The sequence below is a fragment of the uncultured Sphingomonas sp. genome, assembly GCF_964244265.1.
Classification (GTDB): Bacteria; Pseudomonadota; Alphaproteobacteria; order Sphingomonadales; family Sphingomonadaceae; genus Sphingomonas.
In genome coordinates this window covers 55,826-148,900 of sequence record NZ_CAXTHV010000002.1, presented here as the reverse complement: position 1 = coordinate 148,900, position 93,075 = coordinate 55,826, and the positions used below count along the sequence as shown (strand labels likewise).

Here is a 93,075-nt window from a genome sequence, read left to right as displayed (position 1 = left end):
TCATAGCCCCTTCCTCTCAGGAGTTAGGGCCTCCGACAAACCCGGGGCGGTTCACTTCTTTGCTGGATCGGGGACAACGGGCCATGCAGTTCTGGCCCAGAATGCCTCTGATGGTGGATGCCGCAGATATATATTAGTACAGCTTCCGGAGACACTTGATGCCAGCAATAAGGATCAGAAGGTCGCAGCTGACTTTTGCAATGCGATGGAGAAACCTCGTAACATTGCCGAACTAACGAAGGAACGTCTCCGGCGGGCCGGCAATAAGCTCAGAGCTGAGCATACTGATACGCAGGGCGATGTCGGCTTCCGAGTCTACAAGCTCGCATCATCGAACCTGAGTGCGTGGGAGCCGGCCGACGACCTTGCCTCGGACCTGCTCGCTGCCGCCGACAACATCGTGCAAGGCCGCAGCGATGACGACCTGTTGATCGAGCTGCTGCTCAAGCAGGGCATCGATCTGACCGAACCGATGGTGACGGAGATGATCGCCGGTGTGCCCGTCCATGCGCTGGGTGGTGGCGTGCTGGTGGTGTGCCTTGCTCCCGTCACCTCAGCAGGGGCCGAAGCGCTGGCGGACGGCATCGTGGACTGGATCGATCGGCTAGACCCGGTGTCGGCCGCCACAATCTTCTTCAAGGATTCCGGCTTCGAGAATGACGTCGCTAAGGCGAACGTCGCCGCGATCCTCGACCAGCGGCTCGACGACAAGCTGTTGAAGGTTCGCAGCCTGTGAAGCTGAATTTCGAGTCCGACCTCGATTACCAGATCCAGGCGATCGAGGCGGTGTGCGACCTGTTCAAGGGACAGGACATTAATCGCACGGAGTTTACCGTCAGTCGCGTCGCGGCAGACGCGGCGCAGGGCGCGCTGGGGCTGGACGAATCTACGCTAGGCATCGGCAACCGCCTGACGCTGCTCGACGACGAGATCCTCGCCAACCTGAATGCAGTGCAGCTCCGCAACGGCCTCGCTCCAGCGGCGGCGCTGACGAACGGCAACTTCACCATCGAGATGGAGACGGGGACGGGAAAGACCTATGTTTATCTTCGCACCGTGTTCGAGCTGAACCGGCGGTTCGGCTTCACCAAGTTCGTCATGGTGGTACCCAGCGTCGCGATCCGCGAAGGCGTGGCGAAGACGATCGAGATGACCGCCGACCATTTCCGCGCGCTCTATGCCGGGGTTGCCGTCGACGCCTTCGTCTATGACAGCGCGAAGCTGGGACAAGTCCGCGACTTCGCCACCGCCTCGACGATCAAGATCATGATCGGCACGATCGGCGCGTTCAACAAGCTCGATACCAACGTGTTCTACACGCCCCACGAAAAGACCGGCGGCGAGAAGCCGGTCGATCTGGTCCGTGCGACCCGGCCGGTGTTGATAGTCGACGAACCGCAATCGGTGCAGGGCCGGGATCCCGACAGCGCCGGCGCGCGGGCGTTGCGCGAGATGCACCCCCTGTGCACGATCGGCTATTCCGCGACCCACCTGCACGCGCACCACATGCTGTACCGGCTTGACGCGATTGACGCTTATGAGCGCAAGCTGGTGAAGCGCATCGACGTGGCCGGTGCCGAAGTGCGCGGCGCGAACAACACCGCCTATGTCAGGCTGGTGTCGGTCAAGACGGCGAAGAACAAGCCACCGGTCGCGACCGTGGAGATCGACTTGCAGGGGCTGGGGCGGTTCGCCGGACCGAGATGACCGTTCGCGACGGTGACGACCTGAAGGACCGCACCAACCGCGACGTGTACCGGGACGTTTCGATCGGCACGATCGAGGGCGGCAAGGGTCGCGAGCTGGTACAGCTCAACATCCCCGGCGATGTCGTCTACCTCCGCCCCGGCCAGGCGCATGGTGACGTTGATCGCGACGGCATCGTCCGCCGGATGATCGAGCGCACCATCCGCGAACATTTCTTGCGCGAGCGCGCGTTCCGCGAACAAGGCCAGCACATTAAGGTGCTCAGCCTGTTCTTCATCGACCGGGTCGAGAACTACCGGGCCTATGCCGAGGACGGTACGCAGGCGCTGGGCAAGTACGGCCGGATGTTCGAGGAGGAATATCGCAAGGTCGCCGGTCACCCGGACTTCCGTGAAACGCTGTTCGCCGGTCGCCAGCCGGAGCCCGAAGCTGCCCATGACGGCTATTTCTCGATCGACAAGAAGGGTGTGCCCGTCGAGGCCGAACTCAACGCGGCCGGGGACTTCCGCAATGCCAGGAGCCGCGAAGAGGCCGAACGCGCCTTTCGCCTCATCATGAGAGAGAAGGAGAAGCTGCTCGACGAAGCCGAACCGCTGCGCTTCATCTTCTCGCACTCGGCGCTCCGCGAGGGATGGGACAACCCCAACGTGTTTCAGATCTGCGCCTTGCGCGAAATGGGAACGAACCGCGAGCGTCGGCAGACGATAGGCCGCGGGCTTCGCCTATGCGTCGATGCCAATGGCGACCGTCGGCGCGACGCGGGGCTGAACGTCCTCACGGTCATCGCCGACGAGAGCTTCGAAGCGTTCGCCGATGGCCTGCAGAAGCAGATCGAAGAGGATCTGGGGATTAGCTTCGGCACCGTCGTCGCCGACAGCTTTGCCGCGCTTGTGTACGAGACGCCGGAAGGCACGCAGCCGATGGGCGTCGCGGAGTCGCGTGCCCTGTTCGATCACCTCCGCGACGAAGGTCTGATCGACGCCGCCGGCAAGATCCAGGACAGTCTGCGCGCGGCGTTGAAGGACAACACGCTGGTACTGCCCGACCGCTTCGCCGCCGTCGCGGCCCCGGCGCGCGCGCTGCTGGTCAAGCTCGCCGGGCGGCTCGATATCCGCAACGCCGACGAACGCCGGACGGTGAAGCTGAACAAGGCGGTATTCCTCAGCGAGGACTTCAAGGAGCTTTGGGATCGGATCAAGCATCGGACCACCTATCGGCTGGCTTTCGATCCCGATGCCCTAATCGCCGACGCTGCCGAACGCATCGCCAATGCTCCCCACGTTGCCCGCGCCCAGCTGCGATGGCGCAAGGCGGGACTCGCGATCGGCCGCGGCGGCGTCGACACCGGCGACGAGACGGCGTCCGGCTTCGTCACTGTTGCCCCCGAAAGCATAGTCGTCCCCGACGTATTGGGCGAGCTTCAGAACCGTACACAGCTGCGCCGCGCGTCGCTGGCGAAGATCCTGATCGACAGTGGCCGGCTCGACGACCTGAAGCTGAACCCTGCGGCTTTTATCGACCAGGCGGCGGACCTGATCGAACGCGCCAAGGTCGCCGCGCTCGTCGCCGGCGTCCGCTATCAGAAAATCGGCGACGACGTCTTCTACGCGCAGGAACTATTCGAGGCGGAAGAGCTGAAGGGCTATCTCGGCCGAATGGTGGAGACGAAGAAGTCGGTGTACGACGCAGTCATCTGGGACTCGTCGACGATCGAACGCCCTTTCGCCGAAGCACTGGACGGTAACGAGGCGGTGAAGGTGTTCGCGAAGCTGCCGTCTTGGTTCAAGGTTGGCACCCCGCTTGGCACCTACAATCCCGACTGGGCGGTGCTGGTCACGACCGAAGCGGGCGAGCGGCTTTACTTCGTCGCGGAGACGAAGGGAGTGCTGCTGATGGAGGACTTGCGCGGGTCCGAAGCGGCGAAGATCGAATGTGGCAAGCGCCACTTTGCCACCATCGAGCGATCGACGACCGAGCCGCTCTTCACCGTTGCCCGCACGGTCGACGACCTGATGACCCACGTCCAGACCTTTTCCCCTTAGAAACCTTTCTGCTGCCGGGACCCTGTCAATAGCTGTTGCATATTCTGCCTATAATGCATAGTTTGCCAACACGGAGGACGGAGATGGCGAGACAGGCGAACCCGGCGAAGATCGCTCTGGCGAAGGCGATTGAGGACAAGGTCGAACGCATGGACTTGGCCAGCCTGTTCGAACTCGCAACTGCCCTGAACGTGCGGGTGCCGACCGCAGCCAAGGCCCTGCTGCCCCGCGCGGCCAAACCCGTGGTCGACAAGCCATCCCGGGAGGACCTCGTCCTCCAGGGCGGCGGCGTGGGTCCGGTCGTATCGGCGTCGGAGGGTGCGCGCCTTCTCGACCAGATCACCGTAGACGTGGACGCGGCCGACTGGGTCGAAAGCGACCTGGTGGGCGCGGGCGACCTCGTCGAGAGGTTGAACATTTCGCGCGGCACGATCGATAACTGGCGCAAGTCGAGCAAGATCGTCGCGCTGCGGAAGGGCCTGCGCAACTACCTCTACCCGCTCCGGCAGTTCGAGCTCCGCCGCCCCGTCGCCGGTCTCGACGAGGTCGCACCGTTCTTCGCCTCACCCGAGGAGACGTGGGAGTGGCTAGTCGCGCCCAACCGCATGACCGAGGGCAAGCCGCCAATCGAAAAGCTGCGCGAGAGGGATGTTGCGATGGTCACGAGCGCTGCAGCGGGCGCGTTTGACTACGCGTGAAGCCACTCACCAACCGGATTCACGAACGGACCGTGACGGCTCGCATTGCCGACTGGCCGCGCATCCTGCCGACACGGCACCGCGCGACGCCGGCCGACGCCGGGTTCGGATCGAGCCGGTTCTCTACGATTTCCGGCTCGTTCCGCGTGCTTTACGCCGCGGAGGACTTCCCGACCGCGTTCGCGGAGGCTGTCGTGCGCGACCGCTTCGAGGGCAAGTCCCGCCGCTTCCTATACCGCCCCTTCCTCGACGGGCTGTGCGTCACCTCGATCGGTTCCGGCCGCGCGCTGAAGCTGATCGACCTGACCGGGGGTGCCGCCTACGAGGCCGGGGTCGACACAGACACCAGCCGCGCCCGCCAGCATTCCAGCGGCCAAGAACTGTCGGAGGCCATCCACAGCCAATTGCCGGACATTGACGGCATCCTTTTCAACTCGCGGCTCACGACCGGACGGTGCCTGGGCATATACAACCGCGCCTTCGCCACGCTTTCCGGAACTACGCCCATCGGCGTGCTCCAGTCGTCGCTCCTCACCGGAGAGCTGACAAGGCTCGGCATAACCGTCCGGCGCAAGCGCGGATACGCCCGGCCATGACCAGCGGCGACCGCGGCACCGATCGTCGGAGCGCCCGATGACCGGTCGGCGCCTCTCGATCCTTTCGCCCAAACGCAACAAGCGGCTCCAGACCGGCTGGGAAGGCTTCTTCCCATACTATGCGGGCTACCCCGAGCACTTCGCCAGGGAGCTGCTCCGGACCGCCAAGCTGCCAAAGGGCGCGGTCGTCCTGGATCCCTGGAACGGCAGCGGCACGACCACCTACACCGCCAGCGGCCTGGGCCTCGACGCGGTCGGCATCGACCTGAACCCGGTAATGATCATCGTCGCCCGCGCGCGCCTCCTCCCGCCGAGCGAGGCGGACCACCTCCGCCCGCTCGCCGCCACGATCCTCTCGCACGCGCACTCGGCATCGGCCCGTCTCGCCGACGACGACCCCCTGCTGACCTGGTTCGACGCGGAGACCGCTACGTTCATCCGCGCGATCGAGCAGAACATCCGCCGCGGCCTGGTCGGCAACATGACCAAGTCGCCAGACGGCGTGAAGCTGGACCGGATCTCGGGCACGGCCGCCACGCTCTACGTCGCGCTCTTCGCCGCGTGCCGCAAGCTGGTGGCGCCGTTCCGATCGTCAAACCCGACCTGGCTGCGCCGGCCGAAGGAAACGGACGCCCGCCTGACGGCCTCGATGATCGAGGTCGCCCGCCTCTTCGGCAACAATGTGCGCGGGATGGCGCGCGCACTCGCCGCCAACCAGCTTGAGCTGCTGGCGACGGGCTCGCCGAAGCAGGGCGGCACCCGCATCGCACTCTCGGACACCGCGATCATGAACCTCGAAGCCGAGAGCGTCGACTTCGTCCTCACGTCCCCGCCTTACTGCACTCGGATCGACTACACCGCGGCCACGCGCATCGAACTCGCGGTCCTCGGGCCACTGCTCGGCACGAACGCCCGCAGCCTGGGGCTCCGCATGATCGGCACCACGCAGGTCCCCAAATCGCAGATCGAGGTTAGCGAGGACTGGGGAGGGACGTGCGCGCGGTTTCTAGAGGAGCTCAGGCGCCACCCGTCCAAGGCGTCGGGCGGATACTACTACCGCACGCACCTCGACTACTTCGATAAGATGTCCCGATCGATGGCCCGGATGTCGACAGCGATGAAGCCTGGCGCGCGCGCAGTGCTGGTCGTCCAGGACTCCTACTACAAGGAGATCCACAACGACCTGCCGACCGTCATCGGCGAGATCGGCAAGGCGCACGGCCTGCGCCTGACCCGGCGCGAGGATTTCCACCTCCGATCGATGTCCGACATCAATCCCGCCCGACTCACTTACAAGCGACCGTCGGGCGCGACCGAATCCGTCCTCTGCTTCGCGAAGAAATGACCCGCACGCGAATTACCGTAGGCGAGATTTCAGCGACTTAGCCGCATCCGCGCACAGGCAAGCGTGGTATTGCATGGAAGAGCGTGGAAGATTACATGGGTGGCATGTCGCGCAGCCTGCCCCTCGCCGAACAGCTCGCCCGCAACGCCAGGCGGCAGCAGGACGCGTATGCCGAGCTGACCAAGGCTCTGGCCGGTGGAAGCGCGGCCGGACGCGAGCGGGCGCAGGCGAAGATCGCCGAACTCACGTCCGAATACCAACGTCTGTCTGACGCACTGCGGTTCAGCGAGCTGGAGGCGCGCGACATCGCCACCCCGCGCGCGCGCAAGCCCGGGAAGCCGCTGCGCGAGATGGCGCTCGACGCGATCGAGGACCTGGGCGTGCCGGCCGCGCCAGCGCTCATCGCCGACCTGATCGCCGCACTGTCGGGCACGCGGCCCTCGCCGTCGCGGTTCGCCAGCCTGAAGCGCGACGAGGAAAACGCGGCCCGGCGCAACATCGCCGCCCGGCCGGCGTGGATCGTGCCCGCGATAAACGCTACGATGCTGACCGCGATCCCGCGCCTGCTGACCAGCTCCGCGTGGAACCTGGAGCGCAGGATCATCGGCGCACGGAGCATGCGCACCGACAACCTGCGGATCGCGATCAGCCTGTCGCACAAGCTGACCCAGCTGCGCGAGATCGGCGCCTCAGAGGCGAAGGGACTGGAACGCCTGCTGTTCCCGTTCGCCCGCTCGATTCCGGGCGCGAACGAGACCGGGCAGCCCATCGAGCCGGCCCGCGTGATCGAGACGGCGGCATCCGAACTCGGCGTCCTCGAACCGGACGACCTGGCGGAGCGCCAAGCGGCGGCCAACCGCCTCGCTGGCGGAAGCACCGGGTTCAAGCTGTGGGGACATCCGGCGCTCCTCGACACGCAGCAGGCCGGCAGGGCCATCCGGTGACCCCAGAGAACCCACGCCTCGCCCGCCTACGCGGCGGTATCGCCCCGGTGGAAGTGGGCGCGCGCGGGATCGAGAGCGTCGCGCGCAACGCCGGCTGCACCAGGCTGCGCGCGATCGTAATCGCGGGCCTGACGCCCGGCGAGGTCATCAAGCACGTCTTCCAGGCAGAGCCCGACATCATGTCGCCGTTCGCCATGACGCTGTCGCAGGCCTTCCAGCGGCGCCTGCTCGGGAACGGCGGGTCCTCTCTACTGACCGCCTACCGCGACAAGGGCATGCTCGGTCAGACCGAGGTCAAGATCACGTCGGTCGCCGACCAGGCGCCGGGCGATTCCGTCGTCGCCCGCCGGCGCCGCGAGGCCGAGACGCAGCGGCTCATCGACCTCAAGCACGCCGGCAACCCGAACGCGCCCAACCTCATCCTGAACCCGCGGCTCCCGCTCGAACTCGTCGGCGTCGACCACCCGATCGAGCTCGACTACATGGTCGCCGCCGACGCCGACCCGTCCTACCGGTTCGGCACAATCAAGTCCTATGCCGACCGCGGCGGGAAGACCGACCAGGCCGACATCCGGGCCGCCTGCCGCGAGGCGGCGGTCGGGACGCTGGCGCTGCGCCAGCACATCACCGCGCGGGGCGGCGACCCGGCCGTCGCGACCGACCGCGTCGACATGGTCCTCCGAGCGCCGGGATCGTTCAACCCCCGCCTGTTCGCCGCCATGCGCGCCGAATCCGAACTGGCGTCTCTGGTCCGCGCGCTGTCCGCCGCGCCTGCGGACCTCGACGAGGTCGAGCGGCTGGTCCCAGCCGGCCGGACCTTCGCGAACGCCCAGGTGGTCGAGCAGCTGCCCAACAACTACCGCTCCGCCTGCAAGGAGCACTGCGCGCTGTGGGAGCGCTGCCGGGCCCAGGCGCTCGCCGGCGGCCAGCCGATCATCCTCGGCGACCTCGCCGCCGAGCAACTCGCGGCGGCCGGTTCGATCGCCCGCGCGATCGACCTGCTCGACGGGCGCGGCCGCCCACCCAACAACCGGGCCGAGGCCGCGCTGTCGGTCGAGCTGCGCGCCGCCTCCGCCCTGCTCGACAGGATCGCCAATGGCTGACCTCTTCCAGGTCACCGCCCGCCTCCGGGCCCTGCAGCGCGGGCAGGCGGTGCCGATCGTGTCGCAGCGCCAGGTCGTGATCCAACCCGACGCGCGGATAATTACGCTGCTCGCGATGGCCGGCGAGGACACGTCGGTGCACGCTGCCGCAATCGGCCGCTTCGGCGACGCGCCGCAGATCGGCATCGTCGCCGACCCCCGCCGCCGCGACGACCAGTATGGGCTGCTGCGCTGGATGCTGCCAATGTTCGAGACCTGCTACGCGGAGTGCCGCGCGGCAGGGACCTTCCCTCAGCTGTGGGTGTCGTCGGCAGGTGCGCTCGGCCACCTCGACACGCTGGCCGACCGACTGCGCTTCACCGACGAGCCCGACATCCAGCGCCTCGGCGAACTCTGGACCTACGCCGGCGAACGGTCGCCGATCGACGGTCAGCAGGCGCTGATCAGCGCGAGCGGCGCTCTCAGGATGCATTTCGCCACCGGGCAGCAGGAGGCGGAGGACGAGCACCTCGGGTCGTTGCTTACCTGGATCGAGCCGACGCCCGGCCGCGACATCTTCGCCGCCGTCGCGACCGCCGAGGAACAGCCGATGGGCGTCAAGACCGACCCCCGGTTCGATCGACGCTGGCTGCAGCCCGCGATCGAGGACTTCCACGCGGCGCAGGAGCAGAGCGAGCGGTCGTTCCACCACGCCCGTATCACCCAGATGCTCGAAGGTGTGCTGCGTCCCATCCACGCAGCCACGCAGCGCGCCTACGCGCTTCTCGACGATCCCCGCTGGCGGCCCAACCCCGCACTCGACGCCCTAGCCGACCAGGAGGCGCGCGAATTCGAGCGCTTTATGGCCGCGCGCGACGAGGGGCACCACCTGCCATACCGCGACAAGCCGAAAGCCGGTGCGATCAAGATCGTCGCGCGGGAGCGCGCCGCCTCGAACCTCGATGCCGGGACGCTGCGGCACGACCGCGCCGCGCGCGAACGGGGCGTAGGTGCAGGGAAGGTCCTGCGTGCCGCGGTTCTCAAGGTCATCGAGCGGCGGATCCGCCCCAAACTGTTCGAATACACGGTCGAGCTCACCACCGCCCAGACCGGGCTCCACCTGCGCGAAGGCGACATCCTGTTCGCGCTCGACGGCCCCACCATCTCGCTGCGCATAGACGCGGTGCAGCGACGGGGAGCGACGACCTGGATCCGCGCGACGGTCGACAAGGGCAAGCGGACGGTGAAGTCCATTCCCGAGAATGCCATCCTCGACCTCGGCCCGGAGGCGCCGAACTGGAACGGCCTCGGCTTCGAGCTGCAGCAGATGAGCATCCGGTTGATGAACCCGCCATGGACGCACGGCAACGCGATGCCCGCGGCCGCTCCCGCCGCACGGCCGATGCCAGCCGACCTGCTCGTCGCCGTCGAGGGCTTGACGTGACGCCCCCGCCCGATCCGCAGGCCGCCGCTGACGCGGCGCTCGCCGATGTCCTTGCCAGCCAGTGGCAAGGCGTACCCGCCGTTGTGCTGCGCTCACCGCCCGGCGCCGGCAAGACGGGCGTCGCGCAACGCGTCGCGCTCCAGAGTGCGCAGCTGCTCGACCAGCGCTGCATGGTCGTGACGCAGACCAACCAACAGGCGTTCGACCTCACCCGGCGGCTCACCGATAACGCCCGGTCGTTCCCAATCCACATGTTCGCCAAGAGCGGTCTAAACATTCCCGACGACGTCGCCAGCCTGCCGAACCTCGTCGTCGTCCACGACGTGGCGAGCCTTCCCCGCGTACCGTCGATCACGATCGGCAACGCCGCGAAGTGGTCGCGTATTGGGACGCCCGAGCGGCGGTTCGACGTCCAGATCGTCGACGAGGCCTTCCAGCTGCCCGACTTCAAGTTCCGGCTGATCTCCAACCTCGCGCCACGGCACGTCCTGATCGGCGATCCCGGGCAGATCGACCCCTTCGTCAACTGCGAGATCGAGCGCTGGCGGTGCGATCCTTCCGGTCCCCAGGTGTCGTGCCCGGAAGCGCTGGTGAACCGCCACCCGTCGGTGCTCCAGCTCCATTTGCCGGTCTCGCGCCGGCTCAACGCCGACACGGTCGCCATTGTGCAGCCTTCGTTCTATCCGAACATGCCGTTCCGCGCGATGAGCTACGATCGCTCGGTCGGCTTCCAGGTCGCTGGCATCATGCCGTTCGACGCCGCGCTCGACGCCGTGGCAAGCGGCTCGTCGATCGTCATGGTCGAACTGCCCGCGCAGATCACCGGCGAGGCCGACGGCGAACTCGCCCAGGAACTCGTCGCATCCATCCACCGACTGCTGATGCGAGGTCCGCGCATGAGCGACGACGGCACCGTCTCCGAGGTCCGGCCCCGCGACATCGGTGTGGTCTGCGCCCACGTCAGCCAGGTCAATGCCGTGCGTGAACGCCTCGGGCCGGGACTGTCGCATATCTTCGTGGAGACGGCTAACCGCTACCAAGGAATCGAGCGGCCCTTCATGTTCGTGCACCATCCGCTCTCCGGCAGAGCCGACGCCACGGCGTTCCACCTCGACGCGGGCCGCCTGTGCGTAATGCTGTCCCGGCATCGCATCGGATGCTGGATCTTCGGGCGTCAAGGCATCAGCGAGCAGCTGATGCGCTTCGCGCCGGCTGGCAACCGCACGCTCGGCATCGACGACGATCCGGAGTACCGCGGCTGGCAGGCGCATCTGACACTGATGCTCGCTCTGGCGCGGTCGAACCGTATGCATCCGGCCGTTCATGGTCTCGTGACCTCCACGGCCAGCGTGATCACCGAGTAGCAGCCGACGGAGCGCCACGCTGGCGGCTCTTTCAGGATAGCACTGGACTGTAGCACACAACCGAGTCACAAGGGCTCCGCGATCCTGCAAGAACCGCGGAAATCCGTGGGTCTGGGGCGACGGTATTTCGGGTTCGAATCCTGTCTCCCGACCAACGCTCTTGGGGGCCTGTAGCTCAATTGGTTAGAGCTGGCCGCTCATAACGGCTAGGTTGCGGGTTCAAGTCCTGCCGGGCCCACCACGAGCGGCGCGAAAAAGGGGCGCCCGGATACCGGACGCCCCTTCATGCGAGAGAAGATGCCGCCGGTGACCGGCGGACAGGCTCACTTCAGATTGTCGACCTTCGCGGCCGCGGCGTCGCGCACGTTGTCGGCAGCGGCGTTCAAATTGTCCGCCTTCGTCTCCAGCACGTTGGAAGCCGTCGCATTGGCGGTATTATCGGCCAGCGCATCCAGATTGTCGGCCTGCGTCTCGATGTTGTCGGCGACCACGTCGGCGTTGTTCTCGATGGCGGCGGCCTCCGGCGACTTAGGACTGCAAGCCGCCACGGACATCAGCCCGGCGGCCGCGAGAACAAAGGCGATCTTCTTCATTCGGGTGCTCCCAAAAGTTCAAACTTTTCGCAACTCGGCTCGATGCCGCCCGCGAACAACCTTCAATAGCGGCGGAAAAGTGGCAGTCAATTGGCAAAGTCACTCCAGCCACGGCTTTGCGACGGGACGATCATTCGCGATTTCGCGGCGTCACCGGCCCCAGTTCTTCGGGCGCGTTCGCCACGATCCACAACATGGCGGTCCAGGCCGCGACGTTCTGGCGCAATTGTTCGGGGCAGCGCAATGCCCGGACAAGCTCGGCATCGAGACCGGCGACGTCATGTTTGCGAATCCTCGCGCCAACCGCTATCGGTCCGCCCGATATTCCCGCCAGATTGAATGGAGCAACGCGCCGCCATGGCCGTTCAGTATACCTACGTCATGAAGGGTCTGACCAAGACCTTCCCGGGCGCCGCCAAGCCGGTCCTCAACAACATCCACCTGCAGTTCCTGCCCGATGCGAAGATCGCGATCATTGGCCCCAACGGCTCGGGCAAGTCGACGCTGATGAAGATCATGGGCGGCATTGATACCGAATTTGTCGGCGAGGCATGGGCGGCCGAAGGCATCAAGGTGGGCTATCTGCCGCAGGAACCGCACCTTGACCCGGCGCGGACGGTCCTGGAAAACGTCAAGCTCGGCGCCGGTCCGGCCGCGGCGATGGTCGAGCGGTTCAATGCGATCTCGGCGGAGATGGGCGATCCGCGCGACGATACCGATTTCGACGCGCTGATGGAGGAGATGGGCGAGCTCCAGACCAAGATCGACGCGGTCGACGGCTGGAGCCTCGACAGCCAGCTCGAACAGGCGATGGAGGCATTGCGCTGTCCGCCGAGCGATTCGCCCGTGACCAATCTGTCGGGCGGGGAGAAGCGGCGCGTCGCCTTGTGCCGGCTGCTGCTCGAAAAGCCCGCCATCCTGCTGCTCGACGAGCCGACGAACCATCTCGATGCCGAAAGCGTCGCGTGGCTGGAAAACTACCTGAAGGAATATGCCGGCAACGTCATCCTCGTGACGCACGACCGCTACTTCCTCGACAATGTCGTCAACTGGGTGCTCGAGCTCGATCGCGGCCGCTATTATACCTACGAGTCCAATTATTCCGGCTATCTGGAAAAGAAGGCCAGGCGGATGGAGCAGGAGGAGCGCGAGGAGGAGGGTCGGCAGAAGGCGATCCGCGACGAACTCGACTGGATGCGCCAGACGCCGAAGGCGCGCCAGACCAAGTCCAAGGCCCGCATCCGCGCGTTCGACGAACTGGTCGAAAAGCAGGAGAATCGCGCGGTCGGCAAGGCGCAGATCCTGATCCAGATCCCCGAGCGGCTGGGCGGCAAGGTCATCGAGGCCAAGGGGCTGGCCAAGGCATATGGCGACAAATTGCTGTTCGAGGGGCTGGACTTCACCCTGCCGCCGGGCGGCATCGTCGGCGTGATCGGACCCAATGGCGCGGGCAAGTCGACGCTGTTCAAGCTCATCACCGGCCAGGAACAGCCCGATGGCGGCACGATCGAGGTCGGCCAGACGGTCAAGCTCGGCTATGTCGACCAGTCGCGCGACGACCTCAACCCTGCCAACAACGTCTGGGAAGAGATCAGCGACAAGCTGGAGGTGTTCCGTTTCGGCAAGCAGGAACTGGGCACGCGAGCCTATGTCGGCGCGTTCAATTTCAAGGGGCAGGACCAGCAGAAAAAGGTCGGCCAGCTATCGGGCGGCGAGCGCAACCGCGTCCACATCGCCAAGATGCTGAAGCAGGGCGGCAACGTCCTGCTGCTCGACGAGCCGACCAACGACCTCGACGTCGAAACGCTGCGCGCGCTCGAGGAAGCATTGGAGACGTTTGCGGGATGCGCGGTGGTGATCAGCCACGACCGCTTCTTCCTCGATCGGCTGTGCACCCACATCCTGGCGTTCGAAGGCGACAGCCACGTCGAATGGTTCGAGGGGAATTACGACAGCTATGAAGAAGACAAGAGGCGCCGGCTGGGCGATGCGGCCGATCGGCCGACAAGGCTGGCGTACAAGAAGCTGACGCGGTGATGTCCTTCCCGTGATCGGCCGTTCCGGCGTCATCGATCAGCGACCTCAACACCCGGAATATGGTGCTTTCATGTTGATCCGTCACCCCGGCCTTCGAGCCGGGGTCCCGCTTCCCTGACAGTGATAAGCGGGACGCCGGCGCAAGGCAGGAGTGACGATGAACGTGGTCGAGCCGATCTCATCACGGGCCGGGTGCCGGTAGGGAGGGCGCTTGCCGGATACCGGGCGTATCCGGCAAGCGCCCTTGAGATGGTGAGGGCAATCCCAAGACATCGAGAAGTGCCCAAAGGAGAACCCAAAGCCGGCGCGCGAACGATCAGCTCCGGTAATGGGCGTTGATCGAGATGTAGCCGTGGGTCAGGTCGCACGTCCAGACCGTCGCGCAACCCTCGCCAAGTCCCAGGTCGACGCCGATATCGATATCGCTGCCCTTCAGGTGCGCGCTGACCGGCGCTTCGTCATAGCCGTCGACCGCCAGCCCGTCGCGCGCGACCTGGGTCGTGCCGAAACGGATCGCCAGCCGGTCGCGCTCGGCGGGTTCGCCGGCCTTGCCGACCGCCATCACGACACGGCCCCAATTGGCGTCCTCGCCGGCGATCGCGGTCTTGACCAGCGGCGAGTTGGCGATGCTCATCGCGACGCGGTGCGCGCTGGCATCGCTCTCCGCGCCGGCCACTTCGATGGTGACGAACTTGGTGGCGCCCTCGCCGTCGCGCACCACCAGATGAGCGAGTTGCCGGCACAGGTCGGTCAGCGCCGCGCGGAACGCGTCGGCGCCGGGATCGTCGTCGTCGGCGATCGGCGCGTTGCCCGCCGCCCCCGTCGCGAAGGCCAGCACGGTGTCGCTGGTCGAGGTATCGCTGTCGACGGTGATGCACGAAAAGCTCTTGTGGTTGGCGTCGGCCAGCGCCTTTTGCAGCCACGCCGGATCGATCGCCGCGTCGGTGAAGATGAAGCCGAGCATCGTCGCCATGTCGGGCATGATCATCCCCGACCCCTTGATGATGCCGACCAGGCCGACCGTCTGTCCTGAGCCTGTCGAAGGATCGCCGATGACCGCGCGCGTCACCGCCGCCTTGGCGAACGTGTCGGTGGTCATGATCGTCTCGGCGGCGGTTTGCCAGCCGCACGGCGCGGCGGTGAACGCGGCGTCGAGCCCCGCTTCGGCCTTGTCGAGCGGCAGCGGCACGCCGATCACCCCGGTCGAGGCGAGGAACACGTCCGACGGCTGGCAATGCAGGTGCCGCGCCACGCGCGCCGCCAGGCCCTCGACCGCGGCGCGTCCGCGATCGCCGGTGAACGCATTCGAATTGCCGGCATTGACCACCAAGGCGGTCGCCTTGCCCAGCACCAGCGCGCGCCGGCACCATTCGACCTCGGGAGAGGGACAGCGGCTGTTGGTCAGCACGCCGGCGACGGTGGTGTCCGGGCCGAACGTCACCAGCGTCAGGTCGCACCGGTCCCATGTCTTGTAGCCCGCGCGGGCGACGCGGCGCGCGACGCCGCCAATCTCGGGCAGGTCGGGAAAGGCGGCGGGGGCGAGCGGGGAGGGGCTGGTCATGCGCCTTCATAGCGGCGGCGCGATGCCAGGCAATCGCGCGGGTGGTCGTGCCGTCGATGATCGGCTAGCATCGCGCCGCGAAGCGATCGGGGAGCGGCATGCGGGTAGCGGGCAGGATAGCGATAGCGGCGACCGGGCTGGCAATGGCCAATGCGGCGCTGGCCCAGGACGGTCCGCCGGCCAGGGCGGTGCCGATCGGCGATCCGGCGTCATGGGTGCCCGAAAGCGCCTATCCCGAACTGGCGAAGCGATCGGGCGAGCAGGGGCGCGTCGCGTTCACGCTCGATGTCGACGAAACCGGACAGGTGGTGAACTGCAAGGTGACCAAGACCTCCGAATCGCCGCTGCTCGACGAGACCGCCTGTTACCTGATGACCACCAACGGCCGCTTCGCCCCGCCCAGGGACAACAAGGGCAGGGCGGTGCCGGGCCGCTGGTCGTCGGCGATCACCTGGCGGCTGGCGCCCGTCCCGGCGCCGGTGGTGGCGCCCGTGCCGGTGCCGACCGCCACGGCAACGCCGCGCGCCGCGCGTTGACCTCGCCTGCAAAGTGCATGGACCTTTAACGTTCCCCCCATTATGCGTCGCCGGTCATTGCGCAAAGTCGATCGTTTGAACCTGCTGCTGCTCCTGTCCGCTTTGTTGTCCGCGCTGGGCGGCGGCACGGACGCGCGCGTGCCGCTGGCCCCGGCGACGCTCAGCCGCAATGTCGCCCGCCTTGCCACCGCGAGCGCCGCCGCCCGGCTGCGCATCGCCGCCAGCCGCCCGGTCGCGGCGATGCCGCGTGTGGCGGATGTCCTCCTGCGGTCCGGCCGCGCCTTTGCGCTCGCCGCCGCCGTCCCGGCCTTTGCGAGCCGCCGGCGCGAATAACGCGCGCGTCATATGCGGCTCCGGCCGTCATCGTCTCTCGATCCATGCCGCGCGTCGCCTCGGCCGCGGCCCGTGACTTCATAGGAATTCATCATGCTCGGCGGCCTTGCCAAATCGCTCTTCGGGTCGTCCAACGACCGCTACGTCAAGTCGCTCGGCGCGATCGTCGACCGGGTCAACGGCCTCGAACCCCGGATGACGGCGCTGGACGATGCCGAACTGGCCAACCAGACGGTCGTGCTGCGCGAGCGGCTGGCGGGGGGCGAGACCCTCGACGCAATCCTGCCCGAGGCGTTCGCGACCGTCCGCGAAGCCGCGAAGCGAACGCTGGGCCAGCGCCATTACGACGTTCAGATGATCGGCGGCATCGTCCTCCATCGCGGTGAAATCGCCGAAATGCGCACCGGAGAAGGCAAAACCCTCGTCGCGACCCTCGCCGTATACCTGAACGCCCTCCCCGCCACAGGCGTCCACGTCATCACGGTCAACGACTATCTGGCGGCGCGCGACGCCGAGTGGATGGGGCGCGTATATCGTTTCCTTGGCATGACGGTGGGCGTCATCATCCCCAATTTGACCGACCAGCAGCGCAAGGACGCCTATGCAGCTGATATCACCTATGGCACCAATAATGAATTCGGATTCGACTATCTGCGTGACAACATGAAATATGAACGCGCCTCGATGGTCCAGCGCGCGTTCAACATGGCGATCGTCGACGAGGTCGATTCGGTGCTGATCGACGAGGCGCGCACGCCACTGATTATTTCCGGCCCCACTGACGACAAGTCCGAGCTATACAAGCAGGTCGACGCTGTGGTGAAGCAGCTTGCCCCCGATACGTATGAAAAGGACGAGAAGCAGAAGTCGGTGATCCTGACCGAGGACGGCACCGAACTCGTTGAACGCAAGCTGGAGGATGCCGGGCTGCTCGAGGGCGCCAATCTCTATGATTTTGAAAATACGCAGGTGGTCCATCACCTCAACCAGGCAATGCGCGCGAACATGATGTTCAAGCGCGACACCGATTATATCGTCAAGGACGGCAAGGTCATCATCATCGACGAGTTCACCGGCCGGATGATGGACGGCCGCCGCTGGTCGGACGGTCTGCACCAGGCGATCGAGGCGAAGGAAGGCGTAGAGATCGAACCCGAGAACCAGACCATGGCCTCGATCACCTTCCAGAACTATTTCCGCATGTACCCAAAGCTGGCGGGGATGACCGGCACCGCGGCGACCGAAGCGGCCGAGTTCTACGACATCTACAAGATGAACGTCGTCACCATCCCGACCAACGTTCCCGTCAAGCGGGCCGACGAGGAGGATACGTTTTACAAGAGCCTTGAGGACAAATTTCGCGGCATTGCCCGCGCGATCAAAGAGCAGTCGGAACTTGGCCAGCCGGTGTTGGTCGGCACCGTCTCGATTGAGAAATCCGAACTGCTCGCCGAATTCCTGATTCAGGAGGGCGTGGCGCACAAGGTGCTCAACGCACGCTATCACGAGATGGAGGCGCATATCGTCGCTCAGGCAGGCCGCGCTGGCGCCGTCACGATCGCCACCAACATGGCCGGTCGCGGCACTGACATCCAGCTCGGCGGCAACCTGGAGTTTCGCGTTGCCGACGAACTCGCCGCCATGCCGGAAGGCCCAGAGCGCGATGCGGCGACCTCGCGCATCCGCCAGGAGATTGCCGACGAAAAGCAGCGCGTGCTGGCCGCCGGCGGGCTGTTCGTGCTGGCGACCGAGCGCCACGAAAGCCGCCGCATCGACAACCAGCTGCGCGGACGTTCCGGGCGTCAAGGAGATCCCGGGCTGAGCCGATTCTACCTCAGCCTGGACGATGATTTGTTGCGCATCTTCGGGCCCAACACGCTGTTTGCCAAGATGATGCGTTCCAGCCTGGAGGATGGCGAGGCGCTGCCCCCGTCGAAATGGATGTCGAAGGCGATCGAGACCGCGCAGAAGAAGGTCGAGGCGCGCAACTACGATATCCGCAAGCAGGTTGTCGAGTATGACGATGTCATGAACGACCAGCGCAAGGTGGTGTACGACCAGCGTTCGGACATCATGGATGCCGACGCGGTCGGCGATATCGTTGCCGACATGCGCGCCGAAACTGTCAACGCGATTGTCGGTGAAGCGTGCCCGCCCAATTCCTATGCCGAGCAATGGGATGTGGAGAGCATGAAAGCCAAGGTCGGCGAGTTGCTCAATATCCAGCCGCCGATCGACGACTGGTTGAACGAGGAGTCGGTCGATGCCGAAATGATCGAGCAACGGCTTCGTGATGCCGCGGACGCGATGATTGCTGGTAAGGCCGAGGAGATTGAGTCCGCTACCTGGATCCAGATCGAGAAATCAATCCTGCTGCAGAATCTCGACCATCATTGGAAAGAACATCTGGCGACGCTCGATGCGCTGCGCCAAGTCATTCACCTGCGTGCCTATGCGCAGAAGACACCGATCAACGAATACAAGCAAGAGGCGTTCGCGCTGTTCGAGCGGATGCTGTCGTCGATCCGTGAAGACGTTACGAAGACCATCGCCTTCGCACAATTCCGGTTCGAGGCGCAGTCCGAATTACCGGCGCTGCCTGATTTCCTTACCGCCCATTTCGATCCGTTTACGGGCGAGGACGACAGCGCTGATTTTGCCGGCGGCGCGCTCGGCACGGTCACTACCAGCATGCCGCCCTTGTCGATCATCAGGCCGGAGGCGGTTGACATTGGCGAGGATCCTGCTGGCTGGGCCGGCAAGGTCAGCCGCAACGCGCCATGCCCGTGCGGATCGGGCCGAAAGTACAAGCATTGCCACGGCCAGGCCGGCTGAAGTAGCGGCCAGTCAGGCCGGTCTGAATGGCGAGGCAGGGGACTGATCCCCCACCCGCTATTCATTGGCATTGCTTATTTCGGCAGCACCACCGTAGGGCCGATATTGGCCAATATCTGATGCGCATCAAAGGCGCGGACATTGCCGGCTGGCTTTGGACCCTTGCCCATCACAATCTCGGCGGTCGCCTCGTATTTGTCGACGGTGGTCACGTCGATGGTATTTCCCCAGAACGGGTCGCCGAAAAACGGATCCCATGAACGCCAGCCAAAGCCGCGGCCATAATAGCGCCAACTGGGTCCCCAATAGCCATAAGGTCCCGGTCCGAACGGCTGACGATCGACATAGGTCCGGGACGTGCGATCGGTTGCGCGATCGGCGAGCACGAAATAGTCATATCCCTGTTGGGTGGTCAGTTCAGCTGCGTGGAAAAGCAGATATCGCTCGACCGTATCCCGCGAGGTATATGAATTTCCCGCGAAGCTGACCTGGAAGCGATTGGCTTCGATCTGGCGCTCGCTATAGCCCTGGCGGGCAAAGCCGACGCCGGTGGCCGGGCGATAGGCGGTTTCCGCCATGCACCCGCCGACCAACAAGGATGCCGTGGCGATTGTCGCGATGGCGACGCCCCGGCGCACACGTAACACCATGATATTTCTCCGTTCCACGATGAGGTTTACCGTTTCATCCTACGTCATGCTAGCGGAACGTCCGATGAACGGACTTGGCTCCCGACCATCCGCGGAATGCTGGGGTTGCATCGCCTTTCGGCCCGTTTATAGAGCGCCTCCACGGTAACGATCCCTGATAGCTCAGCGGTAGAGCTCTCGACTGTTAATCGAGCGGCCGTTGGTTCGAATCCAACTCAGGGAGCCAATTCGGAACAAAAAGGGCGAGCTTCGTTCGCTGTCGCTCTCATGACGAGGCCGGCGCTTCGGGACGAATGACCCGCCCCCGAACGGGCGGCCCCAGTCACGAACGCGACTCGCCCCGCAACGCCGCAGGCCGGGCTCATGCGCCGACCCCCAGCGTCGCATTGTCGATGACGAAGCGGTACTTCACGTCGCTGCGTTGCATCCGGTCATAGGCATCGTCGATGTCCTGGGCACGGATCATCTCGATGTCGGCGACCACGCCGTGTTCGGCGCAGAAATCGAGCATCTCCTGCGTTTCGGCGACGCCGCCGATCAGCGAGCCGGCGATCGCGCGGCGCTGGAAGATGAGGTTGGCGACGTTGGGTGAGGGATGCAGGTGTTCGGGGACGCCCACCAGCACCAGCGTGCCCCCGCGCTTGAGAAGACCGGAAAAGGCGTCGAGGTCGTGGCTCGCCGCGACGGTGTCGAGGATCATGTCGAAGCTGCCTGCATGCGCCGCCATCTGATCAGCGTCGCGCGAGATCACGACCTCGTCCGCGCCCAGCGCCAGCGCGTCGGCGCGCTTGCTCTCCGAGGTAGTAAAGGCGACGACGTGCGCGCCCAGGGCGTGGGCGATCTTGATGCCCATGTGACCGAGCCCGCCGATGCCGACGATGCCGATCTTCCTGCCCGGACCGCCCTGCCAATGTTTGAGCGGCGAATAGGTGGTTATCCCCGCGCAGAGCAGCGGCGCAACGGCGGCGAGCTGGTCCGCCGGATGCGTCACCTTGAGGACGAACTTGTCGTCGACGACGATGCTTTGCGAATAGCCGCCGAGCGTATGGCCAGGGGCATCGTCGGTCTTGCCGTTGTAGGTGCCAACGAATCCGGTCCCCGTGCAGTAATTCTCCAGCCCCTCCTGGCACGACGGACATTTCTGGCAGCTGCCGACCATGCAGCCGACGCCCACGGTTTCGCCGACGTGAAAACCGGTCACGTCGTTGCCGACCGCCCGAACGTAGCCGACGATCTCGTGGCCGGGAATGCAGGGATAGAGCGTGCCGCCCCACTCGCCGCGGACCTGATGGAGGTCCGAATGGCAGACCCCGCAATAGGCGATGTCGATGACGACGTCGTGCGCACCGGGTTCGCGGCGGATGATCGTCATCGGCTCGAGCGGCACATCACCGGCGGTAGCGCCATAGGCGTTGATGGTCATGCTAATCTCCTGCTCGTATGATAAAGATGTCGGCGCCGCAGGCAGCCTCATCAGGCTCTCCGCCCGCCGGCATTGATCAAGCGATGAACTGCTCCATGGTGATGCGGTCGTCGAGCGCGTGTTCGGGATCGAACAGCAAGGTCAGTTCGCGGCTGCGATCGATGGCGATGTCGACCCGGGCGACGTCGCGAACCTCGCGTTGATCGGCGACGGCGGAGACCGGTCGCTTGGCCGGCTCCAGCACGGTGATGCCGATGCGGGCCTTTTCGGGCAGGATCGCACCGCGCCAGCGCCGCGGGCGAAACGCGCTGATCGGGGTCAGCGCGATCAGCGCCGACCCCAGCGGCAGGATTGGTCCGTTGGCCGACAGATTGTACGCGGTTGATCCCGCCGGCGTGGCCGCGAGGATGCCGTCGCAGGCCAGTTCGGGCAGGACGACGCGATCGTTCAGCGTCACCTCCAGCTTGGCGGTCTGGCGGGTTTCGCGCAGCAGCGACACCTCGTTGATTGCCGGCCGGACGAATGTCTCACCGCCCATTGTCCGCGCCGTCATGGTCAGCGGCGTCACCTTGAACGGCTTGGTGCGCTCCAGCCGCGCTTCCAGTCCGTCGCGATGCCAGTCGTTCATCAGGAAGCCGACGGTGCCAAGGTTCATCCCGAACACCGGCACCGGATCGCCGCGCCGCTCTAGGATGGCGTGCAGCGTCTGCAGCATATAGCCGTCGCCCCCCAGGGCGATGATCAGCTCGGCTTCCTCGACCGCCACCCAATCGTAACAGCCGCGCAACTCGGCGGCGGCGATCTGCGCAGGGGCGGTGGCGGAGGCGACGAGCGCGCGTCTCGCAGTCACCATCGCCTCATCCGCCCGTCACGCTCATGTGCCGCGCGACCGCCGGGCGCCCGCCGCGCTCGATCGCAAAGGCATGGCGCGCTGGCTTGATCGCCAGCGCGTCGTCGATCGCCGCATCGAGTCCGGCGACGCCGCCGGCCCGCAATGCCTGCTTGAGGTCGGCCTGATCGTCGTGGCCGAGACAGGCATAGAGGCGGCCGTCGGTGGTCAGCCGCATGCGGTTGCAGCCATCGCAGAAATTGGCGGTGAGGGGCGAGATCAGACCCAGTCGCGTGGCGCTGGCGCCGACCCGCCAATATCGCGCCGGTCCGCCGGTGCGGCGATCGTCGCGGGTCAGGTCGAGGCTTTGGGCTAAATTCTCTAATATCGCGCTTAGCGGCATGAAATAATCGGCGCGGTCGTCCTCGATCGCGCCCAGGGGCATGGTCTCGATCAGGCTGAGGTCGTGGCCCTGCGCGACGCACCACGCCAGCATGGCCGCGACTTCGTCGTCGTTCAGGCCCTTGAGCACCACCATGTTGATCTTGATCGCCAGCCCCGCCGCCTTGGCCGCGACGATGCCGCCCAGCACCCGGTCGAGGTCGCCCGTTCGCGTGATCATACGGAAACGGTTGGGGTCGAGACTGTCCAGGCTGACGTTGATCCGGCGGATACCGGCGCCGACCAGCGCCCGGGCATGCCGCGCCAATTGCGTCGCGTTGGTGGTGAGCGTCAGCTCGTCGAGCCCGCGCCCGACATGGCCGCCAAGCCGCCGCGCCAGATCGAGCACGCCGCCGCGCATCAGCGGCTCGCCACCCGTCAGCCTGATCCTGGTCACCCCGCGCGCGATGAAGCGTTCGGCGATCACCGCGATCTCCGACAGGTCGAGCAGGTCGGCGCGCGGCAGGAAGGTCATGTCCTCCGCCATGCAATAGCGGCAGCGCAGGTCGCAGCGATCGGTCACCGAGACGCGCAGATAGGTGATGGTGCGGCCGTGGCGGTCGTTCAGGGGCGGGACGGGGGCCATGTCGCTGCGGAGCTAGGAGGTCGTACAGGGTTCAGCAACCCCGATTGCGGATTGGCGAAGCGGCGTCGTCAGGCGTAGATGACGGGTGATGGACCAGGCCGACCCCCTTGCCGGCGACCCCCTTGCCGGCGACCTGCCGTGGGACGAGGCGGCGCTGTTCCTCCTGTCGTTCGGCGAACGCGGCGAATTGTCGGCGATCGCCGCCGCCGCCGGCTGGCGCGTCGTCGCGGCGCGACGCGGCGAGGGCGCGGTCCGGCGGTTCCTGACCAGCGGGGCGACGATCGCCCTGCTCGATACCCGCGGCGCGCTGGAGGAGGGCCTGGCCCAGGCCGGCGCGCTCGGCGAGGCGGCGCGCACGCGGGGCGGGGCGTTGCTCGTCCTGGTGTCGAGCGGCGACGTCGCGTCGCTGGCGCCCTTATATTCCGCCGGGGCGACCCACTTCCTGGTCAGCCCGTTCGGCGAAACCGAACTGGTCCACGCCTTGCGCTTCGCCGCCCGGCACGTATCCCGCATCGGCGGCACGACGGCGCCCAGGCGGGAGCTTGATCCGCTCGGCTGGCGATATCATCGCGGCACGCGCCGCTTGCGGTTGACCCCGGCGCTAGCCCGCCGGATGACGCAAGACGAGGACATACCGGCGGCCGTCGCCCTGCGCACGATGCCCCGGTCCGACCGCGACAATGCGATCGCCGCGATCCGCCGGGTGGGTAGCGGCGGGGCGACCGCCTTTGCCCATGACGTGGCGGGACAGGGCCGCCTCGTCCATCACATCCAGGCCATTGCCGGGGATCCCTGGATCTACGGCCTGATCGAGGAATTGGGAATGGCGCCCGACGCGGCCGCCACGACCGGCGTGTCGATGACCGAGGTCGACGACGTGATCGCGGCGCGCGACCGGATCGACCGGCGGTTGCGGCGCGGTCTGCCGGCGACCGCGGTGATCGCCGCGCTCAGCCGCTTCGACCTGGTCAACACCAGCTATGGGCGCAACGCCGGCGACACGCTGATCGGCGCCGCGTTGCGCCGCGTCGAGACATGCGCGCGTTCGACGCTGGGCAAGCGGCATGCGCTGGCCCGGCTGCGCGGCCCCGAATTCCTCGTCGCGTGCGATGACGCCGATGCCGCGGAGGACTTTGCCCGCACCTTGTCCGAAGTCCTGGCGCGGCCCTTTGCGATCGAGAGCGCGCTGGTCTCGGTCGGGGCGCGGATCGGGGTCGCGACCTCGCAGCCCGGCGAGGATGTCGCGATGCTGATGCGCCGCGCCGGCGACGCGCTGGAGGAGGCGCGGGCGTCGGACGGGGCGACGATACACATTGCCGGCGGGCTGGCGACCAGCGGCGCATCGCTCGACGTCCTGGCAACCGACCTGCGCCGCGCGATCGAGGGCGGCGAGATCGCGGTGCTGTTCCAGCCGCAGGTGGCGATCGGCAGCGGGCGGATCACCGGCGTCGAGGCACTGGCCAGATGGGAGCATCCGCGATTCGGCGCGATCGGCGCCGAGGCGCTGTTCGCCGCCGCCGATCGCGCCGATCTGGGGCTGGCGCTGTCCGACCATGTCCAGCGGCTGGCGCTGGAGGGCGCGGCGGCGTGGCCGGCATCGCTCGGCGGCCTCCGGCTGGCGGTGAACGTGACCGCTGCCGACATCGCGCATCCGGGGTTCGTCGACATGTTCCTCGATCGGGTCGACGGCTCGGGTTTCGGCCGGGCGCGGCTGACCGCGGAGATCACCGAAAGCGGCCTGATCGACGATCTGGGCGCGGCGGCGACCTTGCTGGCCAGCCTGCGCGGCGCCGGCTGTCGCATTGCGATCGACGATTTCGGGACCGGCTATTCCAGCCTGGCCTATCTGAAGGCGCTCCCGCTCGACTACCTCAAGATCGACAAGAAACTGGCGCAGGATATCGCCGGCAACCCCCGCGACCGGATCGTCGTGCGCGGCGTGATCGAGATGGCCCGGTCGCTCGGCCTGTCGGTGATCGCCGAGGGCGTCGAGACCGACGAGCAGCTCGACCTGCTGGCACGTGAGGGCTGTCAATATTATCAGGGATTCCTGTGTTCCGAGCCGGTCGACGCGGTCCGCCTGGCCGAACTGATCGAACGGCAGCAGGCCGATTGACCGGCACGAAGCCAGGTGAAATTATTTTCGTTCGCCTGTTGTTCCGGAAGAACAGATCGAATACAAGTCCGTCGTCAAAGATTGAACGCGGCATTCAATCCAGCTAGCGACGGAGACGAGACATGGCGGCATCCCTGAAGGTGATCGACAGCAAGATGGCAGTTTCCACCGACAAGGCCGCGGGTGACCGCGCCAAGGCGCTTGAGGCGGCGCTCGCGCAGATCGATCGTGCGTTCGGCAAGGGATCGGCGATGAAGCTGGGCTCGAAGGAGGCGATGCAGGTCGAGACGATCTCGTCGGGCAGCCTCGGGCTCGACATCGCGCTTGGCGTCGGCGGATTGCCCCGCGGCCGGGTGATCGAGGTCTATGGGCCGGAGAGCTCGGGCAAGACGACGCTCGCGCTGCACGTGATCGCCGAGGCGCAACGGGGCGGCGGCACCGCGGCGTTCGTCGATGCCGAGCACGCGCTCGATCCCGTTTATGCCAAGAAGCTGGGCGTCAATATCGACGAGTTGATCGTGTCGCAGCCCGATACCGGCGAGCAGGCGCTGGAGATCGTCGATACGCTGGTGCGCTCCAACGCGATCGACGTGCTGGTTATCGATTCGGTCGCGGCACTCGTTCCCCGCGCCGAGATCGAGGGCGAGATGGGCGACAGCCATGTCGGCCTCCAGGCGCGGCTGATGTCGCAGTCGCTGCGCAAGCTGACCGGATCGATCAGCCGTTCGCGCTGCATGGTGATCTTCATCAATCAGCTGCGCATGAAGATCGGCGTGATGTACGGCAATCCGGAAACCACGACGGGCGGCAATGCGCTCAAATTCTATGCCAGCGTCCGCCTCGACATCCGTCGCACCGGCCAGATCAAGGATCGCGACGATATTGTCGGCAATACGACGCGCGTGAAGGTCGTCAAGAACAAGGTGGCGCCGCCGTTCAAGCAGGTCGAGTTCGACATCATGTATGGCGAGGGCATTTCCAAGATCGGCGAGATCCTCGATCTCGGCGTGAAGGCGGGGATCGTCGAGAAATCGGGGGCGTGGTTCAGCTACGATTCGATCCGCATCGGCCAGGGACGGGAGAATTCGAAGGCCTATCTCAAGGACAATCCGGACATCGCCGACCGGCTGGAACGCGCGATCCGCGCCCGCACCGACAAGGTGGCCGAGGAATTGATGGCCGGCCCAAGCGAGGATGACGATCTGTAGGGGCGTCCAGCGTACCTCGCGTCCCGCCAGGCCGGGCAAATGGCCAGGATGGCGCGTCGTCGGTGGTAAAGGATGTGATGACGCTGATCGTACACCATCTCGCCAATTCGCGATCGCAGCGCGTGCTCTGGATGCTCGAGGAGCTCGGCCTGCCCTATGAGGTCAGGCGCTATGAGCGCGACGCCACGATGCTCGCGCCGTCCGGGCTCAAGCGCATCCATCCGCTCGGCAAATCGCCGATCATCGAGGATGGCGGCCGGGTCCTGGTCGAGACCGGCGCGATCTGCGAGTATCTCGTCGAACGGGCCGATGGCCGGCTGGGTCCGCCGGCGCATCGCGACGATGCCCTGCGCTATCGCGAATTCGTCCATTATGCCGAAGGATCGATGATGCCGGTGCTGCTGATCAAGCTGGTGCTCGATCGCCTGCCGTTGGTCGGGAAAATCGTGGCACGGCGCTTTCGGCCGATGATCGATGTCCATCTCGATTATGTCGAGCGGCAATTGTCGGACCGGCCCTGGTTTGCCGGCGATGTCCTGACCGCCGCCGATATCATGATGAGCTTTCACCTGGAGGCGGCGCGCAGCCGTGCGGGGCTCGACCGGTCGCGCCCGGCGACGCTTGCCTGGCTGGACAAGATCCACGCCCGGCCGGCCTATCGTACCGCCCTGGCCAGGGGCGGGCCCTACGACTATGCCTGAGACGGGATCAGGCTTTGCCGGCAAAACCCCGGCCAGGGGCATGGGGCGGTTCGATCTCGGGCGGTTCGGGCGGATCGAGCGCGCCCTCCCACCGTGCCACGACGCCGGCGGCGATGGCATTGCCGATCACGTTGGTCGCCGAGCGGCCCATGTCGAGGAAATGGTCGACCGCCAGGATCAGCAACAATCCCGCCTCGGGCAGCTTGAACATAGACAGGGTCGCGGCGATCACCACTAGGCTGGCGCGCGGCACGCCGGCAATGCCCTTTGACGTGATCATCAACGTCAGCAGCATCGCCACCTGCGTGCCCAGATCGAGATGGATGCCATAGGCCTGCGCGATGAACAGCGACGCGAACGTCATGTACATCATCGATCCGTCCAGGTTGAACGAATAGCCCAGCGGCAGCACGAAGCTGGCGATGCGCGGCGGCACGCCGAACCGGTCCAGCGCCTCCAGCGTGCGCGGGAACGCCGCTTCGGAAGACGAGGTCGAAAAGGCGACCAGCACCGGCTCGCGCACATAGCGCAGCAGCACGCGCGCCCGGGGGCCGATGAAGAGGAAGGAGAGCAATCCCAGCGCCACCCACAGGAGCAGCAGGCCGATATAGACGCTGAGCATGAAATAGCCGAGGCTCAGGATCACCTGCGGCCCGCGCTCGACCAGGGTCGCTGCGACCGCCGCGAACACCGCGAACGGCGCGAACCGCATGACGTAATCGGTAATCTGCAGCATCACCGCGACCAGCCCTTCGGCCGCGCGGACCAGCGGCGCCGCGCGCTCGCCGATCGCGGTGATCGCAACCCCGAAGAAGACGGAGAACACGACAATCTGCAGGATGTCGTTGGACGCCATCGCGTCGACGACCGACGACGGAAAGATATGGGTGATGATCTGGGCCGCGTCGAACTTGCTCTTGTCGATATCGGTCGTCGCGGTCATCGGCGGCAGCGGCAGGTTGAGGCCGACCCCGGGCTGGAGAAGATGCACCAGTACCAGGCCGAGCGTCAGCGACAACAGGCTGGCGCCGACGAACCACAGCAATGCCTTGAGCCCGACGCGGCCCAGCGCGCCGGTATCACCCATGTGCGCGATGCCCGTGACCAGGGTGCCGAACACCAGCGGCGCGATGATCATCTTGATCAGGTGGAGGAAAATGGTAGTGACAATGCCGATCCAGCCGGCGATCGTCTTCAGCCGATCGGCTGCCGCCGCGTCGGGCGCGTCGCCGACGACCGCGGCGTTGATCGCCCAGCCGACGACCAGGCCCAGGACCAGCCCGATCAGGATATAGGTCGTCAGCCGCTTCGCCAAAGTCGCTCTCCCCGCATTGCTCGCAAGGAAGGGGATTGTCGCGGCCGGGTCAAGGACCGTATCGCGGCCGCAATCGCGCAACGCGCCCGCGCGGCGGTGTTCGGCCATCTCCATCGGCTCCGCAAAGTACGGTAGCGATCGCCGCCCCGCCGGCGGACGGCTTGAGTAGCGTTCGTGCCTATCCTAAGCCGCTGCCTTATGATCTCGACCAACGACATCCGCCGCAGCTTCCTCGATTACTTCACGCGTGAGGGCCATATGCTGATGCCCTCGGCGCCGTTGGTGCCGCAGAACGATCCCACGCTGATGTTCGTCAATGCCGGGATGGTGCCGTTCAAGAACGTTTTCACGGGGCTCGAGACGCGCTCCTACCGGACCGCCACGTCGAGCCAGAAGTCGGTGCGCGCCGGCGGCAAGCACAACGACCTCGACAATGTCGGCTATACCGCCAGGCACCACACCTTCTTCGAGATGCTCGGCAATTTTTCGTTCGGCGATTATTTCAAGGAGCGCGCGATCGGCCTAGCCTGGAACCTGATCACCCGGGAATGGGGGATCAGCCCGAACCGGCTGACCGTCACCGTCTATCATACCGACGACGAGGCGTTAGACCTGTGGAAAAGAATCGCCGGTCTGCCCGAGGCGCGGATCATCCGCATCCCGACCAAGGACAATTTCTGGGCGATGGGCGAGAACGGGCCGTGCGGACCCTGTTCGGAAATCTTCTACGACCATGGCGACCATATCCATGGCGGTCCGCCCGGCAGCCCCGACGAGGATGGCGACCGGTTCGTCGAGATCTGGAACCTGGTGTTCATGCAATATGAGCAGCAAGCCAACGAGATCGTCGGCAACCTGCCCAAGCCGTCGATCGATACCGGCATGGGTCTCGAACGGATCGCCGCCGTGCTCCAGGGCGTCCACGACAATTACGATACCGACACGTTCCGGGCGCTGATCGCCGCCTCGACCGCGCTGACGGGCACGCGCGCCGAAGGCGAGAACCAGGCAAGCCACCGCGTCATCGCCGATCACCTGCGCGCATCCGGCTTCCTGGTGGCGGACGGCGTGCTGCCCGCCAATGAGGGGCGCGGCTATGTACTGCGGCGGATCATGCGCCGCGCGATGCGGCATGCGCATCTGCTGGGGGCGAAGGACCCGCTGATGCACCGGCTGGTGCCGGCGCTGGTCGCCGAAATGGGCGCCGCCTATCCCGAGCTGGTCCGCGCCCAGGCGATGATCGAGGCGACGCTGGCGCAGGAAGAGGCGCAGTTCCGCAAGACGCTGGACAAGGGGCTGAGGCTGCTCGACGAGGCGACGGCGGGAATGGAGCCCGGGGCAACGCTGGCCGGCGAGACCGCGTTCCGGCTCTACGACACCTATGGCTTCCCCTACGACCTGACCGAGGATGCGCTCCGCCGCCAGGGCCTTGAAGTCGAGCGGGAAGGTTTCGACGCGGCGATGGCCGAACAGAAGCGCGCCGCGCGCGCCGCCTGGAAGGGATCGGGCGAAAAGGCGTCGGACGACCTCTGGTACGACATCGCCGAGGACCAGGGCGGCACCGAGTTCATCGGCTATGCCGCCGAACAGGGCGAGGGCGAGGTCGTCGCGCTGATCCGCGACGGCATGGCGGTCGATCGCGCCGACGCGGGCGAGACGGTCGACATCGTCCTCAACCAGACGCCCTTCTATGGCGAGAGCGGCGGCCAGGTCGGCGATGCCGGCACCGCGACCAGCGACAAGGGCCTTCGCGCCGCGATCACCGACACGCAGAAGCATCTCGGCCGGGTCTGGGCGCATCGCGCGACAATCGAGGCCGGCACTGTCGCGATCGGCGATGCGCTGCACCTGACGGTAGATGGCGAGCGCCACGCGGCGATCCGTGCGAACCATTCGGCGACGCACCTGCTCCACGCCGCCTTGCGCGAACGGCTCGGCACGCATGTCGCGCAGAAGGGCAGCCTGGTCGCGCCCGATCGCCTGCGCTTCGATTTTTCGCAGCCGGTGGCGGTGGAAGCGGCGGCGCTGGCGGCGGTGGAGGCCGAGGTCAACGCGTATATCCGCCAGAACGACCGTGTCGCGACGCGGCTGATGACGCCTGACGAGGCGATCGCCGAGGGCGCGATGGCGCTGTTCGGGGAGAAATATGGCGACGAAGTCCGCGTCGTTTCGATGGGGCGGGGTGACGCCGGCATCTACAGTCTGGAACTGTGCGGCGGCACCCATGTCGCCGCGACCGGCGACATCGGCCTGTTCAAGGTGGTGAGCGAGGGCGCGGTCGCCTCCGGCGTGCGCCGCGTCGAGGCGCTGACCGGCGAGGCGGCGCGCGCCTATCTGGCGGGCCGCGACGAGAAACTGCGCGAGGCGGCGGTCGCGCTGAAGACCTCGCCGGACGAGGTGCCGGCGCGGGTCATCGCCCTGGTCGAGGACCGTCGCCGGCTCGAGCGCGAACTTGCCGAAGCGAAGAAGGCGCTGACATTGGGCGGCGGCGCGGCGCAGGCGGCGGGCCCGGAACAGGTCGCGGGCGTCGCGTTCGTCGGCCAGGTGGTGGAGGGGCTTGAGGCCAAGGGCCTGCGCGGCGCGGTCGACGACGGCAAGCAGCGGATCGGATCGGGCGTGGCGATGATCGTCGCGGTAAATGATGGCCGCGCATCGGTCGCAATCGGCGTTACTGCCGACCTTGTGGCGCGGTTCAACGCGGTCGACCTGCTCAAGACGGCGGTCACGGCACTCGGCGGACAAGGCGGCGGCGGCCGGCCTGACATGGCCCAGGGCGGCGGACCCGACGGCGACAAGGGCGCCGAAGCGGTCGCGGCGGTGAAGGCGGCGATGGCCGCCTGACCCGTCAGCGCTTGGCGGCACCGCCCACCCGCCGCAACCGCGGCTCGCGGTCCATCCCCGCATCGTCCTTGATCGCCTTGCGCAGTTCGTCGCGCTTGTCGTGGATCGAGGCGATGACCGGGCCCATTGCGACGCCGAGATCGACCAGCACCGCTTCCGACAATTGCAGCGAGCTTTCCAGCGTCTCGGGCACCGCGTCGGTCGCGCCGGCGCGATACAATTGCGCGGCGTGCGCGCCGTCACGGGCGCGCGCCACGATCGTGAGCGCCGGCACCCAGCTGCGCACCCGCCGGGTCAGCTGGATGCCGAGCACCGGATCGTCCATCGTCAGCACCAGCGCGTCGGCACGGCCGAGGTTGAGCCGATCGACCAGGTCGCTGCGCGCAACGTCGCCGAACAGGATCGGGTAACCGTCGCGCCGCGCCGCCGCGACGACATCGATATCGGCCTCGACCGCGACGAACTTCTTGCCGTGCGCCGTCAGCATGTCGGCGACCATGCGCCCGACCCGGCCGAAGCCGATGATCACCGTGCCCGGGCCGTCGGCCTCGATCGCCAAATCGCGCCCGTCGCCGTCATCGGCCTCCAGCCGGCGGGCGACCGCACGCCCTCCCTTGGCCAGCAGCGGCGTCAGCGTCAGCCCCATCGCGGTCACCGTCTGCCAGAAGGCGGCGGTCGAGGGCAGGATCAGCGCCGCCTGGGTCGCGGTGCCCAGCACGATCAATGTGGTCTCGGACGGGCTCGCCATCATCGTCGCGGTCTCGGCCGCCACGCCGTTGCGCGCGCCCGACAGCTTGAGCAGCACGAAGGTGACGAGGCTCTTGGCCGCGATCACCCCGAGCAGCGCGAGCACCAGATCGGTCCAATGCTGCGCGATCGCGGTGACGTCGAGCCGCATGCCCACGGTGATCAGGAACACGCCCAGCGCCAGCCCCTGGAACGGCGCGGTCATCGCCTCGACCTCGCTGTGATATTCGGTCTCGGCGATCAGCAGCCCGGCGAGCAGCGCGCCGACGATCGGCGAGAGACCGGCGGCGGTGGTGGCCAGGCTGGCGACGATCACCACCAGCAACGACGCGGCGAGGAACAGCTCCGGGCTCTTGGTCCGCGCGGCCTGCGAAAACAGGCGGGGCAGGACCAGCCGACCGCCGACGAAGATCGCGACGATGCTGATCGTCCCCCAGACCAGCACGCCGACGATTTCCGACCCGGCCGCGCCGGGGGCGAGCGCGCCGAGCGTGAAGATGATCGGGACCAGCGCCAGATCCTCGAACAGCAGCATGGCAAAGGCCGATTGCCCGACCGCGCCGGTCGTCCCGACCATCGGCAGCACGAGCGCCGTCGACGACAGCGCCAGCGCGAACCCCAGGCCGATGCCGCCCGCCGCCGCCTGGCCCGCGAGCACCAATGCCAGCCCGATGACCAGCCCCGAGACGGCGAGCTCCGCCGCGCCGACCCCGAATACCAGCCCGCGCATCGACCAAAGCCGCTTGAGCGACAGCTTCAGGCCGATCGAGAACAGCAGCAGCGTGATGCCGAATTCGGCGAATGGCTCGATCGCGTGCGGGTCGGTGATCGTGATATGATAGAGCCACGGATACCGGTCGACCGACGCGCCCAGCCCAGCCGGACCGACCAGCATCCCGACCAGGATGAAGCCGATCACCGGGCTGATCCGGAACCGCGCGAACGCTGGAATGACGATCCCCGCCGCGCCGAGGATGACCAGCGCGTCGCTGAAGCCCGCATTGGACAGGGGGAAGGCCATGGCCGAGCACCTAACCCGGAACCGGCCGGCTTGTCAGCTTACGATCGCCAGGAAAGCGCCCGCTGGCGCACGATGCCGGCCCTTCGCCGTTCGAGCACGATCATGACGTCGTGCGCCATCGCTTCCAGATCGGCGGTATCCTCCTCGTCCCAGGACGGCCGCGCCAGCGTATCGAGCACGTTGATAGTGCCGATGCAGCGCCTGAGCGGCGTGATCAGGGGCGCACCGGCATAAAAGCGGATATGCGTGGCGCCGGTGACGAGCGGATTGTCGGCAAATCGCGCGTCTCTCGTTGCGTTGCGTACGACGAGCGGCGCGGCATTGCGTACCGTATGCGTGCAAAACGCGATACGCTTGTCCGTTTCGGTGGCGGTCAGGCCGATCCGCGCCTTGAACCATTGTCGGCGGTGGTCGACCAGCGAGATCAGCGAGATCGGCGCGCGAAAACGCCGGGCCGCTCGAGCGACGAATGCATCGAATTCGGGCTCGGGGCGCGTGTCGAGAATTCCGTAGCTGTCGAGCGCGGCAAGCCGCATGCGCTCTCGGACCAGATGACCGGGCGCATAAGATTGGTTCGTGATTGCGTTTTCAATCGCCAACATGACCGACCCATCATAATGCTATGGTGGGGAAACGCCGATTGAAGCGGTTAGTTGCTTGATTCGACATTATTTTGCGGAACCGCCATCAGCGGGCGGTTTGGCCCATCGCCGTCTCGAGATTGACGCGAACCGCCTCGAAGAACTGCTCGGTCGTCATCCATGACTGGTCCGGTCCGATGAGGAGGGCGAGGTCCTTGGTCATCTTGCCGCTCTCGACGGTCGCGATGCACACCTTTTCCAGTTCCTCGGCAAAGCGGGTGACGTCGGGCGTGTCGTCGAACTTGCCGCGATATTTGAGGCCGCCGGTCCACGCGAAGATCGAGGCGATCGGGTTGGTCGAGGTCGCCTTGCCCTGCTGATGCTGGCGATAATGGCGGGTAACGGTGCCGTGTGCCGCCTCGGCCTCCACCGTCTTGCCGTCGGGCGAGAGCAGCACCGAGGTCATCAGGCCGAGACTGCCGAACCCTTGCGCGACCTGGTCGGACTGGACGTCGCCGTCGTAATTCTTGCACGCCCACACGAACTCGCCGCTCCACTTGAGCGCACTGGCGACCATGTCGTCGATCAGGCGGTGCTCGTAGACGATGCCCGCCTGCTTGAACCGGTCGGCGAACTCGGCCTCGAACACCTCGGCGAACAGATCCTTGAAGCGACCGTCATAGGCCTTGAGGATGGTGTTCTTGGTCGACAGATAGACCGGCCATTTCAGGTTGAGCCCGTAATGCATCGACGCCCGCGCAAAGTCGCGGATCGAATCGTCGAGATTGTACATCGCCAGCGCCACGCCGGGCGAGGGGAACCGGAACACCTCCTGGTCGATGACCGCGCCGTCATCACCCTCGAACACCAGGCGCAGCTTGCCCGGGCCGGGAACGCGGAAGTCGGTCGCGCGGTATTGGTCGCCAAACGCGTGGCGGCCGACGACGATCGGCTTGGTCCAGCCCGGGATGAGACGCGGCACGTTCGAGATGACGATCGGCTCGCGGAAGATCGTACCGCCCAGGATGTTGCGGATCGTGCCGTTGGGCGACTTCCACATCTTCTTGAGGCCGAACTCCTCGACGCGCTGCTCGTCGGGGGTGATCGTCGCACATTTCACGCCGACGCCGTATTTCTGGATCGCCCTCGCGCTGTCGACCGTCACCTTGTCGTCGGTCTGGTCGCGATAGTCGATGCCGAGGTCATAATAATCGAGATCGATGTCGAGATAGGGCTTGATCAGGCGCTCGCGGATCCATTCCCAGATGATCCGCGTCATCTCGTCGCCGTCGATTTCGACGACGGGCGTCTTCACCTTGATCCTGGCCATGTCCGCATTCCTGTGAAGAGAGAGTTGCCGCGCTCCTAGGGGGAAGCGGGGAGGGGGGTCAAGCCGCACCCCCATCGTCTTGCCCATCGTGTCTGGCGCATCCAAAGTTCACCAAAGTTCACGGGGGTAACGAGACTTTTCGGCGCACGAGCGGATCGCTTGGACGATCATGGGTGCAAAGGGTCGAACGTATCAGGGACAAGGCGTGTAGGACAGCGTCGCGTTGCCTTGCCGAGCCAAGACCGGTAGAGCGCGCGGATGCCTTCGATCGACCCGCCGGCCATCGGCACGACCACGGTGAAGTGGCGGTTTCCCGGAATGCATCGCGAGGGTCGGCCCTATGTCATCGCCGCCGGGGTGCTGACGCTGGCGGCTATGCTGTTCTGGCCGTTCGCCGCCTGGCCGCTGGCATTCCTGACCCTGGGCATCGCCGCGTTCTTCCGCGATCCGATCCGGGTCACGCCGCGCGGCGACGGGCTGGTCATCGCGCCGGCCGACGGGCTGGTGACGATGATCCGGCCGGTCGTGCCCCCGGCCGAACTTGCCGCGCTGGGCACCGCGCCGCTGGTGCGCGTGTCGATCTTCATGAGCGTGTTCGACGTTCACGTGAATCGCACGCCGATCGCCGGCGTGGTCCGCCAGGTGGTCTACATATCGGGCAAGTTCCTCAACGCCGATCTCGACAAGGCGAGCGACGACAATGAACGCCAGCATATCGTCGTCGAGCATCGCGACGGGCATCTGGTCGGGTTCACCCAGATTGCCGGCCTGGTCGCGCGGCGCATCGTCGGGTTCGTCAAGATCGGCGACATGATCGCGGCGGGACAGCGGGTCGGGCTGATCCGGTTCGGCAGCCGCGTCGACGTGTATTTGCCCGCCGACAGCGCCTGCCAGGTGGTGCTGGGCCAGCGGACCCTGGCCGGCGAGACCATCCTGGCGCGGGCGGGAGGCGAGGTGGCGACCGGCGTGACGCAGTGAGGCCGCCGATGCGCGTCCGCCCGCTGGGCCGGATGCCGGCCGGGCTGCCGCTGCGCGCGATCGCGCCCAATGCGGTGACCGCGCTGGCCCTGTCGGCGGGCCTCACCGGCATTCGGTTCGCGATCGACCGGGATTGGCAATTGGCCGTGGCCATGGTGATCGTCGCGGCCCTGCTCGACGGCATTGACGGCAGCGTCGCGCGATTGCTGCGCGGCCAGAGCCGGTTCGGCGCCGAACTCGATTCGCTCAGCGATGCGATCGCCTTCGGGGTGTCCCCCGCGCTGATCCTCTATCTGTGGTCGCTTACCGACGCGCCGCGTTTCGGCTGGGTGTGCGCGCTGGTCTATGCGGTGTTCTGCGCATTGCGGCTGGCGCGGTTCAATGCCGGCATCGACCTGGCCGAACAGCCGCACAAATCCGCAGGCTTCCTTACCGGGGTGCCGGCCCCGGCGGGCGCGGGGCTGGTCATGCTGCCAATGTATCTATGGTTCGTCACCGATTACGCCTGGTTGCGCTCGCCATGGATGGTGGCCGGATGGCTGGTGGCGGTGGCCTTGCTGATGGTGTCCAGCCTGGCGACGTTCAGCTGGGCATCGCTGAGATTGCGTCCGCGTATCCGGTTCGAGGTGCTTGCCGCGATCGTCGCGACCGGCGCCGCCCTGGTCTCGGCCCCCTGGCCGACGCTTGCCGTGCTCGGGATCGTCTATGCCGCGACGCTGCCGTTCAGCGTCGCCGGCTATGCCCGGATCAGGCGGCAGCGCGCCAACGCGACGGGTCGCCAGCCACCGGCCTGACGCTGGCCCGGACCAGCGCGCTACGCCGCGGCGGCAAGGGCGGCAGGATCGGCTCCGCAACGGGGCCGGTCAGTGCGCTCATGATCTTCGGCAATGCCGGCATCACCGTTACCGCGATCGTCGAGACAGCCGCGATCATCGCGGTGGCGAACAACAGAATAGTCAGCGCCATCATAACGCATCTTCCTTTACGTCGGGAACGTCCCGATAGTCGCGGAACGGCCAAGTTATCCACAGGTTCCCAAACCTGTTGATGATCGCTTTATGTTCCTTCTATGTTCAGATTGTCAACTGAAAAGAACATGGCAGGGTATCGTGGCTCGTCCAACGGAGTGAGGGCGATGTCCGGCCGTGCCCCGGCCGCCGCCGAATAGCGGCTCTTGCCTTTTTGGCCGTCATCGGATAGCGGCGCGCCTTCAAACCCGCATGGGAAGCATCATAGCCCGGTGCGCGTCGACCTTCCCGGTCGTCGCGTCATCCGCTTCCCAGAGGCTCAACCGGAAGGATCTATCCCTATGGCGGCACCTGTCGTCTCCATGCAGCAATTGCTCGAAACGGGCGCGCATTTCGGCCACCAGACGCATCGCTGGAACCCGAAGATGAAGCCCTACATCTTCGGCGACCGCAACGGCGTTCATATCCTCGATCTGTCGCAGACGGTGCCGTTGTTCGCGCGCGCGCTGGAATTCGTCGCCGGGTCGACCGCCGCGGGCGGCAAGGTGCTGTTCGTCGGCACCAAGCGCCAGGCGCAGGAGCCGATCGCCGACGCCGCGCGCCGGTCGAACCAGCATTTCGTCAACCATCGCTGGCTTGGCGGGATGCTGACCAACTGGAAGACGATCTCCAATTCGATCAAGCGACTCAAGAGCCTGGAGGAGCAGCTGTCGGGCGACACGGTCGGCCTGACCAAGAAGGAAGTGCTCCAGCTCACCCGCGAGAAGGACAAGCTCGACCTGTCGCTGGGCGGCATCCGCGACATGGGCGGCATTCCCGACGTGATGTTCGTGGTCGACGCCAACAAGGAGGAACTGGCGATCAAGGAAGCCAACACGCTGGGCATCCCGGTCGTCGCGATCCTCGATTCGAACGTCTCGCCGGACGGTATCGCCTTCCCGGTGCCGGCCAATGATGACGCCAGCCGGGCGATCCGGCTGTATTGCGAGGCGATCGCGATCGCCGCGACGCGGGGTGGCAACGAGCAGCAGGCCCGATCGGGCCGCGACGTGGGAGCGATGATCGAACCGCCGGCCGAGGACGCGCTCACCGCCGACACGCCGCCGCAGACGGAGACGGCGGCAGACGCCGAGCCCCAGATCGACGCCTGAGCGTCGCCGAATTGAAACATCGGCGGGGCAGGGCGTGACCGCTCTGCCCCGCCGCATTCATATCTGAACCAAGAGGATTAGGACGATGGCCGACATCACGGCAGCGATGGTCAAGGACCTGCGCGAAAAGAGCGGCGCGGGCATGATGGATTGCAAGAAGGCGCTGAACGAGACCGGCGGCGACATGGACGCCGCGATGGACTGGCTGCGCACCAAGGGGCTGGCCGCGGCGGCCAAGAAATCGAGCCGTACGGCCGCCGAGGGACTGGTCGGGATCGCCGTGGCCGGCACCCGGGGCGTAGCGGTCGAGGTCAACAGCCAGACCGACTTCGTCGCCAAGAACGACCAGTTCCAGACGTTCGTCCGCGACGTGACCGCGATCGCGCTGGAGAAGGGCGACGACCTCGACACGCTGAAGGCGGCGCCGATGGCGCAGGGCGGAACGGTCGAGGAAGTCCTGACCGCCAACATTGCCACGATCGGCGAAAACCAGGTGCTGCGCCGCGTGCGTGCCGTATCGGTGTCGAGCGGCGCCGTCGTCCCCTATGTCCACAACGCCGCCGCGCCCGGGCTGGGCAAGATCGGCGTGCTGGTCGGGCTGGAATCGAGCGCCGGGATCGACGTGCTCGAGCCGCTCGGCAAGCAGATCGCGATGCACGTCGCAGCGGCTTTCCCGCTGGCGCTCGACGAAGCGGGGCTGGACGCCGACGTGATCGAGCGCGAGCGCGCGATTGCCACCGAAAAGGCGGCGGAGAGCGGCAAGACCCCCGAGATCGTCGCCCGGATGGTGGACGGCGCGATCAAGAAGTTCGCCAAGGAAAACGCGCTCCTCAGCCAGCCGATCGTAATGGACGGCAAGACGCCGGTCGCCGACGTCGTCGCCAAGGCGGCGAAAGACGCCGGCACGGCGATCAGGCTGACCGATTATGTCCGCTTCCAGCTGGGCGAAGGCATCGAGAGGGAAGAGAGCGACTTCGCCGCCGAAGTCGCCGCCGCCTCGGGCGTGCCGCAGCCGACTGCGTAGGTCGGTTCGGGGGCGGGCGGAGCAGCCCAGGGTTCCGGCGACGTACGGCGGTTTTGCATCCTTGGCATCGCCGGGCGACCTGCCTAAGGTCCGCGCCGCTCCCGAACCGACCGCCAGACTGCAAGGTGCCATGACCAGCCCGCGATTCAAACGCATCCTGCTCAAGCTGTCCGGCGAGGTGCTGATGGGCGAAGCCGCCCCAGGTTCCGGTAACGCGCAGCATCGCGGGAAAGGCGGGGGGGGAGAAGGCGGCCTGTCGATCGATCCGGCGGTCACCGCACGGGTGGCGAGCGAAATCGCCGATGCCCGCGCGGCGGGATACGAGCTGTGCGTCGTCGTCGGCGGCGGCAACATTTTTCGCGGGTTGTCGGCGGCGGCCAAGGGGATCGAGCGCGCGACGGCCGATTACATGGGCATGCTGGCCACGGTGATGAACGCGCTGGCGGTGCAGAATGCGCTTGAACAGATCGGCGTCGACACCCGCGTCCAGTCGGCGATCCCGATGCAGTCGGTGTGCGAGCCGTTCATCCGCCGCCGCGCCGAACGCCATCTCGAAAAGGGTCGCGTCGTGATCTTTGCCGCCGGCGTCGGCTCGCCGTTCTTCACCACCGACAGCGGCGCCGCGCTGCGCGCCGCCGAGATGAAGTGCGACGCGCTGTTCAAGGGCACGTCGGTCGACGGCGTGTACGATGCCGATCCCAAGAAGGTGGCGACCGCCAGGCGCTTTGCGACCGTCAGCTATGACACGGTGCTGGCGCAGAACCTGAAGGTGATGGATGCCAGCGCCGTGGCGTTGTGCCGGGACAACGAGATCCCGATCGTCGTCTTCAACATCCGCCAGCATGGCAATCTCGCCGCCGTCTTGCGCGGCGAGGGCGTGTCGACGATCGTGCAGAAGGAAGGATGACCGATGGCCGTTTACGACAAGGCCGATATCGAACGACGCATGGCCGGTGCCACCGAATCGCTGCGGCACGACCTGGGGGGGCTGCGCACCGGGCGGGCCTCGACCACGCTGCTCGAACCGGTGACGGTCGAGGTCTATGGCAGCCACCTGCCGCTCAACCAGGTCGCGACCGTCTCGGCGCCCGAACCACGGATGCTGTCGGTGCAGGTGTGGGACAAGTCGAATGTCGGGGCGGTCGAAAAGGCGATCCGGTCGGCCGGCCTCGGCCTCAACCCGATCAACGACGGCCAGACGCTGCGCCTGCCGATCCCCGATCTGACCGAGGAACGGCGCAAGGAACTGGCAAAGCTGGCCGGCCAATATGCCGAAAAGGCGCGCGTCGCGGTGCGCAACGTGCGCCGCGATGCAATGGACGGCCTGAAGACCGACGAGAAGAAGGGCGTTTATTCAGAAGACGAACGCAAACGCCACGAATCCGACGTCCAGAAGATGACCGATGCGACGATTGCCGCCATTGACGCGGTGGCAACGGGCAAGGAAAAGGAAATCATGGGCAAGTGAACCATCTGTCTAGCCTTGTGTCGACGGGGTTGTGATGAGTTCCGCGCCGATCCTGGAAACCACGGCGGGCGACCCGGAACGGCCGCGCCATGTCGCGATCATCATGGACGGCAACGGTCGCTGGGCGAAACGGCACCACCAGCCGCGGCTGTTCGGGCATAAAGCGGGGGTGGAGGCGGTGCGCCGGGTCAGCCGCGCCGCGCGCGAACTGGGGATCGAGGCGCTGACCCTGTATGCCTTTTCCTCGGAAAACTGGCGCCGGCCCGAACAGGAGGTGCGCGACCTGATGGGGCTGCTGCGCCACTTCATCCGGTCGGACCTGGCCGAACTGGTGCGCGAGAACGTGCGGCTGCGGGTGATCGGCGACTATCGGCGCTTTTCGGCGGATGTCGCCGACCTGGTCGACGATGCGGTGGCGCGCACCGCCGGCAATACGGGGTCGCTGCTGGCGATCGCGCTCAATTACGGATCGCGGGCCGAGATTGCCAATGCCGCGCGCGAACTGGCCCGCCGCGTGCGAGACGACGGACTTCAGCCCGAGCAGATCGACGCACCAGCGATCGAGGCATTGCTGGAGACGCGCGACCTGCCGCCGCTCGACCTGCTGATCCGCACGTCGGGCGAACAGCGCCTGTCCAATTTCCTGCTGTGGCAGGCGGCCTATGCCGAGCTGCTGTTCGTCGATACCCTTTGGCCCGATTTCGACGCCGCGACGTTGCGGGAAGCGATTGCCGCCTTCGGCCGCCGCCAGCGCCGCTTCGGAGGGTTGTGACCGAACCCGCCGCGCCGTGGCGCCCGCCCGAACTGCTCGTCAGGACGCTGGTCGCGCTGGGGCTGATCGCGACCGCGCTGATCGCGGTGCTGATCGGGGGGTGGGTATTCTGGCTGGTCGTCTCGCTGCTCGCTTTGTTCATGCTGGGCGAGTGGGCGCAGATCGTCGACGCGTCCCCGCGGCGTCGGCAACTTGCGCTGCTGACACTCGTCGTGCCGCTGACGATCATGTCGCCCGCCGGCGCCGGGCCGGGGTTCTTCGCGCTGGGCCTGGTGTTCGGCGCGGCGTTCTTCGTCGTGATCGTCTCGCGCCTGCCGTGGCTGGCGGCGGGCATCCTTTATGTCGGCATTCCGGTGCTGGCCTTGCTCCTGATCCGCCGCATGCCCGAATACGGGTTGCTCTACGCCCTGTGGACGCTGGCGCTGGTATGGATGTGCGACATTGGCGCCTATTTCGCCGGGCGGGCCTTTGGCGGCGTGCGCCTGGCGCCGGTGATCAGCCCCAACAAGACCTGGGCCGGGCTGGTAGGCGGGGTGGTGCTGGCCTCGCTGTTCGCCCTTTTCCTGCATAATATGTTCGGACTGGCGATGCGGCTGACGCTGGCGACGCCGGTACTCGCGCTGATCGCGCAGGGCGGCGACCTGTTCGAAAGCTGGCTGAAGCGACGCGCGGGGCGCAAGGACAGCGGGACCTTGTTCCCGGGCCACGGCGGCGTGCTCGACCGGCTCGACGGGCTGGTGCCGGTGGCGCCGGCGGCGGCGTTCCTGGCGGTTGTCGTGCCAAAGCTCTACGGCCTTTTATAGTGAGGACGGTTACCATCCTGGGCGCCACCGGGTCGATCGGCACCTCGACGCTCGACCTGATCGAGCGTGCACCCGACCAGTTTCGGGTGAAGGCGCTGACCGCCAATGGCGACGTGGCCGGCCTGGCGGCGGCGGCGCGGCGGACCGGGGCCGAATGGGCGGTCGTTGCCGACGCGACCTGCGTCGAGCCGCTGCGCGCCGCCTTGTCGGGCACCCGGACCCGCGTGGCGGGCGGGGCGCAGGCGGTGTGCGACGCGGCGCGATCGGGTGCCGACTGGACGATGGCGGCGATCGTCGGCTGTGCCGGCCTGGCCCCGGTGATGGCGGCGATCGAGAGCGGTAGCACGGTCGTGCTCGCCAACAAGGAGCCGCTGGTCTCCGCCGGCGACGTGATCGTCGCCGCGGCCAAGCGCCACGGCGCGACGTTGCTGCCCGCCGATTCAGAGCATAATGCGATCTTCCAGTGTTTCGACGCGAGCCGTCCGGCGCGCGTTCGGCGGATCGTGCTTACCGCCAGCGGCGGGCCGTTTCGCACGTGGCGCCGCGAGCAGATGCGCAGCGTCACCCCCGAACAGGCCGTCGCCCATCCCAATTGGTCGATGGGCGCAAAGATTTCGGTCGATTCGGCGACGATGATGAACAAGGGGCTGGAATTGATCGAGGCGGCGCGGCTGTTCCCCGTTGCGCCGGAACGGATCGAGATCATCATCCACCGCCAGTCGGTGATCCACTCGATGGTCGAATATGTCGACGGGTCGGTGCTGGCGCAACTCGGCCCGTCCGACATGCGGGTGCCGATCGCGCACTGCCTGGCATGGCCCGACCGGATGGCGACGCCCATGCCCAGCCTGGACTTCGCCGCGCTCGCCCGGCTGGATTTCGAGGCGCCCGACGAGGAGCGCTTCCCGGCGCTGGCGCTGGCGCGGCAGGCCCTGCGCGACGGCGGCGCCCGCCCCGCGATCCTGAACGCCGCCAACGAGGTGGCGGTGGCGGCGTTTCTCGCCCGGGGCATCGGCTTCCTCGAAATTGCCGCAATCGTCGCCGATACGCTTGCGGCCTACGATCCGCCGTCGCCGGTGACGGTGGACGATGTTCTGGCGATCGATGCGCAGGCGCGTATGATGGCGGGCGAGCGGGCAAGGGCCTGCGTGTGAAGGATGGCGTGATTTGATCCAGACTCCCGGCCTGTTGCTAACCCTGGGCGCCTTTGCGCTGATGCTGGGTCCGCTGGTCTTCTTCCACGAGCTCGGCCATTACCTTGCCGGCCGGTGGTTCGGCATCAAGGCCGACGTCTTTTCGATCGGTTTCGGGCGCGAGCTGGCCGGCTGGACCGATCGCCGGGGCACACGGTGGAAGCTGAGCGCCTTGCCGCTGGGGGGTTATGTGAAGTTTGCCGGGGACATGAACCCGGCAAGCCAGCCCGACCCGGCCTGGCTCGAACTGCCCCCCGCCGAACGCGCGCGGACGTTCCAGGCCAAGCCGCTATGGCAACGCGCGATCGTCGTCGCGGCGGGTCCGATCGCCAATTTCCTGCTCGCCTTCCTCATCCTGCTCGGCTTCGCGATGGCGTTTGGCCAGGACCGGACGCCGACCCTCATCGGATCGGTGATGAAGGGGAGTGCTGCGGCCAAGGCCGGGCTGAAACCCGGCGATCGCATTACCGCTCTGGGCGGCCGTCCGGTCGACACGTTCGAGGACATGATCTTCTACATCCAGGGTCGTGCCGGCGAGGCAGTGACTGTGGATATCGTGCGCGCCGGGGCAGCCACCGCGGTGCAGGCGACGATCGGCCGCGAACACGTCAAGGACCGCTTCGGCAACGAGGGCGATATCGGCCTGCTGGGGGTCGGCCCCGTCGCGCCGGTGCTGCAACGGGTCGGCATAATCGAAGCACCGGGCGTCGCGGCGCGCAAGGTCGGCGATCTGGTGCGGATGACCGCCGAGAACCTGACGCAGCTGATCAGCGGCCAGCGCTCGATCAAGGAAATGGGCGGGGCGATCCGCATCGCCAAGATTTCCGGCGAACAGATGAGCCTGGGCTGGGTCAACTTTGTCGGGCTGGTCGCGCTGATCTCGATTAATCTGGGATTCATCAACTTGTTGCCAGTGCCGATGCTGGATGGTGGTCACCTGTTCTTTTACGCGATCGAGGCGGTACGGAGGCGGCCGGTGACCCCGCAAATCCAGGAATGGGCGTTTCGCGGCGGGTTGGCCGCGATCCTGGCGCTCACCCTGGTGGTGACGTTCAACGATCTGGGCGCGATCGGCTTGTGGAAGCAGGTTTCGGGGCTGCTCGGCCCGGGTTGAACGACCGCCTTGGTTAGGGCAGGGCAAGCGCGCTCTTTTTTGATGACGATGAATACGGCAATTCATGCCGCTGGGGTTGGATGGTGACAGCGATCAACGGTTCGAAATCCGGTCTGCGGGCCGTTGCGTTGCTGGCGGGCACGATGCTGTCGGGCGTACCGCTCGCTCATGCCCAGTCAGCGCCGGCACCGAGCCCTGCTCCTGCTGCCGCCCCCGCGCCGGCGCCGCAGCGCGTGATCCGCACCCTCAGGGTCGAAGGCGCGCAGCGCATCGAACCCGAGACCGTGCTGTCCTACACCAAGCTCAGAACTGGCCAGGCCTATACCAACGAGACGCTTGACCAGGCGCTTCGTGACCTCTTGGCGAGCGACCTGTTCGCCGATGTCTCGATCGCCGGTGTCGAAGGCGGCGACATCGTCATCCGCATCCGCGAGAACCCGATCATCAACCGTGTGGTGCTGGAGGGCAACAAGTCCCTGAAGTCGGACAAGATCACCAAGGAGATCAAGCTGGCTCCGCGCCAGATCTTCACCCGCACCGCGGTGCGCCAGGACGTCGCCCGGATCATCGAGCTCTATCGTCGCCAGGGCCGCTTCGCCGCGCGGATCGAGCCCAAGATGGTCAATCTCGACCAGAACCGCGTCGATATCGTTTTCGAGATCGACGAGGGCCCCAAGTCCAAGGTCCGCGCGATCAACATCATCGGCAACCAGGTGTTCAACGACGACAAGCTGCGCGAACAGATGGTCACCAAACAGGCACGGCTGTTCCGCTTCTTCTCGTCGGCGACCAGCTACGACCAGGACCGGCTGGCCTATGACCAGCAGAAACTGCGCCAATTCTACCTGACCGAAGGCTATGCCGACTTCCGCGTGACGTCGGCGGTGGCCGAACTGACACCCGACAAGAAGGACTTCATCATCACCTACGTGGTGGAGGAAGGACCGCGCTACAAATTCGGCGACGTCACCGTCGACAGCGACATCCGTGATTTCGACAACAAGGCGCTGGCCGCCAACCTGCCGGTCAAGAAGGGCGATTGGTACGATGCGAAGAAGGTCGAGGATTCGGTCGACGGCCTGAACGAGACGGCCGGGCTGTTCGGCTATGCCTTTTCCGACGTCAGCCCCGATTTTCAGCGCGACCCCGAAACGCTGACGATGTCGATCAACTTCCACATCGCCGAAGCCAAGCGGACCTATGTCGAGCGCGTCGAGATCACCGGCAACCGCGCGACCCAGGACAAGGTGATCCGCCGCGAAATCCGCCTGGCCGAAGGGGACGCGTTCAACAGCTTCCAGGTCAAGCGCAGCCAGGATCGCATCAACTCGCTAGGATTCTTCCAGGACAAGCTGGAAATCAAGCAGACGCCGGGGTCGGCCCCCGACCGCGTCGTTCTGGAAACCAATGTCGAGGAAAAGGCGACAGGCGAACTGTCGCTGTCGGCCGGCTATTCCAGCCTCGAGCGGTTCATCATCCAGGCCGGCATCACCCAGCGCAACTTTCGTGGCAAGGGCCAGGCATTGCGCGCCAACGTCGATTATTCGGTTTATTCCAAGTCGGTCCAGCTGGGTTTTACCGAACCATATTTGTTCGACAAGAATATCGCATTGGGCATCGACATCTTCCGCCGCGACTATAATTCGTTCAATTATGTCGGCGATCAGCGCCAGACCACTTACTCGCAGGTATCGACGGGCTTCCAGATCCGCAGCGGCGTGCCGCTTACCGAATATTGGTCGCTGGCGGGCCGCTACGGGCTCAGCTATGACGAGGTGGGGCTGGACACCGGCACGTATTTCACTGGCGGTACCTGCGATCCGTTGAAGGCGGGGCGGTATCTGTGCGAGGCGATCGGCAACCGCGCGACCTCGTCGCTGGGGGCGTCGCTCATCTACGACAGCCTCAACAGCCGGCTGCGCCCGACCGCGGGCCAGCGACTGGTCGCGAGCGTCGACTTTGCCGGATTGGGCGGCGACGTGCGCTATCTGCGCGGTCGCCTGGAAGGCGCCAAATATTGGAACCTGGGCAAGGGGTGGATCTTCTCGGTCAGCGGCGAGGGCGGCTATATCAAGTCGCTCGAAAAAAGCCGCGGGCCGGGCATCGATCCGGTGCGCATTACCGACCGCTTCTATCTCGGTGAACCCCAAATCCGCGGCTTCGACATTCGCGGCGTCGGGCCACGCGTCCAGCGCGTTCCCTACACTACCAATGATGCCGGCGATCAGATCCTGGTGACCGACAAGAACCAGATCGTCGACGACGCGCTGGGCGGCCGGGCTTATTACCTGGTGCGCTTTGAATTGCAGCCGCCCTTGGGGGGCGGCGCGCGCGAACTGGGGCTGCGGCCGTCGATCTTCGTCGACGTCGGCGCGGTATTCGGCATCACGCGTCCGCTCCCCACCGCGACTTTCCCGACCAGCGTCGATCCGACGACGGGCAAGGTCACCGTGCTGCCGATCACCCAGTCCGTCCTCGATACGTCGGGCAATCCGCTGTACATCGTGCCCAGCGACGACGCGACCAATCCGGGCGCGGTGACGACGTGCATGACCGGTTATTCGGCCACCCTGGGCGGAACGTGCGCCGGCGGGTCGGTCAATACCGCCTATACCACGTCGATCGCTCCCTTCGCCGAACGCTTCCTGGGCAACACGCCCAAGCCGCGAATCTCGATCGGCTTCGGCGTGAACTGGAATTCGCCGTTCGGGCCGTTGCGCATCGATATTGCCAAGGCGCTGCTTTCCGCGCCCGGCGACGACAAGAAACTCATTACCTTCAACGTAGGGACACAGTTCTGATGACCAGCAAGATCAAGCTTTTGTCGGCAGGCGCGGTGGCGGCCATCGCGGCGGTCGCCGTCACTCCTGCGGCCCATGCCCAGACCGTCGCGATCGCCGATCCCGAACAGGCGGTGGTCAAGACCGCCGCCTTTACCTCCGCGACCGCGACGATCCAGGCAACCTACAAGACCCAGCTGGCGACCGCCGATTCGGCGCGCAAGGAGGTCGAGCCGCTGCTCGCCGCGCTTGACACCAACAAGGACGGCCAGCTGAGCCAGCCGGAGCTGGCCGCCGCGCAGGCCGCCAATAACCCGTCGCTGGCCACCATCCAGGCCAAGCAGACCCAGATCCAGACCGCCGAGGCGCCCGCCGCCCGCGCCCAGCAATATGTGCTCGAGCAGATTTCGGCCAAGCTGCCCCAGGCCGTCCAGTCGGTGATCGCGGCCCGGAAGATCAGCATGATCCTGCGCCCGCAGGCGGCGATCTTTGCCGATCAGACCGCCGACATCACCGGCGCCATCACGACCGAGCTCAACAAGCTGGTCCCGACGGTCAGTGCGACGCCGCCAGCCGGGTGGCAGCCGGGCCAGGCCGGCGCGGCGGGCGCGGCCGCAGGGACGCCGGCGCCGGCCGCGGGCGGCAAGAAGCCGTCCGGGCGGTGAGCGACGCGCCGGCGACGGCGTCCGTTCCCGCCACCGCGGCTATTTCGTTCGACAGTGCGCGGGTGATGGCGGCGCTGCCGCATCGTTATCCGATGCTGTTGGTCGACCGGGTCGAGGAACTGATCCCGGACCGGTCGATCGTGGCGATCAAGGCAGTGACGATCAACGAAGGCTTTTTCGCGGGCCATTTTCCCGGCCGCCCGATCATGCCGGGCGTGCTGATCGTCGAGGCGCTGGCGCAGGCCGCGGGCGTCCTGGCGGTGGAAAGCCTGGGGCTCGCCGGATCCGGCAAGCTGGTCTATTTCATGGCGATCGACGAGGCGAAATTCCGGAAGCCGGTCGAACCAGGGGTGCTGCTCCGCCTTGAAGTCGAGTTCGTCCAGAAGCGCGCGAGCGTCTGCAAGTTCGCCGGCAGGGCGCTGGTCGACGGCAAGATCGCGGCGCAGGCTAATTTCACCGCGATGATCGCCGATCCGCCGAGCGGGTGAGCTATGGACGGTCTGGCTGCCTTCGGTCTGCTCGCGGTCAGCTTCACGCTCGTCTGCTACATGCTGGAGGAGCGGGCGCGCTGGTGGACGCTGGGGTTCGCCGGCGGTTGCCTGATGAGTTCCACTTATGGCTTTCTCCAGGGCGCATGGCCGTTCGGGATCGTCGAGGCGATCTGGACGATCGTCGCGATCGGCCGGTGGCGCCGGCGGACTGCCTGGGCGACATTGCCTTGACGAGATTGCTCTGCTAGGCGCCGCGCCTTCGCTGCTGGTCGGAAACCAGCGGTCTGGATCAAGGATGGCGACGTGAAGCAGGATACGCACCCCGATTATCACATGATCAAGGTCCAGATGACCGACGGCACCGTGTACGAGACGCGGTCGACCTGGGGCAAGGAAGGCGACCTGATGACCCTCGAGATCGATCCGCTGGCGCATCCGGCCTGGACCGGTGGCAAGGGTACGATGCTGGACGCGGGCGGCCAGGTGGCACGCTTTAACAAGCGCTTCGGCGGACTGACGCTCGGCAGGAAATAGCGGCGGAAGGCGCGTTGCCGATGACGCGCCCGCCAGCGGCATTGCGGAATCGGTCGTTCGAATATGACACTTGACTGGGCGACTGGCATCCTGCTGGCGGCGCTGGCACAAAACCTGATCGTTGCCGTCGCCGTTCTTTCGATGCGTTCGGGCCGCTCATCGGATTGGCGGCTCGCCGCCTTGCTGTGTGTGCTTGCCGGCAAGACCACGCCCTATATTTTTGGCTGGCGCGGCCATGTCGAGGCGCCGGACTGGCTTGCGCTCTTCCCGCTCAACGCGCCGCTGGCGGTCGGACCGCTGCTCTACGCTTATGTGTTCGCGCGAACCATGGGCAAAGGCCCGCGCCGGGAATGGCTTCACTTCATACCGGCGCTGCTGGAACTCGGCTATTGCTGTGGCTGCCTTTTGCTGCCGGCGACGATCCGCCACGAATGGAAGGAGACGGGACACGACCATCGGGTCAAGCCGGCGCTCGAACTCGCGTTCGTCATTTCGCTGTTCTGCTACACGATATCGTCGCTGCGGCTCATGCGCCGCCTGCGCTTGCGGCTGGTTCAGGAGCGGAGCGACGCGGATCGCCATGCGATGGCATTGCTGTCGGCCACGTTCGCGCTGCTGTTCGTGACGGCGGTCGCCTACGCCGGCATCTTCTTCTATTCGAACTGGATCGCCGAGCTGGACATCGGACCCTTCTTTCTGTGGCTCGCGCTGGTCTCCATGGGGCTTGCGCTGGAGGGCTGGCGCGCGACGGCAATGCCTCTGCTGCCCGCGCCGATTGCTCCACCCGCCTTGCCCGAGCGCAAGGCGCACGACTGGCCGGCGCTGGGCAGACGATGGCGGGATCGGACGGACGACGCGCGCTGGTGGTGCGAGCCCGATCTCAGCCTGGCGGATCTGTCTCGGCGGCTCGGTGTCAATTCCACTTACCTCTCGCGCGCGATCAACGAGGGGCTGGGCGTCAACTTCAACGAACTCATCAACGGCATGCGCGCCGACGAAGTCGCGCGGCGGATCGACGCCGGCGACGGGAGCGACCTGCTGGAACTGGCGTTCGCGGCGGGCTTCAGCTCGAAGGCGACCTTCAACCGTGCCTTCCACGCCAGGTTCGGCGTCAGTCCGAGCGCCTATCGGCGGCGTCTCAAATGTTGAATTCGAGAGGCTGCGAGTGAAGCCGGGGCTCGCTTCCCTGGTGGCGACGGGAAGTTCCCGCAGCCGGCGGCTTGTCCGAAACGCTAGGCCCCCGCGAGCGCGCGTTCCAGCTGCCGATCGATCCCGCCCGCGATCTGCTCCCGCGTGACGGGCAGCAGCACGTCGGGCGTCACGCCCTGATCCGGCTGGGGCGAGGTCGGGAACAGCCCGATCAGCGGCAGGTCCATCTCCAGGCCGGTCCCGGGCAGACGCAGGAAGTAGAAGCAGCCGCCGTTGATGCCGCGCCGGTTGCCGCCGGTCGGCTCGCCGATCAATGTCGCGAGCCGCTCGCGCTGGACGAGATCGGCGAACTGGTATGTCGCCGAGCTGTTCTGCGGGCCGATAAGCACCTCGACCTTGCCGGTATACCGCGTGCCCCTGGGTTCGATGATCGTCGTGCCCCAGTCCGGCCCGACCAGCTCGTCGAACCGCGCGTCATATGGGCGGGCGGCATCCTTCCAGTCGTCCCAGCTGTGATCCCAGGTGTCGAGATGCGGCAGGAGATCGCTCGGCACACGCCGGTAACGGACGAGCCGGCGGACCCGCTCGGAGGGGACGGGTTTCCCGATCAGGCGCGAGACGAGCAGGTTGCCGCAGTCCTCGCCGCCCTCGTTGCCGCGCAGGTCGACGACCAGCCGGGGGACCTTGTCGAGCACCAGCCGGTCGATCGCGGCATCGAGCCAGCCCTTCCAATCCCATTTGCTGTCGTAGACGGCCCAGTTCGGCATCGTGAGAAGGGCGGCGTCGCCGCGCCGCTCGATCGTCCACAACGCCTTGTCGCCGCTCGCGTCGGCGGCCGCGCCCATGTGCGCTCGCCGCTCGGCAAGCGAAATCGCCTCGACCGTCGCCGCCCGGCGTCGCCCGTCCGGGTCGACGACCGACAGCCGGTAGCGCGTTTTTCCGCCGAACATCAGCGAGAAGAAGACGTCGAAGCTTTCGTACCGGTCTTCGCCCTGCATGGACATCAGCCGGCGCCGCTTCGCGTCATTGTGACCATCGGCGCGCGCGACCGCCATCAGGCCGGCCAAGATCGCCCCCGCCGGTCGTCCATCGATGGCGGCGATCTCGCTGCCGCGCGCGATGCCGATGCCCATCGGATCGGCGGTCACGACCATCCGCTCGCCCAGCCAGAGGAACGCGAACGGCAGCCGGTCGGGCGCCTCGAACAATGCGCCGCGCACCGCCTTCGACTGGTTGTAGAAATTGGCGTAGCTGTGCCCGCACCGCACCGTGGCGAGGAACCGCGACAGCGTCAGGTAGAAGTGCGGCAGCGTCATCGGACGCGATGCCGCCGCCGCCAGCGCCTCGAACCGGGCGGCGCTCGCCGCCGGCGAAGTGTAGCGCAGCAGGCCGGGATGCAGCGTCTCGTAGGCGCGCCGCAGCAGCCCGACGTCGGCGCGCATCGCGGTCGGCGACAGGAGCGCCGGACCCGCTGCGTCGGCATGCCGCGCGGTGAGGGCGGCCGCCACGGCGGCGGCGCCGCCGATGACGGCGCGGCGGGACGGGTCTGGGAAACGGATCATGGCGGCTCCGGGCTTGCCCGGATGCCTTGGCCCGATCCCGCGGCGGCGTCGTCCCAAATGCCGTCAGCCGACCGATTTACCGGACGTGAGACGCCGGCCCCCGGCGCCGCGCGCTCGGCGCCATGTCACGTCGTCGCAGCGCATCGCGGTCGATCCACGCCCAGATTCGTACCGGCGGCGGCTCAAATTCCGGATTTCGGCGAGCGTGGGTGAATCTGACGCTCGCAAGCCAGGTGCATATGCGATGGGCCGTCATCCACAGCAACAAGAGAGGTTCGATGACCCGTACGATCATTTGCTCCGTCGCCGCGCTTGCCATGCTCGCCACATCCCCTGCCGCCGCCCGGACCAGGCCGCTACCCTCACAGGCCGCAATCGACGCCCAGATCGCCGCGGCGATGCAAGCGACCGGCGCGCGCAGCGTCGCGGTGGCGGTGATCGACCATGGCCGCGTCCTGTGGGTCAAGCCCTATGGCGTACGCAACAAGGACGGCGCGCCGCTGACCGACACGAGCATCATGTACGGCGCGTCGCTGACCAAGGCGGTGTTCGGGTATCTGGTGCTGAAGCTGGTCGACGCCGGCAAGATAGACCTCGACACGCCGATCGAGCGGTACCTGCCCAAGCCGCTGTCGGCCTATACAGACGAGACGATGGTGAAGAAATACGGCGACTTCTCGCTCGTCGCCGCCGATCCGCGCTGGCACCGGCTGACCCCGCGCATCCTGCTCAACCACGCGTCGGGCTTCGTCAACACCACGCCGGACGAACCCGATTTCAAGCTGCGGTTTCATTTCGATCCGGGGACGCACTACGCCTATTCGGGGATGGGGCTGCTGCTGCTCCAGCTCGTCATCGAGCAGGGCATCGGGCTCGACGTCGCGACCGAATTGCAGCGGCGCGTGTTCGACCCGCTCGGCATGAAGGACACCTCGCTGACCTGGCGCGAGGATTTCCAGGGCCGCGCGGCGAGCGGCTGGTCGCTGGACGGCGAAGCGCCGGGGCACGCGCGGCAATCGCGGGTTCGCGTGGCGGGATCGATGGATACGACGATCACCGACATGGCACGCTTCGCCGCGGCGATGGTGAGCGGCATGGGCCTGTTGCCACGCTCGCGCCGCGAGTTGACGCGCCCGCAACTGGCGATCACCAGCGCGAGCGAGTTTCCGACGCTTCAGCCCGAAGCCCCGCCGGCGAAACGCGTCAAGGGACTGGCCGTCGGCACCGCCGTGCTAACCTATGCCGGACCGCAGGGCCGGGTGTTTGAAAAGGGCGGGCACAACGACTTGACCGGCAACACGATCCTTTGCGTGGAGCGGGGGCAGCGCTGCGTCGTGATCCTGGGCGCGGACGTGCGGTTTGAGGCGGCGTTTCCCGCGATCACGCGCTTCATCCTGGGCGATACCGGCTTCCCCTGGGCGTGGGTCTATGGCGACATGAAGTTCTGGCGGCCGGACGTCTCGACACAAGGCTAGGTAGGAAAGCGCCCTTCACCTGTTGCGGACCCCTTACCGCCACCGGCCTAGGCACGGCGGCTGCTTGCGTGCCCAGCGTTATACCGAACTGGCGGAAGGGGTGGGATTCGAACCCACGGATGCTCGCGCATCGGCGGTTTTCAAGACCGCTGCAATCGACCACTCTGCCACCCTTCCCGGGCCCGGCATCGCCTTTGACCAGCGGCGACACTTTGTGCAAGCGGTGCGACGATCGGGGCTACATTGCCGGCGCGGGCTGTGCCAAGATACCGCATATGCGGTGGGCTGGATCGATCAGACAGGCGTTGGCGGCGTCAGCATTGCTGCTCCTCGCCTGTACCGGTATTGCCCGCGCGCAGAGCGAGGCCGGGTTCCAGGCCTACCTCCGGACGCTGCGCGAGCGCGCCATTGGCGAGGGCGTGCGGCCGCAGACGGTCGATGCGGTGCTTACGGGCATGACACTCAATCAGCGGGTGGTCGAGCTCGACGGCGGTCAGCCGGGCAGCAATCCCAATACCGCGCCGCCACTGTTCGCGCCCTATCGCATCAGCCATGTCGACGCCTCGCGGATCGGCCGCGGACGCGCCAAATACCTGGCCGAACGACCCCGCCTGCAACGCATCGAGAACGAAACGGGTGTGCCCGAATCGATCATGGTCGCGATCTGGGGGCACGAGACCAATTACGGCTCGGTGATGGGCAGTTTCGACCTGCCGCGCGCGCTTGCCAGCCTGGCTTATGACGGCCGGCGTCGCGAGTTGTTTGCCGGCGAGTTCGTTGCCGCGCTGAAGATGATCGATCGCGGCGTCCCGCGTGAACGGCTGGTCGGCAGCTGGGCAGGGGCGACGGGGGGGCCGCAATTCCTGCCGTCTGTGTATTTGCGGCTGGCGCGCGACGGCGATGGCGACGGTCGCGCGGATATCTGGACCAGCGATGCCGACACGCTGGCGTCGATCGGCAATTACTTCGCCAATGCCGGCTGGCGGCGGGGCGAGCCATGGGGCGTGGCGGTCGCCGTGCCGCCCGGGTTTGATCGCACCGGGATCACCAACCGATTGCTGTCGCCGCGCTGCCCCAAAGTGTTCGAGCGGCACAGCGCGTGGCGGACGGTCGGCGAATGGCGGCGGCTGGGGATCATGCCCGCCGGCCGCGCCTGGCCCGCCGATAATGTGCTGGCGACGCTGATCGAGCCCGACGGCCCGGGCAAGACCGCCTATCTTTTGACTGGAAATTATCGGGTGATCCTGGATTACAATTGCTCCAATTTCTATGCATTGAGCGTGGGGCTGCTGGCGGATGCGGTGGAGCAATAGGCGCGCGCCGGCGCTGATCCTGGCGCTGGTCCCGGCACTGGCGGCGTGCAGCGGCCGAACTGCCGACGTCGTGCCACCGGCGGCAATCGCTGCGTCGCAGCCCGTCCTATCCGACCAGGCCGGCCGCACCCCGGATCTGCCCCCCGCATCCGACGACGGACCGCCCGCGGCGTCCGGGCCGGCGGGAACGTCGGGCGGCGCGGACCGCTATGACGAGGTCGGGCTGGCCGGCTGGTATGGCGAGGAGCTGGCCGGCAAGCCCACCGCATCGGGGTCGCCGTTCGATCCGGCGGCGATGACAGCGGCACACCGCACGCTGCCGCTGGGCGCCTTTGCCGAGGTTACCGCGCTGGATAGCGGGCGGACGATCCTGGTCGAGATCACCGATCGCGGGCCCGGCCGGCGCGACCGGGTGATCGACCTGTCGCGCGGCGCCGCTCAGGCGCTGGGGCTGGATGCGGTCGCGGTGGCGGGGGTGCGCGTGCGGCGCGTGACGCCTGCCGCCGCCGACCAGGCGGCGATCCGCAGCGGTCGGGCGGCGGCGTCCCGGCTCGACACCCCGCCCGCGTTGCTCGCCGGGCTGCGCGCGCAATTGCCAAAGACGGGAGTGCCGCCGGCGCCGGGACCCGCCGCACCACCGACGAAAATCAGGGCGCCCGCCGCAGCCGGATCGGGCTATTTCGTTCAGGTCGCCGCTTTCTCCAGCCGGGATCGCGCCGCCGCGCTGGCGCGCGTGTTGGGCGCGAGGATGATAGCCGCTGGCAAGGTCTATCGCGTGCGCCTGGGGCCGTTCGCCACCATCGCCCTGGCCGCACAAGCGCGTGACGCGGTCGCCGCGCGGGGCTATGGCGATGCCCGTGTCGTCCGGGAGGACTGACGTCACGCCAAATTATGGACCCGCGTTGAATGAAAAAGCTGATTGCCGCTGCCACGATCATTCTGGCGCCGGCCGCCCCCGCGCTTGCCGCCCCCGAATTTCAGACCGCCGCGCCGGTCGCCTATATGGAGGATCTGTCGTCCAACGCGATCCTCTATGCCAAGGATGCCGATCGCCGGATGCCGCCCGCCTCGATGGCCAAGATGATGACCGTCTATGTCGTCTTCTCGATGATCAAGAAGGGCGAGCTGAAGGCCAGCCAGACCTATGTCGTCCAGCCCGCGACCTGGCGCACATGGCATTCGCAAGGCTCGACAATGTTCCTCGCGGCCAATGAGTCGGTCAGCGTCGACAACCTCCTGAAGGGCATCGTCACGCTGTCGGGCAACGACGCCTGCGTCGTCCTGGCGGAGGGTATTTCGGGCACCGAACAGGCGTTTGCCGAGCGGATGAATGCCGAAGCGCGGCGGCTGGGGCTGAGCAACAGCCATTTCGGCAATTCGAACGGCTGGCCCGACCAGGGGGTCACCTATGTCACCGCGCGCGACCTGGCGACGCTGGCCAAGGCGACGATCCGCGACTTCCCCGACCTCTACAAGCGTTACTACGCGCTGCCGAGCTTTACCTGGGGCAAGCAATTGGGCAGCGGGGCGGCGATCGACCAGGCCAATCGCGATCCGCTGCTGGGCAATGTCGCGGGTGCCGACGGGCTGAAGACCGGGCATACCGACGAGGCCGGCTACAGCTTTACCGGTTCGGCGATCCAGAACGGCCGGCGGCTCGTCATCGTGCTGGCCGGATTGGACAGCTTCAACGGCCGCAAGGAAGAATCGATCAAGTTCATGAACTGGGGCTTCCGCGCCTGGGCGTTGAAGCCGATCGTCGGCAAGGGCAGGCTGGTGGCGACCGCCGACGTCCAGCTGGGATCGGCGGGCAGCGTCGGGCTGGTGGCGCCCGAACCGCTGACCGTGACCGTTCCCGCCGGCAGCAATCCCGAGCTGCGCGCGACCATAATCTATGACGGTCCGCTGAAGGCGCCGATCAAGGCCGGGCAGCATCTGGCCGACCTGGTCGTCACCGCCCCAGGGATGGCGCCGCAACGGATGGCGCTGGTGGCCGACAAGGATGTCGGCGAGGCGGGGTTCTTCGGCCGCGTCTGGACCGGGTTCCTCCAGCTGTTCGGCGGCTGAACCCGGCGTGGCGCGCGGACGGTTCGTCTCGATCGAGGGCGGCGAGGGCGCGGGCAAGTCGACCCAGGTCCGCCGCCTCGCCACGACGCTGGCGGCGCGGGGGATCGAGGCGATCGTCACGCGCGAACCCGGCGGCAGCGAAGGGGCGGAGGCGATCCGGGCGCTGCTGATGCAGGGCGCGATCAACCGCTGGAGCGCGCATGGCGAGACGCTGCTGTTCGCCGCCGCACGCGCCGACCATGTCGAAAAGGTGATCCAGCCGGCACTGGGCATCGGCCGGTGGGTATTGTGCGACCGCTTCATCGATTCGACGCGCGCCTATCAGGGCGTGGCCGGCGGTATCGACGATGCTGCGATCCTGGCGCTGCACGCTTTCGGGTCGCGCGGGTTGCTGCCCGACCGGACGTTGGTGCTCGACGTGCCGCGCGCGGTGGGCGCGGCGCGGGCGCTGGCACGCGACGGGGGGGCGGGGGATCGCTTCGCGGTGCGGGGGACCGTCTTTCACGATGATGTCGCCGCCGCCTTCCGACGGTTCGCTTCAGCCGAGCCGGATCGCGTGCGGATGATCGACGCCGGCCGCGACGTCGACACGGTTACCGCGGCGTTGCTGGCCGAACTGGCCGACCTGCTGCCATGATCCGGCTGTTCGGCCACGCCCAGGCGCAGGCGGCGTTCGCCTCGGCGATGGCCGGCGGATCGCTGCACCACGCCTGGCTGCTCGGCGGCCCCGAGGGAGTCGGCAAGGCCAGCTTTGCGTTGCGCGCGGCGCGGCGGCTGCTGGCGGCCGGGATGGGCCAGCCGGCCGAGGATTTCGACGTGCCGCCGGGCGACCGCGTCCACGCGCTGATCGACCAGGGCGCGCACGCCGACCTGCGCGTGCTGCAACGGCTGGTCAGCGAGGATCGCAAGGGCGAGCGCAAGACCGCGCGCGGCATCTCGGTCGACCAGGTGCGGACGCTCGATCCGTTCCTGGGTACCAAGCCGACCTATTCGCCGCGCCGGGTGATCATCGTCGATTCGGCCGACGTGCTCGAACGCGGCGCGGCCAATGCGCTGCTCAAGAACCTCGAGGAGCCGCCGCCCGACACGACGTTCCTGCTCGTCAGTCACGCCCCGGGCCGCTTGTTGCCGACGATCCGGTCGCGGTGCCGGCTGCTGCGTTTCGGGCGGCTCGACGAGGCCGAGATGCGCGGCCTGCTTGCCCAGGCGCTGCCGGAGGCGCCCGCCGTCGAGATCGACGACCTGGTCGCGGCGGGCAACGGATCGCCGGGGCGGGCGCTGGGATTTGCGGGGCTCGACGTCGCCGGGCTCGACCGCGCGCTGGAGGACATGGCGCGCGGCGACCCGACCAATGCGGTACGCGCCGAACTGGCGCGGACATTGTCGCTCAAGGCCGCGGTGCCGCGCTATGAGGCGTTCCTCGACCGCGCGCCGAGCTTCATCGCCGCGCACGCCGCGCAACGTCGGGGAGAGGCGCTGCGCGTCGCGCTCGACGCGCATGACGATGCCCGGGCCTTGTCGGCCAGCGCGCTGCGGCTCAGCCTGGATGCGCAGGGCACGGTGTTCGAGATGGGCGGGATCGTCGCCCGGCTGGCCAGGGCGGCCTGAGCCTTCAACTCGGGGCGGCATTGTTCTAGGGCAGGATACATGGCCGAGCCGTTCTACGTCACCACCGCGATCAGCTATCCCAACGGGCGGCCGCATATCGGGCATGCCTATGAGGCGATCGCCGCCGACGCCATCGCGCGGTTCCAGCGACAGGCCGGGCGCGACGTGCTGTTCCAGACGGGCACCGACGAACACGGGCTGAAGATGGTCCAGGCGGCACGCGAGCGGGGCATGGAAACGCGCGCTTTGGCCGACGAGATGTCGGCGCTGTTCAAGGCGATGGATGACCGGCTCGACATATCCTATGACCGCTTCATCCGCACCGTGGAGCCCGCGCACCATACCGCGTCGGTCGCGATCTGGGAGGCGATGGCGGCGACCGGCGATCTCTATCCCGATCGCTATGAGGGCTGGTATTCGGTTCGCGACGAAGCCTTTTACGACGAGAAGGAACTGATCGATGGCGAGGGGGGCGAAAAGCTGTCGCCCCAGGGCACGCCCGTCGACTGGACCGCAGAGGAAACCTGGTTCTTCCGCCTGTCGAAATACCGGCAACCACTGCTCGATCATTACGCCGCGCACCCCGGGTTCATCCGTCCGGACGCCCGCCGCAACGAAGTGCTTCGGTTCGTCGAGGGGGGGCTGAGCGACCTGTCGGTATCGCGGACCAGCTTTGACTGGGGGGTGAAGGTGCCGGGCAGCCCGGGGCACGTAATGTACGTGTGGGTCGACGCGCTGACCAATTACCTGACCGGCGCGGGCTATCCCGCCGATCGCGCGGCGATGGCACGGCACTGGCCCGCCGACCTGCACCTGATCGGCAAGGACATCGTCCGCTTCCACGCCGTCTACTGGCCGGCCTTCCTGATGTCGGCGGGGCTGGCGCTGCCGAAGACGGTGTTCGGCCACGGTTTCCTGCTTCACCGCGGTGAAAAGATGTCGAAGAGCATCGGCAACGTCGTCGACCCGATCGCTCTGGCGGATGCCTTCGGGGTAGATGCGCTGCGCTATTTCCTGCTGCGTGAGGTCAGTTTCGGGCAGGACGGCAGCTATTCGGCCGAGGCGATCGTGACGCGGGTCAATGCCGAACTGGCCAACGCCTTCGGCAATCTGGCGCAGCGCACCTTGTCGTTCATCGCCAAGAATTGCGACGGCGTGGTGCCCACCGACGGCACGCCCGAACCCGCCGACGCCGCGTTGCTGGCGTCCATTGCCGCGACCGGCGACGAGTTCCGCGCGCTGTTCGCCGATTTGGCGCTCAGCCAGGCGGTCGAGGCGTGGCTGCGCGGGGTATTTGCGGGCAACGCCTATATCGACGTCCAGGCGCCCTGGGCGCTGCGCAAGACCGATCCGGCGCGGATGAACGCGGTGCTGGCAACGTTGGTGCGGGCGATCCGCGACCTGGCGATCCTGATCCTGCCGGTCATTCCCGGGGCCGCGGGCAAGGTGCTCGACCAGCTCGGTGCCGGCGCGCGCGACCATGCCGCGCTGGGGCTTGGCGACCTGCCGGCAAGGATCTCGCCGCCGTCGCCGATCTTTCCGCGGCTGGACGCGCCAGTCGCCGACGCGGTATCATGAAACTCGCTGACAGCCATTGCCACCTCGATTATCCCGGGGTGGCCGAGCAGCAGGACGAGGTGCTTGCCCGTGCCCGCGAGTGCGGCGTGGCGGCGATGCTCAACATCGCCACGCGCGAGAGCGAATGGGACAAGGTGCTGGCCACCGCCGAGCGCGAGCCCGACGTCTGGGCGACGGTCGGCATCCACCCGCACGAGGCCGACGACCACGGACATGTCGACACCGCGCGACTGGTCGAGCGCGCGCGGCACCGGCGGGTGGTCGGGATCGGCGAGAGCGGGCTCGATTACCATTACGATCATTCCGACCGCGCGCGCCAGCAAGCGAGCTTTCGCGCGCACATCGCCGCCGCGCGCCGGACCGGCTTGCCGATCGTGGTCCATACTCGCGATGCCGAGGACGATACCGCGGCGATCCTGTACGACGAGATGGCGGCCGGCGCCTTTGCCGGCGTGATCCATTGCTTCACCTCAAGCGGCGCATTCGCCGACCGCGCCTTGGCGATGGGCCTGTACATCTCGATTTCCGGCATCGTCACCTTCCGCAACGCCCGCGACCTGCAGGAGACCGCCGCCCGCGTGCCGATCGATCGCCTGCTGATCGAGACCGACGCGCCGTTCCTGGCGCCGGTGCCGCATCGCGGGCGCACGGGGGAGCCGGCGTTCGTCGCCGACACCTGCCGCTTCCTGGCCGGCCTGCGCGGCGTGGAGCCCGACCTGCTCGCCGAGGCGACGCGCGCCAACTTCCACACCCTCTTTGCCAGGACGCGCGCGTGAGGATCACGATCCTGGGATCGGGGACGTCGTCGGGCGTACCGCGCGTGGGCAACGACTGGGGCGCATGCAATTCCCGGGACGCGCGCAACCGCCGCCGGCGCGCGTCGGCACTGGTCGAGACCGCGACCACGCGCATCCTGATCGATACCGGGCCGGACCTGCGCGAACAGCTGCTCGATGCCGGGGTCGACCGCGTCGACGCGGTGATCTGGACCCATGCCCATGCCGACCATGTCCACGGCATCGACGACCTGCGCCAGCTCTACCATGCGATGGGCGGTCCGGTCCGCTGCCTCGCGCGCGCGCCGACGCTGGGGGCGCTGATCCATCGCTTCGATTATGCGTTCGCCGGTCGCGGTCCCTATCCGCCGATCATTACCGGCGAGATACTGCCCGACCGGCTGGTGATCGGCGACATCGCGATCGGCGTGGTCGACCAGCCGCATGCCGAGATCAATTCGGCCGGGTTGCGGTTCGACGGCGAGGACGGCGCGATCGGTTACGCGACCGATTTCAACGTCATGACCGACGGCATGCGCGGCCTCTATCGCGGGCTCGACCTGTTGGTGGTGGATTGCCTGCGCCGCGAGCCGCATCCCTCGCACCCGACGCTCGCCCAGGCACTGGGCTGGATCGCCGACCTGGCGCCCGGCCGGGCGGCGCTGACCCATCTCGACCAGTCGATGGACTATGCCGCGCTGCTGGCCGAGCTGCCCGCCAACGTCGTGCCGGCGCATGACGGGCTGCGGATGACGGCGCGGCAGCGATGACCAAGTTCGTCGTGATCGACGGCGGCGAGGTGCTGATGTACGCGCTGCTGCTGATCCTGCCGCTGTCGGCGCTGGCGACGCGGCGCGTGCCGCTGGCCAGGGTGGCGCTGATGGCGTTCGCCTGGGCGGGCATCTTCGCGGTCGCGCTGCTGATGGTGGCGCTGGTCGAACGCGCCGACTGGCTGACCGGGGGTATCCATGACCTGTTCTATGGCCGCGACCAGATCGTGACCGTCGGCGAGGTGCGCATCGCGATGCGTGACGACGGCCATTTCTGGGTCAAAGTCCAGATCAACGGCGTCGAACGCATGATGCTGGTCGACAGCGGTGCAACGGTCACTGCGCTATCGGTGGCAACCGCCCAGGCGGCATCGCTCGACCTTGACGAATCGCTGGTCGATGCGGTTATTCAGACCGCCAACGGCGCGGTCACGGGTCGGCGCACGACGGTCGCGAAGCTGAGGATCGGGGCTAAGTCGCTCATCGGCCGCCAGCCTCCAGCAGGCGGCGCGGCGCGACCATTTCCCAGCTGATCGAGATCCGCTCCTCAATCCGGTCCCAGTCGGTGGCATCGCCGCTTAGTTCCATGGCGACCCAGCCCGCCGGCCCCAGATAGGGCGGGACGTGGTAGAAATCGGGGTCCATTTCGACCAGCATCGCCTGCTCCTCGCGGCCGGTGGTCTTGACCATCACCGCGTCGTGCCCGTCATCGTGGTGGTTGTGCCAGACATAGGCATAGACGCGCCCCTTCTCGATGAAAAAGGCCGGCGCACCATGCGACAGCTTCTCGGCCGCGTCGGGATAGGCCATGCAGATCGCGCGGACACGGGCCAGATCGGACTCGAAGTCGGGACTCATCGCGCCGCGAACTCTGCCAGAATGCGCGGATAAAGGCGATGCTCCTCGATCAGCACGCGCGCCGCCAGCGTGTCGGGCGTATCGCCCGCCAGGATCGGGACGCGCGCCTGGCCCAGCACCGCCCCGCCGTCGAGCTCCTCGGTCACGACATGGACTGAACATCCCGCCTCGGCATCGCCGGCGGCGATCGCCCGGGCGTGCGTGTCGAGGCCCTTGTAGAGCGGCAGCAGCGAGGGATGGATGTTGACGATCCGCCCGCGCCACGCCGCGACGAACGTGTCGGACAGCAGCCGCATATAGCCGGCAAGCGCGACGATCTCGGCGCCTGCCTTGCGCAACGCGGCGTCAAGCGCGGTTTCATAAGCGGGCTTACCGATGCCATGGGGAGAGCGCGCCCAGGTCGCGAGATCATGGTCGCGCGCCCAGGCCAGGCCGGGGGCGTCTGGCCGGTCGGAGGCGACGAGCGACACCGCATAGGCGGCCCCCGCCGCCGCCACGATCGCCCGCATGTTCGACCCGCGCCCGGAAAGGAGGATGGCGACCTTCTTCAACGGCGTGGGTCAGGCATCATGCGTGGCCGACCACGGCCCGCGTCCGCCCCAGGTCTTGGTCGATCCCGCCACCGTGCACCCGCGCCGCGCCGTCACGATCGCGCCGATCCGGAACACCTCCTCGCCGGCGGCCGCCAGCGCGGCCGTCACCGTTTCCGCCATTTCGGCCGCGACCATCACCACCATGCCGATGCCGCAGTTGAACGTCCGCGCCATCTCGCCCGGCTCGATCGCGCCCTGCGCCTGGAAAAACGCCATCAGCCGCGGCTGGGGCCAGGCATCGGCGTCGATCATCGCGTGCGCGCCGGCGGGCAGCACGCGCGGGATGTTCTCCAGCAGGCCGCCGCCGGTGATGTGCGCCAGGCCCTTGATCGCGCCGGTCGCGATGATCGGCAGCAGGCTTTTCACGTAGATCCGCGTCGGCGCCATCAGCGCCTCGATCAGCAGCGTGTCCGGATCGAACAGAGCGGGGCGATCAAGCCTCCAGCCCCGGTCCGCGGCCAGCCGGCGGACCAGCGAATAGCCGTTCGAATGGACGCCGGACGAGGCGAGCCCGAGGATCACGTCGCCCGCCGCGATGCCGGCGCCGGTCAGCACGCGGTCCCGCTCGACCGCGCCGACGCAGAAACCGGCCAGGTCATAGTCGCCGGGTGCGTACATGCCCGGCATCTCCGCGGTCTCGCCCCCGATCAGCGCGCAGCCGGCGATCCGGCAACCCTCGGCGATGCCCGCGACCACCCGCTCGGCGATGGCCGTGTCGAGCGTGCCGGTCGCATAATAATCGAGGAAGAACAGCGGCTCGGCGCCCTGGACGATCAAATCGTTGGCGCACATCGCGACCAGATCGATGCCGACGCCGTCATGCCGCCCGCTGTCGATCGCAAGCTTCAGCTTGGTGCCGACGCCGTCATTCGCGGCGACCAGTAACGGATCGACGAACCCGGCCGCCTTCAGGTCGAAAAAGCCGCCGAACCCGCCCAGCTCGGCGTCGGCGCCGGCGCGTCGGGTCGCCCTTGCCAACGGTCCGATCGCGCGGACCAGCGCGTTGCCCGCCGCGATCGACACGCCCGCTTGCGCATAGGTATACGGATCGGTTGCGCTCATCGACCGCTGCGTAGTCACATCGCGCTTGGATTTCCACGCTTGCTTCGCCAAAGAGCGCGTCATGCGCCGTCCGCCATTGCTCCACAGCCTTGCCGCCGCCATCGCGCTCGGCCTGCTTGTCGCCAGCGGGATGGTCGCGGCGCAGTCCGCCGCCGACAATTCGGCCGCGCCGGAGGACAGTTCGGGCAGTTTCGAGGTCAGCGGCGTCACTGTCGACGTTGCCGGGCCGAACGCCAACGCCGCGCGCCTGGCGGGCTGGCGCGTGGCCCAGCGCAAGGGCTGGCAGATGCTGTCGCAACGGCTGGGCGGCGGTGGCGGCGCGCTGCCCGACGGCACGCTGGACAGCATCGTCAGCGGCATCGTCGTGGAGAATGAACAGATCGGCCCCAATCGCTACATCGCCCGGCTGGGGGTGTTGTTCAACCGCGCGCGCGCCGGATCGATCCTGGGCGTCGCGACCACGATCGACCGCTCCCCGCCGATGCTGGTCATTCCGATCGAGCGATCGGCCGGCGTCGATACCGGTTTCGAGGGCAAGAGCGACTGGCTGGCGGCGTGGCTGCGCTATCGGACCGCCGAAAGCCAGATCGACTATGTCCGGCCGACCGCGACCGGACCCGATTCGCTGCTGCTCAACGCCGGCCAGGTCCAGCGCCGCGACCGTGGCTGGTGGCGCACGGTGCTCGATCAATATGCCGCATCGGACATCGTCATACCCTTGGTCGCGCTGTACCGGCAATGGCCGGGCGGCCCGGTGATCGGCGTGTTCGAGGCGCGGCACGGCCCGGACAACGATCTGATCGGCCGTTTCGCGCTGCGGGTCGAGAGCGAGGAGGGCGTGCCGGCGCTGCTGGACGCCGGGGTCAGGCGGATGGACGACCTATACCAGAACGCGTTGCGCGCGGGCGTGCTGCGGATCGACCCCAGCCTCGCCTATATACCGCCGGTAGCGGCAACGCCGACACCCACGCCGACGCCGACCGACGCCTCGTCCGACTTCGACCTCGGCGATCCCGGCCTGGTGACGGGCGCAGGCGCGGGTCCGGTCAGCATCCAGTTCGACACGCCCAATGCCGGCGCGGTCACCGCCGCGGAGGGAATGGTCCGCGGCATTCCCGGGGTGGCGCAGGCGACGACCACCAGCCTGGCGCTCGGCGGCGTATCGGTGATGCGGGTCACCTTCGCCGGCGACCCGGACGCATTGCGCGCCGCGCTGGAGGCGCGGGGCTATGCCGTCGCACGCAGCGGCAGCATCCTGCGCATCCGGCGCGCGCCTTCGCTGCCGCCGCCATCGGTGCCGGCCGACAACATGACGGCCGGATGAGCCAATTGGGTCTGCCGCTGGCATGGCCCGACGGACCGGGCGACGACGCCTTCCTTGTCTCCTCGGCCAACCAGCGCGCCTGTGCGCTGCTCGATCGCTGGGCGACCTGGCCGGTGATGACCGCCCTGCTGGTCGGGCCGCGTAAATCGGGGCGCAGCCTGCTTGCCCGGGTGTTTGCGGCGCGCAGCGGCGGGCGAGTGATCGACGACGCCGACCGGCGCCCCGAACAGGACCTGTTCCACGCCTGGAACGCGGCCCAGGCCGAGCGCCGGCCGCTGTTGATGGTCGCCGGGATGGCGCCGCCCGAGTGGCGGGTGGCATTGCCCGATCTCAGGTCGCGCCTGGCCGCTTGCCCGCTCGCCAGGATCGCGCCACCGGACGACGCGCTGATGGCCCTGCTGCTCGAGCGCCGCTTCAACCGGCGCGGGCTCGATGCCCGGCCCGAGCTGATCCAATGGCTGGTCGCACGGCTGGAGCGCAGCTTCGTGGCGGTCGAGCGGACCGTCGACCTGCTCGACCATGACGCGCTCGAACGCCGCAGGCGCTTGTCGATTCCCCTTGCCAGGGCCACACTGACGGACGCGGGCATATTGCTTCCCCTCAGCCCTGAACCAGCCAGCGAGAAACCATGACCCGCCCCGCCCATATCGCGCGCCTTGCCGAGGACGATGATCCGTTCGAGGGCGGATCGAGCGAACGCTATTTCAATCGCGAGCTGAGTTGGCTGGCATTCAACCGCCGCGTGCTGGAAGAAGCGTGCAATCCCGCTCATCCGTTGTTCGAGCGTGTCCGCTTCCTGTCCATTTCGGGGTCCAACCTCGACGAATTCTTCATGGTCCGCGTGGCCGGGCTGAAGGGGCAGCAGGCGCAGGACGTCGATCGCCGCTCGGTCGACGGCCTGACCACGAACCAGCAGCTGGCGGCGATCGTCGCCGAGGCCGATTCGCTGGTGCTGGCACAGCGCAAGGTCTGGCGCGACCTGCGTCGCGACCTGGCCGCCACGGATATCCATGTGCTCGGATCGCGAACCATCGACGACGCGGTCGCGGCCGAGGAGATCGACTGGCTAGCGGAATATTTTCGCGAGCAGATCTTTCCGATCCTGACACCCCAGGCGCTCGACCCGGCGCATCCCTTCCCGTTCATGCCCAATCGCGGTCTGGCGGTGATGTTCGATCTGGTGCGCATATCGGATGGCGAGCCTATCCGCGAGCTGGTGATGCTGCCCGCGACGTTGCCGCGGTTCGTGCGATTGCCCGCCGGTCCGGCCCGCTATGTCGCCATCGAATCGCTGGTCAAGCGGTTCTCGGGAACCATCTTTCCGGGCTATGCGGTCAAGGGGGCGGCCGAGTTCCGCGTGCTGCGCGACAGCGACATCGAGATCGAGGAAGAGGCCGAGGACCTGGTCCGGTACTTCGCCAATGCAATCAAGCGCAGGCGTCGTGGCCGGGTGATCCGGTTGGAGCTGGAGGCCGGCATGCCGGTGGCGCTGGCCGCCGCGCTCAAGGAAGAGCTCGGTGTGGCCGGGGCGTTCGTGACCGAAGGCGGTGCGTTCCTGGGTCTCCACGATCTCGACGCGATCATCGAGGAGGACCGGCCCGACCTCAAATTCCCGCCGTTCACGCCGCGTTTCCCCGAACGTATTCGCGAATTCGGCGGCGACTGTTTCGCCGCGATCAAGGCCAAGGACATCGTCGTCCATCACCCGTACGAGACGTTCGAGGTGGTGATCGCCTTTCTCAAACAGGCGGCGGCCGACCCCGACGTGGTGGCGATCAAGCAGACGCTCTATCGCGCCGGCAAGCAATCGGCGGTGATCAATGCGCTGATCGCCGCGGCCGAGGCGGGCAAGTCGGTGACCGCGGTGGTCGAGCTGAAGGCGCGGTTCGACGAGGAGCAGAACCTGCTCTGGGCGTCGCAGCTCGAACGCGCGGGCGTTCAGGTCGTCTATGGCTTCTTCGACTGGAAAACGCATGCCAAGGTTTCGATGGTCGTCCGGCGCGAGGACGAGGCATACCGCACCTATTGCCATTTCGGCACCGGCAATTACCATCCGGTGACCGCGCGGATCTATACCGATCTCAGCTTCTTCACCGCCGACCCGCGCGTCGGACGCGACGCCGCGCAGATCTTCAACTACATCACCGGCTATGTCGAGCCGGAGGACCTCTCGCTGCTCAGCATATCGCCGCGCGATCTGCGGCCGCGCCTGACCGCGCTGATCGATGCCGAGATCGACAATGCCCGCGCCGGCCGGCCGGCGGCGATCTGGGCCAAGATGAACTCGGTGGTCGACACCGCGATCATCGACAAGCTGTACGAGGCTTCCGAAGCCGGCGTCGAAATCGACCTGATCATCCGCGGCATCTGCTGCCTTCGTCCGGGAGTGCCCGGCATGTCGTCCAACATCCGCGTCAAGTCGGTGATCGGGCGATTCCTGGAACACAGCCGCATCTGGTGCTTCGGCAACGGCAAGCCGCTGCCCAATGACGGTGCGCGGCTCTATATCTCGTCGGCTGACTGGATGCCGCGCAATTTCGACCGGCGGGTGGAATATATGCTGCCGATCCTCAATCCGACGGTGCACGACCAGATCCTCGACCAGGTGATGGTCGCCAACCTGATCGACAGCGAACAAAGCTGGGTGCTCAATCGCGACGGCAGCTATGACCGCGTCGATCCGGGGCCCAAGCCGTTCAACCTGCACCGTTATTTCATGACCAACCCGTCGCTGTCGGGGCGCGGCGCGGCGTTGGCCGGCGGGGCGGTGCCGACGCTGTCCTTCGCCCGGGGGCGATAGCCGATCGTGTCGATCGTGGGTTCGATCTTCCCGCTCACCATTCCCGCGCCGCGCCGGCCCAAGGCTGCCGCCGAGCCCCGCATGGCGATCATCGACATCGGCTCGAACTCGATCCGGCTGGTGGTCTATCAGGGCGCGGCGCGGCTGCCGACGATCCTGTTCAACGAAAAAGTGATGGCCGGACTGGGCAAGGGCCTGGCCCAGACCGGAGAGATCAGCGCCGACTCGCTGGTCGTGGCGACCAATGCGCTGCAACGTTTCGCCGCCATGGCGCGCGAGATGGAGGTCGATGACCTGCGCACCGTCGCCACGGCGGCCGTGCGCGACGCCGGCAATGGCGGGGTGCTGCTTGACGTCGCCGAGCAGACCGGGCTCCACGTCGAACTGCTGTCGGGCGAGGACGAGGCGATCGCCGCCGGTCTGGGCGTGCTGTCGGCGATCCCCGATGCCGACGGCATCGTCGGCGACCTGGGCGGCGGCAGCCTGGAACTGGTGCGGGTCGGCAGGGGCGCGGTCGGGGAGCGCGTCTCGTTCCCGCTCGGCGTGCTGCGCGTCGCGGCGCTGCGGGCCAGGGGCAAGGGCACGATCGACCGCCGCGTGGCAAAACTGATCGACCAGGCGGGGTGGACCGGCAAGGGCGTCGGTCTGCCGCTTTATCTGGTCGGGGGCTCATGGCGCACGCTTGCGCGGCTCGACATGCACCTGACGCGCTATCCGCTGCCGATCATCCAGCATTACGCGATGTCGCCCGCCGCGATCGCCCGGCTGGTACGGACGGTCAGCCATGTCGGCAAGCCGATGCTCAAGGCAGTGCCGGGCATTTCGGGACAGCGCGCGCCGATGCTGAACGACGCCGCGGCGCTGCTCGCCGCGCTGTTGCGCCACCTGGGCAGCGCGACGACGATGGTGTCGAGCTTCGGCCTGCGCGAAGGACTGCTTTACGGGGCGCTGGATCAGGCCACGCGCGTGCAGGATCCGCTGGTCGTCGCCGCCCGTGAAGAGGGCGCGCGGCAGGGACGTTTCGCCGAACATGGCGACCTGCTCGATCGCTGGATCGGCCCGGCGTTCACGGACGATCCCGCTGATCTGGCGCGGCTGCGGCTGGCGGCTTGCCAGCTCGCCGATGTCGGCTGGCGCGCCAATCCCGAATTTCGAGCCGAGCGCGGTCTCGACGTCGCGCTCCACGGCAATTGGGTGGCGGTCGATGCGCGGGGCCGCGCGCTGATGGCGCAGGCGTTGTTCACCAGCCTTGGCGGGGGCACGGACAGCCCCGCGCCGCTGGAGGCGCTCGCATCCGCTGCCGACCTGAAGCGCGCGAGAAACTGGGGTCTGGCCATGCGCCTGGGGCAGCGGATGAGCGGCGGCTTGGCGGGACCGCTCCAGCGTTCGTCGCTCAGCGACGACGGCAAGGTCCTGACCCTTGCCCTGGTGGCCAGCGATCTTGCGCTCTATAGCGAGACGGTGGAGCGTCGCCATGCCGCCCTGGCCGCGGCGTTGGGGAGGCTGGCGGTGATTGCGGGATGATCGGCCGGCGCCTAGAATGTCCTGGCAGAGACAGTAAACCGGAGGCGCAACTTTACGACGAGGATTGATCCGCCGCGTCCTCGGTGCGCGTCATCCGCAGCTTGCCGCCCTTGACCGCAAAGGCCAGCCGGCCCTCGACCAGGTCGAGCGCGTCGCGCCCGAACTGGTCGTAGCGCCAGCCGCTCAGGATCGACAGCCCCTCGCGCTGGCCGCCGGCGAGTGCCTCCAGATCCTCCGAACGCGCGAGCAATCGCGCCGCCACGTCGATATCGCGGCTCCTGATCTTGAGCAGCAGCTTCAGCAGGTCGGTGACCAGCGCGCCGTCCTTGCCGAGCCCCGGCTTGCGGTCCTCGCGCGGGGGCATTTCGTCGATGGTCATCGGCTGGGCCGCTTCGATCGTCGCCATCAGCCGCGCGCCGATGTCGTTGCCGGCCCAGGTCGCCGTCAGACCGCGAACGCGCGCGAGATCGGCCTGACGGCGCGGCGGATGGCTGGCGAGGTCGGCCAGGGTCTCGTCCTTGACGATGCGGCCGCGCGGCAGGTTCTTGCCCCGCGCTTCCAGCTCGCGCCAGCGTGCCAATGCCTTCAGCCGGCCCAGTATCTCGGGCTTGCGACCGGCGATGCGGACGCGCTTCCACGCCAGATCGGGATCGTTGGCGTAGTTGGCGGGATCGCCGAGCCGCTCCATCTCCTGGTCGAGCCACGCGCCCCGCCCGGTGCGCTTGAGCCGGTCGAGCATCTTGGGGAAGATGGTCGCGAGATGCGTGACATCGCCGATCGCATAGTCGACCTGGCGATCGTCAAGCGGGCGACGCGCCCAATCGGTGAACCGCGCCCCCTTATCTATCTGAATGCCCAGCCACCCATCAACAAGGTTGGAATAGCCGATCTGCTCCCCCTGGCCGAGCGCCATCGCGGCGACTTGGGTATCGAACAGCGGATGCGGAGTCTTGCCGGTCAGATTGAAGACGATCTCCAGGTCCTGGCCGCCGGCGTGAAATACCTTGAGCACCTCTTCGTTCGCCACCAGCAGTGCGAGCAGCGGCGCCAGGTCTATCCCGGGCACCATCGGATCGATCGCCGCCGCCTCGTCGGCATCGGCGACCTGGATCAGGCACAGCTCGGGCCAGAAGGTATTTTCGCGCATGAACTCGGTATCGACGCACACGAAGGGCGATCGCGCCATCCGGGTGCAGAGATTGGCGAGTGTAGCGCTGTCGGTGACGAGCGGATGAACATGCATCTTCCTCCCATAGCCCGGCCTCGCCGGGTTGACAAAGGCGGGCAGGGCGGGGAGGTGCGCGGACCTAACCCGTCGTCCCGGCGGAGGCCAGGACCGCCTGGTTCGAGCCGTCCGCTTCGCCACGCAGCGATCCCGGCCTGCGCCGGGATGACGCAATGTCGAGATCGAGATCATGCACCCCTATCGCACGCACACCTGCGCCGCCCTGACCTCTGCCGAGGTCGGGCAGGAGGTCCGGCTGTCGGGATGGGTGCACCGCAAGCGCGACCATGGCGGCGTGCTGTTCGTCGACCTGCGCGACCATCACGGCATCACCCAGCTGGTGGCGGACAGCGACAGCGCCGCGCTTGCCGTCCTGGAATCGGTGCGCGTCGAATCGGTCGTGACGATCGACGGCATGGTCAAGGCACGCGGCGAGGGGACGGCCAACCCCAATCTGGCGACCGGCGAGATCGAGGTGTTCGCGCGTGCCGTTACCGTCCAGTCGCCCGCGCAGGAACTGCCGATGCCCGTCGCGGGCGAGGCCGAATACCCCGAGGACATCCGGCTGCGCTATCGCTTCCTCGACCTCAGGCGTGAGCGGCTGCACGCCAACATCATGCTGCGGTCGAGCGTGATCGCCTCGCTGCGCCGGCGGATGATCGACCAAGGCTTCACCGAATTCCAGACGCCGATCCTGACCGCCTCGTCGCCCGAGGGCGCGCGCGATTATCTGGTGCCCAGCCGCGTCCATCCGGGCAAGTTCTATGCGCTGCCGCAGGCGCCGCAGATGTTCAAACAGCTGCTGATGGTCGCGGGCTTCGACCGCTATTTCCAGATCGCGCCCTGCTTTCGCGACGAGGACGCCCGTGCCGATCGCTCGCCCGGCGAATTCTATCAGCTTGATTTCGAGATGAGCTACGTCACCCAGGAAGACGTGTTCGCCGCGATCGAGCCCGTGCTCCATGGCGTGTTCCAGGAGTTCGCCGACTGGCAGGGCAAGGGCAGGACCGTGTCGCCGCTGCCGTTCAAACGCATCCCCTACAAGGAATCGGTGCTGAAATACGGTAACGACAAGCCCGATCTGCGCAATCCGATCCTGATCGCCGACGTTAGCGATCATTTCGCCGGCTCAGGCTTTGGCCGCTTCGCCGCGATCGTTGAGGCGGGCGATGTCGTCCGCGCGATCCCCGCGCCGGGCACCGCCGAAAGGAGCCGCAAGTTCTTCGACGACATGAACGGCTGGGCGCAGGCCGAAGGCTTTGCCGGGCTCGGCTATGCGACGCGAAAAGGCGGCGAGTGGGGCGGCCCGATTGCCAAGAACCATGGCGAGACCGATATGAACGTGATCGCCGACACGCTCGGCCTGGGTCCTGACGATGGGCTGTTCTTCGCCGCGGGCAAGGAAGCGGAGGCAGCGAGGCTTGCAGGGCTGGCGCGCACCCGGGTCGCCGAACAGCTCGGGCTGATTGACGACCGGCGCTTCGAATTCTGCTGGATCGTCGATTTTCCGATGTTCGAATATGACGAGGACGCCAGGAAGGTCGACTTCAGCCACAACCCGTTCAGCATGCCGCAGGGCGAGCTGGCCGCGCTGGAAAACAAGGACCCGCTCGACATTCTCGCCTATCAGTACGACATCGTCTGCAACGGCGTTGAGTTGTCGTCGGGAGCGATCCGTAACCATCGGCCCGAGATCATGTACAAGGCGTTTGCGATCGCCGGCTATTCTCAGGCCGATGTCAACGCCAATTTCGCGGGCATGATCAATGCCTTCAAGTTCGGCGCACCGCCGCATGGCGGCTCGGCGCCTGGCGTTGACCGGATCGTCATGCTGCTGGCCGACGAGCCGAACATCAGGGAGGTCATCGTCTTTCCCATGACGCAGAAGGCCGAGGACCTGATGATGGGGGCACCCAGTTTCGCGACCGAAAGGCAGCTGCGCGAACTGAACATCCGGCTGGCCGAGCAACCGCACGCAGGAAAGGCTTCGGCAGTCTGATCCTGCCCGTGGCGGGCGTCACGCCGGATGGAATTGCTGTTGGTCGTCCATTACGTGAAGCATGCCGTCGGCAATCGCGAAATAGGCACCGCGCAGCCGCAGCCGGCCGTCGGCCTCGCGATCGGGCACGAACGGAAAGCTGCGCAAGTTTGCAAGGCTGACGCGGACGGTTTCCAGCTCCAACGCCCGGATCGCCTCGGGACCCGTGCCATGGGCGGCGACGATCCGGTCGCGGGCATCGTCGAGCATGTCGACCCAATGGGCGATAAATCCGCCGGCGCCCGGCGGCGCATCCCGGAAGCGCCGCGAGAGCGCCGCCGCGACGCCGCCGCACGATCCGTGGCCCAGCACGACGATGTCGCTGATCTCCAGTTGGGTGACCGCGAATTCCAGCGCGGCCGATACGCCGTGCCGCCCGCCATCGGCTTCGAAGGGCGGAACTAGATTGGCGATGTTACGCACGACGAACATTTCGCCGGGCGAAGTGTCGAAGATCTGCGCGGGATCGACGCGGCTGTCGGAACACGCGATGATCATCACCCGCGGCGACTGGCCCGTGCTCAGCTCCGCCCAGCGCTCGCGCTGGCGCAGCCAGCCGTCGCGGCGAAAGCGGCCATAGCCCGCCAGAAGGTCGTCGAACCCGGACATCGGCGATTGCTCTGCCAAGCTTGCGAAGGGCTGGCAAGCGGCAGCGGCAGTCGCTATCTCACACGCGATATGAACGAGATCAGCTCTATCGCCCCGCGCGCGCGCAAGCCCGACTGGATCAGGGTCAAGGCACCTACGTCGGCCGGCTTTGCCGAAACCAGGGCGATGATGCGCCGCCTCAACCTCAATACGGTGTGCGAGGAAGCGGCCTGCCCGAATATCGGCGAATGCTGGACCAAGAAGCACGCGACGGTGATGATCCTGGGCGACACGTGCACCCGCGCCTGCGCCTTCTGCAACGTCAAGACGGGGATGCCGCGCGCGGTCGATCCACTCGAGCCGCAGCACACCGCCGATGCGGCAGCTGAACTCGGACTGGAGCATATCGTGATCACCTCGGTCGATCGCGACGACTTGCCTGACGGCGGCGCGTCGCAGTTCGTTAAGGTAATCCAGGCGCTGCGCCGCACTGCGCCGAGCACGACGATCGAGATCCTGACGCCTGACTTTCGGAACAAGGCGCAGGCCGCAGTCGAGTCGATCGTCGAGGCGCGGCCCGACGTCTACAATCACAACCTCGAGACCGTCCCGCGATTATACCCGACGATCCGGCCGGGCGCGCGCTATTATGCATCGCTGCGGTTGCTCGAATCGATCAAGAACCACGATCCGTCGATCTTCACCAAATCGGGCGTGATGCTCGGGCTGGGCGAGGAGCGGCTCGAAGTGCATCAGGTGATGGACGACATGCGGTCGGCGGCGATCGATTTCCTGACGATGGGGCAGTACCTCCAGCCCACGCCGCGCCACGCCAAGGTCGCCGATTTCATCACCCCGGCGGCGTTCGAGGCCTATGCCGCGATCGCGCGCGCCAAGGGCTTCCTGCAGGTCGCAAGCTCGCCGCTAACGCGGTCCAGCTACCATGCCGGCGCCGATTTCGCGAAAATGAAGGCTGCGCGCGAGGCGCAGCTCGCACGGCGGTGAGCGGCGGCTGATGCCCAGTCACGCCGAGACGCGGCGGCTGCCCTACACGGCCGAACAGATGTACGATCTGGTCGCCGATGTCGCGCACTACAATGAGTTCCTGCCCTGGGTGACGGCAGTACGGGTGCGATCCGATGGAGCGGTGGAGATGGTCGCCGACCTGATCGTGGGGTTCAAGGGGTTGCGCGAGAAGTTCACGTCCAAGGTCAGCAAGGCGCGGCCGGGGACCATTCAGGTAGATTACCTCGACGGCCCGCTCAAATACCTGACCAACAACTGGCATTTTCGCCCCGCGCCCGGTGGCTGCGACGTCGATTTCTCGGTCGACTTCCAGTTCAAGAACCGCATGTTCGAAATGCTCGCCGGGCAGGTGTTCGGCGCCGCCCTGCGCCGCATGATCGGCGCGTTCGAGCAGCGGGCCGCCATGCTCTATGGCGCGTCGGACGGCTCGCCATCGCCCGGCATCAACAGTTCAAGCGCGCATAACACCGCCTGAAGCCGGACGCCGCCGCGTCCGCGATCGCCGAAACAATGTTTGTCGGCGACCATGTCGGCGGGATCCGCGTTGCGTTCAGCGCGGGCGAAGACGACCGTCCCGACCGGCTTCTTGTCGGTCCCGCCGCCCGGACCGGCAACCCCCGTGATCGCCACCGCGACATCGGCGCCGGTCGCTTCCAATGCGCCACGCGCCATGCTCCAGGCGGTCGCGATCGACACCGCGCCGAATGTTTCCAGCACGTCCTCGCTGACCTTCAGCAGGCCCAGCTTGGCATCGTTCGAATAAGAGACGAACCCGCCGAACAGCACCTCCGACGACCCCGGTATCTCGGTAATCGCCGCCGCCACCAGCCCTCCGGTACAGCTTTCGGCGAGCGCGATGGTGCGCCCTGCCGCGCGATTGGCCTCTACCACGCGGCGCGCCGCGGCGACCAGTTCGGCGGGCAGGATGGTATCCACGTTACTTCCGGCCGAGCGGACAGAGCGGCAGCGCGGACTTCTTGCGATCGTCGATCTTGCGCCCGCCATCGGCCAGCTGGAAGAGGGCGACGAACGCCGTCGCCGCCTGGCGCGGGGTGAGCGGCGCCAACGCGGTCAGCAGGCGATCGGTGGGAGCGCAGTCGGCGGGCTTGAAGTCCTTGGCGACCAGCGGCCCGGCCATCGCCGAGATCATCGGCCGCGCGAGATCAGATTCGAGCAGTGGCTGCATGTCCGGGCCGGCGATCTTGGCCAGCCCGGTCTTGGCGGTCGGCCACGCGGCGTCGCCCGCGGCGACATAGCGCGCACCATAGGGATTGTCGGGCTGGCGCAACAACGCGCTGGGCGGCAGCGCGGGCGCGCAGACCACCGCCAGCGAGGTGACGAGCGCCGGCACCGCGGTGATCACCAGCGCCTCGGCTTCGGGGGTGGTCAGGCAGGGAGCAAGGGGCTGGGCGGCGGCGCTGCCGCTGGCGAGCAGTGAGAGGATCGCGGCGCCGGTCCGACTGGTTCGATTCATGATGCGGGGATCCTGATGGTCGCGAGGGCCTGAGCGGCAATGCCTTCGCCACGACCGGTGAATCCGAGCCGCTCGGTCGTGGTCGCCTTGATGCTAATTTGATCGCGCCCGACCCGCAACAGCGCAGCGATGCGATCGCGCATGGCGTCCCGATGCGGGCCGATGCGCGGCGCTTCGCAGATGATCGTCAGGTCGACAAAGTCGATCTCGCCGCCGCGGGCCGCGACCAGCGCGGCGGCATGCTGGAGGAACTGGCTCGATGCCGCGCCGCGCCAGCGTGGGTCGCTCGGCGGGAAATGCTGGCCGATATCGCCCGCCGCGATCGTCCCCAGCACCGCATCGGTGATGGCATGGAGCGCAACGTCCGCGTCGCTATGCCCCGACAAGCCGCGATCGTGAGGGACCAATATTCCGCCGAGCCACAATTGCTCGCCGGCGACCAGCCGGTGGACGTCATAACCGGTTGCGGTCCGTACCCGCATACGCGCGCCCAGCCTGGCCTCGGCCAGCGCGAGATCGCCGGGATAGGTGATCTTGTCGAGCAGCGGGTCGCCCGGCACGAGCGCGACCGTCCCCCCGGCACGGCGCAGCATCTGGGCGTCGTCGGTCGCCTCTTCGCCCGGCGGCCAGCCACGATGCGCGGCCAGGATCGCGTCGAAATGGAACGCCTGCGGCGTCTGGATGCGAAGCAGCCCGGTGCGATCGACGATCTCGCCAAGCACGCCTTGGCCCGACGCCAGCGTGTCCGGAAGGGGCAGGGCAGGTACTGCGCCTCCCCCCTCGGGTAGCGCGGCGAGAAGTCGATCCACCACGTCTGCCGGCACGATCGGCCGGGCCGCGTCATGGATCAGCACGCGTGCCGCAGCGCCGATCGCTTCCAGCCCGTTGCGCACCGATTCCCGGCGCGTGGCGCCGCCGACGACCGTCTCCCCCATGACCTCGCACTGCTGATCCGCCGAAACCACCGTGACGACGCGATCGATTTCATGATGGGCCTGGAACGCGGCCCGGCTGTGCTCGACCACGGGCCGGCCGGCGAGCGGCTGGAACTGCTTGGGCAGGGTGCCGCCCGCCCGGACGCCGTTGCCGGCGGCGACGATCAGGGCGACGGTCGAGGATGGCGCCATGCCGCGCGATAGCCCAGCGCCGAGCGGCTTGCCAGCACCAACACCAGCCGGTACTGCCTGTTTTTCAGGCATCGCATGACCAACCTCGCCCCCCTTCAGCTCGGCCCGGTACGGATCGAGAATCCCGTGATCCTCGCACCGATGACGGGCGTCACCGACCTGCCGTTCCGTCGGCTGGTGCGGCGGTTCGGATCGGGGCTCAACGTTACCGAGATGATCGCCAGCCAGGCCGCCATCCGCGAGACGCGCCAGTCGATCCAGAAGGCGATGTGGGATCCGATCGAGGAGCCCGTGTCGATGCAGTTGGTCGGCTGCACCCCCTATGAGATGGGCGAGGCGGCCCGGCTGGCTCAGGACAAGGGCGCCGCGATCGTCGACATCAACATGGGCTGTCCGGTGCGCAAGGTAACCAACGGCGATGCCGGCTCGGCGCTGATGCGTGACCTGACGCTCGCCGCCGCGATCGTCGACGCCTGCGTCAGGGCGGTCGACGTCCCGGTCACGCTGAAGATGCGGATGGGCTGGGACCATACCAGCCTGAACGCCCCCGAACTTGCGCGCATCGCGCAGGATTTGGGGGTGCGGATGGTCACCGTCCACGGCCGGACCCGCAACCAGATGTACAAGGGCGAAGCCGATTGGCGCTTCGTCCGTTCGGTCAAGCAGGCGGTCGCCATTCCCGTGATCGTCAACGGCGACATCTGCTCGCCGGCCGATGCGGTGAGCGCGCTGGAGCAATCGGGCGCCGACGGGGTGATGATCGGACGGGGTGCCTATGGTCGCCCATGGCTGCTCGGCCAGGTGATGACGTTCCTGGCCGGCGGCCGGCTCGTCGACGATCCCTCGATCGACGAGCAATATCGCGTCATCGCCAATCATTATGACGATATGCTCGGCCATTATGGCGAGGAAATCGGCGTCAACATGATGCGCAAGCATATCGGCTGGTACACACGCGGCCTTCCCGGTTCGGCCGAGTTCAGGAACCGGGTGAACCAGGAACCCGATGCCCGGCGTGTCCAGGCGATGCTCGGTAAATTCTATGCTCCCTGGCGAACCCGCGCCGCGGCCTGACGCACCGGCGACATCCGCCAGCACGCCGAGCTTTGCGGAACTCTTCGCGTGCCTGCCGACGGCCGTCCTGCTGATCGATCCCGCACGCCGTGTCGCCACCGCCAATGGCGAATGCGAGTTGCTGCTCAACCTGTCCGAACGCGCGATGGTCGGCATGCCGCTGACCAGCGTCCTGACCCCGCCGGCGGGTGCCGGCGCGGGCGGCGGGCGGACGGTCTCGGCCTTCGACTTCGACATCGGGACCGACCGCACCGGCCGCTTGCGCGTCGATTACATCGAGGCGGCGGTGGCCGACCGCCCGGGGTGGCGAGCGATCGCGCTTCATCCCGCCGGCGGGTCGCGCAAGGTCGGGCAATCGGCCGAGCGCAGTGGCGGACGCGCCGCGATCGGTGCCGCCGCGATGCTGGCGCACGAGATCAAGAACCCGTTGTCGGGGATTCGCGGCGCCGCGCAGTTGCTGGCCGCGGAAGGGGCGGGGGACGAACTGACCACGCTCATCACCGCCGAAGTCGACCGCATCGCCGCGCTGATCGACCGGATGCAGGATTTTACCGATCGCCGTCCGCTCGGCACGGTCCCGTCCAACGTCTATCCCTTGCTCGACCATGCCCGGCGCGTGGCACTGGCCGGATTTGCCCGCGGCATGGCGATCGAGGAACGGTTCGACCCGTCATTGCCCCTGGCACTGGTCGACGGCGATGCGTTGCTGCAGATCCTGCTCAACCTGCTGAAGAATGCGGCCGAAGTGCTCCATGCCGTCGCCATGCCACGGATCGTCCTGACGACCGCCTATCGGCATGGGCTGGCGGTGGATGCCGGGCCGGGGCGGCCGCGTCGGGGCTTGCCGATCGAGCTGTGCGTGATCGACAATGGTCCCGGCGCGCCCGCCGATATCGCCGACCATTTGTTCGATCCCTTCGTCTCGGGCAAACCCGCGGGGCAGGGGCTGGGGCTGGCGCTGGTGGACAAGCTGGTCCGCGACATGGGCGGCGTGGTACAATATGCCCGCGAAGGATCGCCGGAGATCACCGTGTTCCGCCTGCTGTTGCCGCGCGGGGAGTGACGTCGTGACCGCGGGCAACATCCTGGTGCTGGACGACGATGCGGCGATTCGGACCGTCGTCGCCCATGCGCTGCGCCGCGCCGGCTATCGCGTCACGACCACCGCGACCATCGCCGATTTCGGCCGCGAGTTGCGAACGATGCCGCCCGACCTCGTGGTGACCGACGTGGTCCTTCCCGACGGCAACGGGCTCGACATGATCGGCGGCATCGCCCGCGACCATCCGGGATTGCCGGTGATCGTGCTGTCGGCGCAGAACACGCTGACGACGGCGGTCCGCGCCAACGAGGTCGGCGCCTATGACTATCTGCCCAAACCGTTCGACCTGGACGACCTGACCCGCGCGGTGGCGGGGGCACTGGCCCGGCGAAGCCCCGACGAAGCGGATCCGATCGAGGCGGAGGATCGCGCCTTGCCGCTGATCGGCAGGTCGCCGGCGATGCAGGACGTCTATCGGGTGATCGCGCGGGTGATCTCGAACGACCTGACCGTGCTGATCTCCGGCGAATCGGGGACGGGCAAGGAATTGGTGGCGCGTGCGATCCACGACCTCGGCGCACGGCGGCATGCGCCGTTCGTCGCGATCAACATGGCGGCGATCCCGCGCGACCTGATCGAGGCCGAATTGTTCGGGCATGAACGCGGTGCGTTCACTGGCGCGCAGTCGCGATCCGCCGGGCGATTCGAACAGGCGGCGGCCGGCACGCTGTTCCTCGACGAGATCGGCGACATGCCGACCGACGCGCAGACCCGGCTGCTGCGCGTGCTGCAATCGGGCGAGTTCACCACGGTCGGCGGCGCGCGGACGATCAAGGCCGACGTGCGCATTGTCGCCGCGACCAACCGCGACCTGACCGTGCTAGTCCAGGAAGGCCGGTTCCGCGAGGACCTGTTCTACCGCCTGAACGTCGTGCCGATCGGCTTGCCGGCGTTGCGCGAGCGGCGGCAGGACGTGCCGCTGCTGGCGCGTCACTTTCTCGATCGCGCGGCGGCCCAGGGGCTGCCGCGCAAACGGCTGGGCACAGCGGCGATCACCGTCTTGGAGAGACATGACTGGCCGGGCAACGTCCGCGAGCTGGAGAACATCATGCGCCGGCTGGCGGCGTTGTGCCGCGACGAGGTGATCGGCGCGAACGAGGTGGTCGGGGAGCTTGGCACGGTCGCGGCGGTCGGGCCGAGCAGCGACATTGCGCTGGACGTCGCGATCCGCAGCCGGCTGGATCGATTGGCGCGCGACGATCCACGCGGGCTGGACGACGGTACGCTCTACGAGCGCATCATTGCCGAAGTCGAGCGGCCATTGATCGAAGCGATGCTGGCGCGCCACGGCGGCAACCAGTTGCGGACGGCACGGGCGATGGGCATCAACCGCAACACGTTAAGGAAGCGGCTGGATACGCTGGGAATCCAGGCCTGATCAGGTAATTCTGGTTGGGTACGATTGCGGATACGAGCACTGGCCAGAGAGTGTTTTATTAGTCACGCCAATGTTGTAATCGGGCAACGATGATTGACGGTACTACGCCTGTCTTCCGGCCGCCGCCCCGGCTGGTGCGTGCACCCCTCATGCCCGCAATCGAGCTGTGCGTGTTGGCGCTGGCGATCGCCCTGCTGGTCGGCAGCTATCTTGCGGTAATCGCGCGGGGCGAGCGTCAGGAACTGCTGACCCCGCCGCTCGTTGCCTCGATCCTGGTCGCCAACCTGCTCGCCTGCGGGTCGCTGATCGTGCTGCTCGGGCGGCGCGTCGCCAAGCGCCGAGCCGCCAAGCGGGGGGCAGGGGAGGGCAAGCTGCACGTCCGGCTGGTGGCCATCTTCTCGCTGCTGGCGTCGATCCCGACGGTGCTGCTGGCGGTGATTGCCTCCCTGCTGTTCCAATACGGCGCCGAATTCTGGTTTTCGGGCCGCGCGCGGGGAATGCTGGAAAATGCGCAGAGCCTCGCCCAGGCATCTTATAGCGAACTGGTCCGCTACGTCGACAACGAAAACGTGGCGATGGCGACGGACATCTCTAACATGCTGTTCGTAAGGCACTGGAAAATCGACAGCGAGCAATTCCACGACATCTACGAGATCGACGTCAGGCAGCGCAGCCTGTCCAATTCAGTATTGTTTTCGCTCTCTCCCGATGGCGCGATCAAATTTCGCGATCGCGTAATCAACTCGGACACGTTCGAGGACAAGATACTGCCCGAGGACATCCGCAAGGTCATCGATGGACATCTGAGCGTCGCCAATACGGACGCGCGGCGCACCTATTCGCTGTCGCGCGTACCGGGCACCGACCTGTTCCTCTATTCGACCCGCGAGGGCGGCGCGCAGGAGATGGCGGAGCGGCTGGAACGGCTGAAAACAGTGTTCAACGATTATCGTGCGCTGCTCGACCGGTCGAGAATGATCCAGCTACGCTTCAATATCGCGTTGCTGCTGATCTCGCTGTTGGTGATCGCGGTCGTGGTGTTCGTCGCGCTTGAAGTCGCGGATCGGCTGGTGCGTCCGGTCAACGAACTGGTCGGCGCGGCGCGGCGTGTCGCCGGCGGCGACCTGACCGCGCGCGTGCCGGTGCCGCGCGTCGAGGACGAGATCGGCGCTCTAGCGACCGCGTTCAACCAGATGACGCTCCGGCTGGAGGAGCAGACCGGCGCATTGGAAAGCCGGCGCGCATTGATCGAGGCGGTGATGTCGGGGGTCAGCGCGGGCGTGCTGTCGATTGCGCCCGATGGGCGCATCCGGCTGCTCAATGCCTCCGCTTGCGCCCTGCTCAAGCTCGACGAGGAGCGCGCGGTCGGCGCCAAGCTTACCGATGTCGCGCCCGAGCTGGCGGAATTCCTGCGCGGCGACCGGCGCGAGGCGATCGTCCAGCTTACCGGAACCGGCGACGCGCGAACGCTGGCAGTGCGGGTCACCGGCGACGAAGGCGGATTAGTCCTGACCTTCGACGACATGACCCAGCAACTGCTCGACCAGCGCCGCGCCGCCTGGTCCGACGTCGCGCGGCGAATCGCGCATGAGATCAAGAACCCGCTGACCCCGATCCAGCTCGCCGCCGAACGCCTGCAACGCCGCTATGGCGGGAACATCGATGCCGGCGATACGGTGTTCGGCAAGCTGACCGACACGATCGTCCGCCAGGTCGGGGACCTGCGCCGGATGGTCGATGAATTCTCGTCTTTCGCGCGGATGCCCAAGCCTGTCTTCCACGAGGAATCGCTGGTCGACCTGGTTCGCCAAGCGCTGTTCCTGCACGAAGTCGCCCATCCGCGCATCGCCTTCGACTTCGCCGCGCCCGACTTGCCGGTGCCGCTGATCTGCGATCGCCGCCAGATCAGCCAAGCACTGACGAACATCGTCAAGAACGCGGTCGAAGCGATTGAGGCACGTGGCGAGGGGGCCGCACCGGGCAAGGTCGCCGTGACGCTTGATCCCGCGCCGCGCGGGCTGGTGCTCGCGATCGCCGACAACGGCATTGGCCTGCCCACCGAACGCGAGCGCATTGCCGAGCCCTACATGACCACGCGGGCACGGGGCACCGGCCTCGGCCTTGCCATCGTCAAGAAGATCGTCGAGGAACATTGCGGGACGATCCAGTTCGGTGATCGCCCCGGCGGCGGCACGATCGTGACCATTGCCTTCGATACGAGCCTGCTCGCCGCAACGATCGACCTTAGCAGCACCGAACCAACTCCTGGCGGCGACGGATCGCTCGCCGTCCTAACCCGCAACGGACGCCTGACATGAGCCTCGACATCCTCGTCGTCGACGACGAGAAGGATATTCGCGAACTGGTCGCCGGCGTGCTGGAAGATGAAGGCTATGGCACGCGCGCCGCGGGCGACAGCGATGCCGCGCTGGAGGCGATCGCGACGCGCCGGCCCAGCCTGGTCCTGCTCGACGTATGGCTCCAGGGATCGCGGATGGATGGGCTTGATCTGCTCGATGAGATAAAACGCCGAGACCCGTCGATCCCAGTTCTGGTGATTTCGGGCCATGGCAATCTCGATACGGCGGTTGCCGCGATCCGCCGCGGCGCGGTCGACTTCATCGAAAAGCCGTTCCAGGCGGAACGCCTGCTGCTGATGGTCGCGCGGGCGACCGAGACCGAGCAACTGCGCCAGGAAGTCGCCTCGCTAAGGGCCTCGGCGGGTCGCGATACCGACCTGACCGGCAGCTCGGGGGCGATCAACGGCGTCCGCGCGACGCTGAAGCGCGTGGCGCAGACCGGCAGCCGGGTGCTGATCATGGGACCCGCCGGCGTCGGCAAGGAAGTGGCCGCGCGGCTGCTCCACAGCTGGAGCCGGCGCGCGCAGGCGCCCTTCGTCATCGTCAGCGCCGCGCGGATGACCCCGGAAAGGGTCGAGGAGGAGCTGTTCGGCATCGAGGAGGCGGGCGACCTCGTCCGCACCGGATTGCTCGAACAGGCGCATGGCGGAACGCTGTTCCTCGACGAGATCGCCGACATGCCGATCGCGACGCAGGGCCGCATCCTGCGCGTGCTGACCGACCAGAGCTTCACCCGTGTCGGGGGCCAGCGAACCGTCAAGGTCGACGTCCGCGTCGTCTCCGCCACCGCGCGAGACCTGACGACCGAAATTACCGACGGCCGGTTTCGCGAGGACCTTTATTACCGCCTGAACGTCGTGCCCGTCGTCCTGCCGCCGCTGGCCGACCGGCGCGAGGACATCCCCGCGCTGGTCAAGCATTTCGTCGCCCATTATGCCAGCGACCGGCGCGTGCCGACGCCCGAGATCGCCGAGGAAGCCCAGGTCGCGCTGCAAAGCTATGAATGGCCGGGCAACGTCCGCGAGCTCCGCAACGTGGTCGAGCGCACGATCATCCTGGCGCCTGGCGACCGCATCGGGCGGATCGACGTGGATCTGCTCCCGGCCGAAGTGCTGGGCGGGCGGGGCAGCAATTCGGGCACCACCGCGATGATGGGCGCGCCGCTGCGCGAGGCGCGCGAATCGTTCGAGCGCGAATATCTGCGCGTCCAGATCCGTCGCTTTTCGGGCAACATTTCGCGCACCGCGACCTTTATCGGGATGGAACGGTCGGCGCTGCACCGCAAGCTCAAGCTGCTCGGCATCACCGACACCCGCGACGACTAACCGAGCACGCGACCGTCCGCCCATTATCAACCGACGGATGCGCTGGACGAAAGCACCATGCCATCATACATTGTGCAGTGCGCCACGCCGCCAGGGCAAGGCGTTTCCAGACGCCGGAAAACGGCGCCACGCGGACGATATCGCCAAGACCAAGGACCAACATGGCCGACAAGCAGACCTCGCTCCAGGACCTGTTCCTGAACGCGCTCCGGCGTGCCAAGACCCCGGTGACGATGTTCCTCGTCAAGGGCGTCAAGCTGCAGGGCATCGTTACCTGGTTCGATAATTTCAGCGTGCTGCTGCGCCGCGACGGCCAGTCGCAGCTGATCTACAAGCATGCGATATCGACGATCATGCCCGCCAATCCGATCGACGTGGCCGCGATCACCGATGCGATCGGCGAGGCCCAGAAGAAACAAATGGTGCTCCAGGAAATCTTCCTCAACGCGGTGCGGAAGTCGGAAGACAGCGTGACGATGTTCCTGGTCAACGGCGTGATGCTGCAGGGCCAGATTGCGGCGTTCGACCTGTTCTGCATGCTGCTCCAGCGCGACGGCATGGTGCAACTGGTCTACAAGCATGCCGTTTCGACGATTCAGCCGGCGCGCCCGTTGAACCTGGTCGAGGAAACAACGAGTTCGGACAGCGATTGAGCACCGGCTTTGATCGCGACCGTGGTGAATTCACACGGGGCGCCCGGGCCGTCGTCGTGCTGCCGGACCAGGGCGACGGCGCGCGCGATGCGGAGGCACGCCTGGCCGAGACGGCCGGGCTGGCGGCGGCGATCGGCGTGTCGGTGGTGGAGCATATCGCCTACCGCGTTCGCGCGCCGAAGCCGGCGACGCTGATCGGATCGGGGCAGGTCGAGCAACTCGGCGCGCAAATGCGCGTGGCCGAGGCCGGGCTGGTGGTGTTCGACGCATCGTTGACCCCGGTTCAACAGCGCAATCTGGAAACGGCGCTGGAGGCGAAGGTCATCGACCGCACGGGGCTGATCCTCGAGATCTTCGGCGAGCGGGCGGCAACCGCCGAGGGGCGATTGCAGGTCGAACTCGCGCATCTCGACTATCAGGCCGGACGACTGGTGCGCAGCTGGACCCATCTGGAGCGCCAGCGCGGCGGCTTCGGCTTTCTGGGCGGGCCCGGCGAGACGCAGATCGAGGCCGATCGCCGGCTGATCCGCGACCGCATGGCACGGCTGCGGCGCGAACTCGACCAGGTCAGCCGCACCCGCGGCCTGCACCGCGACCGCCGTCGGCGCGCGCCCTGGCCGGTGATCGCTCTGGTCGGCTATACCAATGCGGGAAAATCGACGCTATTCAATCACTTGACGGGCGCCAGCGTCATGGCGGAAGATGTATTGTTCGCCACGCTCGATCCCACCTTGCGGCAGGTTTCATTGCCCGGCATCGAGAAGGCGATCCTGTCCGACACGGTCGGCTTCGTCTCCGAACTGCCGACGCAGCTCGTCGCGGCGTTCAAGGCGACGCTTGAGGAAGTGGTTTCGGCCGACCTGCTGATCCACGTCCGCGACATCGCGCATCCCGACAGCATCGCGCAGAAGGACGATGTCGAGGGGGTCCTGAACGATATCGGCGTCGATGCGTCGGTCCCGCGTATCGAGGCATGGAACAAGCTCGACCTGCTCGACGCGGAGGAGCGCGAGGAGATGCTGGGCGAGGCCGCGCGGCGCGACGACGTCGTCGCGCTGTCGGCGCTGCGCGGGGAGGGAGTGTCGACGCTGCTCGAAACCATCGCCGCGCTGCTGACCACGGCGCATCGACGCTATACGATCACGCTAGACGCGGGCGATGGCGCCGGCGCGGCGTGGCTGCACGCACATGGCGAAGTGCTGGGGCAGGCGGTGGAGGGCGACATCGCCACGTATGACGTGCGGATGGCGCTCCGCGACTTCGAACGCTTCGGAACGCGCTAGATCATGATGTTTTCATGTTGATGCGTCACGAAACATGGTTCGAGCTGATTTCATCAAGCCGTGACGGGCTGAGCTAGAGATCGATCGCCCCTTTCTCCGTTTTGACCCGCTGTCAGAGCACTTCCTGTACGTTGAGACTCCTCTGGGCAAACTGCTCGTCCGCCGCCTCCATCGCCCTGAAGCGCCGCTCGAACTTCGCGTTGGCTCCGCGCAATGCCGCTTCGGAATCGATCTCCAGCTTGCGCGCCCAATTGACCACCGCAAACAGCAGGTCGCCGACTTCTTCCTCCCGATGAGCGTCGCTCGCCGCAGTCTCTACCTCCGCAAGCTCTTCGTCGATCTTGGCGCGCGCGCCGTCCGCGTCGGGCCAATCGAAGCCAACGCGCGCGGCGCGCTTCTGCAGCTTTTCGGCGCGGAGCAGGGCGGGCAGGCCGATCGCGACACCGTCGAGCGCGCTTTCCGCGCCCTTGGCGCCGCGCTCACCGGCCTTGATCTCTTCCCACAAAGAGTGCCCGCCATCCGTCACGGCGCCGAAGATATGCGGGTGGCGGCGCTCCATCTTGTCACAGATTGCCGCCACGACGTCAGACAGCGCAAAATGGCCGGCTTCCTCGGCGATGCGGGCGTGGAACACGACCTGGAGCAGCAGATCGCCGAGTTCATCCTTGAGCTCGACCAGGTCGGCGCGTTCGATCGCGTCGACTACCTCATAGGCTTCCTCGATCGTGTACGGCGCGATCGTCGCGAAGGTCTGCGCCACATCCCATTCGCAGCCAGTTACCGGATCGCGCAGCCGCGCCATCACCGCGACCAGCCGCTCCATCCCGCTGCTCATCGCGAGAGGGCGATCCCGAGCGTCACAGGTTTCAGTGTGATAATACACATTATGTAAAACTCATCAGCGATTGCGTGATGCGCCCTTTCAGCCCACGATTTCGTCGGGCGCAAAGAAATAGGCGATCTCGATCGCCGCATTCTCGTCCGAATCCGATCCGTGCACCGAATTGGCCTCGATCGATTCGGCCAGTTCCTTGCGGATCGTCCCGGGTTCGGCATTGACCGGATTGGTCGCGCCCATGATGTCGCGATTGCGCTGCACGGCGTTTTCGCCCTCCAGCACCTGGACGACCACCGGGCCGGACATCATGAACGTCACCAGGTCGGCGAAGAACGGCCGCTCCCGGTGCACCGCATAGAAGCCTTCGGCCTGGTCGCGGGTCATGCGGATGCGCCTGGCAGCGACGATGCGCAGCCCGGCGTCTTCCAGCATTTTGGTAACCGCGCCGGTCAGGTTGCGGCGCGTGGCGTCGGGCTTGATGATTGAGAACGTGCGGGTCGCGGCCATGATGGTCACGGGCTCCTTGGACAAAGAATGGCGGAAAACTGCGGCGCCTCTAGGCGGGAGGCGGCGGGTTTGCAAGCCAGGCCCGATGGCGCCGCCGTCATCGGCCGGCCCGGGGTCAGGCCAGCCGCTCCCACCGTCCGGCATCGTTCTGCTTCCAATAGCGCCGCTCCGCGTCCGGGCGATCGGCCAGCGTCTGCCAGGCGATGCGCGCGGCGGCAATCCACTCCTCGTCGAAGAAATGAAAGGCTCGGTCGAATGCCAGCGCCGCGTCGCGCCATTCTCCGTCGACGATCGCGGCATGGCGCGCCTGATTGGGTGCTGCCAGGTCGCCGGCGATCAGCACCGGCTGGCGATGATCGGCATCGCCGCCGGCCAAGGCGTGCGGCAGGAAGCTGTCGGCCGAATAGGTCCAGAGCAGGCGGTCGAGCGCGCTACGTTGTCGTTCGTCGGCGCTGACCACGACCAGCCGTCCTCCTCCTTCCAGCACGCGCTCGGCGATGCGCGGCAGAACGCGATCGAGCGGCATCGTGGTCAGATGGTAGAAGTCGACCTGCATCAGCCCTCGAAATTGTCCCGCACCCACCGGTCGAGCAGGCGCACGCCATAGCCCGTCGCGCCCTTTTCATAGGTTGCACCGGCCTTGTCGGCCCATACCATGCCGGCGATGTCGAGATGCGCCCATTTGACCGTGGCATCGACGAAGCGGCCGATGAACTGCGCCGCGGTGATCGATCCGGCGCCGCGCGGGCCGACATTCTTCATGTCGGCGATCGGGCTGTCGATCAGCTTGTTATAGGCGTCCCCCATCGGCATCCGCCACAGCAGGTCGCCGGTCGCGCGGCCGGCGGCGAGCAACTGATCGGCCAGCGCATCGTCATTGGCGAACAGGCCGCCATGCTCGCTGCCCAGGCTGACGATCATCGCCCCGGTCAGCGTGGCGAGGTCGACGATCACCCCGGGCCGGTGTGCGTGCTGGACCCAGGTGATGCAGTCGCACAGCACCAGCCGGCCCTCCGCATCGGTATTGAGGATCTCGATCGTCTGCCCCGACATCGAGGTGACGACGTCGCCCGGACGCTGGGCGGCGGCGTCGGGCATGTTCTCCACCAGCCCGCACACGCCGATCACGTTCGCGCGTGCCTTGCGCGACGCCAGCGCCTTCATCGCGCCGACGACCGCGCCGGCGCCCCCCATGTCCCATTTCATGTCCTCCATGCCCGCACCGGGCTTGAGCGAGATGCCGCCCGAATCGAACGTCACCCCCTTGCCGACCAGCGCCACATCGGGATCGCCCTCCCCCTTCCCGCTCCATTTGAGCGCGAGGATCCGCGCGTCGCGTACCGAGCCCTGGCTGACGCCGAGCAGCGCCCCCATGCCCAGTTCGCGCATCTCACCCTCCCCGAGCACGGTAACCTTCAGGCCAAGGCCGTCAATGTCGGCCAGCACGCGCGCGACGAAGCTTTCGGGATAGATCACGTTGGGCGGCTCGGTGACGAGCATGCGGGTCAGGTCGAGACCACCGGTCACCGCGAGCATTGCGCCCCATGCGGCGTCGGTGCCGTCCGGCGCGCCGACGATCGTCACACTGGCGAGGGTCGGTTTTGAGCGCTCGGGCAGCTTGGTACGATAGACGTCGAACCGCCATGCCCGTTGCGCCATTGCCCCGGCGAAGCGTGCGACCGCGTTCGCGCTGGGGGCGGCGGCAAGGGCCGACAGGTCGACCGCCGCCGATGTTGCGCCGGTGATCAGCCGCGCCGTCAGCGCGCCCCCGGCACGCTCCCAATCGACCTCGCTCCCGTCGCCGACGCCGAGCAGCAGGACGCGGGCGACGACGCCGCCTTTTGCCACGAAGCCCTCAACGATCGCGCCGGTCTCGCCGTCAAAGCGCGCCGCGGCCGCAGCGGCGCGCAGGACGGGGCTCCCGTCGGTCGCCGCCAGGGTCGTCACCAGCCCGCCCCGGTCGACGGGAATGACCATGGCGTCGGCCTCAGTCTCAGGAAGCGTCATGGCAAGAACGATCTGCATTGATAAACCCCGGAACAATGGCGCGGGACGGCGCGGCCACGCCTCTCTAGAGCCCTAAAGCGAGCGACGCAAAGCGTCGCGCCGTTGCGGCATGCCGCCGGCGATGCAATACGGGCCGCGCGGCGCGGACCGTCCCGAATCGTGCGCGGGACCGGATCATGCGCGGGGGTGCAGTCGAGTGATCGTGAGGCGTTTGGTTATCCTGATCGGCTCTGCCGCTGCCCTGGCGCTGGTGCTGGTGGCGACCGCCGATCCGGCCAGCGCACAGGATCTGCAGGACCGGCCGATCGGTCTGCCGCCACCCGCCGAAACGCCGCCGCCCGATGATCCGGACCAGGTACAATTCACCGCCGGGAACCTCGACTATGACCTGAACGCCGATGTCGTGACCGCCATCGGCGATGTCCGGATGTACCGCCAGGGCCAGAAACTTCGGGCCGACCAGGTCGTCTGGAACCGCAAGACCGGACAGGTCGTCGCCACCGGCAACATCGCGGTCACCAACCCCCAGGGCGACGTGGCCTATGGCGACCGCATCGAACTGACCGACACGCTGAAGGACGGCGTGGTCGACAACATGCTCGTCGTGCTCGAGCAGGGCGGTCGTCTGGCGGCGAACAAAGGCAGCCGCGATCCCGCAGGCGTCGTGACCCTGTCCGAGGCGTCGTACACGCCGTGCAACGTCACCAACTCGGCGGGATGTCCGAAGGAGCCGTCGTGGAAGATCACCGCGGTCAAGGTCGTGTACCGCCCCGACCGCAAGCGCATCTATTATACCGGCGCGCGGATCAGCCTGTTCGGCCTGGCGACGCTGCCGCTGCCCAAATTGTCCAATCCGGTGGGCGGCACCGCGCAAAGCGGACTGTTGACACCCGATATCCGCTACAGCCGGGTCAACGGCTTTGAAGTCGCCCTGCCTTATTATTTCCGGCTGGCGCCCAATCGCGGGCTGACGATCACGCCCCGGGTGTTCACCTCGGTCGCGCCGATGCTGCAGGCCGATTACAGCGCACTGACCACCAAGGGCGCCTTCAAGGTCACCGCTTATGCCACCGTGTCGCCACGCAGCGACGACCTGACCGACCTGAACGCGGGGACGAGCACCACCTTTCGCGGCTATCTCGATGCCGTCGGAAGGTTCCAGCTGAGCCCGGAATGGTCGGTGTCCGGATCGATCCGGCGCACGACGGATCGCACTTTCCTGCGCCGCTACGACATTTCGCGCGACGACCGCCTGCGATCGACCGTCAGCCTCGAGCGGATCGACGCCAGCAGCTATCTCGGCATTACCGGCTGGGCGATCCAGACGCTGCGGATCGGCGACGACCAGGGATTGCAGCCGATCGCCTTGCCCGAAATCGACTATCGTCGTCGGCTCGACGGCATTGCCGGCGGCCGGCTCCAGCTCCAGTTGAACACGCTGGCGATCGCCCGCACCGAGGGCCAGGACACCCAGCGCGCCTTTGCCAGCGCTCAATGGGATTTGCGGCGGATCACGCCATGGGGCCAGGAGGTCACGCTCACCGCCTATGCCCGCGGCGACCTCTACAACGCCAGCGACACGATCGCGACGACGGTCGCGAGCTATCGCGGCGAGGCGGGCGTCAACGTGCGCGGCATCGCGGCGCTGGCGGTCGACGTCAAATGGCCGTTAGTCGGTGCCTTCCTGCATGGGACCCAGCGGCTGACACCGCGCTTTCAGGTCGTCGCCTCGCCAAGGATCGCCAATCTGCGGGTGCCCAACGAGGACGCCCGGGCGGTTGACCTGGAGGATTCCAACCTGTTCGCGCTCAATCGTTTCCCCGGCTATGACCGGTGGGAGGATTCGACGCGCTTCACCTACGGCGTTGACTGGGCGGTCGATCTCCCGGGTCTGTCGTGGGACGCTACCGTCGGGCAGAGCTATCGCCTGTCCAGCCGCCCCTCGATCCTGCCGGACGGCACCGGCTTCACCGATCGCTTCTCGGACATAGTCGGCCGGACCGAAGTGCGGTTCCGCGACTTCGTCTCGCTGATCCACCGCTATCGCCTCGACAAGGATGGCCTGGCGATTCGCCGCAACGAGCTCGACGCGACGGTCGGCAGCAAGCGCACCTACCTGTTGCTCGGCTATCTTCGGCTCAACCGCAACATCACGGCGTCCTTGGAGGATTTGCGCGACCGCGAGGAGGCACGCATCGGCGGACGGGTGGCTTTCGCCAAATTCTGGTCGATCTTTGGCTCGGCGACGGTCGACCTGACCGACCGCAATGAGGATCCGACATCGGTCGCCGATGGCTTCGATCCGGTGCGCCATCGGCTGGGTTTCGCCTATGAGGACGATTGCCTCCGCCTCGGCCTGACCTGGAAACGCGACTATCAGGACACCGGCGACGCCCGCCGCGGCAACAGTTTCCTCTTGACGCTGGCGTTCAAGAACCTTGGCCGCTAAGCAATCGTTCATCACGATGGTAACATTGGCGCAGATGTTGGCGGGCACGCCTGCGCGTGATGAGGTAGCGGATTAGTGGATAGCTTTTTTAACTCGGGCCGCGTGGTTCGATTTCTTATCAGCGTTGCGGCTGTATCGATGACCGGCGCGGTGATCGCCCAGACGGTCGGCGACCGGGCGGTACCGGAAACCAATCTGGACCTGCCGACCAATCTCACCATTTTCGGCAAGCTGGATCCCAATGTTCGAAAGCCGACCGCGATCGTCAACGATACCGTGATCACCGGTACCGATGTCGACCAGCGCGTGGCGCTCATCGTTTCGGCCAACCAGCTCCAGCTCGACGCCAAGGATCTCGAACAGCTCAAGCTTCAGATGCTTCGGCAGCTGATCGACGAGACGCTGCAGATCCAGGAAGCCAAGGCCCACGAAATCACCATCACGACACCCGAGATCGACCAGGCATTCGATCGCGTCGCCAAGAATTTCGGACGAGAGCCCGCCGATTTCAGAGCCTATCTGCGGACGATCGGGTCGTCCGATCGCTCGATGCGCCGCCAGATCCAGGGCGAACTCGCCTGGCAACGCTACCTCAGGCGTCGAGTCGAGCCGATCATCAACGTCGGTGACGAGGAGGTCGCCGGAATCCTGAAGCGGCTGGAGGAAGCCAAGGGTACCGAGGAATATCATTTGCGCGAAATCTATATGTCGGCGACGGCCGACATCGCGCCCGCGGTGTTCAGCAAGGGCCGCGGGCTGATCCAGGAGATGCAGACGGGCAAGGCGCCGTTCGAATATTATGCCCGGACTTTTTCGGAAGCGACGACCAAGGGCGTCGGCGGCGACCTGGGCTGGGTGCGGGGTGCGCAATTGCCGACCGAGTTGGCAACCGCTTCGGCGGATATGCAGGTCGGCCAGATCGCCGGGCCTATCGAGGTGCCCGGCGGCTTCTCCATCCTCTACATGGTCGACAAGCGCAAGGTGCTGACCGCCGATCCGCGGGACGCAAAGCTGAACCTGAAACAGATGACGCTGCGCTTCCCGCCGGGCACGACCGAGGCGCAGGCGAGCGTCCGTGCCGCCGACTTCGCCAAGGTGGTCCAGGGGATCAACGGTTGCGGCGGCGTCGCCAAGGCGGCCGCGGGCATCGGCGCCGAAGTCGTCGATAACGATCAGATCACGATCCGCGACCTGCCCGGCCCGCTCCAGGAAATCATGGTGAAGTTGCAGGTCGGCCAGGCGTCGCCGCCGTTCGGATCGGCGACCGATGGCGTACGCACGCTGGTGCTGTGCGGCCGCGACGACGTTGCCGGCG

At 67.0% G+C, this 93,075-nt stretch carries 83 protein-coding genes, 3 tRNA genes and 1 pseudogene (1 of these 87 running past the window's edge); 62 read left to right on the top strand and 25 right to left on the bottom strand.

Annotation, left to right across the window (positions count from 1 at the left end):
- The 11 genes and pseudogenes from ACFE7K_RS01675 to ACFE7K_RS01625 form a co-directional block, all read left to right on the top strand.
- A pseudogene (locus ACFE7K_RS01675) lies at positions 1-736 on the top strand (site-specific DNA-methyltransferase); the annotation flags it as partial.
- Positions 733-1,707, top strand: a complete 975-nt coding sequence (locus ACFE7K_RS01670; RefSeq protein WP_375396411.1) for a DEAD/DEAH box helicase family protein — start codon at positions 733-735, stop codon at positions 1,705-1,707. The pseudogene ACFE7K_RS01675 and the gene ACFE7K_RS01670, both read left to right, overlap by 4 nt.
- Positions 1,704-3,749, top strand: a complete 2,046-nt coding sequence (locus tag ACFE7K_RS01665) for a hypothetical protein (RefSeq protein ID WP_375396410.1) — start codon at positions 1,704-1,706, stop codon at positions 3,747-3,749. The genes ACFE7K_RS01670 and ACFE7K_RS01665 overlap by 4 nt, the downstream gene beginning before the upstream one ends.
- Before the next feature lie 83 nt (positions 3,750-3,832).
- A complete protein-coding gene (locus ACFE7K_RS01660) occupies positions 3,833-4,447 on the top strand; it encodes a hypothetical protein (RefSeq protein ID WP_375396409.1) in 615 nt (204 codons plus the stop codon).
- Positions 4,444-5,043, top strand: a complete 600-nt coding sequence (locus ACFE7K_RS01655; RefSeq protein ID WP_375396408.1) for an RES family NAD+ phosphorylase — start codon at positions 4,444-4,446, stop codon at positions 5,041-5,043. The genes ACFE7K_RS01660 and ACFE7K_RS01655 overlap by 4 nt, the downstream gene beginning before the upstream one ends.
- 37 nt (positions 5,044-5,080) lie before the next feature.
- Positions 5,081-6,388, top strand: a complete 1,308-nt coding sequence (locus tag ACFE7K_RS01650) for a DNA methyltransferase (protein WP_375396407.1) — start codon at positions 5,081-5,083, stop codon at positions 6,386-6,388.
- A 104-nt stretch (positions 6,389-6,492) separates the two neighbouring features.
- The gene (locus ACFE7K_RS01645; protein ID WP_375396406.1) at positions 6,493-7,332 is read left to right on the top strand and encodes a hypothetical protein; all 840 of its coding nucleotides are present in this window, start codon (positions 6,493-6,495) and stop codon (positions 7,330-7,332) included.
- Positions 7,329-8,435: a hypothetical protein gene (locus ACFE7K_RS01640; RefSeq protein WP_375396405.1), complete on the top strand. Its 1,107-nt coding sequence runs from the start codon at positions 7,329-7,331 to the stop codon at positions 8,433-8,435. The genes ACFE7K_RS01645 and ACFE7K_RS01640 overlap by 4 nt, the downstream gene beginning before the upstream one ends.
- Positions 8,428-9,858, top strand: a complete 1,431-nt coding sequence (locus tag ACFE7K_RS01635) for a hypothetical protein (RefSeq protein WP_375396404.1) — start codon at positions 8,428-8,430, stop codon at positions 9,856-9,858. The genes ACFE7K_RS01640 and ACFE7K_RS01635 overlap by 8 nt, the downstream gene beginning before the upstream one ends.
- Positions 9,855-11,222 (top strand): AAA domain-containing protein, encoded by a 1,368-nt coding sequence (locus tag ACFE7K_RS01630; protein WP_375396403.1) that lies wholly within the window; start codon positions 9,855-9,857, stop codon positions 11,220-11,222. Before ACFE7K_RS01635 ends, ACFE7K_RS01630 begins: the two co-directional genes overlap by 4 nt.
- A 164-nt stretch (positions 11,223-11,386) precedes the next feature.
- A tRNA-Ile gene (locus tag ACFE7K_RS01625) sits at positions 11,387-11,463 on the top strand.
- A gap of 82 nt (positions 11,464-11,545) precedes the next feature.
- Here ACFE7K_RS01625 and ACFE7K_RS01620 read toward each other — a convergent pair.
- Positions 11,546-11,815, bottom strand: a complete 270-nt coding sequence (locus ACFE7K_RS01620; protein WP_375396402.1) for a hypothetical protein — start codon at positions 11,813-11,815, stop codon at positions 11,546-11,548.
- Between the two features lie 357 nt (positions 11,816-12,172).
- Between ACFE7K_RS01620 and ettA the strand changes: the two genes are divergently transcribed.
- A complete protein-coding gene (gene ettA / locus ACFE7K_RS01615; protein WP_375396401.1) occupies positions 12,173-13,852 on the top strand; it encodes an energy-dependent translational throttle protein EttA in 1,680 nt (559 codons plus the stop codon).
- A 316-nt stretch (positions 13,853-14,168) separates the two neighbouring features.
- Here ettA and argJ read toward each other — a convergent pair whose 3' ends face one another.
- A complete protein-coding gene (gene argJ / locus ACFE7K_RS01610) occupies positions 14,169-15,413 on the bottom strand; it encodes a bifunctional glutamate N-acetyltransferase/amino-acid acetyltransferase ArgJ (RefSeq protein WP_375396400.1) in 1,245 nt (414 codons plus the stop codon).
- 98 nt (positions 15,414-15,511) lie between these two features.
- Between argJ and ACFE7K_RS01605 the strand changes: the two genes are divergently transcribed.
- The 3 genes from ACFE7K_RS01605 (at position 15,512) to secA (ending at position 19,117) form a co-directional block, all read left to right on the top strand.
- The gene (locus tag ACFE7K_RS01605; RefSeq protein ID WP_375396399.1) at positions 15,512-15,949 is read left to right on the top strand and encodes an energy transducer TonB; all 438 of its coding nucleotides are present in this window, start codon (positions 15,512-15,514) and stop codon (positions 15,947-15,949) included.
- 75 nt (positions 15,950-16,024) lie between these two features.
- On the top strand, positions 16,025-16,282 hold the full coding sequence (locus ACFE7K_RS01600; RefSeq protein ID WP_375396398.1) for a hypothetical protein: 258 nt from the start codon (positions 16,025-16,027) through the stop codon (positions 16,280-16,282).
- Between the two features lie 93 nt (positions 16,283-16,375).
- Positions 16,376-19,117: a preprotein translocase subunit SecA gene (secA, locus tag ACFE7K_RS01595; RefSeq protein WP_375396397.1), complete on the top strand. Its 2,742-nt coding sequence runs from the start codon at positions 16,376-16,378 to the stop codon at positions 19,115-19,117.
- 74 nt (positions 19,118-19,191) lie between these two features.
- On the opposite strand, the gene ACFE7K_RS01590 is transcribed toward secA, so the two are convergent.
- Positions 19,192-19,767: a hypothetical protein gene (locus ACFE7K_RS01590; RefSeq protein WP_375396396.1), complete on the bottom strand. Its 576-nt coding sequence runs from the start codon at positions 19,765-19,767 to the stop codon at positions 19,192-19,194.
- A gap of 151 nt (positions 19,768-19,918) precedes the next feature.
- Here ACFE7K_RS01590 and ACFE7K_RS01585 point away from each other — a divergent pair.
- A tRNA-Asn gene (locus ACFE7K_RS01585) sits at positions 19,919-19,993 on the top strand.
- A gap of 135 nt (positions 19,994-20,128) precedes the next feature.
- Here the strand turns inward: ACFE7K_RS01585 and ACFE7K_RS01580 are convergent.
- The 3 genes from ACFE7K_RS01580 to moaA all read right to left on the bottom strand — a co-directional run bounded on the left by ACFE7K_RS01580 (position 20,129) and on the right by moaA (position 23,046).
- The gene (locus ACFE7K_RS01580) at positions 20,129-21,190 is read right to left on the bottom strand and encodes an NAD(P)-dependent alcohol dehydrogenase (RefSeq protein WP_375396395.1); all 1,062 of its coding nucleotides are present in this window, start codon (positions 21,188-21,190) and stop codon (positions 20,129-20,131) included.
- A 76-nt stretch (positions 21,191-21,266) separates the two neighbouring features.
- Entirely contained in the window at positions 21,267-22,043 is a 777-nt protein-coding gene (locus ACFE7K_RS01575; protein ID WP_375396394.1) for an NAD kinase, read from the bottom strand.
- A gap of 4 nt (positions 22,044-22,047) precedes the next feature.
- On the bottom strand, positions 22,048-23,046 hold the full coding sequence (gene moaA / locus ACFE7K_RS01570) for a GTP 3',8-cyclase MoaA (RefSeq protein WP_375396393.1): 999 nt from the start codon (positions 23,044-23,046) through the stop codon (positions 22,048-22,050).
- Positions 23,047-23,134: 88 nt separating this feature from the next.
- Between moaA and ACFE7K_RS01565 the strand changes: the two genes are divergently transcribed.
- The 3 genes from ACFE7K_RS01565 (at position 23,135) to ACFE7K_RS01555 (ending at position 27,071) form a co-directional block, all read left to right on the top strand.
- On the top strand, positions 23,135-25,162 hold the full coding sequence (locus ACFE7K_RS01565) for a putative bifunctional diguanylate cyclase/phosphodiesterase (RefSeq protein WP_375396392.1): 2,028 nt from the start codon (positions 23,135-23,137) through the stop codon (positions 25,160-25,162).
- 122 nt (positions 25,163-25,284) lie between these two features.
- A complete protein-coding gene (gene recA / locus ACFE7K_RS01560) occupies positions 25,285-26,370 on the top strand; it encodes a recombinase RecA (protein WP_375396391.1) in 1,086 nt (361 codons plus the stop codon).
- Between the two features lie 77 nt (positions 26,371-26,447).
- Positions 26,448-27,071 (top strand): glutathione S-transferase family protein, encoded by a 624-nt coding sequence (locus ACFE7K_RS01555; RefSeq protein ID WP_375396390.1) that lies wholly within the window; start codon positions 26,448-26,450, stop codon positions 27,069-27,071.
- Between the two features lie 7 nt (positions 27,072-27,078).
- Here the strand turns inward: ACFE7K_RS01555 and ACFE7K_RS01550 are convergent, their stop codons facing one another.
- A complete protein-coding gene (locus ACFE7K_RS01550; RefSeq protein WP_375396422.1) occupies positions 27,079-28,386 on the bottom strand; it encodes a dicarboxylate/amino acid:cation symporter in 1,308 nt (435 codons plus the stop codon).
- 198 nt (positions 28,387-28,584) lie between these two features.
- On the opposite strand from ACFE7K_RS01550, the gene alaS reads away from it, so the two are divergent.
- Positions 28,585-31,227 carry an alanine--tRNA ligase gene (gene alaS, locus ACFE7K_RS01545; protein ID WP_375396389.1) on the top strand — a complete coding sequence of 881 codons (2,643 nt, stop codon included), beginning with the start codon at positions 28,585-28,587 and terminating at the stop codon, positions 31,225-31,227.
- Positions 31,228-31,231: 4 nt separating this feature from the next.
- Here the strand turns inward: alaS and ACFE7K_RS01540 are convergent, their stop codons facing one another.
- From ACFE7K_RS01540 to ACFE7K_RS01530, 3 genes are all read right to left on the bottom strand, one after another.
- Positions 31,232-32,995, bottom strand: coding sequence for a cation:proton antiporter (locus ACFE7K_RS01540; RefSeq protein ID WP_375396388.1), 1,764 nt, complete (start codon positions 32,993-32,995; stop codon positions 31,232-31,234).
- 38 nt (positions 32,996-33,033) lie between these two features.
- Positions 33,034-33,531: a GAF domain-containing protein gene (locus ACFE7K_RS01535; protein WP_375396387.1), complete on the bottom strand. Its 498-nt coding sequence runs from the start codon at positions 33,529-33,531 to the stop codon at positions 33,034-33,036.
- Between the two features lie 151 nt (positions 33,532-33,682).
- The gene (locus tag ACFE7K_RS01530; RefSeq protein ID WP_375396386.1) at positions 33,683-34,906 is read right to left on the bottom strand and encodes an NADP-dependent isocitrate dehydrogenase; all 1,224 of its coding nucleotides are present in this window, start codon (positions 34,904-34,906) and stop codon (positions 33,683-33,685) included.
- Positions 34,907-35,164: 258 nt separating this feature from the next.
- Here ACFE7K_RS01530 and ACFE7K_RS01525 point away from each other — a divergent pair, with 258 nt between their 5' ends.
- Entirely contained in the window at positions 35,165-35,884 is a 720-nt protein-coding gene (locus ACFE7K_RS01525) for a phosphatidylserine decarboxylase (protein WP_375396385.1), read from the top strand.
- Between the two features lie 8 nt (positions 35,885-35,892).
- On the top strand, positions 35,893-36,678 hold the full coding sequence (locus ACFE7K_RS01520) for a CDP-alcohol phosphatidyltransferase family protein (protein ID WP_375396384.1): 786 nt from the start codon (positions 35,893-35,895) through the stop codon (positions 36,676-36,678).
- Here ACFE7K_RS01520 and ACFE7K_RS01515 read toward each other — a convergent pair.
- A complete protein-coding gene (locus tag ACFE7K_RS01515) occupies positions 36,632-36,850 on the bottom strand; it encodes a hypothetical protein (protein WP_375396383.1) in 219 nt (72 codons plus the stop codon). The two genes, ACFE7K_RS01520 and ACFE7K_RS01515, sit on opposite strands and share 47 nt — an antisense overlap.
- Positions 36,851-37,193: 343 nt before the next feature.
- Between ACFE7K_RS01515 and rpsB the strand changes: the two genes are divergently transcribed.
- The 14 genes from rpsB to ACFE7K_RS01445 all read left to right on the top strand — a co-directional run bounded on the left by rpsB (position 37,194) and on the right by ACFE7K_RS01445 (position 49,996).
- Entirely contained in the window at positions 37,194-38,003 is an 810-nt protein-coding gene (gene rpsB, locus ACFE7K_RS01510) for a 30S ribosomal protein S2 (RefSeq protein ID WP_375396382.1), read from the top strand.
- 85 nt (positions 38,004-38,088) lie between these two features.
- The gene (gene tsf, locus ACFE7K_RS01505; RefSeq protein ID WP_375396381.1) at positions 38,089-39,027 is read left to right on the top strand and encodes a translation elongation factor Ts; all 939 of its coding nucleotides are present in this window, start codon (positions 38,089-38,091) and stop codon (positions 39,025-39,027) included.
- 130 nt (positions 39,028-39,157) lie between these two features.
- Complete coding sequence (gene pyrH, locus ACFE7K_RS01500; protein ID WP_375396380.1) at positions 39,158-39,934, top strand: UMP kinase; 777 nt, start codon at positions 39,158-39,160, stop codon at positions 39,932-39,934.
- 3 nt (positions 39,935-39,937) lie between these two features.
- The gene (gene frr, locus ACFE7K_RS01495) at positions 39,938-40,495 is read left to right on the top strand and encodes a ribosome recycling factor (protein ID WP_375396379.1); all 558 of its coding nucleotides are present in this window, start codon (positions 39,938-39,940) and stop codon (positions 40,493-40,495) included.
- 34 nt (positions 40,496-40,529) lie between these two features.
- Positions 40,530-41,267: an isoprenyl transferase gene (locus tag ACFE7K_RS01490; protein ID WP_375396378.1), complete on the top strand. Its 738-nt coding sequence runs from the start codon at positions 40,530-40,532 to the stop codon at positions 41,265-41,267.
- Positions 41,264-42,070: a phosphatidate cytidylyltransferase gene (locus ACFE7K_RS01485; RefSeq protein ID WP_375396377.1), complete on the top strand. Its 807-nt coding sequence runs from the start codon at positions 41,264-41,266 to the stop codon at positions 42,068-42,070. The genes ACFE7K_RS01490 and ACFE7K_RS01485 overlap by 4 nt, the downstream gene beginning before the upstream one ends.
- Positions 42,070-43,224: a 1-deoxy-D-xylulose-5-phosphate reductoisomerase gene (locus tag ACFE7K_RS01480; protein WP_375396376.1), complete on the top strand. Its 1,155-nt coding sequence runs from the start codon at positions 42,070-42,072 to the stop codon at positions 43,222-43,224. Before ACFE7K_RS01485 ends, ACFE7K_RS01480 begins: the two co-directional genes overlap by 1 nt.
- A 13-nt stretch (positions 43,225-43,237) precedes the next feature.
- Positions 43,238-44,377 (top strand): RIP metalloprotease RseP, encoded by a 1,140-nt coding sequence (gene rseP, locus ACFE7K_RS01475; RefSeq protein ID WP_375396375.1) that lies wholly within the window; start codon positions 43,238-43,240, stop codon positions 44,375-44,377.
- Between the two features lie 80 nt (positions 44,378-44,457).
- The gene (gene bamA / locus ACFE7K_RS01470; RefSeq protein ID WP_375396374.1) at positions 44,458-47,178 is read left to right on the top strand and encodes an outer membrane protein assembly factor BamA; all 2,721 of its coding nucleotides are present in this window, start codon (positions 44,458-44,460) and stop codon (positions 47,176-47,178) included.
- Positions 47,178-47,822 carry an OmpH family outer membrane protein gene (locus ACFE7K_RS01465; RefSeq protein WP_375396373.1) on the top strand — a complete coding sequence of 215 codons (645 nt, stop codon included), beginning with the start codon at positions 47,178-47,180 and terminating at the stop codon, positions 47,820-47,822. Before bamA ends, ACFE7K_RS01465 begins: the two co-directional genes overlap by 1 nt.
- A 65-nt stretch (positions 47,823-47,887) precedes the next feature.
- The gene (gene fabZ / locus ACFE7K_RS01460) at positions 47,888-48,310 is read left to right on the top strand and encodes a 3-hydroxyacyl-ACP dehydratase FabZ (RefSeq protein ID WP_375396421.1); all 423 of its coding nucleotides are present in this window, start codon (positions 47,888-47,890) and stop codon (positions 48,308-48,310) included.
- Between the two features lie 3 nt (positions 48,311-48,313).
- On the top strand, positions 48,314-48,544 hold the full coding sequence (locus ACFE7K_RS01455; protein WP_375396372.1) for a hypothetical protein: 231 nt from the start codon (positions 48,314-48,316) through the stop codon (positions 48,542-48,544).
- A 72-nt stretch (positions 48,545-48,616) separates the two neighbouring features.
- Positions 48,617-48,847, top strand: a complete 231-nt coding sequence (rpmE, locus tag ACFE7K_RS01450) for a 50S ribosomal protein L31 (protein ID WP_375396371.1) — start codon at positions 48,617-48,619, stop codon at positions 48,845-48,847.
- 63 nt (positions 48,848-48,910) lie between these two features.
- The gene (locus ACFE7K_RS01445) at positions 48,911-49,996 is read left to right on the top strand and encodes a helix-turn-helix domain-containing protein (RefSeq protein WP_375396370.1); all 1,086 of its coding nucleotides are present in this window, start codon (positions 48,911-48,913) and stop codon (positions 49,994-49,996) included.
- A gap of 83 nt (positions 49,997-50,079) precedes the next feature.
- Here the strand turns inward: ACFE7K_RS01445 and ACFE7K_RS01440 are convergent, their stop codons facing one another.
- Entirely contained in the window at positions 50,080-51,558 is a 1,479-nt protein-coding gene (locus tag ACFE7K_RS01440; protein ID WP_375396369.1) for a S41 family peptidase, read from the bottom strand.
- Positions 51,559-51,836: 278 nt separating this feature from the next.
- Here ACFE7K_RS01440 and ACFE7K_RS01435 point away from each other — a divergent pair, with 278 nt between their 5' ends.
- Positions 51,837-53,033: a serine hydrolase domain-containing protein gene (locus ACFE7K_RS01435; RefSeq protein ID WP_375396368.1), complete on the top strand. Its 1,197-nt coding sequence runs from the start codon at positions 51,837-51,839 to the stop codon at positions 53,031-53,033.
- Positions 53,034-53,122: 89 nt separating this feature from the next.
- On the opposite strand, the gene ACFE7K_RS01430 is transcribed toward ACFE7K_RS01435, so the two are convergent.
- Positions 53,123-53,210: transfer RNA gene (locus ACFE7K_RS01430), tRNA-Ser, on the bottom strand.
- A gap of 98 nt (positions 53,211-53,308) precedes the next feature.
- On the opposite strand from ACFE7K_RS01430, the gene ACFE7K_RS01425 reads away from it, so the two are divergent.
- Genes ACFE7K_RS01425 through ACFE7K_RS01385 form a run of 9 tightly spaced genes read left to right on the top strand, consistent with a single transcriptional unit; the run spans position 53,309 to position 61,678 of the window.
- Positions 53,309-54,346 (top strand): lytic transglycosylase domain-containing protein, encoded by a 1,038-nt coding sequence (locus ACFE7K_RS01425; protein WP_375396367.1) that lies wholly within the window; start codon positions 53,309-53,311, stop codon positions 54,344-54,346.
- A complete protein-coding gene (locus ACFE7K_RS01420) occupies positions 54,330-55,223 on the top strand; it encodes a septal ring lytic transglycosylase RlpA family protein (RefSeq protein ID WP_375396366.1) in 894 nt (297 codons plus the stop codon). The genes ACFE7K_RS01425 and ACFE7K_RS01420 overlap by 17 nt, the downstream gene beginning before the upstream one ends.
- A 29-nt stretch (positions 55,224-55,252) precedes the next feature.
- Positions 55,253-56,413, top strand: a complete 1,161-nt coding sequence (locus ACFE7K_RS01415; protein WP_375396365.1) for a D-alanyl-D-alanine carboxypeptidase family protein — start codon at positions 55,253-55,255, stop codon at positions 56,411-56,413.
- Between the two features lie 7 nt (positions 56,414-56,420).
- Entirely contained in the window at positions 56,421-57,050 is a 630-nt protein-coding gene (gene tmk / locus ACFE7K_RS01410; protein WP_375396364.1) for a dTMP kinase, read from the top strand.
- On the top strand, positions 57,047-58,021 hold the full coding sequence (locus tag ACFE7K_RS01405; protein ID WP_375396363.1) for a DNA polymerase III subunit delta': 975 nt from the start codon (positions 57,047-57,049) through the stop codon (positions 58,019-58,021). The genes tmk and ACFE7K_RS01405 overlap by 4 nt, the downstream gene beginning before the upstream one ends.
- A gap of 39 nt (positions 58,022-58,060) precedes the next feature.
- Positions 58,061-59,599, top strand: coding sequence for a methionine--tRNA ligase (metG, locus tag ACFE7K_RS01400; RefSeq protein ID WP_375396362.1), 1,539 nt, complete (start codon positions 58,061-58,063; stop codon positions 59,597-59,599).
- Positions 59,596-60,375, top strand: coding sequence for a TatD family hydrolase (locus tag ACFE7K_RS01395; RefSeq protein WP_375396361.1), 780 nt, complete (start codon positions 59,596-59,598; stop codon positions 60,373-60,375). Before metG ends, ACFE7K_RS01395 begins: the two co-directional genes overlap by 4 nt.
- Complete coding sequence (locus ACFE7K_RS01390) at positions 60,372-61,145, top strand: MBL fold metallo-hydrolase (RefSeq protein WP_375396360.1); 774 nt, start codon at positions 60,372-60,374, stop codon at positions 61,143-61,145. The genes ACFE7K_RS01395 and ACFE7K_RS01390 overlap by 4 nt, the downstream gene beginning before the upstream one ends.
- The gene (locus ACFE7K_RS01385) at positions 61,142-61,678 is read left to right on the top strand and encodes a TIGR02281 family clan AA aspartic protease (RefSeq protein WP_375396359.1); all 537 of its coding nucleotides are present in this window, start codon (positions 61,142-61,144) and stop codon (positions 61,676-61,678) included. The genes ACFE7K_RS01390 and ACFE7K_RS01385 overlap by 4 nt, the downstream gene beginning before the upstream one ends.
- Here ACFE7K_RS01385 and ACFE7K_RS01380 read toward each other — a convergent pair.
- From ACFE7K_RS01380 to purM, 3 genes are read right to left on the bottom strand one after another with little or no spacing between them, the layout of a single operon-like run.
- Positions 61,626-62,003, bottom strand: a complete 378-nt coding sequence (locus ACFE7K_RS01380; RefSeq protein ID WP_375396358.1) for an MmcQ/YjbR family DNA-binding protein — start codon at positions 62,001-62,003, stop codon at positions 61,626-61,628. The genes ACFE7K_RS01385 and ACFE7K_RS01380 overlap by 53 nt on opposite strands.
- On the bottom strand, positions 62,000-62,512 hold the full coding sequence (gene purN / locus ACFE7K_RS01375) for a phosphoribosylglycinamide formyltransferase (protein WP_375396420.1): 513 nt from the start codon (positions 62,510-62,512) through the stop codon (positions 62,000-62,002). Before purN ends, ACFE7K_RS01380 begins: the two co-directional genes overlap by 4 nt.
- Before the next feature lie 51 nt (positions 62,513-62,563).
- Positions 62,564-63,658 carry a phosphoribosylformylglycinamidine cyclo-ligase gene (gene purM / locus ACFE7K_RS01370; protein ID WP_375396357.1) on the bottom strand — a complete coding sequence of 365 codons (1,095 nt, stop codon included), beginning with the start codon at positions 63,656-63,658 and terminating at the stop codon, positions 62,564-62,566.
- Between the two features lie 61 nt (positions 63,659-63,719).
- Between purM and ACFE7K_RS01365 the strand changes: the two genes are divergently transcribed.
- The 4 genes from ACFE7K_RS01365 to ACFE7K_RS01350 all read left to right on the top strand — a co-directional run bounded on the left by ACFE7K_RS01365 (position 63,720) and on the right by ACFE7K_RS01350 (position 69,306).
- Positions 63,720-64,982 (top strand): heavy-metal-associated domain-containing protein, encoded by a 1,263-nt coding sequence (locus ACFE7K_RS01365; RefSeq protein ID WP_375396356.1) that lies wholly within the window; start codon positions 63,720-63,722, stop codon positions 64,980-64,982.
- Positions 64,979-65,614: a chromosomal replication initiator DnaA gene (locus ACFE7K_RS01360; RefSeq protein WP_375396355.1), complete on the top strand. Its 636-nt coding sequence runs from the start codon at positions 64,979-64,981 to the stop codon at positions 65,612-65,614. The genes ACFE7K_RS01365 and ACFE7K_RS01360 overlap by 4 nt, the downstream gene beginning before the upstream one ends.
- On the top strand, positions 65,611-67,782 hold the full coding sequence (locus ACFE7K_RS01355; protein WP_375396354.1) for an RNA degradosome polyphosphate kinase: 2,172 nt from the start codon (positions 65,611-65,613) through the stop codon (positions 67,780-67,782). The genes ACFE7K_RS01360 and ACFE7K_RS01355 overlap by 4 nt, the downstream gene beginning before the upstream one ends.
- Positions 67,783-67,863: 81 nt before the next feature.
- On the top strand, positions 67,864-69,306 hold the full coding sequence (locus ACFE7K_RS01350) for a Ppx/GppA family phosphatase (protein WP_375396419.1): 1,443 nt from the start codon (positions 67,864-67,866) through the stop codon (positions 69,304-69,306).
- 52 nt (positions 69,307-69,358) lie between these two features.
- On the opposite strand, the gene rnd is transcribed toward ACFE7K_RS01350, so the two are convergent.
- Entirely contained in the window at positions 69,359-70,549 is a 1,191-nt protein-coding gene (gene rnd / locus ACFE7K_RS01345) for a ribonuclease D (protein WP_375396353.1), read from the bottom strand.
- A gap of 172 nt (positions 70,550-70,721) precedes the next feature.
- Here rnd and aspS point away from each other — a divergent pair, with 172 nt between their 5' ends.
- Positions 70,722-72,530, top strand: coding sequence for an aspartate--tRNA ligase (aspS, locus tag ACFE7K_RS01340; RefSeq protein WP_375396352.1), 1,809 nt, complete (start codon positions 70,722-70,724; stop codon positions 72,528-72,530).
- An 18-nt stretch (positions 72,531-72,548) separates the two neighbouring features.
- Here aspS and ACFE7K_RS01335 read toward each other — a convergent pair whose 3' ends face one another.
- Positions 72,549-73,178 carry a carbonic anhydrase gene (locus ACFE7K_RS01335; protein ID WP_375396351.1) on the bottom strand — a complete coding sequence of 210 codons (630 nt, stop codon included), beginning with the start codon at positions 73,176-73,178 and terminating at the stop codon, positions 72,549-72,551.
- Positions 73,179-73,247: 69 nt separating this feature from the next.
- On the opposite strand from ACFE7K_RS01335, the gene lipA reads away from it, so the two are divergent.
- Entirely contained in the window at positions 73,248-74,162 is a 915-nt protein-coding gene (gene lipA, locus ACFE7K_RS01330) for a lipoyl synthase (protein WP_375396350.1), read from the top strand.
- A 10-nt stretch (positions 74,163-74,172) separates the two neighbouring features.
- Positions 74,173-74,658: a type II toxin-antitoxin system RatA family toxin gene (locus ACFE7K_RS01325; RefSeq protein ID WP_375396349.1), complete on the top strand. Its 486-nt coding sequence runs from the start codon at positions 74,173-74,175 to the stop codon at positions 74,656-74,658.
- On the opposite strand, the gene ACFE7K_RS01320 is transcribed toward ACFE7K_RS01325, so the two are convergent.
- Genes ACFE7K_RS01320 through ACFE7K_RS01310 form a run of 3 tightly spaced genes read right to left on the bottom strand, consistent with a single transcriptional unit; the run spans position 74,592 to position 76,784 of the window.
- On the bottom strand, positions 74,592-75,119 hold the full coding sequence (locus ACFE7K_RS01320) for a CinA family protein (RefSeq protein ID WP_375396348.1): 528 nt from the start codon (positions 75,117-75,119) through the stop codon (positions 74,592-74,594). The two genes, ACFE7K_RS01325 and ACFE7K_RS01320, sit on opposite strands and share 67 nt — an antisense overlap.
- A 1-nt stretch (position 75,120) precedes the next feature.
- On the bottom strand, positions 75,121-75,657 hold the full coding sequence (locus ACFE7K_RS01315) for a hypothetical protein (protein ID WP_375396347.1): 537 nt from the start codon (positions 75,655-75,657) through the stop codon (positions 75,121-75,123).
- Entirely contained in the window at positions 75,654-76,784 is a 1,131-nt protein-coding gene (locus ACFE7K_RS01310) for a bifunctional 2-C-methyl-D-erythritol 4-phosphate cytidylyltransferase/2-C-methyl-D-erythritol 2,4-cyclodiphosphate synthase (RefSeq protein WP_375396346.1), read from the bottom strand. The genes ACFE7K_RS01315 and ACFE7K_RS01310 overlap by 4 nt, the downstream gene beginning before the upstream one ends.
- A 75-nt stretch (positions 76,785-76,859) precedes the next feature.
- Here ACFE7K_RS01310 and dusB point away from each other — a divergent pair, with 75 nt between their 5' ends.
- The 7 genes from dusB to hflX all read left to right on the top strand — a co-directional run bounded on the left by dusB (position 76,860) and on the right by hflX (position 85,959).
- Entirely contained in the window at positions 76,860-77,858 is a 999-nt protein-coding gene (gene dusB / locus ACFE7K_RS01305) for a tRNA dihydrouridine synthase DusB (protein ID WP_375396345.1), read from the top strand.
- The gene (locus ACFE7K_RS01300; protein ID WP_375396344.1) at positions 77,827-78,921 is read left to right on the top strand and encodes a nitrogen regulation protein NR(II); all 1,095 of its coding nucleotides are present in this window, start codon (positions 77,827-77,829) and stop codon (positions 78,919-78,921) included. Before dusB ends, ACFE7K_RS01300 begins: the two co-directional genes overlap by 32 nt.
- 4 nt (positions 78,922-78,925) lie before the next feature.
- Positions 78,926-80,338 carry a nitrogen regulation protein NR(I) gene (gene ntrC, locus ACFE7K_RS01295; RefSeq protein WP_375396343.1) on the top strand — a complete coding sequence of 471 codons (1,413 nt, stop codon included), beginning with the start codon at positions 78,926-78,928 and terminating at the stop codon, positions 80,336-80,338.
- Positions 80,339-80,487: 149 nt separating this feature from the next.
- A complete protein-coding gene (locus tag ACFE7K_RS01290; RefSeq protein WP_375396342.1) occupies positions 80,488-82,656 on the top strand; it encodes an ATP-binding protein in 2,169 nt (722 codons plus the stop codon).
- Complete coding sequence (locus ACFE7K_RS01285) at positions 82,653-84,023, top strand: sigma-54-dependent transcriptional regulator (protein ID WP_375396341.1); 1,371 nt, start codon at positions 82,653-82,655, stop codon at positions 84,021-84,023. Before ACFE7K_RS01290 ends, ACFE7K_RS01285 begins: the two co-directional genes overlap by 4 nt.
- A gap of 77 nt (positions 84,024-84,100) precedes the next feature.
- Positions 84,101-84,676, top strand: a complete 576-nt coding sequence (hfq, locus tag ACFE7K_RS01280; protein ID WP_375396340.1) for an RNA chaperone Hfq — start codon at positions 84,101-84,103, stop codon at positions 84,674-84,676.
- Positions 84,673-85,959, top strand: a complete 1,287-nt coding sequence (gene hflX, locus ACFE7K_RS01275; RefSeq protein WP_375396339.1) for a GTPase HflX — start codon at positions 84,673-84,675, stop codon at positions 85,957-85,959. Before hfq ends, hflX begins: the two co-directional genes overlap by 4 nt.
- A gap of 112 nt (positions 85,960-86,071) precedes the next feature.
- On the opposite strand, the gene mazG is transcribed toward hflX, so the two are convergent.
- The 4 genes from mazG to ACFE7K_RS01255 form a co-directional block, all read right to left on the bottom strand.
- Complete coding sequence (mazG, locus tag ACFE7K_RS01270; RefSeq protein ID WP_375396418.1) at positions 86,072-86,782, bottom strand: nucleoside triphosphate pyrophosphohydrolase; 711 nt, start codon at positions 86,780-86,782, stop codon at positions 86,072-86,074.
- 99 nt (positions 86,783-86,881) lie between these two features.
- Entirely contained in the window at positions 86,882-87,304 is a 423-nt protein-coding gene (gene ndk / locus ACFE7K_RS01265; protein ID WP_375396417.1) for a nucleoside-diphosphate kinase, read from the bottom strand.
- A gap of 115 nt (positions 87,305-87,419) precedes the next feature.
- Positions 87,420-87,860, bottom strand: coding sequence for a DNA polymerase III subunit chi (locus ACFE7K_RS01260; RefSeq protein WP_375396338.1), 441 nt, complete (start codon positions 87,858-87,860; stop codon positions 87,420-87,422).
- Positions 87,860-89,329 (bottom strand): leucyl aminopeptidase, encoded by a 1,470-nt coding sequence (locus tag ACFE7K_RS01255; RefSeq protein WP_375396337.1) that lies wholly within the window; start codon positions 89,327-89,329, stop codon positions 87,860-87,862. Before ACFE7K_RS01255 ends, ACFE7K_RS01260 begins: the two co-directional genes overlap by 1 nt.
- 184 nt (positions 89,330-89,513) lie before the next feature.
- Between ACFE7K_RS01255 and ACFE7K_RS01250 the strand changes: the two genes are divergently transcribed.
- Together ACFE7K_RS01250 and ACFE7K_RS01245 are read left to right on the top strand one after the other, a co-directional pair.
- Entirely contained in the window at positions 89,514-91,760 is a 2,247-nt protein-coding gene (locus tag ACFE7K_RS01250) for an LPS-assembly protein LptD (protein ID WP_375396336.1), read from the top strand.
- Between the two features lie 138 nt (positions 91,761-91,898).
- Positions 91,899-93,075: the 5' portion of a peptidylprolyl isomerase gene (locus ACFE7K_RS01245; RefSeq protein ID WP_375396335.1), read on the top strand. 116 nt of this gene lie beyond the right edge of the window; only the first 1,177 of its 1,293 coding nucleotides appear in the window; it begins with the start codon at positions 91,899-91,901; its stop codon lies off the right edge, out of view.

Excerpts from the sequence above, each read along its gene's own strand:
- ACFE7K_RS01665 (WP_375396410.1), top strand. The coding sequence starts at position 1,704 with ATGACCGTTCGCGACGGTGACGACCTGAAGGACCGCACCAACCGCGAC.
- ACFE7K_RS01660 (WP_375396409.1), top strand. The coding sequence starts at position 3,833 with ATGGCGAGACAGGCGAACCCGGCGAAGATCGCTCTGGCGAAGGCGATT.
- ACFE7K_RS01650 (WP_375396407.1), top strand. The coding sequence starts at position 5,081 with ATGACCGGTCGGCGCCTCTCGATCCTTTCGCCCAAACGCAACAAGCGG.
- ACFE7K_RS01645 (WP_375396406.1), top strand. The coding sequence starts at position 6,493 with ATGTCGCGCAGCCTGCCCCTCGCCGAACAGCTCGCCCGCAACGCCAGG.
- ACFE7K_RS01635 (WP_375396404.1), top strand. The coding sequence starts at position 8,428 with ATGGCTGACCTCTTCCAGGTCACCGCCCGCCTCCGGGCCCTGCAGCGC.
- ACFE7K_RS01620 (WP_375396402.1), bottom strand. The coding sequence starts at position 11,815 with ATGAAGAAGATCGCCTTTGTTCTCGCGGCCGCCGGGCTGATGTCCGTG.
- ettA (WP_375396401.1), top strand. The coding sequence starts at position 12,173 with ATGGCCGTTCAGTATACCTACGTCATGAAGGGTCTGACCAAGACCTTC.
- argJ (WP_375396400.1), bottom strand. The coding sequence starts at position 15,413 with ATGACCAGCCCCTCCCCGCTCGCCCCCGCCGCCTTTCCCGACCTGCCC.
- ACFE7K_RS01605 (WP_375396399.1), top strand. The coding sequence starts at position 15,512 with ATGCGGGTAGCGGGCAGGATAGCGATAGCGGCGACCGGGCTGGCAATG.
- secA (WP_375396397.1), top strand. The coding sequence starts at position 16,376 with ATGCTCGGCGGCCTTGCCAAATCGCTCTTCGGGTCGTCCAACGACCGC.
- ACFE7K_RS01590 (WP_375396396.1), bottom strand. The coding sequence starts at position 19,767 with ATGGTGTTACGTGTGCGCCGGGGCGTCGCCATCGCGACAATCGCCACG.
- ACFE7K_RS01580 (WP_375396395.1), bottom strand. The coding sequence starts at position 21,190 with ATGACCATCAACGCCTATGGCGCTACCGCCGGTGATGTGCCGCTCGAG.
- ACFE7K_RS01575 (WP_375396394.1), bottom strand. The coding sequence starts at position 22,043 with ATGGTGACTGCGAGACGCGCGCTCGTCGCCTCCGCCACCGCCCCTGCG.
- moaA (WP_375396393.1), bottom strand. The coding sequence starts at position 23,046 with ATGGCCCCCGTCCCGCCCCTGAACGACCGCCACGGCCGCACCATCACC.
- ACFE7K_RS01565 (WP_375396392.1), top strand. The coding sequence starts at position 23,135 with ATGGACCAGGCCGACCCCCTTGCCGGCGACCCCCTTGCCGGCGACCTG.
- recA (WP_375396391.1), top strand. The coding sequence starts at position 25,285 with ATGGCGGCATCCCTGAAGGTGATCGACAGCAAGATGGCAGTTTCCACC.
- ACFE7K_RS01555 (WP_375396390.1), top strand. The coding sequence starts at position 26,448 with ATGACGCTGATCGTACACCATCTCGCCAATTCGCGATCGCAGCGCGTG.
- alaS (WP_375396389.1), top strand. The coding sequence starts at position 28,585 with ATGATCTCGACCAACGACATCCGCCGCAGCTTCCTCGATTACTTCACG.
- ACFE7K_RS01540 (WP_375396388.1), bottom strand. The coding sequence starts at position 32,995 with ATGGCCTTCCCCCTGTCCAATGCGGGCTTCAGCGACGCGCTGGTCATC.
- ACFE7K_RS01535 (WP_375396387.1), bottom strand. The coding sequence starts at position 33,531 with ATGCGGCTTGCCGCGCTCGACAGCTACGGAATTCTCGACACGCGCCCC.
- ACFE7K_RS01530 (WP_375396386.1), bottom strand. The coding sequence starts at position 34,906 with ATGGCCAGGATCAAGGTGAAGACGCCCGTCGTCGAAATCGACGGCGAC.
- ACFE7K_RS01525 (WP_375396385.1), top strand. The coding sequence starts at position 35,165 with ATGCCTTCGATCGACCCGCCGGCCATCGGCACGACCACGGTGAAGTGG.
- ACFE7K_RS01520 (WP_375396384.1), top strand. The coding sequence starts at position 35,893 with ATGCGCGTCCGCCCGCTGGGCCGGATGCCGGCCGGGCTGCCGCTGCGC.
- ACFE7K_RS01515 (WP_375396383.1), bottom strand. The coding sequence starts at position 36,850 with ATGGCGCTGACTATTCTGTTGTTCGCCACCGCGATGATCGCGGCTGTC.
- rpsB (WP_375396382.1), top strand. The coding sequence starts at position 37,194 with ATGGCGGCACCTGTCGTCTCCATGCAGCAATTGCTCGAAACGGGCGCG.
- tsf (WP_375396381.1), top strand. The coding sequence starts at position 38,089 with ATGGCCGACATCACGGCAGCGATGGTCAAGGACCTGCGCGAAAAGAGC.
- pyrH (WP_375396380.1), top strand. The coding sequence starts at position 39,158 with ATGACCAGCCCGCGATTCAAACGCATCCTGCTCAAGCTGTCCGGCGAG.
- frr (WP_375396379.1), top strand. The coding sequence starts at position 39,938 with ATGGCCGTTTACGACAAGGCCGATATCGAACGACGCATGGCCGGTGCC.
- ACFE7K_RS01490 (WP_375396378.1), top strand. The coding sequence starts at position 40,530 with ATGAGTTCCGCGCCGATCCTGGAAACCACGGCGGGCGACCCGGAACGG.
- bamA (WP_375396374.1), top strand. The coding sequence starts at position 44,458 with ATGGTGACAGCGATCAACGGTTCGAAATCCGGTCTGCGGGCCGTTGCG.
- ACFE7K_RS01465 (WP_375396373.1), top strand. The coding sequence starts at position 47,178 with ATGACCAGCAAGATCAAGCTTTTGTCGGCAGGCGCGGTGGCGGCCATC.
- fabZ (WP_375396421.1), top strand. The coding sequence starts at position 47,888 with ATGGCGGCGCTGCCGCATCGTTATCCGATGCTGTTGGTCGACCGGGTC.
- ACFE7K_RS01455 (WP_375396372.1), top strand. The coding sequence starts at position 48,314 with ATGGACGGTCTGGCTGCCTTCGGTCTGCTCGCGGTCAGCTTCACGCTC.
- ACFE7K_RS01445 (WP_375396370.1), top strand. The coding sequence starts at position 48,911 with ATGACACTTGACTGGGCGACTGGCATCCTGCTGGCGGCGCTGGCACAA.
- ACFE7K_RS01440 (WP_375396369.1), bottom strand. The coding sequence starts at position 51,558 with ATGATCCGTTTCCCAGACCCGTCCCGCCGCGCCGTCATCGGCGGCGCC.
- ACFE7K_RS01435 (WP_375396368.1), top strand. The coding sequence starts at position 51,837 with ATGACCCGTACGATCATTTGCTCCGTCGCCGCGCTTGCCATGCTCGCC.
- ACFE7K_RS01425 (WP_375396367.1), top strand. The coding sequence starts at position 53,309 with ATGCGGTGGGCTGGATCGATCAGACAGGCGTTGGCGGCGTCAGCATTG.
- ACFE7K_RS01420 (WP_375396366.1), top strand. The coding sequence starts at position 54,330 with ATGCGGTGGAGCAATAGGCGCGCGCCGGCGCTGATCCTGGCGCTGGTC.
- ACFE7K_RS01415 (WP_375396365.1), top strand. The coding sequence starts at position 55,253 with ATGAAAAAGCTGATTGCCGCTGCCACGATCATTCTGGCGCCGGCCGCC.
- ACFE7K_RS01405 (WP_375396363.1), top strand. The coding sequence starts at position 57,047 with ATGATCCGGCTGTTCGGCCACGCCCAGGCGCAGGCGGCGTTCGCCTCG.
- metG (WP_375396362.1), top strand. The coding sequence starts at position 58,061 with ATGGCCGAGCCGTTCTACGTCACCACCGCGATCAGCTATCCCAACGGG.
- ACFE7K_RS01395 (WP_375396361.1), top strand. The coding sequence starts at position 59,596 with ATGAAACTCGCTGACAGCCATTGCCACCTCGATTATCCCGGGGTGGCC.
- ACFE7K_RS01385 (WP_375396359.1), top strand. The coding sequence starts at position 61,142 with ATGACCAAGTTCGTCGTGATCGACGGCGGCGAGGTGCTGATGTACGCG.
- ACFE7K_RS01380 (WP_375396358.1), bottom strand. The coding sequence starts at position 62,003 with ATGAGTCCCGACTTCGAGTCCGATCTGGCCCGTGTCCGCGCGATCTGC.
- purN (WP_375396420.1), bottom strand. The coding sequence starts at position 62,512 with ATGCGGGCGATCGTGGCGGCGGCGGGGGCCGCCTATGCGGTGTCGCTC.
- purM (WP_375396357.1), bottom strand. The coding sequence starts at position 63,658 with ATGAGCGCAACCGATCCGTATACCTATGCGCAAGCGGGCGTGTCGATC.
- ACFE7K_RS01365 (WP_375396356.1), top strand. The coding sequence starts at position 63,720 with ATGCGCCGTCCGCCATTGCTCCACAGCCTTGCCGCCGCCATCGCGCTC.
- ACFE7K_RS01360 (WP_375396355.1), top strand. The coding sequence starts at position 64,979 with ATGAGCCAATTGGGTCTGCCGCTGGCATGGCCCGACGGACCGGGCGAC.
- ACFE7K_RS01355 (WP_375396354.1), top strand. The coding sequence starts at position 65,611 with ATGACCCGCCCCGCCCATATCGCGCGCCTTGCCGAGGACGATGATCCG.
- ACFE7K_RS01350 (WP_375396419.1), top strand. The coding sequence starts at position 67,864 with ATGGCGATCATCGACATCGGCTCGAACTCGATCCGGCTGGTGGTCTAT.
- rnd (WP_375396353.1), bottom strand. The coding sequence starts at position 70,549 with ATGCATGTTCATCCGCTCGTCACCGACAGCGCTACACTCGCCAATCTC.
- aspS (WP_375396352.1), top strand. The coding sequence starts at position 70,722 with ATGCACCCCTATCGCACGCACACCTGCGCCGCCCTGACCTCTGCCGAG.
- ACFE7K_RS01335 (WP_375396351.1), bottom strand. The coding sequence starts at position 73,178 with ATGTCCGGGTTCGACGACCTTCTGGCGGGCTATGGCCGCTTTCGCCGC.
- lipA (WP_375396350.1), top strand. The coding sequence starts at position 73,248 with ATGAACGAGATCAGCTCTATCGCCCCGCGCGCGCGCAAGCCCGACTGG.
- ACFE7K_RS01325 (WP_375396349.1), top strand. The coding sequence starts at position 74,173 with ATGCCCAGTCACGCCGAGACGCGGCGGCTGCCCTACACGGCCGAACAG.
- ACFE7K_RS01315 (WP_375396347.1), bottom strand. The coding sequence starts at position 75,657 with ATGAATCGAACCAGTCGGACCGGCGCCGCGATCCTCTCACTGCTCGCC.
- ACFE7K_RS01310 (WP_375396346.1), bottom strand. The coding sequence starts at position 76,784 with ATGGCGCCATCCTCGACCGTCGCCCTGATCGTCGCCGCCGGCAACGGC.
- dusB (WP_375396345.1), top strand. The coding sequence starts at position 76,860 with ATGACCAACCTCGCCCCCCTTCAGCTCGGCCCGGTACGGATCGAGAAT.
- ACFE7K_RS01300 (WP_375396344.1), top strand. The coding sequence starts at position 77,827 with ATGCTCCCTGGCGAACCCGCGCCGCGGCCTGACGCACCGGCGACATCC.
- ACFE7K_RS01290 (WP_375396342.1), top strand. The coding sequence starts at position 80,488 with ATGCCCGCAATCGAGCTGTGCGTGTTGGCGCTGGCGATCGCCCTGCTG.
- ACFE7K_RS01285 (WP_375396341.1), top strand. The coding sequence starts at position 82,653 with ATGAGCCTCGACATCCTCGTCGTCGACGACGAGAAGGATATTCGCGAA.
- mazG (WP_375396418.1), bottom strand. The coding sequence starts at position 86,782 with ATGGAGCGGCTGGTCGCGGTGATGGCGCGGCTGCGCGATCCGGTAACT.
- ndk (WP_375396417.1), bottom strand. The coding sequence starts at position 87,304 with ATGGCCGCGACCCGCACGTTCTCAATCATCAAGCCCGACGCCACGCGC.
- ACFE7K_RS01260 (WP_375396338.1), bottom strand. The coding sequence starts at position 87,860 with ATGCAGGTCGACTTCTACCATCTGACCACGATGCCGCTCGATCGCGTT.
- ACFE7K_RS01255 (WP_375396337.1), bottom strand. The coding sequence starts at position 89,329 with ATGCAGATCGTTCTTGCCATGACGCTTCCTGAGACTGAGGCCGACGCC.